Source organism: Fictibacillus halophilus, assembly GCF_042680145.1.
In the GTDB taxonomy this organism is placed as follows: domain Bacteria; phylum Bacillota; class Bacilli; order Bacillales; family Fictibacillaceae; genus Fictibacillus; species Fictibacillus halophilus_A.
This window is the reverse complement of sequence record NZ_JBHTNQ010000001.1, coordinates 1605196-1720538: the sequence shown is the minus strand read 5'-3', so window position 1 is coordinate 1720538 and position 115343 is coordinate 1605196. Positions and strand designations below refer to the sequence as shown.

Sequence of the window (115343 nt, the reverse complement as noted above, 5' to 3'; positions counted from 1 at the left end):
TTGTTACAAAAGGTATCAATGAGTATGATCTGGAAGAGGAATATGATGAAGATTATATAGAGATGCAAGTTACTTTGGATGAAAATGATGAAATTTTTTATGAGTTTTCATCATTTGAAGATGTCATCCGCCTGGCGAATCGTCTTCATTCACTAGAAATTAATGGTGGCAGATTGTTCTCTTTTAATAATCATTTTTACTTAAAATTTGAAGAGGAAGAAGTTAAACCACTTGACCTGGATTTATTTATTGCAGTTCTTGCTGAATTCGGGAGTTCCTCAACAATTACAAGCTATAGAGTAATCGAATATGGAAAAGAACTAATGAAGACCGAAGCTGTAAAAGAGCTTCATCGTTATTTTAAATAACAAAAACAGGAAGGAGGGCGCAAAATTTCTGCGTCCTCATTTATATTTCACCTTCCTGATTTCCGAAAAATCGTGTTATGATTAGTAATATTTTTTTATCCGCTGAACAGTAAAAAGGTCAGGGAATATAATATATACATAAACTTTTGGGCTAGGAGTGACCATTAATGAAAATTGCAGTCTTATATGGCGGAGTATCTGCTGAACGGGAAGTCTCACTATCTACAGGAAAACAAATTATTGCTGCTCTTGAAAGCAAGGGACATGATGTTATAGGTATCGATTTTCATCCATCACGATTACATGAGTTGCTCGATATGGAAGCAGATGTTGTCTTTTTGGGACTTCACGGTAAGTATGGTGAGGATGGACGTCTGCAGGGACTTTTAGATATGCTGAATATTCCATATGTAGGATCTGGGGCTTTAGCTTCAGGGATCGCAATGGATAAAGCAAAATCAAAACAGTTCTTTAAGGAAGCAGGCATCAATATAGCAAAAGAAAAAGTATTATACAAAAAATCTTATAAAGAAGATCAGACAGAATTATCTTTCGATTTTCCTGCTGTAGTTAAGCCAAATAGAGAAGGATCAACAATAGGGTTAACAATTGCTCAAAACAGGGAAGAACTTCTTAAAGGGATCGCTGAGGCATTCATGCATGATGATACTGTCCTTGTAGAACAATTTGTAAGCGGGAAAGAGGTAACAGTTGCTGTTATGGGTGAACACGGCCAGATACAAGCATTGCCGGTTGTAGAGATTGAGCCTAAAAATGCCTATTATGATTATGAATCGAAATATGCTGAGGGTGGAAGCATACACTATGTTCCAGCGAGATTAGATGAGAAAACCACCGCACTTCTTCAGAAGCAGGCTGTTGCTGCTCACGAAGTTCTAGGGTGCGAAGTATATTCCCGTGTAGATTTTATCGTTCCTCACGATGGTTCAGAGCCTGTTATTTTAGAAGTGAACACACTGCCTGGTATGACACCGACAAGTCTTTTCCCAGATGCAGCTAAGGAAATAGGCATGGATTATCCAGCTATGATTGAAAAATTAATTGAGTTATCTTTAAAAAAATAGTGATTAGATCAATACCCCATCTGTTTAATGAAATGGTGGGGTAGATTTCTACAAAATTGGACAAACATTGACCATAGGTATATTGGCAGAATATTAAGTATTTTCGTAACAGTATGTGATTAAGAAAGCGTTTTCTTTTTAGGTGAAATTCACTAAATTTTTCTTCTCAACAGTCTTGCAAAGGTGTATACTGTCACTGAAGCTTGACTAAACTTTAGAGGTGACAAATATGGGAGGTAAACAAATGACAGCCCAAAATACTACAGACCAAAAATCCGACAATCATCATGAAAATGACAATGTGCTCCAATCCACGCAATCCGTTATCGCGGATGCGCTCGATAAATTAGGATATTCTTCCGAGGTTTATGAGTTACTTAAAGAGCCAATCCGTATGCTTACTGTCCGCATACCGGTTAAAATGGATGATGGAAGCACTAAAATTTTTACAGGATATCGTGCCCAGCATAATGATGCTGTTGGTCCAACAAAGGGCGGCGTTCGTTTTCATCCGAATGTATCAGAAATAGAAGTTAAAGCGCTATCAATTTGGATGAGTTTAAAAGCAGGAATTGTAGATCTGCCATACGGCGGCGGTAAAGGCGGAATCATCTGTGATCCGCGTACGATGTCGTTTAGAGAGCTTGAAAGATTGAGCCGCGGATATGTACGAGCTATCAGTCAGCTCGTAGGACCTACAAAAGATATCCCTGCCCCAGATGTATTTACAAATTCGCAAATTATGGCTTGGATGATGGATGAATACAGCAGAATCAGAGAGTTTGACTCACCTGGTTTCATCACTGGTAAACCTCTTGTACTTGGTGGATCTCACGGACGTGAAACAGCTACTGCAAAAGGTGTTACAATCTGTATTCGAGAAGCTGCTGCAAAAAAAGGTATTCAGCTTGAAGGCGCTCGTGTCGTTGTACAGGGATTTGGTAATGCAGGAAGCTTCCTTGCTAAATTCATGCACGATGCTGGGGCGAAAGTAATCGCGATTTCAGATGCTTATGGCGGTCTTTATGACCCTGAAGGACTTGATATCGATTATCTGCTTGAGCGCAGAGACAGCTTTGGTACGGTTACAAAATTATTTAAAGACACAATAACAAATCAAGAACTGTTAGAACTTGATTGCGATATTTTAGTACCTGCTGCGATCGAAAATCAGATTACAGAGAAAAATGCTTACCAGATTAAAGCAACAATTGTTGTTGAGGCAGCAAATGGGCCGACAACTCTCGAGGCAACTCGAATCTTATCAGAAAGAGGAGTCCTGCTTGTACCTGACGTATTAGCAAGTGCTGGTGGAGTAACAGTTTCTTACTTTGAATGGGTTCAAAACAACCAAGGATACTATTGGACTGAAGAAGAAGTTGAAGAGAAGCTTGAAAAAGTGATGGTTAAATCGTTTGATACGGTTTATACAACAGCTATGAACAGAAAAGTTAACATGAGACTTGCGGCTTATATGGTCGGTGTTCGTAAGATGGCTGAAGCTTCACGTTTCAGAGGATGGATTTAATAGTTCACCTGTAACCTTAAGTCTGGTTTCCTTTACAAACCAAGAGCAAATCTCCTATCATATGATGATAGGAGATTTTTTCTTAGGCAAAAATAAAGACATGACGGTTTTTTTGGAGTGGTGAAGAAGTGAAGATAGATGTTTGCATAATTGGAGGCGGTCCATGCGGCTTAGCAGCAGCAGTGGCATTGCAGAAGAAAGGCATATCGTATTGTGTGATCGAAAAGGGAAATGTGGTCAATACGATTTATCAGTATCCTACCCATCAAACCTTTTTTAGTTCGAGCGAAAAGCTGGAAATAGGGAATTTCCCCTTTGTTCATGAACAGCGAAAACCTAACAGAATTCATGCGTTAACTTATTATAGAGAAGTGGTTAAACGGCATAAGCTTAATATTCATACTTTTACGAAGGCAAATTCTGTTTTTAAGAATAACGATTGTACATTTACGATAGCTGCCTTTAATCGGAAAAATGAGGAAATCCAATATGAAGCAAAATATGTAATCATTGCAACTGGCTACTATGATAACCCTAACATGATGAATATTAAGGGAGAAGACTTGCCTCATGTTCATCATTATTTTAAAGAAGGTCACCCATATTATGATTTGGATGTTGCAGTAATTGGGGGTAAAAATTCTGCGATCGATGCCGCTTTGGAACTGCAGAAAGCAGGAGCACGCCCTCACGTTTTTTATAGAGGCAGTGAGTATTCTCAAAGTATAAAGCCCTGGGTGCTTCCTGAATTTGAAGCGTGCGAAAAAGCAGGAACCATTAAAATGACGTTTAATGCCTGTCTCAAATCGATTACTGATGAGGGGATCTTTGTTGATATAAAGGATGAAGAAAAATATTTCCCTTTTCATGCTGTTTTTGCTATGACCGGCTATCATCCAGATCACGATTTTATTTCAAAGATGGGCGTAAACATTGATTCCGAAACAGGGCGTCCTTATTATTGTGAGGAAACCATGGAAACAAATGTGGAAGGATTATTTATAGCAGGTGTAATCGCAGCAGGAAACAATGCTAATGAGATCTTTATAGAAAATGGAAGATTTCATGGAGAAATGGTAGCTAAGACGATTCTGGAAAGAGAAAAAAGCCGATAATCCTTATGGATTTCGGCTTTTCTTATCATAAATTACTCAAGAAACAGCTGCTGCAGCTTTTCAGAAGAATTTGTACTTTCAAGTGCGATCATAAGTTTAAGACGAGCTTTTTGTCCGTTCAAACCATTAGAGAAGATGACTCCGAGCTCTTTCAAATGTTTCCCGCCGCCTTCATAGGAATAAATGTCTTGTGCAATTCCATTGAAGCATCTGGAAACGAGTACAACTGGTATCTGCCGTGAGATAAGTTCTTTAATTGCGGGAACTGTAGCAGGAGGCAAATTGCCCTGGCCAAGTGCTTCAATTACAACACCGTCAGCAGATTTTGATGCGGAATTTATCAATTCTCCATCCATTCCTGCATAGGCTTTTAATAATATGACGTTTTTAGAAAAATGTTTTATTTGAAACCGGCTTGAACGCAAAGGGGTATGATGAAAGAGTACTCCTCTTTTTGTAACGATTCCAATTGGTCCGTACTGCGGGCTTTGAAAAGTAGCGATGTTGCTCGTATGCGTCTTTGTCACGTTTTTAGCAGAGTGGATTTCATCATTAAATACGACAAGAACACCTTTGCCTAATGATTGATGATCGCAGGCAACTCTCACAGAAGAAATAAGATTATAGGGTCCATCAGAGCCGTGTTCGTTGCTGGACCTCATTGCGCCAGTAACAATGACAGGAATCGGAGTTTCTAAAATCAGGTCAAGAACGTAAGCTGTTTCTTCTAGTGTATCTGTACCATGTGTGATTACTAGCCCGTCATATCGATCTGCTTCTGTCTGCTCGTTAATAAACGAAGCAAGTTCAAGCATGTGAAAAGGGGTAATATGAGGAGAAGGCAGGTTAACGTAGTTCTTTACCACGATTTCGGCTATATCAGACAGTTCTGAGATTGTGGCTTCAAGTGGATGTGTCTCTTTTGTATTGACACCGCCTGTGTTCTTATTCTCTTCCATTGCAATTGTTCCGCCTGTATGAATCAGTAATATTTTATTCAATATTGCCGCCCTCCTTGTTCTTAGTGTTCTCTATTCCACTTCTTAAAATATCATGTTACGATAGAAAAAAACAGTAGAAAAGAGGCAGGACATGCTAGCTGTAATTTCTGCAGCGGTGGCTCCGGCTATTGCTCTATTATCATTTTTTTACCTTAAGGATAAATATGAAACTGAACCTTTATCATTAGTAATAAAGGTCTATATATTTGGAGTTCTTCTCGTATTTCCTGTAATGGTCCTGCAATTTGGATTTAAGGAAGAGATGAACGTCCCTTTATTTGCCGATGCCTTTTTAGTCAGCGGAGCACTTGAGGAATTTTTAAAGTGGTTCTTAGTCTTTTATGGTGTTTACCTTCATGAAGAATTTAATGAACCATATGATGGAATCGTATATGCAACTGCATTATCACTAGGCTTTGCATCATTGGAAAACATCTTTTATCTGTATACATTCGGGATCGAAGAAGCATTGATCCGTGCGCTTCTTCCGGTAAGCGGGCATGCTCTGTTTGGAGTTATCATGGGTTTTTATCTAGGGAAAGGGAAATTTTCTTCTGGAAAGAAGAAAGTCATTTATTTAAGTCTTTCACTTATAATCCCTGTTTTTCTTCATGGAACATTTAATTTCTTGCTTCTATCAAACACCAAATATATCTTCTTCTATATGTTCCCGTTCATGATTTTCTTATGGTGGTTCGCCTTAAGAAAAGTAAGGATTGCTAATTCATCATTAAATCCATATCGAAACGCAGATGCTAAGACCGGTATTTAACCGGTCTTTTTTGATTTCTTCTACAATGAGACTTTGAAATTGAATAAAAAAAACCGGATTACAAATGATACATGTATAACAAGAAATGGAGATTAAAATTACAGGAGGCTAACTTTCTCATGAAAAGAAATTCAGCTTACATAAAGGGAGCATTTTTTGCAATCGCCCTTTGTTTTGGGTTATTTGCTGGATTTGGTCAAAACAATGCACATGCGTTTTCGAACCAAGTCATACAAAAAGGAGCAACTGGAGACGATGTAGTTGAACTTCAATCCCGTCTTCAATATTTAGGCTTTTACACAGGAAACATTGACGGTGTTTTTGGGTGGAGAACTTATTGGGCATTACGAAACTTCCAATATGAATTTGGTATGGATATAGACGGCTTAGCCGGATCGACAGCGAAGCAAAAACTTGTGAAAGCTTCTAAGTATGATAAAGCCTGGGTAAATAAGCAAATTAATTCAGGAAAGAAATTTTCATACTATGGGGGAGTTCAAAAGAGCAAACAGACGAAAAGCGGAGGTGCCAAAGGCGGGGCTGCAAAAGGTACAGCGAAGGGCACAGCACAAGGCAAAGCTGGAGGAGGACAAGCAAAAGCTAAACCAGCACAAGTAAAACCTGCTAAAAACATCCCAGATGGCTATTCGCAAAATGACATTAATTTAATGTCAAATGCTGTTTATGGCGAAGCACGTGGTGAACCTTACATCGGGCAGGTAGCAGTTGCAGCTGTAATCATTAACCGTGTTGAGAGTTCAGCTTTTCCAAACACTGTTTCTGGTGTTATTTTTGAACCCGGTGCTTTTACAGCAGTTGCTGACGGACAAATTTACCTAACCCCTAATAAACAGGCCAGAAAAGCGGTAATGGACGCTTTAAATGGCTGGGATCCAACGGGTGAAGCAATTTATTACTTTAATCCTGATACAGCAACTTCAGGCTGGATCTGGGGACGTCCTCAAATCAAGAAAATCGGAAAGCACATTTTTTGTAACTAATAAAGGGGTGAACATATAATGATACGCACAATCCTTATTGCACTGTTGTTCGTTGCTGTAGCAGGGACAGGATATTGGGGCTATACAGAGCACCAAGAAAAGAATGCTGTTCTTCTGCAGGCAGAAAATAACTATCAGCGGGCTTTCCATGATCTGAATTTCCATGTTGATTCACTTCATGACAAGATTGGAGAAACGCTGGCTATGAACTCCAGAAACCAGCTTTCACCTGCATTAGCTCAAGTTTGGAGATTAACATCTGAAGCTCATAATGATGTAGGACAGCTCCCATTAGCTCTGCTTCCTTTCAATAAAACAGAAGAATTCTTAGCAAAAATGGGAGAATTCAGTTACAGAACGGCAGTTCGAGATCTAGATAAAAATCCATTATCTGATAAAGAATATAAGACTTTGAAGGACTTGTACGCCAACGCAACAGAAATACAGAATGAGCTCCGCAAAACAGAATCATTGGCTCAAAAGAACAATCTCCGCTGGATGGATGTAGAAATGGCGTTGGCAACAAATAAGACGCAGGAAGATAATACGATAATCGATGGTTTTAAAACCGTAGATAAGAATGTTGAAGGATATTCAGAAGTGAATTTCGGTCCTGAAGTATCCAACATGATGAAGATGAAAAACCGTGATCTAAGCCAGTTAAAAGGAAAAAAGATTACGAAAGAAGAAGCTAAAAAGATTGCTATCGAGTTTTTCGATCTTAAGAAAAATGTAAAGATAACAGTTGAAAAATCAGGTAAAGATGCGAAATACGATGCCTATTCACTAACTCTTTACAACCCAGATACTAAAGGTACAACTTATATGGACATTACACAGAAAGGCGGTTACCCGCTTTATGTGCTCTATGACCGCAGTGTAGGCAAGCCGAAAATCTCACTGAATGACGCCATGTTACAAGCTGAAGACTTCTTGAAAAAGCATATGGAGAGCAAGATGGAAATGGTATCGAGTGATCAATATGACAATATTGCTGTTTTCACCTATGCAAGGCTAGAAGATGATGTGCGAATCTATCCAGAAGTGGTTACAGTAAAAGTCGCCCTCGATAACGGAGATATTATGGGTTATGAAGGTACTGACTTCCTGCTCGCGCATCAGGATAGACGAATTCCAGAATTCAAAATTACGGAGAAAGAAGCAAGAAAAAATCTGAATCCGAAGTTTGAAGTAAAAGAAGTAAGCAAGGCATTGATAAGAAATGATATAAATGAAGAGGTTTTCTGCTATGAATTCCTTGGGGTACTTGGAAATGAAACATATCAAGTGTTCATCAATGCAGAGAATGGAAATGAAGAAGAAGTTAAAAAACTGAAAGAAGCAGAACCTTCTTATAATGAGATTTAAATAAAAGGCTCATTTCTAAAAGATTGTTGCATTTCAACATTTTTTGTGGAGTACGCTTCTTTGATTAGTTGATTGGAGCGTAAGGTGCGAGACTCCTGCGGGATCAGTGGGACAGGTGAGACTCCTAAAATGCGCAAAGCGCGAGGAGGCTCACCGCCCGCCCCGCGGAAAGCGAGCACCTGAAGCGGAAACCAACATCTTCTCATAGCAACATCGTTTACGAAAACAGCCAGATAAAAAAGCAAAATTTCGTTTTTTGAAATTTTGCTTTTTCTTTTTTTTAATAACTGTCATAATAAGGTAAGGCTATAGAAAAGCAATTTTGGGGGAAGATTTTATGATTGCTGTAGGGGAACCGTTATATTTGCAACCGTTATTTTCAGATAAAAAGGATAAATACAGGTGCAAGATTTGTGAAGTGAAAGATGATCGGATTTATATCGATTATCCAAGCAATGAAATAACAAATCGTACAGAATATTTTTTTGATGGCACGCAGTTTAAAGCATCATTTGTGGACAAGGAAAAGAATGTTTTTACATTTCGCACAGAACTGCTGGGCAGGAAGATTGAGAAGATACCAGTATTAATAATTGCCTCTCCCAAAGAGGAAGATATACATAAGATTCAGCGAAGAGAGTTCGTCCGGGTTGAAACATTATTGGATACAGCGGTGAGAAATTTGGATGATTCTTACCCTCCATTTAATTCTGTCGTGCTTGACCTGAGTGCCGGGGGAATGCTTTTATCTCTGCCGGTAAAACATAATGTGTCAAAAGGTGATATGCTGGAATGTTTAACTGTTCTTCCTATGCAATCAGGTGAGAAAATTTACCTGGATCTTCAGTGTAAAGTTTTGAGGATCTTAGATGGACATGCGAATGATAGACAGAGGGCACCGCTCCAGTTCGAATCGATTGATCAAAAATCAAGACAGCATATTATAAGATTCTGTTTTGAACAGCAGCTTTTAATGAAAAAAAAGGAAACAACCATTTAGAATAGCTTTCTTTTTTCGGGGAAAACTACTCCCGAAAAGAAGGTGACTAAGATTAAAAGGTTAGACAGGTTATTAATTCAGCTTGCTATCGCTCATTTTATTTTATTATTGATCGCACAAGTTTTCTTAGAGATTCCTTCGTTCAAAATGTACACGAATAAAAGCATTTATTATGAAGGTGTCATAAAAGGTGAAAGAGAACCTGCTTTGGAAACAATAGACCGTTAAGCAAGAATTGTGATAAGATAGATATAGAATTAATCTGTCATTTTCAGATTATGTACAGAAAAAAGCAGGGGGAAGTTTACCTGCTTTTATTGCTATGTATGCATTGTCATAGGTATGGGGTAGGAGGAAACATGAAAAAATTATTATCGATTGCCATTGATGGCCCTGCAGGTGCAGGAAAAAGCACGGTAGCAAAGCAAGTAGCTGAGCGCCTTTCTTTTATTTATATTGACACTGGTGCCATGTACAGGGCATTAACTTATAAAGCTCTTTCCTTAGGGGCGGATTTAAATGATGGGATCGCTCTTGAATCAGTTCTTCAGACAACACAGATCGAATTGGTGAAGACAGAAGCAGGTCAAGCTGTATATCTTGATGGAAAGGATGTATCAGAAGCAATCAGGTCAGCAGAAGTAACAAATAATGTATCTTTTGTTGCCCGGCAAAAAGAAGTACGGATTGAAATGGTGAAAAGACAGCAGCAGCTTGCTGAATCAGGCGGAGTAGTCATGGATGGCCGTGATATCGGTACACATGTGATGCCTAATGCTGAACTGAAAATCTTCTTGATCGCCTCAGTAGATGAACGCGCCCGCAGAAGATATGAAGAGAATCTTGCAAAAGGGTTCCCAGCAGATTTTGAACTGTTAAAAAGTGAAATTTCACTTCGGGACAAAAGAGACAGCGAAAGAGAAGCTGCTCCATTAAGAAAAGCAGAAGATGCTATTGAACTGGATACAACAAGCATGACCATCGAAGAAGTAGTCTCAAGCATTCTTAATTTTGCAGAGGAAAGGGCACGTTAATATGAAGCTTTATTCTTTCGGAAAATGGCTTTGCGGTACTTATTTTAAGAGTTCTTTTAAACCTGAAATAATCGGGGCAGAAAATATGCCGGATACTGGCGGGGTTTTGCTCTGTACAAATCATATTCACAACTATGACCCTCCACTTGTTGGAGTTGCTTCACCAAGGGATGTTCACTTCATGGCGAAAGCAGAACTTTTTTCGGTGCCAGTATTAAAACATATTTTGCCTAAAATTAATGCATTTCCTGTAAAAAGGGGAATGAGCGATAAGACAGCTTTAAAAACAGGCATGAACCTTTTAAAAGAAGGAAAGGTAGTAGGCCTCTTTCCTGAAGGGACCAGAAGCAAAACAGGTGAGATCGGTGAAGGTTTGGCGGGTGCAGGATTCTTTGCGCTTAAATCCGAAGCACATATCGTCCCTTGTGCAATAGTGGGCGAGTATAAAAAGGGTAAAAGCTTAAAGATTATCTTTGGCAAGCCGATAGACTTTTCACATTTACGCGAGCAAAAAGCTTCCGCTAAAGAAGCTACAGAGCTTATAATGAAACATATAGCACAGTTGAAAAAAGATAACGAATAAGTTTGTTCTTTACAATGTTAATGTTCTTTCAAAGCGAAAGTTCAATAAATTATTTTTTAATTTTTTGAGGAGGCCACGAACATGACAGAGGAAATGAGCACGAGTTTAACAAATGCTACCCAAGCTGAAACAGGCGAAATCGTTAAAGGGACGGTTTTGAAAGTAGAAGACAAACACGCGTTAGTTGATATCAGCGCTAAACAAGACGCATTTTTGCCAATTAATGAGGTTTCAAGTCTTTTTATTGAAAAGGTAAGTGATGTGTTAAATGAAGGAGATCAAATCACTGTTAAAGTGCTTTCTCATACAGAGGACAAGCTGCTTGTATCTAAAAAAGCGGTAGACAGTGAAAAATCCTGGTCAGAGCTTCAAGAAAAATACGACGCGAAAGAAACGTTTGAAGTTACAGTTCACGATGTAGTAAAAGGCGGACTGGTTGTAGATTTAGGAGTACGTGCATTTATTCCTGCCTCAATGGTTGAATCTCATTTTGTAGAAGACTTTTCAGATTATAAAGGTAAAAAGCTTTCGGTTAAAATTGTAGAGCTTGATACTGAAAAAGGGCGTGTCATATTATCACACCGTGCTGTAACTGAAGAGGAAGAAGCGGGAAGAAAGCAAGAAATCTTAGACCGCCTAGCTCCAGGAGAAATCATCGAAGGTAAAGTTCAGCGTCTGACGGACTTTGGTGCCTTTGTTGATATTGGCGGAGTGGATGGATTAGTCCATGTATCACAGCTTTCTCATAATCGTGTAGATAACCCATCTGAAGTATTAAGCGAAGGTCAAACAGTTAAAGTAAAAGTTCTTTCTGTAGACCGCGATAATGACAGAATTTCACTTTCAATTAAAGAAACACAGCCTGGACCGTGGGAAGAAGCTAGTTCTTCTATTACACCTGGAAGTGTCATTGAAGGTACAGTGAAACGAATCGTTGCTTTTGGTGCATTTGTTGAAGTGGCACCGGGGATTGAAGGACTCGTGCACATTTCAGAGATGGCAAACCGCCATATTGGCAACCCAAGTGAAGTCGTTAAAGAAGGACAGCAAGTATCTGTAAAAGTGCTTGATGTAAACAGTAAAGAAAAAAGAATGAGCTTAAGTATGAAAGCTGTTCAAGATGAAAAAGAAAAAGAAAATCTTAAACAAAACCTTCCAAAAGAAGAAAAAGGATTTTCGTTAGCTGAGATGATTGGCGACCAGCTAAAAGAATACAAGTAATTTTTATTGAAAGCTCCCGATTATTATCGGGGGCTTTTTTTGCAGCGATTAAGCACGTGAAGAAAGTGGCATAATGCTATCGAGGTGAAATTCATGAATGATGGTATACTGTTTTATTGGTTCATGTGGATCGGATGGGTTGTAACAACCTTTTTAATTGAAAGAAATCCATTCAGAAATGCAGTGATTTTCATTTTGCTTCCAGGAATAATATTGTCTGGTTATGACATCCCCTTTTCATTGGGAACTGTTAATGCAGCTTTTGCCTACTTTTTAATCATCGGACTTGTTCATGTTATCCGCAGTACAGGTGAGCTTCTCTATTATTTAGCTGTAAGTTTTATTATAGCTGTAAGCTATGTAACGATTCAGATTTTTGCGCTTTATGATCCGGCTAAACTGTTTATTGATAAAAAGTATTTGCTAATAATTTTTCTTTCAGCTGTGCTGTTTCTTATTTCAAAACGAAATATTGATTTATTTTATATTCCCTTAATAGGTATTTTTATTGGAGATTCATTATATCAGTTATTGATCTTCAGGCTTACCGGATACTTAGAAATAGGTTCGATGTTTGTATTGGATTTGCTGGCTTCATCTACAATGATTCTGTTTTGTATGGTAATATTGGTAGATATGTTCAAAAAATTAAGGCGTGTCTCTTATAAAAAGGTTAATCCAGCAAAGCCGATATGATGGAAACCTATTATTATTAAGTTGTCTAAGACCTCAAGAATTTGCTAAAATAAGTGGACTTGTCTAATTTTATTGTAACTTTACAAAGTAATGATGAATTCATAAAGAAATGATTGATTTGATCAGGAAAAAAAGGGAAGTGTCAACATGACTAAACCAGTTTTAGCCATAGTAGGAAGACCTAATGTAGGGAAATCTACTATATTTAACAGAATTGCCGGAGACCGCATATCCATTGTAGAAGATATGCCAGGTGTTACCCGTGACCGCATCTATAGTTCAGCGGAATGGCTGAATACCGAATTTAACTTAATCGATACAGGCGGAATTGAAATCAGTGATGCACCGTTCATGAGCCAGATGAAGGAACAAGCAGAACTAGCTATTGAAGAAGCCGACGTTATCTTGTTCTTAGTAGATGGCATGAATGGAATTACAGCAGCCGATGAAGAAGTAGCCAAAATGCTTTTCCGTTCAAAAAAGCCTGTTGTATTAGGTGTGAATAAAATTGATAACCCGGAAAGAAAAGAATTGTTATATGAATTTTATAGCCTAGGAATGGGTGAACCGATCGGAGTGTCTGGTACTCATGGAATCGGACTTGGAGATCTGCTGGATCAAGTTGTCAGTCATTTTCCTGAAACTGTTGAAGAAGAAAAGGACGATGATACGATTTATTTCTCATTAATCGGCAGACCGAATGTGGGTAAATCTTCTTTAGTAAACGCAATTTTAGGGAAAGAGCGCGTTATAGTAAGCAACATTGCAGGTACAACTCGTGATGCAATTGATTCCAGTTTTGAGAAGGAAGATCAAAAATATGTAATTATCGATACAGCTGGAATGCGGAAGCGCGGAAAAGTGTACGAGACTACTGAAAAATACAGTGTTATGCGAGCTATGAAAGCAATTGAACGTTCAGATGTCGTCTTGATGGTCATTGATGCAGAAGAAGGCATCATCGAGCAGGATAAAAAAGTCGCTGGCTTTGCTCATGAAGCAGGAAAAGCGGTCGTTATTGTAGTGAATAAATGGGATGCCATCGAAAAAGATGATAAAACGATGCAAAAATTTGAGCAGAAGATTCGTGATCATTTCCTTTACTTATCATATGCACCGATCGTTTTCGTATCTGCATTAACGAAACAGAGACTTCATCATCTGTTCCCGGTGATTAATCAGGTTGCCGAAAACCATTCATTAAGAGTGCAAACGAATATATTGAATGAGGTTATCATGGATGCAGTTGCGATGAATCCTGCACCGATGGATAATGGAAAACGGTTAAAGATAAACTATGCAACTCAAGTAGCTTCTAAACCGCCTACATTTGTTATTTTCGTTAATGATCCTGAGCTTTTCCACTTCTCTTATAAGAGATTTTTAGAGAACAGGATTCGTGAAACATTCGGATTTGTAGGTACACCAATCAAAATTTTTGCAAGAAAGAAAAATGATTAAGGTAAAAGTATGATGTGGATTCTCCTCATCTTATTATCTTATTGTTTAGGTTCTATCAGCTTTAGTTATTTGCTTACAAAGCTGTTAAAAAATGAAGATATCAGGAACCATGGAAGCGGCAATGCAGGTGCCACCAACACATTAAGAGTACTTGGAAAGGGACCTGCCATTGCTGTCCTCCTTTTAGACAGTTTGAAAGGGATATTATCTGTTTTTGTACCATTATGGCTAGGATTTAGTCCAAACATCGCAATACTGTGTGGTTTTGCAGCTGTAATTGGTCATAATTATCCAGTCTTCTTTGGATTCAAGGGAGGAAAGGGAGTTGCAACAACAATCGGTGTTTTTGCAGCTATATCTTTCTTCCCATCTCTATTAGCAGGTGTTATTGCTATTCTTACGATTTGGATAAGCCGGTTTGTTTCTTTAGGATCGATCGTTTTTTTAATCCTTACACCTTTCTTTATGCTGTATCACTATAGCCTGCCATTTACTGCGATTTTAACGGGCGGCTGTATCTCAGCTGTTTCAGTCTGGCGTCATAGGGGAAATATACAAAGGCTGCTAAAAGGGACCGAACGCAAAATTTAATAATTTGGAGTGTGACATGTATGGATAATGTTGCTGTGTTAGGGGCTGGAAGCTGGGGGACAGCTCTTGCTATCGTATTAGCTGATAATGGTCACAATGTCCGCTTATGGGGACGCAGAGAAGAACAAGTATCCGAGATTAATGAGGAACATCGCAACGAAAAATACTTGCCTGGTATTGAGCTTCCTAATAGTATAAAAGCTTCTGTAAAGCTTGAAGAATGTATAGAAGGTGCAGATATCATCGTACTTGTTACTCCTACAAAAGCGATGAGGGATGTTCTCGGCCAGCTGAAGAATTCACTAACTCGTAAAGTTACGATCGTTCACGCGAGCAAAGGTATTGAACCTGGTACATATAAAAGAATTTCAGAAATCATTGAAGAAGAACTGCCTTCGTCGCTTCTAGAAGCAGTGGTTGTGCTTTCTGGCCCAAGCCACGCGGAGGAAGTTTCTTTAAGACAGCCAACGACTGTAACTGTATCTTCTGAAAAGATAGAAGCATCAGAAAAAGTTCAAGATCTGTTTATTAACCAAAATTTCCGTGTTTACACGAACCCTGATGTAATTGGTGTTGAGCTTGGTGGTGCACTAAAGAATATCATCGCTTTAGGAGCAGGTCTATCTGATGGATTAGGCTACGGAGATAACGCTAAGGCAGCATTGATCACCAGAGGACTTGCGGAAATTGCACGGCTTGGAACGCATATGGGAGCTAATCCTCTTACTTTCTCAGGTTTAACGGGCATTGGCGATTTAATTGTAACTTGTACAAGTGTACATAGCAGAAACTGGCGTGCAGGCAATATGCTTGGAAAAGGGATGGCACTCGACGATGTTCTGGATAATATGGGAATGGTCGTTGAAGGGGTCAGAACAACTCAAGCCGCTTTCGAATTAAGCAAGAGAGAGCAAGTTGAAATGCCGATTACACAAGTGCTTTACGATGTTCTTTTTAACAATAAAGGTGCAAAGCAGGCCGTAGATGAGCTGATGCAGCGCACACGCACACATGAAGTTGAAGATGTTTCATCCTTAAAAAGCTAATCCGAATAGGCGAGTGTCTAAAAAAATTTAGGCAATCGCCTTTTTTCTTTTCACCCTTCTTGTGACACTGCATACGATAGGGATGAAAAGGAAGTGGGAGGAGGACTTCAGGTGGAACGTGAACAACAATTTTTTGACAAGATCGAGAAAAAAACGAGTGTTAAAAAGGACGATATTTTCAAACTTGCACAATCCGTAAGCGGTTCTAATTTACGTGATGAGCGCACGATTCGAATGCTGATTTCCCAAGTATCTTCTATGGCTGGGGTAGCTGTCACGAAACAGAAAGAAGACCAGATCGTTCAGGCTGTTTTGAATAATAACATCCCTCTAGATCTGGCAACTCTATCTAAAATGTTCGAAGGAAAATAGCGGCTGTATAAAAGCTGTTAAAAGTTTATTCTGCGTCTGAATAATAAGTTATTGAACGAAAAACAAGGGAGTATTTAGTCAAATACCCGGTGGCTGCCGGGTATTTTTTTTGTCTTACGAGCGTAAGGTGAGGGGTATCTAATGCGCGGAATTTGTTAGAGTGTGTCAACTCGTGGTTATTTTTTAATTAACGTGTGATTATTTAAATTAACGTGAGAAAAAAATGAACTAACGTGGGATTATTGCATGTTACCGTGGGAATTCTTGTTTTACTACCCTTAGGGGTATTTTAGCAAAAAACACTTTCTTTAGCTGAAGCTGTTTTATAAGCAAGGGTTACGGCAACTGACCAATAGGTGAGATAAGCCTAGTTTTATTTCTATACGAAATGAAGTTTAAAGAAATAGATCAAATTATGCTATAATGTACGCTGTGGACAAGGAGGATACATATGAGTGAAGGTTTATTGAAAATGTGGGTGGCATTATCAGCCATCGGTCTAATGTTTATTGCAGTTTTTTCAATCATGTTCAGCCGTTCTAAACTATCTGGTGTTATTCAGGGAGTCGTTTCTTTTTTTGCTTGGATCTGTATGATAGTGGCTGGAATACTAATTATAATCGTCGTTTTTAGCGGACCTGTACAAGGGTAGAGGAGGAGATCAATTTGCAAAAAAAATGGCTGATTCCTTTACTGCTTATCCTTTTTACTCTCTCAGGATGTTTATATCCTGAAGAACGGAAGCTGCAAAACCGCATGCCTTATCAGGATCAGATCACAGCTGTACAGACAGCTGTTGAAAACTTTCAAAAAGATACTGGTGTATTGCCTATTAAAACAAAAGAAGCAGACACAGATATCTACCAAAAATATTTAATTGATTTTAATAAACTCGTTCCAAAATATATGCAGGAACCGCCCGGTAATTCTTATGAAAAAGGCGGTACATTCCAATATGTACTTATAGATGTCGAAACAAAACCAACTGTTAAACTGGCAGATCTTGTTTTAACAGATAAAGTTCAGGATGTACAGGTTGCTTTAAACATATATATGGATAAACACCGTTACCCCCCTTTTAAAAAGATTGAGGAACAAGGAAGATACACCCTTGATTATAAAAAATTAGGATTTAAAAAAGATCCATTCATCACCAGTCCTTTTACGGGCAAGAAATTGCCTATGATGGTAAACGGCGATGCGAAAATTTTTATAGATTATAGAAAAGACTTAAAACCTGCGATTGAGAGCTATAAAGATGAACTGAGCAAGCACGATGATATCCGTCATCTGCTAGCAGAACATTCCTTTTTTGTACCGGTCTATTCAGTTCCATATAAAGTTGAAAACAAAGAGCCTGTTTTTTTAATAAAATAGGCATGAACTCTCCCTTTTTCTAATACATTCATAGAAAAGGCGGAGAGATTTTTTTTGGATATCCTTATAACGAAACAAGCTTTATAGTTTCATCGGTAGGCACAGTAGTGCGCCCTCCCGTTTTAATGGAACTATACAACAGAGAAAAGAGGTTCCAATAAAAATTTCCGTTCCTTTGTCATAATCAATAGGACAAAATCATACGATGTATTGTCCAAGACTAGCATTCGGAACTTTATTTGGATCGGGAGGGAAACGAATGGAAAAAATCGATATTTTTAAAGATATCGCCGAAAGGACGGGCGGAGATATCTACTTAGGAGTAGTGGGAGCAGTAAGAACGGGTAAGTCTACATTTATTAAGAAATTTATGGAGCTAGTAGTCCTGCCTAACATTGAAAATGAAGCAGAACGTCAGCGAGCTCAGGATGAATTGCCGCAAAGTGCAGCTGGACGCACCATTATGACCACTGAACCCAAATTTGTTCCAAACAATGCGGTAAAGATTAATGTTGGGGAAGGTCTTGATGTAAATATCCGTCTCGTAGACAGTGTTGGATACGCTGTTCCAAGTGCAAAAGGGTACGAAGATGAAAATGGCCCTAGAATGATTCATACACCTTGGTATGACGAGCCGATTCCGTTTCATGAAGCTGCTGAAATCGGAACAAGGAAAGTTATTCAAGAACATTCAACACTTGGGGTTGTCGTAACTACGGATGGCTCAATCGGAGAAATTCCGAGATATGATTATGTAGAATCAGAAGAACGAGTTGTTAATGAGTTAAAAGAGGTAGGAAAACCGTTCATTATGCTGATCAATTCAACTCATCCGCACCATCCGGATACACAGCAGCTTCGTAATGAACTTTGTGAGAAGTATGACATTCCAGTACTTGCAATGAGTGTTGAGGGGATGACGGAACACGATATTAACAATGTTCTTCGTGAAGCTTTATACGAGTTCCCTGTATTAGAAGTAAATGTAAATCTTCCAAGCTGGGTTATGGTGCTAAGAGAGAATCATTGGCTGCGAGAAAGCTATGAAGAAGCAGTAAGAGAAACAGTTCAAGATATTAAACGTTTGCGTGATGTTGATAAAGTGGTAGGCTTCTTCGCAAACTATGACTTTATTGATGATGCAAGACTCGCAGGAATTGAAATGGGTCAAGGGATTGCAGAGATCGATCTTTTTGCACCGGATTACTTGTACGATCAGATCTTAAAAGAGGTTGTTGGGGTCGAAATTCGAGGGAAAGATCATCTTCTTCAACTTATGCAGGAATTTGCGTATGCAAAGACAGAGTATGATCAAGTGGCAGATGCGCTAAGAATGGTGAAGCAAACAGGATATGGAATTGCTGCTCCTGCTATCACCGATATGAGCTTGGATGAGCCGGAAATTATCCGTCAGGGCTCTAGATTCGGGGTTAGACTTAAGGCTATCGCACCTTCGATCCATATGATTAAAGTTGATGTGGAATCCGAATTCGCACCGATTATTGGAACAGAAAAACAAAGTGAAGAAATGCTAAGATATTTAATGCAGGATTTTGAAGAAGATCCGCTGTCAATCTGGAATTCTGATATCTTTGGACGCTCGTTAAACTCTATCGTAAGAGAAGGAATACAAGGAAAGATTTCATTAATGCCGGAAAATGCAAGATATAAATTAAAAGAGACGCTTGAACGTATTATTAATGAGGGATCAGGCGGTTTAATTGCCATTATTTTATAACTTTGAGACTCCTATAACCAGGAGTCTTTTTTTGGTGTTCTTTTGTGGGTTCGTTTAGTTATTCTGAAAGTAGTTGTTCTCCGCTCCAGGTTTCCGCTTTCCGCGGGGTGTGCGGTGAGCCACCTAGGCACTTTGCGCCATTAGGTGTCTCACCTGTCACACTGATCCCGCCGGAGTCTCGCGCCTTCTGCTCCAATCAACTATTCAAGGAGCAATATATTTGATAGCAATAAACAAAAGATGTATGCAGCTTGTTTGTGTATGGGTCTGTGAGTAATTGAAAGTAGTTGTTCTCCGCTCCAGGTACTCGCTTTCCGCGGGGTGTGCGGTGAGCCTCCTTGGCGCTTTGCACCATTCGGAGTCTCACCTGTCACACTGATCCCGCCGGAGTCTCGCACCTTCTGCTCCAATCAACTATTCAAGGAGCAATATATTTGATAGCAATAAACAAAAGATGTATGCAGCTTGTTTGTTTGTGCATGGCTCTGTGGGTAGTTGAAAGTAGTTGTTCTCCGCTCCAGGTGCCCGCTTTCCACGGGGCGTGAGGCATGGCCCTTCTTGAAACCGTGCATTTAAGAGGTTTTGCCTGACGCGTTGCTCCTGCAGGAGTCAAACACCTTGCACTTCAAACATTACGGATTTTGTTTCCATGATAAAAATAGTAAAAAGGGCTCGGAAAAAAAGGTAGACTTTTATACCTTTTAAACTCGTTTTTTGTAAAAAAAGGTCAAAAAATAAGGAGATTTAAGGGTCGAATCGCTAAAAACGTCGAAAAAAGATTGAATTCTTTAAATGAATCGTATAATATAAGGCTTGTTACAGATAAAATAAGTAAAATCCTGTATATTACTTATGAAATTAATACTTTAAAAAAATATTTCACTACCGATATACCTGTAGAGAATTCCTTGAGAGGAGGTGAATGGAATGAACAAGACTGATCTTATCAACGCAGTATCTGAGCAAGCTCAGCTTTCTAAGAAAGATGCATCTAAAGCAGTTGACGCTGTTTTCGAAGCGATCACTGGCACTCTTCAAAGCGGAAGCAAGGTGCAGCTTATCGGTTTTGGTAACTTTGAAGTTCGTGAGCGTGCAGCTCGTAAAGGCCGCAACCCGCAAACTGGACAAGAAATCGAAATCTCTGCAAGCAAAGTTCCTGCTTTCAAACCAGGGAAAGCCCTTAAGGACGCTGTTAAATAATTAATACATAGGGCAAAAAGACCGTGATTCGTTCACGGTCTTTTTTTATTGTTCAAAATGAGGTCATCACCTGCATCACTGTTAGCAGTTAAAATTTCATTTAATCAGCGAAAGCTCTCTTTTAATCAATTCAGATCATAATACATCAAACTGTTAAACTCTTCATCTTCCACTCATGCTGTAAGGGTTTTCTCCTTTTGCTATTCTTTCAGCAGTATGCTAAAATTTTGCTATTGTGTTATTGGAATTGGAGGACAAAGAGCGTGGCAGAAGTTCAACGTGAGAAAATTGAAACCGCAGTAAAAATGATACTTGAAGCTATTGGGGAAGACCCTGAAAGAGAGGGTTTAATAGATACACCGAAACGTGTAGCAAAAATGTATGAGGAAGTCTTTCAAGGATTGAACCAAGATCCAAAAGAACACTTTGCAACTATTTTTGGAGAAGATCACGAAGAATTAGTACTTGTGAAAGATATACCTTTTTATTCAATGTGTGAACATCACCTTGTACCTTTCTTTGGCAAGGCTCACATAGGTTACATACCAAAAGGCGGTAAAGTTACTGGATTGAGCAAACTAGCCAGAGCAGTGGAAGCTGTAACAAAAAGACCACAGCTGCAAGAAAGAATTACTTCAACGATTGCAAACAGCCTGCTTGAAACACTTGAACCGCATGGTGTTATTGTTGTAATCGAGGCAGAGCATATGTGTATGACGATGCGCGGCGTGAAAAAGCCTGGTTCAATGACTGTTACTTCTGCAGTTAGAGGTGTTTTTGAAAAAGATGCAGCAGCAAGGGCAGAAGTATTAAGCCTGATTAAAAACTAAGGAGGGTTTCCAATAATGAAATCAGAATTTGACTTTTTTGTTATAAAAGCTAAAGAAAATGGTGTAAATGTAATTGGATTAACCCGAGGAACAGAAACAAGATTTCACCACTCAGAAAAATTGGATAAAGGTGAAGTGATGATCGCGCAATTTACCGAGCATACTTCTGCTGTAAAAGTAAGAGGAAAAGCAGTTATATACACTAAGCACGGTGAAGTAGATACAGAATCCTAAGAAAAGCTTAAAAGTACAATCAACTTACCGTTGGCAGGAATGTTTGATAAATACATGCTGATGGATAGGCTAGGCGGGCAGCCTAGTTTTCTTTATGTCCGAAATACGATTGAATCCATAAATAATTGGCGACTATGTTATAATAATGAGGCGCATTTCGCTGTATCTTTGGAGGTATATGATGAACAACAGGGAAAAAATTCAACGTTTAAAACAGCATACACTTTTATTGATGCAGCATAGTTATGTCGATAAGTTTCTGCAGCCTCCAGTTTTTGATGAAGCGAAAGTGTTTATAGCGCACTGTCTGCTTAGTGAACTTGAATTGGATGAAGCTGTTGAAGCTGAATATTTCAGTTCAATACTTTTGATACAGTCTGCACTTAACCGGCATGAAGATATTCTCGATGAAGACATTGCTTCACATAAAAAGAGAAGGCAGCTCGTTGTTTTATCTGGAGACTATTTTAGCAGCCTTTACTATCTGTTATTATCCCGGTGCGAAAATTTAGATTTGATTTCGAAGCTGTCAAATGCTGTCCAAAAAATAAATGAACATAAATCTTCTATGCATCATCAAATTAAAATCAAAAAAAGCAGTGTGGAATACATAAAAACTGCAGGTCAAATTGAAAGCTTATTGTATATAAAAGCTGCAGAATCGTTTGGTCTGCAAAAGTATATTCCGTTCATAGAGCGTTATCTTCTCATATCCCTCTATCAAAGCAAGGAAAAGAGAATGTCGCTGAACGAGGATCAATTAGTGTTTTTAAAATCGTGTGAAACAGATTTGCGAGAAAAAAGAGTTGAGATGCCTCATGTCTTCCAGCGGGAAGACTGCAGCATTTATAAATGTATTGAAAATGACTTAATGTTAGGAGAGGGTTAATCCGATGTTGAGTAAAGAAGAACGGGTTCACTCTGTATTTGAAAAGATATCAGATCAATATGATTATATGAACGACTTGATCAGCTTCAAACAGCATAACAGATGGCGAAATGACACAATGAAACGACTCAGTGTTAAACCGGGTGACAATTGTCTGGATGTCTGCTGCGGAACTGGAGAATGGACATTTGCGCTTGCTGAAGCTGCAGGTGAAAGCGGACATGTAACAGGTCTGGACTTTAGTGAAAACATGTTGAAGGTTGGACGGGAGAAATTAAAGAAACGTTCTCTTCCCCAAGTAGCTTTTATACATGGGAATGCAATGGAGCTGCCTTTTGGAGATAACACTTTTGATGTTGTAACAATCGGTTTTGGACTCAGAAACGTACCTGACTATTTTCAGGCGCTTAAGGAAATGGCAAGAGTAGTGAAACCAGGAGGAAGAGTGGTTTGCCTGGAAACATCACATCCGACAGTACCAATTTTCAAACAGATTTTCAAATTTTACTTTACGTATATAATGCCTGTCTTTGGAAAGCTATTCGCAAAAAGCTATCAAGAGTACTCTTGGCTGCAAGAATCAACTGAAGCTTTTTTGACAAAAGATGAACTAAAAGATCTTTTTCAAAAATCTGGTTTGACCGAAGTTGAAGTAAAATCGTATGCATTAGGTGCTGCTGCTATGCATACAGGTAAAAAACCGCAATAGAAGAGAGCGTTGAAGTGTGTGGAAAAAATTTAAGATTATTTTAGAAATGATTAAGTTTGAACATACCATTTTTGCTCTCCCTTTTGCCTATTTAGGTGCAATAATGGGGAGCCTTGTTGAAGAAGGAACCATGCCCTCACTATCTGAATGGGTATGGATTACGTTAGCTATGGTTGGTGCAAGAAGTTCTGCAATGGCCCTGAACCGGGCGATAGATTCAGAGATTGATGGAGCAAATCCTAGAACAAAGACTCGTGCTATTCCTGCAAAACTTTTAAAAATAGGTGAAGTATACTTATTTATCGCAGTGTCTCTAGCGTTATTGCTTGTTAGTGCTTACCAGCTTAATGCACTTTCTGTAAAGCTGCTTCCGCTTGCTGTCTTTTTTCTTGTTATTTACTCTTATACGAAGCGTTTTACTTATCTGTGCCACATTGTCCTTGGGATTACAATTGCACTCGCACCCCTCGGTGGATGGGTTGGTGCAACAGGTACATTAAGTCAGGAAGCATTTCTATTGTTTTTCGGTGTGCTTTTTTGGACGGCAGGTTTTGACGTGATTTATGCAACACAGGATGCGGAATATGACAAGTCACATGGCCTATATTCTATTCCATCTGCATTTGGCATTGCAAAAGGGCTGATTACTGCCAGGTGGCTTCATGCTGCTAGTTTCATAGCTTTCATTACACTTGGTGCAGTGTCAGGGATGGGATGGATTTATTACCTCGGCGTCTTTATTTCAGGTGCTATCATGGTATATGAACATTCATTGGTAAAGCCTCATGATCTATCAAAGCTAGATGTTGCTTTCTTTACAATGAACGGTGTTTTAAGTGTTGTTATGTTTATTTTTTCAATAGGGGACCTTTTATTATGAAAACTTTTACAATAGGAATTACCGGTGCCAGCGGTGCTGTATATGGTATTAGACTTGTACAGGAAATTCTGAAGAGCGGACACAAAGTGCATCTTGTTGTGACTGAAGCAGGATGGCAAGTCTTTAGAGAAGAGCTTCTTTGGGATACTGAGGACCGGGAAGCTTGCTTGGAAGAACACTTTGCTTCATTTGGCAGTGAACGCTTCCATTATCATACGCTGCGCGATTTTAATGCGCCAATCGCGAGCGGATCTTATCAGAATGACGGAATGGTTATCATACCTTGTTCAATGGGTACTTTGTCAGGGATAGCGCATGGAGCTTCTGGCAATCTGTTAGAGCGTACGGCAGATGTTATGCTGAAAGAAGGCAGAAAGCTTATCTTAGTTCCAAGAGAAACTCCGCTCCATAAGATTCACCTGGAAAATATGATCAAAGTTACTGACGCTGGGGGTAAGATCGTTCCAGCCATGCCTGGTTTTTATCATCTGCCTAAGTCGATGGACGATTTAGTAAATTTCCTTGTAGGGAAAGTCTTGGATAACTTAGGCGTTCACCATGAATTGTTTACACGCTGGGGAGACTGATAGATTATGAACATTGGGGAAATAAGCTATACAAACATCATACCCCTATATTTTTATTTGGATAGAGAACGATTAAAGGAGAACGGTGTATCAATAACAGATGCCGTTCCTTCTAGAATTAACCGGCTGATGGAAGAAAAAAAGGTAGACATTGGAGGGATTTCCTCTTTTTCTTTTGGAAAAAATGCAGAACGTTATAGCCTTATCCCAGACTTATCGGTTTCTGCTTTCGGAAAAGTCAATTCTATCTTTTTGTTTTCGAAATACCGGTTAGAAGAGTTAGGCGGAAAAAAGGTAGCTTTAACGTCCAGCTCTGAAACATCTGTTGCCTTATTAAAGATTATCACGCAGCAATTTTACAGAATTGAGCCTACTTTCGAAGTGGAAACACCGCATTTCGAAAAAATGATGGAGCTGTATGATGCTTGTCTCCTGATTGGTGATGATGCAATTTCAGCCAAAAGAAAGAACGGAAGCTATCATGTGTATGACCTTGGGGAAATCTGGTATCAAGAAACAGGACTTCCGATGGTTTTTGCTGTGATGGCCTATCGTAAAGAGATGGAAACAGAAAAGAGAGAATTGCTCTCTTATGTTGGTCAAAGTATGACAGAGAGCAAAGAGCGCTGTCTCCGAGAAAATTTCGCACCTGTTGTTGAACGTGCAGTCATGGAGCATGGCGGAACTTTTGACTTTTGGGAATCATATTTTAATGGGTTAAATTATGGGTTTAATGGCGAACATGAAAAAGGACTAAGTGTTTATTTTCAGCTTGCTAAAGAGTGCGGATTGTTGCAGACAATACCCTCTATCTTAAAGTTTTCGTATAAGTAACGGGCGATAGGGTGAAATAAAAGTGAAGTTAAAAGACTTATACTCATTTTTAAAAAAAGATTTACAGCAAATAGAAGATCAGCTCGCGGTGTCGGTTAGTTCTGACCAGCCTATGATTCATACAGCAGGCATGGAGTTATTAAATGCAGGGGGAAAAAGAATCCGCCCTGTATTTGTTCTGCTTTCCGCTCAGTTTGGTACATATAACATCAACCATGTAAAAAAGCCTGCAGCAGCACTAGAGTTAATCCACATGGCCTCTCTTGTCCATGATGATGTCGTAGATGATGCTGACATGAGAAGAGGAAGACTGACTGTAAAGGCAAAGTATGACAGTAAAATCGCCATGTACACGGGTGATTACATTTTTGCTTCTGCTCTAAAGTTAATGACGGATATCGAAATTCCACGTGCACATCAGATTCTGGCGCAAGGAATGAAAGAGATGTGTCTAGGAGAGATAGAACAGATTAACGAACAATTTGATACCAATCAGAACATAAGAAAATATTTTAAGCGGATCAAACGTAAGACGGCTTTGCTGATTGCATTAAGCTGTCAATTAGGAGCGATCACATCAAAAGCGGATGTTTCCCTTCAGAAAATGCTTTATGAGTTTGGCTATTGTGTTGGAATGGCCTTTCAAATTACGGATGATATCTTAGACTTTACAGCATCAGAAAAACAGCTTGGAAAACCTGCAGGAAGTGATTTAAAGCAAGGAAACATAACACTTCCGGCTTTATTCACGATCTGCGAATATCCTGAAGTTAAAGAAAAGCTGAATCTGTATTATCAAAATGAAGATTCCGAGCTCCTTGCTGAGCTATTAAAAGATATTAAAAGCCTTGGGGGGATTGAGTATGCATCCCGAATCTCCGAAAAGTACCTGAATCGTGCTAAAAAGGCGGCACGGTCTTTACCTGACACGGATGCAAGAGACAGCTTGCTGAAAGTAGCAGATTATATTGCTGGCCGGAAATTTTGAGCCATTGCTAATTTTTAAAATTTTTGGTACGATTTCTCTGGGGAACTTGTCCCACATATACTATACATAGATGATAGGAGAGGGAATACATGGAAAAAACGTTTTTAATGGTTAAACCAGATGGCGTTCAACGTGCGTTAATCGGAGAAATCGTATCCCGTTTTGAAAAGAAAGGTTTTCAGCTAGTTGGTGCGAAACTAATGAACATTTCTGAGGATCTTGCAAAAGAACATTACGGTGAGCACAAAGAGCGTCCGTTCTTTGGAGAGCTTGTAGACTTTATTACTTCTGGACCTGTATTTGCAATGGTTTGGGAAGGTAAAGACGTTATTTTAACTGCTCGTAACATGATGGGCAAAACGAACCCTGCTGAAGCAGCTCCTGGTTCAATCCGCGGTGACTATGCTGTACAAGTAAGCAACAATATCATCCACGGTTCAGATTCTGCTGAAAGTGCAGAGCGCGAAATCGGTTTGTTCTTTAAAGAAGAAGAACTAGTTTCTTATGATAAAGCTGTTTCTGTTTGGATCTAATTTTTTTATGTAAAAATGAAAGCGTTTTAGCCGGCCATTGTGCCGGTTTTTGTATTTATTAGACTTTTGCCACAAACCCCTGTAGTTATTAGAAGTGGTTGCTTTCCGCTCCAGGTACTCGCTTTCCGCGGGGCGTGCGGTGAGCCCCATAGGCTATTCAAGTCTGCCGAGGTCTCACCTTCAAGGAAGTTTGTGTGCTCCTCCGTCTGAAAGCAAATCCGTACGAAGCGTGTTCCTCGTCGTATGCCTTGCAAGAAGTTTATTCAGGTGGTTGACACGCACCAGTCTCGCACCTTGCACTCCAATCAACTTATCAATGAAGTGAACGGAAAATAATCTTAGGCAACAATCTTTTAGAAATGTTCTTTTATGAAGAAAGTTTAAAGTCCGCCGATATAAGGGATATGAATCGTGAACAAAGCAGCATATGACTAACGGGAGAGAAATATATGGACTTGGACTATGAAGGATTTAAAAAGAATATTTTGCTAAAGACGGGAATTGATCTTTCAAAATATAAAGAAGCACAAATGAAACGGCGGCTGATCGCGTTAAGAGAAAAGAGGTCTTTCGATTCCTTTTCTGACTATTATCAATCGTTATCAAATGACAGAAATATGCTGGATGAATTTTTAGACAGAATGACGATCAATGTTTCTGAGTTCTATAGAAATCCTTCTCGCTGGGAAGTCCTTGAACAAAAAATCTTGCCGAGGCTATTAGGTGATCGTTTATCTTTAAAAGCATGGAGTGCAGCATGTTCGACAGGGGAAGAGCCATATACGCTTTCGATGATGCTTTCAGAATTTAAAGGAATCACCAACTTTTCTATTTTGGCGACAGATTTAGATGAACAAGTTTTAGAACACGCAAAAAACGGTTTTTACTTTGAAAAAGCTGTTCAAGATGTCCCAAATGTGAAAAAAAAGCGTTATTTTTCAAAGCAGGAACTCGGTTTAAAAGTAAGTGACGAAATAAAAAAACATGTAACATTCAGAAAGCAAAACCTTCTTTCCGATCCATTCGGGAAAGACTTTGACTTAATCGTCTGCCGGAATGTGATGATTTATTTTACAGAAGAAGCAAAAGCGGTTTTATATGGAAAATTCAGTAAAGCACTGCGTCCAGGTGGAGTATTATTTGTTGGAAGCACTGAACAGATCTTTAATCCTGGCTTGTACGGATTAGAATCAGAAGAACCATTTTTTTATAGAAAAAAATAATAATTTATTATATGGATTTCACTTTCTTATAGTTGACAGATTAAAATGAATGGTTTATTGTAACTGATAAGTTTAGAGCAATAGTTTAGAGTATTTAGAGCTTAGTTGAGACAAGTTGAGAGAGTTTGAGTGGAGCAGAGCCGAGAATGGAAATGTACATATACCATGCGGGTTATTTCTGCATGGCTTTTTTGTATCCTTTTTTATTAAGGAGTACATGGTCCATAAATGAATCGTCCTCTTATAAACCCCTCACTCTCCGTAATCTGCGGAGGTGTACTTTATGATCTTATCCTTTCATAACCCGCCTTGAACGATTGTTTTTTCTCATAGCAGAACAAAACAAAACGTTTAAAGGGGTGTTCTTATGATTCAATCACTTAATAAAAAATTAGTAAAAAATGAAACGATGACAGAAAATGAAGCTTTTTATTTTATGGAAAGCCTCGTTAATGGATGTGTTACTGATGCAGAAGCCATTTCTATTCTTAGTATAATGAGCTATCGCGGTGAGACCGCTGAAGAAATCACAGGTTTTGTAAAGGCGATTCGGAAACTTTCAAAACAGGTCAGCAGAAAATGCTCAGATGAAATTATGGATACATGCGGAACGGGCGGGGATGGAGCATCTACCTTTAATATATCTACTGCAGTCAGCATCATCTTGTCTTCTCTTGGCATCAAAGTAGCAAAGCATGGCAATAAAGCCGTCACATCCAAAAGCGGAAGTTCTGATGTATTAGAAGCTCTAGGAATTAAAGTGGCAACAAACAGTTATGAAGCAAATTTGCAGTTAAATAAACATGACATTGCATTTTTACATGCACCTTATTTTCATCCATCTTTGAAAAAAGTCGCTCACTTAAGGCGGCAGCTATCTTTTAGGACTATTTTTAATATAATTGGTCCGTTAGTAAACCCGATGTCGCCATCTTATCAGCTGATTGGTGTAAGTGATGAAAATGCTGCTGCAGCGATGGCAGAAGCTATTAACATACTCGGTATTAAGAAAGCACTTTTAGTCACAGGGAAAGATGGGCTGGATGAATGCTCGATTACCGGGGAAACAAAAATGTTTTTAGTTGAAAACGGAGAAATTGCGGACTTTTCATATACACCTGAAGAAGCAGGGCTGAAAAGAGGTTCATTAAAAGATATTACAGTAAATGATAAGCAAGAAAGTGCAGAATTAATTATTTCAATATTAAAAGGTCAAGGAAATGAATCAGCAAAAAATATCGTGATCCTAAATGCGGCAGCAGCATTATTTGCATCCAACCGTGTTAATAGAATCAGGGAAGGCGTTGAAGTGATAGAGAACTGCCTGAGATCAGGCAAAGCATATAAACATCTATTATCAATTAATAAAGAGGAGGAGAAAGCTCTTGTTAACTAAAATCATCCAGCATAAAGAAAAAGAGATCGATATTCTTCCTCCGATCACGAGATCAACGAATTTAGATTTTATTAAAAAAGACCATCGTCTCTTTGCTTTGAATCTGCTTAGATCTGAAAATAAGCCAGCATTGATTGCTGAAGTGAAGAAAGCTTCACCATCCAAAGGAATTATTAAAGAAAATTTTAATCCTGTAAGCATTGCTAAAGAGTATGAAGAGGCTGGAGCAGCTTGCTTATCGGTTCTAACAGATACTGAGTTCTTTCAAGGAAGCCTTAAATATTTAAAAGAAATTCGAAAGCATGTTTCCATTCCGTTGCTGAGAAAAGATTTTATAATCGATGAAAGGCAAATTATTGAGAGTGTTGAACATGGAGCAGATGCAATATTGCTGATTGCAGCTTGCTTAACGAAAGAAAAGTTAAAAGCACTTCATAAATTTGCAGAAGAATGCGGTCTTGAGTGCTTAGTAGAAGTCCACACGAAAGAGGAGATCAATCAAGTCTATGAAGTTTGTAACCCTTCGATGATCGGAATAAACAACCGTGACTTAAAAAACTTTACTACTAGCATCAATCACACCTTTTCGCTGCTTCCCTATATAAAAAAAGAAACAATAGTGATCAGTGAAAGCGGAATTAAATCGGGTACTGATGTGAAAAGTCTATTAGATCATGGTGTGAACGGAATGCTGATAGGGGAATCACTTATGCGTGCTGATTCTATTGAAAAGAAAATAACGGAGATTTATGGTAATGTACGTTAAATATTGCGGCTGCCAGTCTGAGGATGACTACAAGCTTCTTTCTTCATCTAGAGCTGATATTATTGGTTTTGTTTTTGCTGAAAGCAAAAGAAAGGTAACCCCTGAAGAAGTCTCGTCATGGGTTGGTTTCCATGAAAAACGAAAACTTTTAGCAGGTGTATTTCAGAACAGTTCAATAGAAGAGATGGTTTCGGCTGCAAAAGAAGTTCCGCTTGATATTATTCAGTGCCATGGAAATGAATCGGTTAGTACGATTATTAATCTGAAGAAACGTACAAAAAAGCTAGTCTATAAAGCAATTCCTTATAGTGACACGATCTCTGAACAGATTGCTGTATATGCAAAGTATGTGGATGCAATTGTAGTTGACTCTGTATCGAAAGGGCAATTTGGAGGTACTGGGATTTCGTTTTCCTGGACTCAGGTGCCGGCAATTTTAAAAGAGGCAAAAAAAGAAAATGTTCCATGTTTTATAGCAGGCGGGATCAATCCGGAAAACATCAATTCCTTGCTAGATTTTAATCCATATGGGGTTGATCTTAGCGGAGGCATAGAATACGAGGGGAAAAAAAGCAGTCAACGGATAAAAGAACTGGAAAGGATGATTTCACATGTCAGCACAAATCGTACCTGATCACCGAGGAAGATATGGTGACTTTGGCGGAAAATATGTACCTGAAACAATCATGTTCGCACTTGAAGAACTTGAAAAAGCATTTGAAGAAGCTATGAAAGACAAGGAGTTTCAGGAGCAATTTCAAAACGAACTTGCTGTTTATTCAGGAAGACCAACTCCTCTAACCTTAGCTGAACGATTGAGTGAGATTAATGGAGGTGCAAAGATCTATCTGAAACGTGAAGATCTTAATCACACAGGGGCTCATAAAATAAATAATGCCATCGGACAAGCACTCTTAGCGGTTAGGATGGGCAAGAAAAAAATCATTGCTGAAACAGGAGCAGGACAGCATGGAGTTGCCGCAGCGACGGTCGCCGCTAAATACGGCCTTTCCTGCAAAGTATATATGGGAAAAGAGGATATAAGAAGACAGGCGTTGAATGTTTTTCGTATGAAACTTCTAGGTGCAGAAGTAGTCGAGGTAACGAGCGGAAGTCAAACGCTAAAAGACGCTACGAATGAAGCGATCAGAGAATGGGTGGCATCTGTTGAAGATACGTTTTATCTTATCGGTTCAGCTGTCGGTCCGCATCCTTATCCTAAAATGGTGAAGAATTTTCAGCAGGTAATCGGTTTTGAAACGATGGATCAGTTTACCCGGGAAAATGACGGGACCTTACCAGACGCAGTTGTTGCGTGTGTCGGCGGAGGTAGTAATGCCATCGGAATGTTTGCACCATTTATCCAAAAAGGTGTTCCTCTTTTTGGTATAGAAGCTGCAGGGAAAGGAATAGAAACGAATCAGCATGCAGCTACATTATCAAAGGGGACAAACGGCGTGATACATGGATCCCTTACAAAACTGCTGCAATCAGAAGAAGGGCAGATTACAGAGCCTTATTCGATTTCTGCAGGATTGGACTATCCAGGAATCGGACCTGAACATGCTTATCTTCATGAAACCGGAAGGGTAAAGTATGAAGCTGTAACCGACCAAGAATCTTTAGAAGCATTAAAGTCTCTATGCTTGAATGAAGGCATCCTATGTGCGCTAGAGAGTGCCCATGCGGTAGCGTACAGCCTTAAACTTGCAAAGAATATGAACAAAGATGAAGCAGTAGTAGTCTGCCTATCGGGCAGAGGAGACAAGGATGTTCATACACTCATGGAAAAAGCCGAAGGAGGGAATCAGCATGAATAAGAGATGGACAGCTTTTCAAAATTCGGCTGATTATCGATTCGTTCCTTATATAATGGCAGGAGACCCGTGTGAAGAGGCTACAATAGAACTTTCTTTAGCATTAGAAGATTGCGGTGCAGCAGCCTTGGAACTTGGCGTACCCTATTCAGATCCTCTGGCTGACGGACCGGTTATCCAGCGGGCAGGCATGAGGGGATTAAAGCAGAAAATGAACCTGGAGAAAACGATCTGTCTCGTCTCAAAGCTGCGGGAGAGAGGCTTGAAGATTCCCGTAATCATCTTTACTTATTATAATCTTTTGTTACAATTAGGAGAAAATCGCTTCATGACGCTAGCAGGAGATAGTGGCGTTGACGGCATCTTGGTGCCAGATCTTCCTTATGAAGAAAGCTCTTACCTAAAAGAAATGTGCTCAGCTCATCACCTCGCTTTGATCTCTTTAGTAGCTCCAACTACACATAAAGAAAAGCTTAATAAACTTTCAAAAGAAGCAGAAGGTTTTCTATATTGCATTTCTTCACTTGGGGTGACTGGAGTCAGAAGTGAATTCCGTGATGGATTGAACGATTTTCTAAGAGCTGCTAAAGAAAATGCTGCTGTTCCTGTTTTGGTAGGATTTGGATTGTCGAAAAGAAATCAAATCGAACAATTCGAAGGAACAAGTGATGGATTTATCGTAGGAAGCGCCATCGTTAAGAAGATTGAATCGCTGGAGAAGGAGCTTATTAATAACAGAGAAGAAGCGATTAGAGAGTTTAAACAGTATGTAGAATCGTTGCTGCCTGTTTATAGCCGTTAAAAAAGGAGTGGGAAAATGCAGCCGAAAGACCAGTTGTTATCATTACAGCCATACAAACCAGGTAAACCCGTTGAGGAAGTAAAGCGTGAGTTAGGATTAGAAAAAATAGTCAAACTCGCTTCCAATGAGAATCCATATGGATGTTCTAAATTAGCCAAAGATAAGATAACAGAAGAACTTTCAAATCTTCAAGTTTATCCGGATGGATATGCAGCTGAGATTAGAGAAAAATTATCTGGTTATTTAGGGGTAAAACAAGAACAGCTTATTTTTGGAAATGGTTCAGATGAAGTTGTTCAAATTCTTTGCCGAGCTTATTTATCTCCTGAAACGAACACCGTAATGGCTGCTCCCACTTTTCCTCAATACCGCCACAATGCAGTTATTGAAGGAGCAGAAATTAGAGAGGTGCCGTTAATTAACGGTAACCATGATTTAGATTCAATGCTTGAAGAAATTGATCACCAGACAAAGATTGTATGGCTTTGTAATCCGAACAATCCTACGGGGAACTATATACCCGAAAATGATTTTGTTCAATTTATGAAAAAGGTTCCTTCTGATGTCATTGTGGTTAGTGATGAAGCATACTTCGAATATGTTTCGGCAAATGACTATCCTAATACCATTGATTATTTAAAGAATTATCCTAATCTAGTAATTCTGCGTACGTTTTCTAAAGCACATGGACTAGCTGCGCTGCGAATAGGATACGGTATAGCCGATAGAGCTATTATTAAAGGCATTGAGCCTGCTCGAGAACCATTTAATACATCAAGACTTGCTCAAGCAGCAGCAATAGGCGCACTGGAGGACGAGGGCTTTATCGCTGAGTGTAAACAAAAGAACAGGGAGGGCCTCGAACTCTTCTATTCTTTCTGTGAAAGAAAAGACCTTCTTTTCTACCCTTCAGAGGCTAATTTTATATTACTTGATGTAAAATCTGACGCGGATTCAGCTTTTAATTATCTCTTAAAGAAAGGCTATATTGTCCGTTCAGGAAGTGCGCTCGGTTTTCCAACGATGATTCGAATCACGATAGGTGAAGAAGAACATAACAAAGAAATAATTGGACATCTCGAAGCTTATATAGAATCCCTTGTGGAAAGTGTGAACTGATTTTTTAGCCCGGTATCGATCAGATACTCGGGCTATTTTCATAATTTTCAAAAAAGTGTTGCATTTTCAGAATACTCTATTTATAATGTAGTTAATATGGTTTCTCTCCACTCCTATCCATATTATTCTTTCCTGACAACGCTTACATGTCAGGACTTTTTTTGTTTATTTTTCTTTTAGACTGTTTTCGTAAACAATGTTGCTTTTGTAGATGTTGATTTCCGTTCCAGGATGCTCGCTTTCCGCGGGGCGTTGAGTTTCCCTGGGTATGTAAGCCTGTGGGGTTCCTATTCAATGAAGCATATGTGCTCCTGCGTCTGCTAGAAATCCTATCGAAGCGGGCTTCCTCGTCGCATGCCTTGCGAGATGAGTATTCAGGTAGTTGGCACGCACCTTGCTCTTCAATCAACTAGTCAATGAAGCTTACTCAACAAATAATGTTCAAAAGCAACAATCTTTAGAAATGAGCCTTCTTTTATCATATATTTTATAATAGAATCATAGCTTGTCTTAAAGAGATAAAAGGAGGCGAGCTATGCGGTATATTATTGAGCGCCCTTTAGAATCGCTTGGTACAAATACGGTACTTTCTTATCTTGTAGATTCTCAAAAAATATCATATGTATCACAAGGGCCTCTTAGAATGAATGTTATGAGAATGTCGATGCATGGTTTTAAGATGATACCCGGTCATATTACGCCGCTAATGTCTATCAATAAAATGACCCTAGAGGATGTCAGGAGACAAGCAGTTGAGAAAACACAGCGCGGCACAACCACATTATTAACTTCAGCCAGGATCGACTATCTCCACGAAGCTGAACACGAATTAAAAAGATCCCGGCACCTGCTTATATCAAGTTCAATCGATTATTGCATCGGTCTCTCTCTATCACCAGAAAAAATCACTCCAAATATCGTCCGTTATTGTAAACAGAAAAAGATCCCTTTTATTGAGTTGATCTGTGATGATTTCAGTCAGCTGACACGCGTGGTATGGGAAAGGATCAGAGAAGCTAATTTTCCGTATGGTACTGTCATCTTTCCGAAATTTCCTTTAGATATAGAAGATAAGAAGAAAAAAATATGGCACAAAAAATGGAACGATCTTTCAGCAAATATGCAGATACCCACTCTTTATAAGGAATTGAACGAAGATGAGCCGCTTCCGCTTCCCTTTTTAAAGATGCTCGGAATATATCCTCAAAAAGGCGGACTATTCTCTGGCAGTGATGCAGATTATTGTTTGATTTCAACAGAAGGCTTTGAAGAAAAGATTAGGTCAGTAATTGTAAGAGGTACAATCGTCTATTCTGATAAAAATACAGAAAAGAAACAGGGTTATGGAAAAGAAATTATTATAACTCAGCCCCGTCGTTTTGGAGAATCTCCTATTTCTCGTGTATAATAGGCACAAGAAAACATGGGATAAAGGGGTTTTATGTATTGAACACAATCCAAGATGCGATTAGACTCGTAGAACATGGAGATGTAGAAAAAGGCATGTCTCTATTAGAAAAATTAGCACAAAATGCAAACGATGCAGAACAATTTGAGATTGCTGAAGTATATCTGGATTGGGGACACACTTCAAAAGCTATGGACATGCTGGAAAACTTGCTGAAAAAATACCCTGGAGATGGAGAGCTTCTTGTATCCATTGCTGAATGCTGTTTGGATGAAGGTATGGATGAAGAAGCAATCAGTTATTTAGAGCAGGTTGATAAGAATGACGATGAGTATTTAAGGGCATTAATTCTTCAAGCAGACCTTTATGAAGGAATGGGTTTAACTGAAGTTGCAGAACGAAAATTAAAGGACGCACAACAAAAAGATACCGAACACCCTATACTTTCATATGCATTGGGAGATTTTTATTTAAGACAAGGAAAGTTCGATTCAAGTCTGCCGCTTTTTCAAAAAGCCACCGATAATAATGCTGAAATCGAAGATCTTCCATTAAGATATGCAGAGGCATTGAGCCGTGCGGGAAAATTTGAGGAGTCACTTCCGTTATACAGAAAAGGCCTTGACCATCATAAAGATTTATATAGCTTGTTTGGTTATGGAGTTACTGCCTTTAAAGCAGGTGAATTTAAAGAAGCCATTTCAGCTCTAGAAGAATTGAAAGATATGGATCCAGATTATACGACATTATACAGCGTTCTTTCTGAATCTTATGAGGAAGAAGGAGCTTTGGATGAAGCGTACCAAGTTATACAGGATGGCTTGAAAAGAGATGAACATAATGAAAACATATACTTGCAGGCTGCGAGACTCGCTTATAAGATGCATAACCCAGATCAAGGTGAAGAATGGGTAAAGAAAGCACTCGAATTAAACCCTGCCCTTATTGAGCCTCTGCTGCGCTTAGGTGATCAATATTTACGCGAGGAGAGATTTGAAGATATTATAAGCCTCTACAAGCCGCTTACGGAAACAAAAGAAGAAATTCCTCTTATGTATTGGCATCTTGCCACCGCTAATAAAGAAACAGAAGATTTTAAAGAAGCTTTAATATGGTATGAAAAAGCTGCACAGCTTTTTCAGTATGATCCCGTGTTTTTAGAAGAATATGCTTATTATTTATTAGAAGAAGGTAAACAGGAAGAAGCTAAAAATATAATGAAGATTTTGCTTACAATGAATCCTGAAAGAGCGGATATTGAGGATGTTTTAAACAGATTGGAAGAATTTTAAAACTTTCTGAAGCAAAGAAGGATTTTAAAAGCAATGAGAGAATATAAATATTATAAATAAGACGTGTTTTTGAATGATGGGGGGATTGCAATGAGCAGCACCGTTTCGGTCCTTGAAAAGAAGGATTTTATCAAATGGTTCCTTAATCATTATCAGTTAAAGAAGCGCGAATGTGTTTGGCTTTTAAATTATTTAGTCAGTGATGACCAGCTGATGGAAAAAGTTCATTTTGTTGAAAAAGCAGAGTATTGTCCAAAAGCTATTATCATGTCTACTCAATGTACAGATGGTGTTCCATTCCGTTTTTACAAACAAAATGTTTTAACAACGGATGCAGAAAAGTCTTTCCATGATATTCGTTTAAATCAGGAAGAAGAAATTTATTTAGAGCTCAACTTTAATGCTTCGAGACTTACACCTGAGTATGCCTCAGTACTGGAAGAGAACCCGCACCTGCCTCAAAATATGTCAATGGACAAAAAGTACGGCATATGGGCTGAGATGATTCTCGAAAAGTCTATTGAAACTTACCGTAAAAACGATATTATGGCTAAGATCGATGAAGCATTAGATCAAAAAGATTATGATAGTTTTACCAAGTGGACAACAGAGCTTAAGAATCTTGAAAAACAGCCATCTTAAATGTAAAAGGATGACTCAAATATTGAGTCATCCTTTTTTTGTGTTTATCTACGGCCAAAATTAAAGGAGCAGATTTGGAACAATGCTGTTCATTATGCCTTCATTCTGTCTGAATCCAAAAGTTTACTGCCTTAATCCACGAGTTTTTGCCGAATATCTACAAGTCGGCGTTCACCGTAAAATTCCGACAATTCTCAAGCATAATTTACATAGAATAACGTTAAAACCAGCAGAGTTGTGGTACGATATAGAACAGAATAAGGAATAGCATAAGGAGATATAATTATGAGATGGAAGACAAGTGATGCAGATGTATTTTTAAAGTCTGGGGAATATGTTGATAGTCTGTTAATCCCGTTAACCCCGATCGATTTCAAACAAGATTTTAAGAGCAGTGTCACGATGGGGGAATATACCGAGATGCTTTGCGGCGAAATTGAACGGCAGCTGCACGGAAGGATGTTTTTAGCTCCTAATTTTACATATGTTAAAGAACATTCACCAATCGATCAATTAAAAAGTTTGCTAGAACATACTAAAGCCTCCGGACACTTTAAACATATCTTTTTGATGACTAGTGATGTGTATTGGAAGGAATTTGAACATACTATTACAGGGCAGCTTTTTTGGGTTCCTGCACTGCCTCTAGAAAGTATGGATGAAAAATATAGGCTGGAAGTTATTAAAGAACAAGTGAAACCGCTTTTTCAGCTCATCTTTAATGATTGGCAGCGCGGGATAAATTCATGATAAATACGTCATGTTCATATTGACAGTAAAAGACAACTTAAGCTATCATGTTTATGTCCTAGTAATATGTGTGTAAAAGTCCGGAGGGACCGTTATTTACAGCATAAGGGGGGGAAAACAATGTCAAAGGAAGATATTTCAAGACGTCAGTTCTTAAACTACACATTAACTGGCGTTGGCGGATTTATGGCTGCCGGCATGCTTATGCCAATGGTCCGTTTCGCCCTTGATCCGATTTTAAAAGAGGGTTCTGATCAAAAATTGGTAGCGGTTACGAGTATAGAAGAGCTATCGAACGAACCGAAGCGTTTCGACTTTAAAATCAAACAAAAAGATGGCTGGTACGAGTCTGATGTCACTCAATCTGCCTGGGTTTATAAAGCGAAGAACGGTGATGTTATCGCACTTTCTCCAATCTGTAAACACTTAGGCTGTACAGTAGACTGGAACACAGATCCATCACACCCTAATCAGTTTTTCTGTCCTTGCCACTTAGGGCGCTATACGAAGGATGGAACAAACGTAAAGGGTACTGCACCTCTTGCACCGCTTGATGTATATGACAGCCAGGTGAAAGATGGGAAGCTTTACTTAGGAAAGGCAAAACCAAGAAAGGGGGCGTAATGAATGCTACAAAAGATTTATGACTGGGTAGATGAGCGCCTGGATATTACGCCGCTTTGGAGAGACGTTGCAGACCATGAGGTACCTGAACACGTAAACCCCGCACATCATTTCTCTGCGTTTGTTTACTGTTTCGGCGGATTAACTTTCTTTATCACGGTTATTCAAATTCTATCAGGTATGTTCTTAACAATGTATTATGTACCTGATATCGTGAATGCTTGGGAATCCGTTTATTACCTGCAAAATGAAGTGGCATTTGGAGTTATCGTACGCGGAATGCACCACTGGGGCGCAAGCCTTGTTATCGTAATGATGTTCTTACATACATTGCGCGTATTCTTCCAGGGAGCTTATAAAAAGCCAAGAGAATTAAACTGGGTTGTCGGAGTACTTATTTTCTTTGTTATGTTAGGTTTAGGTTTTACAGGATATCTATTGCCTTGGGATATGAAAGCGCTATTTGCGACAAAAGTAGGGATTGAGATTGCTATGACAATTCCTGTTGTTGGTCCAATCGCAAAAACATTCCTTGCCGGCGGAGAGATTATCGGAGCACAGACGCTTACGCGATTCTTTGCGATTCACGTATTCTTCCTTCCTGCAGCATTGTTAGGCTTAATGGGTGCCCACTTCTTAATGATCCGTAAACAAGGTATTTCCGGACCGTTGTAAAAACCAGCAATGATTTAAAAGTTTCATGAGAGCAAAGGAGGGAAATATATGCATCGCGGTAAAGGAATGAAGTTTGTCGGAGACTCTCGTGTTCCTGCTGAACGCAAACCGAATATACCGAAAGACTATTCGGAGTTCCCGGGAAAAACAGAAGCATTCTGGCCAAACTTTCTTTTAAAAGAGTGGATGGTTGGTGCCGTTTTCTTAATCGGTTACCTAGTATTGACTATCGTTCATGAATCTCCTTTGGAGAAAAAAGCTGATCCTACCGATGCCGGATATATTCCTCTACCAGACTGGTACTTCTTATTTTTATACCAGCTCTTGAAGTACAAGTATGCGGCAGGGGATTATGTTCTAATTGGTACAGTAATTATTCCTGGTCTGGCATTTGGTGCTTTAATGTTAGCGCCGTTCCTAGATACAGGATTGGAGAGACGTCCTTCTAAACGTCCGATTGCAACTGGATTAATGCTTTTAGGTTTGATTTCCGTTACATATTTAACATGGGAATCCGTTGTGACTCATGATTGGGAAAAAGCGAAGACTCAAGGTAAGATTGTTGATGTAAGCTTTGACCAAAATGATCCAGGATATCAGATCTACCAGAAACAGAGCTGTGTTGGCTGTCATGGTAACACCTTAACAGGTGGTGCTTCTGGTCCATCATTGATCGGAACAGGTTTAAAACCTGAAGAAATCATGAAAATCGCTAAAGAAGGTAAGCCGCCAGGCATGCCGCCAAACGCGTTTAAAGGATCAGATGAAGAGCTTAAAAAGCTAGCTGAATTCATCTCAAAACTTGAAAAGAAATAATGTAAAAAGCCGGCTCGGTATGGGCCGGCTTTTTTTCTAAAAGTAAAGGAGTATAAAAATGTCGTGGATTCTCACAATCATCAAAGAACGATGGTTTCTAATGACTCTTCTGCTGGTAAATATCCTTGGCACGATTTACGGTTATTATTGGTACTACTATCAGCTGATTGAAACTCCGTGGTATTTCCTTCCGTTCGTTCCGGACAGCCCGACAGCATCACTGTTCTTTGTGTTTGTTCTAATAGGCTTTTTGCTAAAACAGCAAAATGGCCTTTTTGAAGCACTCGCAGCGGCATCACTATTTAAATATGGAATCTGGGCGGTAGGGATGAACTTAGGGGGAGCTTTTGTAGGAACTCCCTTGGATATCGTTAATTATATGCTTATATTCTCTCATCTTGGAATGGCTTTACAGGGTTTTTTGTATGCACCATTTTATAGAATAAAAGTATGGCATGCAGGTGCAGCTGCTTTATGGCTGTTTCATAACGAGATCGTAGATTATGTATTTGGAATGATGCCAAGATATCCTGTTTTAGCTCCATATCAAGACATGATCGGCTATCTTACATTCTGGCTTTCTGTACTATCTGTGGTTCTTGTCTGGAGAATGAGAAAGTCCTAGCCTATTCTTTATTGCCTTAAATTAGGTCTAACCTTGTCCCAGCTCTCATACTTTTTAGTATAAGGGTACAGGAGGGACAACGGATGAAAAGGGTAGGATGGGCAGTATTGATTTTTTGTATCGTTTCTTTAGCTGCGATGCCTGTATATGCATCGAATCATACTACGATAAAAGATTGGTCAGAGATTAATGAGCTTACGAGTGAAATATGGGAACTAGGTAAAATTGAAAGATATAATGAGGCGGCAGATGTTCTAGAATTCACCTCGGAAAATATCACCCATATTGAAGATGTGCTATCGTTAAGACCTGATCAGCAGCGTCTCGTAGAATATACATTCTCGGATGCAATAACATCTCTGCAGAATCCAGAATGGACGAAAGAGAAGAAGCTTAACAAACTCACTGAAGTCCGTCTCCTTGTTGATGCCTTGCAAACCAATTATGAACCGTTATGGAAAAAAACCGGTTTGATGATGCTCGAACCGTTTATTACCATGGAAAAAGAAATCGGTGATCAAAATTCAACAGCGTTTCATCAAGCAGCAAATCTACTATTAGAACGATATGAAACAGTTAGACCTGCTTTGATGGTTGATTTAAGTCCCGATAAGATTGAAAAATTGGATGAACATGTTTCCTATGTAGATGCCAACAGAAATAAAATTTTGACAAATGCCGAACATCAGAAACAACTTGAAGCAGCTGCAGCAGACTTTGAAGCTCTTTTTTTCGCTAAAAATGATAATTCAGAGCCTTCGCTGTTTTGGCTTATCTTTTCAATAGGCGGAATTATTTCATCGACATTATTTTATGTTGGCTGGAGAAAATATAAGGGTGATAAAGAAGAAGAGCTTCGAGTTCCTGGAAAGAGATAACCCTGATGCGAATTCTTTGACAAGCAATGGTTTTAAAACGTAAAATGTTCCTAACAAAAGCTTTTTATATGGAGGAATGCAAAAAATGGGTGGATTTTTAATCTACTTCGCTATTTTGCTCATTGTTCCCATTTGGGCGCAAATGAGAGTAAAAAGTACGTACAAGAAGTATTCAAAGGTAGCTAACAGCACTGGTAAAACGGGTGCGGAAGTAGCAAGACAGATTTTAGATGAAAATGGGCTGTATAATGTTCAAGTAGAACCTGTCAGAGGAATGCTTTCCGATCACTATGATCCTCGCAGCAAAGTAGTTCGTTTATCTGAAGATAACTATTATGGAAATTCGATTGCAGGTGCTGCTGTGGCAGCCCACGAAGTAGGCCATGCTATTCAAGATGCTGAAGGTTATGCCTTCCTGCGTTTCAGACACGCACTTGTACCTGTTGCCAACATCGGATCGAACTTTTCATTCTTATTGATATTAGGCGGAATTTTCTTTCAAGCAACAAACCTGTTCTTGCTGGGAATTATCTTCATGTCAGCCGCTGTATTGTTCCAGTTCGTAACATTGCCTGTTGAGTTTAATGCAAGCTCTCGTGCGATGGACCAAATCGTATCAACTGGTATGATTCGCAACAATGAAGAACGCGGAGCTCGCAGAGTATTAAACGCTGCAGCATTAACATATGTTGCTGGCGCATTAGTTGCATTACTGGAATTAGCCCGATTTATATTCATGTTCTTAGGAATGAACCAAGACGACTAATGAAAACTCCCGATTTCTCGGGAGTTTTTTTATCTTCCTATTGGATTCTTATCCGCATCGAGAGTGAAGCCTTCTCCGATTACCTCATGAACATCATTTACAGTTACAAAGGCATGTGGATCAATTCTTTCGATAACTTGCTTTAAACGAACGATTTCGTTCTTCGCAATTACACAATACAGAACTTCACGAAGCTGCCCGGTAAATGTTCCTTTACCATTTAATAATGTTGCACCCCGGTCCAGTTCCTTCATAATATTCGCAGCAATTTCAGCGTTTTTTTCTGAAACAACCATAACTGCTTTCCCGGCGTAAGCCCCTTCTTGCATAAAATCAATCACACGTGCTCCAATAAATACAGCAACAAGAGTATACATAGCTTCACGATAATTTAAGTAAACAAGTGAAATGGCGATAACCATAAAATCGAAAATAAACATGGTTTTACCCATACTCCAGCCTAAGAATTTATGGCCTAGCCGTGCTATAATATCTACTCCTCCGGTTGTTCCCCCATAGCGGAATATGATTCCGAGGCCGACGCCGATAAATACACCGGCGAACAGAGCAGCGAGTGTCATATCTTCTTTCAGGTCTATCATAATTGAAGAATATCTCTGAAAAATAAATAAGAAGACAGATACTGCAACAGTCCCAATAACTGTATAAATGAAAGAATTTCTGCCAAGCAGTTTCCACCCTACAAAGAATAATGGAATGTTCAAAGCAAGGTTAGAATACGAAGGATCAATTGAAAATAAAAAATAGAGAATAAGGGTGATCCCAGTAAAACCGCCTTCTGCTAAATTGTTCGTCATATTAATATGAACAATTCCAAAAGAGAAAATAGCAGAACCAAATAGGATGAAAAGAATATTTTTTAGTTTGATAGGATAAATCATATAATGCCTCTTTTCTGTCTAAATCGAGTTGTTTCTTCTAAACACGCCTTCCTATTATAATCAAAATTTCATGAAATTTGTCAAACATAAAAAATACCGATAACATAAAGGTGGAACTAAAAAGATAAGGAGGGTCACCATCATGGCCAACCGTACTTTAAAAGAAAGTCAGGACGTTGTAGATCAATACATATCACAGTTTAAAGAAGGCTACTTCAGCCCTCTTGCAATGCTTGCCAGATTAACCGAGGAGCTTGGTGAACTTGCTCGTGAGGTCAATCACCATTATGGCGAAAAACCAAAAAAGTCATCAGAGGATGCAAAAACAGTAGAAGAAGAACTTGGAGATATGTTCTTTGTTTTAATATGCCTTGCGAATTCCCTTAATATAGATTTGGATGAAGCACTAAGTACAGTAATGAATAAATTTCAAACACGGGATAAAGACAGATGGACACGTATTGATGAAGGAGAGAGAAACAATGGATAAAATAAAAATTATTTTAGCAGGTCCCCGCGGAAAGATGGGTACAGAAGCGTTAAAGATGATTGAAGCTGCATCTCATTTCGAACTGGCAGCTGCCGTGGACTCTAAAAATGACGGATTGCAAGTGAAAGATCTGCAAGGGGCTCCTGTTTCTATGGAAGCACCTGTTTACGATGATTTAGAACGATGTATTCAGTCGGTGAAAGCAGATGTATTAGTCGACCTGACTCGCCCTGATATCGGAAAAAAACACCTTGAAATCGCTCTTAACCACGGATTAAGAACTGTGATCGGCACGACTGGTTTTTCCAATGAGGATCTCGAGAGGCTGACAGAGCTCGCACAAGAAAAGAATACAGGTGCTATTATCGCACCAAACTTTGCGATTGGAGCTATTTTGATGATGAAATTTTCTCAAATGGCAGCCAAGTATCTTCCGGATGTCGAGATTATCGAGAAGCATCATGATCAAAAGCTTGATGCCCCATCTGGAACTGCTTTAAAAACAGCGCAGCTTATTACTGAAGTTCGAGAGGAAAAAAGGCAGGGACACCCAGATGAAAAAGAAGATCTGGAAGGGGCAAGAGGTGCAGAGCTGCAAGGGATCCGGATTCATAGTGTGAGATTGCCAGGACTTGTAGCTCACCAAGAAGTTATGTTTGGCGGTGAAGGACAGCTGTTGACTATTCGCCATGATTCTATGAACAGAGCGTCTTTCATGCCGGGAGTGAAAATGGCTGTAGAAAGTGTCATGAACATCGAAGGCCTTGTGTATGGTCTTGAAAATATAATGGAATAAGAGGTGTAATTATGAAAATAGCTCTTATTGCGCACGATAAAAAGAAAAACGATATGATTAATTTTACAATTGCTTATAAAGATATCTTAATGGATCATACTTTATACGCAACAGGAACAACAGGATCTAAAATAAACGAAGCTACAAATCTTTCTATTAACTTGTTACAGTCTGGCCCTTTAGGCGGTGATCAGCAGATCGGTGCACTGATTGCTGAAAACGAACTGGATCTCGTTTTGTTTTTCAGAGACCCTTTAACAGCTCAGCCGCATGAACCAGATGTATCAGCATTAATGCGTCTGTGTGATGTTTACCAAATTCCACTGGCAACAAATTTAGCTTCAGCGGAACTTTTTATCAAGTCACTAGAACGAGGAGACTTAGACTGGCGCAGAATAATCGATGAAAGAGAGTCAGAAAACAAATGAACCTACAAAACTGGCTTGCTTTCGGTGCACATGCAGATGATGTGGAAATCGGAATGGGAGCAGCAATTAAAAAAGAAACAGAAAGAGGTCGTGAAGTTATCATCTGTGACTTAACTGAAGCTGAACTCTCATCAAACGGAAGCGTTGAGATCAGGAGAAGAGAAGCCAAAGAAGCGTCCGATATTCTAGGTGTTAAAAGTAGAGTGAATCTTCAGCTCCCGGACAGAGGTTTGTATTTGCAAGAAGATTTCATCTTGAAAATGGTTTCTTGTATCCGAAAGTTCAAGCCCGAGTATGTTTTTGCTCCTTATTGGGCCGATCGTCATCCTGATCATGGTAATTGCGCTAAACTAGTAAAAGAAGCAGTTTTTTCAGCTGGTATAAAAAATATCAAAGATTCTGATGGTCTCGAGGCACATAAAGTAAAAAATATTTTTTATTATTTCATTAACAGCACGGAAAGACCTTCAATGTTTCTGAATGTCAGTGAAGCATATTCATATAAAATAAAAGCTTTGCAAGCATACCCTTCTCAGTTTATAAAAACTGCAGACAGTGTTGATACACCGCTCACGAACGGCTATATTGAACGCGTTGAAGCAAGGGACAGGCTGTTTGGATTTGAAGCGGGTACTGCTTATGCAGAAGGTTTTATTCCTGAACAAACTTATGTAACCAACAATTTATAAGGAGATTGTTATGAAGTTAAAAATCGGAATCACCTGTTACCCTACTGTCGGCGGGTCAGGGGTGGTTGCTACTGAACTCGGAAAATTGCTCGCGGAAAGAGGCCATGAGATTCACTTTATCACGTCCAGCATACCTTTTCGTCTCGGGAAATTTTATCCGAACATTTTTTTTCATGAAGTGGAAGTAAACCAATATTCGGTTTTTCAGTATCCTCCTTATGACCTTGCCTTAGCAAGCAAAATGGCAGAGGTAGCTAAGCGGGAAAAATTAGATCTTCTGCACGTGCATTATGCTGTACCGCACGCAGTGTGCGCTGTTCTCGCAAAGCAGATGTTAGATGACAATATAAAAATTGTTACAACTCTCCACGGAACAGATATTACCGTATTAGGTTACGATCCTTCATTAAGTGAGATGATAAAATTCGGCATCGAAAAATCTGATGCAGTAACTGCCGTTTCTCATCAGTTAAAAGAGGATACAGAAAAACTGCTAAAAACTCGAAAAGAAATTATTCCTGTACATAACTTTGTTGATGAGCGGGTGTATTACAGACGTGGTAATAATTCAGAGCTTAAACAAACATATGGAATACAAGATGATGAAAAAGTAATCGTACATATATCTAACTTCAGACCCGTTAAGCGGATTCAGGATGTGATCAAAGCTTTTTCATTGATCAGAAAAGAGATGCCATCAAAGTTATTGCTGATCGGAAACGGGCCTGAATTGACAGTAGCGTGTGAACTAGTCCGTGAACTTAACATAGAAGATGATGTGTTATTTTTAGGAAAGCAGGAGAATGTAGGAGAACTATTTTCTATTTGCGATCTGAAACTGCTGTTATCAGAAAAAGAAAGTTTCGGGCTCGTTCTATTAGAAGCGATGGCTTGCGGCGTGCCTGTAATTGGAACGCGCATCGGCGGTATTCCTGAAGTGATTGTGGATGGTGAGACTGGGTACATGGTGGAAGTAGGAGACACGGCTGCTGTGGCAGATAAAGCCATCTCTTTATTAAAAAATGATGAAAGACTTAGACGTTTCAGAGAGAATTCTGTTAGGCATGTAAGGGAAAACTTTTTATCTGAAAAAATAGTGAGTGTATACGAAGAAATCTATAACTCTTTAGTAAAGGGTTGAGGTTCATATGAACAAGTTATTTGAGGATGCTTCTCATGTAATAGAGCAAATCGAATCAAAAGGCTTCAAGGCTTATTTTGTAGGAGGTTGTGTTCGGGATTATTGTTTAAATCGTCCGATAAAGGACATAGACATAGCTTCGAGTGCAAAACCTAAAGAAATACAAAGCATCTTTCCAAAAACGATTCCAGTCGGTATTGAACATGGTACAGTCATCGTTAGATATAATCATGTATCTTATGAAGTGACAACATTCAGAAAAGAAGACAAATATGAAGATTTTCGAAGACCTTCTAAAGTTTGGTTTGTCACAAAATTAGAAGAGGACCTGTCCAGAAGAGATTTTACATTTAATGCGATGGCCATGGATAAGAATTTTCAGCTAATCGACCCATTCAATGGAAGAGAAGATCTTAAAAAGCAGCAGATCAGGACTGTAGGAAAACCTGATCACCGATTCTCTGAAGATCCGCTTCGCATCATGCGGGCATTCCGTTTTATGAGTGTGTACGGGATGAATATTGAAGAAGAAACAAAGTTTGCACTGAAGAAAAATGCACAATTGCTTAAACGAATATCTACAGAAAGAATAACAGTGGAATTCAAGAAACTGCTTGAAGGCGAACATACCGGAAAAGCACTGCAACTTATGCAAAATTGCGGCGTCTTCCCATATATGCCTTATCCTTTAGAGGAAATTTGCGAAGGCAGCTTACTGTCATTTGACTGGAGCTCTTTAAATAGCGAAGAACAAAGATGGGCGGCTGTAATTGTTTTAACTAAAGTGGATGATGAGAGAGACTTCTTAAAGTTATGGAAGCTTCCTAATAAGGTTATCCAGTCAGTTTTAAACATCCTTTCTTCATATAAAAAAGCTAAATGGACGAAAATGGATTTATACACCACAGGATTAAATGCAGCACTATCAGGTCTAAGGCTAAAATGTCTAATTGAGGATGAATCCTATGAAGAACAAGCGAGCAAACTGAAACAGCTTGCAAATGAAATCGTTATTAAATCCAGAGATGAAATCCCTTTAAATGGTGAAGATATATTAAAAATTAAACAAAAAGCTCCAGGCGTATGGGTAGGACAACTTTTTCAGGAGTTAGAAAGAGAAATCGTTGAAGGTAAACTCCCACTTTCTGAAGGAGAGATCAGCGATTGGGTGCAAAGGTGGGGAAAAGAATGAAAGAAGCATTATTACACATGTTGGCTGAAAATGAGGGTGAATTTGTTTCAGGTCAGCAGATAAGTGAAAACTTGAACTGTTCACGGACAGCTATATGGAAACATATATCAGAGCTAAGAAAATCAGGCTATTCGATTGAAGCCGTTCAGAAAAGAGGCTACCGTCTGATCACTTCTCCTGACCTTGTAACAGCAGAGGAAGTCTCTTTATACACAGGTGAAGGAACGTTCGGCAAAAAGGTTACTTACAAAAATTCTGTTAAAAGCACACAGGAAATAGCACACAGTTTAGCAAGAGAAGGTGCTCCTGAAGGAGGTATTGTACTTGCCGATGAACAGACCGGCGGAAGAGGCAGGCTTGGGAGAGCGTGGCAGTCTCCATCTGGAACTGGTATCTGGATGAGTCTCATCCTTCGTCCCGAAATCCCCCTTCAAAAAGCTCCGCAGCTCACATTGCTTATTGCTGTTGCTGCATCAAGAGCAATTGAAAAAGTAACAGGTCTTGAAGCTGCTATCAAGTGGCCGAATGATCTATTAATCAAAGGGAAAAAAGTAGCTGGAATTCTAACTGAGCTTCAGGCAGAAGCCGATTCCATCCATTCTGTTATTGTTGGAATCGGAATGAATGTCAATCAGGAGAAAAAGCACTTTACAGAAGAAATCTCAGAAATTGCGACAAGCCTTGCGATCGAAGGCGGAAAAACATATAAGCGAGCTGAAATAGTAGGTGCAGTTTTGCAAGAGATTGAAAATCTGTATAAAAGCTACTTAGACAAAGGCTTTGCGGTTATAAAGCTTCTTTGGGAAGCACGTGCTTACAGCCTTGGAAAAAGAATAACAGCAAGGTCTGTCACAGGATCTCTAACTGGCTACGCAAAAGGAATTACAGATGAAGGTGTTCTGCTGCTCGAGGATGACAATGGAGAGATCCATTCAATCTATTCAGCGGATATCGAATTTCCTTCTCACTAAGTTATGTACGTGATAAAATAATCTTATAGGCGGTATCCTTACAGTGGAACTGCACTAGTACTGCGAGTTTTTGAACATCAACCATATATCTGCCTAGATCCAAAATCAGGACCGGGACAGAGGGAGCAAACAATCAAAACGTCTAGGGATGTTTCCTATGCCTTCTTCCTCTTTGGAAGAAGGTTTTTTGCACTCTGGCCCTGTTAAAAAACAGGGAGGCTAAAAGTATGAAAACAACAAAAAGCTTTCTCAAGATGAAAAGAGACGGCGAAAAGATTTCAATGGTAACAGCATATGACTATCCATCTGCTGTAATCTGTGAAAAGGCTGAAATGGATCTCATATTAGTCGGAGATTCTCTCGGAATGGTCGTTTTAGGATACGAATCTACCATTCCAGTAACGTTGGAAGATATGATTCATCATACAAAAGCGGTAAAGAGAGGGGCGGCCGACACGTTTATCGTGACAGACATGCCGTTTATGACCTATCATTGCTCAATCGATGTGACGCTGAACAATGCGAGAAGAATTATGCAGGAAAGCGGCGCATCCGCTGTAAAACTTGAAGGCGGAAAACAAGTAATCTCTACAATAGAAACATTGACGAATGCAGGTGTTCCTGTGATGGGACATCTTGGGCTGACTCCGCAGATGGTCGGAGTTATGGGCGGTTACAGCGTGCAAGCGAAAGAAGAGGAAGAGGCAAACAGACTTTTAGAAGAATGTCTCTTATTAGAAAAAGCTGGAGCGTTCGCGATTGTTTTAGAATGCGTACCTCAGCAGCTTGCTGAAATAGCGTCAAAAAAACTGACTATCCCAGTTATAGGTATTGGTGCAGGTAAACATATAGATGGCCAGGTTTTGGTCTATCACGATATGATCGGATATGGGTTTCATCATATACCAAAATTTGTGAAATCCTACGGAAATGTTAAAGATGTGATGGTCGCAGGACTCCAGAAGTATAAAGAAGATGTACAGCAGATGAAGTTCCCTGGGGAAGAACACAGCTTTAACATGAAAACAGAAACGATCGACCGTTTGTATGGAGGAGTTAAGTAATGATTATATTGAACAGCATCCAAGACATGCAAAAATATATTCTGCAAGAAAAAACAGAAGGTAAAACGGTAGGATTCGTACCAACTATGGGGTATCTGCATGAAGGTCATCTTTCACTGATAGAACGTGCGAAGAATGAGGTTAACATCGTTGTGGTAAGTATTTTTGTCAATCCACTGCAATTTGGACCGAACGAAGATTTTGACCGTTATCCGCGAGATTTTGAACGTGATAAAAAACTTGCAGAAGAAGCTGGTGCAGACGTTCTTTTTTATCCTGACACAAAAGAAATGTATCCAGATAAACCTGTTGTAACGGTTTCTGTAAACAGAAGAACCGATGCTCTTTGCGGGAAAAGCAGAACAGGTCATTTTGACGGGGTGGCAACAGTTCTTACGAAGCTGTTTCACATTGTAACACCAGATAAGGCTTTTTTTGGTCTGAAAGATGCCCAGCAGGTGGCAGTAGTTCGAGGTCTTGTTGATGATTTTAATTTTCCTGTAGAAATCATTGGCTGTGAAACGAAACGTGAATCTGATGGACTGGCGATGAGCTCAAGAAATGTATATCTTTCGGATGAAGAAAGAAAAGAAGCTCATCACTTGTATCAATCTTTACAGAATGCGCAGAGCTGGCTATCGAACTGCGATAGTGGTGAGACAGAAGAAAAGATGATAAAATACTTGGAGGAACATACGGCTGGAACTGTTGAATACTGCAAAGTTCTCTCATATCCTGAACTTCTTCCTCCAGAAAAAGATGATGAAAAGCTGATCATCGCTTTAAGCGTTAGATTCAGCAAAGCTCGATTAATAGATAATGTCATTATAGACAACATACTAGAGAAACAAGGAAGTGGGGAAGAAAAATGTTCCGTACATTAATGAAAGCTAAAATACACCGTGCAACCGTAACTGAATCTAATTTAAACTATGTTGGAAGCATCACGATCGATGAAGATATTTTAGATGCAGTGGATATGATTCCGAACGAAAAAGTTCAAATTGTAAATAATAATAATGGTGCGCGTTTTGAGACTTATATTATTCCTGGAAAAAGAGGAAGCGGTGTGATGTGTTTAAATGGCGCAGCTGCAAGACTCGTTCAAGAAGGAGATACGATTATTGTTATTTCCTATGCCATGTATGATGAGGCAGAAGCTAAAAATCATCAGCCAAAAGTGGCAATCATGGACAAGAATAATATGATACAAGAAATGCTTGGTGTTGAACCTGAGGCTACCATCTACTAATTATTATTAACCTATTAAGATAGCCGCAGGGGAATGAGGTGAAAAGGCTATGAAACGGCGATATGTCGTTATCGATTTTGAAACAACAGGAAATTCAGCAGCAAAAGGAGACCGGATTATCCAGATTGGAGCGGTCGCCGTTGAGGCAGGACAGATAACGGACAGATATTCAACGTTCATCCAGCCAGGCGTTCCCATCCCCCCTTTTATTGAACAATTAACGGGCATCAATGATGACATGGTCAAAGATGCTCCGTTATTTGAAGAAGCAGCGCCGAAGCTCCTTCAGATGCTAGAAGGAGCTTATTTTGTTGCGCACAACGTAATGTTCGACTATTCATTCTTACAGGGAGAGCTGGATCGCTGCGGTTATTCGCCGCTTTCTATGCCTCTTATTGATACTGTTGAGCTATCCAGACTGCTCCTTCTAGGAGCCGATGGATATCAGCTAGGAATGCTTGCGGAATACCTTGGGCTTGAACATGAAAATCCGCATCAGGCAGATAGTGACGCAGAAGTGACGGCTATGCTCCTTATGCATCTATTAGATAAGCTTGAGACCTTGCCGTTATTGACGTTAGAGCGATTATCTCCTTTTGTGAAAAAACTGCAGAGCTCATTAGAAAATATCGTAAGTGATATCATCAATGAGAAATCTGTCTTTTTAGCAGATGAAGAAACATATGATTTTTACCGTAAATTAGCTCTTAAGAAGACATTAAAACAAGAACAAGAAGAATTTAATGATGACCTCGAAAGTTATGGTGCATCTGAATTAGAGCAAAAATTAAAAACACACATGGCGCATTATGAGATCCGTGAAAGCCAGCAAAAAATGGTCGAGCTTGTAGATGAAGCGCTCCATACGAATCAGCATCTTGTTATAGAAGCTGGAACAGGTGTCGGTAAATCACTAGGCTATCTCATACCTGGTGTTCGTTTTGCTAAGGAAAAGGACCGCCCGCTTGTGGTTTCAACACATACCGTTCAATTGCAGCAGCAGCTGTTAGAACGTGATGTGCCTCTATTGAAGAAAATTATGCCTTTTGATTTTACCGCAACACTTTTAAAAGGCAGAAACCATTATTTATGTTTGAGAAAGTTTGAACATACTCTTCAGGATCATCATGAAGACAATTATGATACGAACTTTACAAAAGCTCAATTGATTATATGGCTAACTGAAACAGAGCAGGGTGATGTAGAAGAACTATCGATGGCATCTGGCGGAAAACTGTTTTGGAATACAGTGAAAAGTGATGCAAATTCATGCTTGAACCATCGATGCCCATGGTTCTCGAGATGTTACTATCATAAACAAAGAAGAGCTGCTCATGAATCAGATCTAGTTATTACGAATCATGCTTTATTGTTTACAGATTTAAAATCCGATTCTCAGTTGCTTCCATCTTATAAAGAAGCCGTTTTGGATGAAGCACATCATATTGAAGAGGTAGTGAGCGATCATTTCGGCAAGGAAACCGATTATTTCACATTTCTAAAATTGCTGGACAGACTTTCCTCAACAGAAAGTGATGGCATGATGAATACATTAAGAGAACTTTCTGATCTTTTGGAAGTTCCAAAGTATGAAACATATCTAGCAAAATGGGACGGCCTGTTTCTAGATGTTAAAAATGAGCTGGATGATCTTTTTAAGCAAATTAAAACGATTTGTGTAACAAAAGCTAAGTCCTCTCGATCTTCAGAGCTAACAAAGCAGACACTTCGTTATACGAATGAAGACATAGAATCGGCTCTTTGGGAACCTGTACTTGAGATGGAAGAGAGAGCAAAGCAGTATATATCAGATTTGGTAAAGCCAGTTAAACGCCTTTTAAAGAGCTTTGATCAGTTTGAGGAACACCTTACTGTTAAACAAAAAGGATTCTTAGTTGATATTGAAGGACTTCTAAACGATCTGCAGGATGAAGCAGCAGTTCTTCATCACCTTCTGTCGTGTCCATTGTCTCAGGAAGTTTATTGGATGGAAGCAGAATCAAAAGGTCCGAGACATGCAGTTACTCTTTACGCAAAACCGGTTGAGATCGATCAGATTCTAGCAGATCAATTCTTTGGCAAAAAAAGCAGTGTTGTATTGACATCGGCAACGATGAGTGTGAAAAACAAGTTCAGTTATATATCTGAACGGCTTGGGCTGCTCGACTTCGGTCCTTTAAACGCACAGCTGCCATCACCTTTTAAGTATGAGGAACAGGCAAAGCTGATGGTGCCAACTGACATACCACTCATTAATGAGGTGGACCAAAAAACGTTTGTTGCCAAAATCTCAACCTCTTTATATGAGATAGCAAAAGTTACAAAGGGCCGTATGCTCGTCCTGTTTACATCGTATGAGATGTTAAAGGAAACACATTCTGCTTTTAAATCGTTAATGGGCCAAGAGGAGTTCGTCTTGATCGCACAAGGTGTTGACAGCGGGAGCAGAGCAAGACTGACTAAGAACTTTCAGCGGTTCGATAACGCTATTCTTTTTGGAACAAACAGTTTTTGGGAAGGAATTGATATTCCAGGAGATGACCTTTCCTGTCTGGTGATCATCAGACTTCCATTTACGCCTCCAGATCAGCCTGTAATGGCAGCGAAAAGCGAGAAACTGAAAGCAGAGGGCGGTAATCCCTTCTACGATCTTTCGCTTCCTCAAGCCATCATCCGCTTTAAACAAGGCTTCGGCCGACTGGTAAGAAGCAGCAGAGATAAAGGTGCTGTCTTCGTTTTTGACCGCAGGATGATTGAGACACGTTACGGAAAATCATTCATTCAGTCACTGCCGAAACTGCCGGTTTCTATAAAACCGGTCAACGATCTAGTTGAAGAACTTCGGGACTGGATGGATTAGGATGAAAAAGGAGAAGATAGATGCTTCTCCTTTTTTCTTTTGACTCTTTTCTCTATACTCTAATCTAAAATATTGTTACTTTAGGGAGGATTTTTGTAATTTGCATCCATAGGCAGGTTGATTGGAGTGAAAGGTGCGCGACTCCAGCGGGATCAGCGGGACAGGTGAGACCCCTATAGGCTTGATTAGCCTAGGGGGCTCACCGCACGCCCCGCGGAAAGCGAGCATCCTGAAACAGAAATCATCCCTCCCTAATTGCAGCAAAGACACACAAAAACTTATCTTTTTATGTTTAAGAATCTCCTGATTTTTAGGCATTCTAAAGTACCACTTTAAAAGAATTTCTGCTATAGTAAACAGGGATAAGTTTCAAAGTATAGGAGGAAGAACAATGGAAAGTAAAATCGAGGTTCTTTCTACAGTTAAGGTAGACAAGTCTAGTGATTTGTATAAAGTTGTTTCTGAATTGAACAAAACATTAAAGCATCAGGATTTAATGTTTGGGCTTGCGTTAGATGACGAGAATAAAGATAAGATGATATTTACGATCTATCGCACATAGAGAGGCTGAAATATGGGAAAAAAGTGGATACTTATAATTGTTGGCATTTTGATTTTAGCAAGCTGGCAGGCGTACTATCTTTATAGCGGAGTGCACGCAAAACCGCAGAAAAAAGAAGCTGAAGCTGTTGAACTCGCAAAAAAAGAAAAAAATCTCACATCTGTTTCAAATGTGGAGCACTTTTTCAAGAACGAAACCTATTATGTAGTTGAAGGCAAGAACGAGCATGGGACTGACATGATCGTCTGGGTAGGAAAAGATAAAGAAATTTTTTCCGAGATTGCTAAAAAAGGATTATCAGAAAAACAGATGATTGATTATGTGAAAAAAAACCATAATGCTGAAAAAATCATTGACAGCCGTTTAGGCATGGAAGATGAGATCCCATTATGGGAAGTTGTCTACATCGATGATCAAAATCGCTATACGTATTATTATGGATACTTTGAAACAGGAAAACGGTATGAGATCTATCGACTTAAAGAATCAGAACAATAAATAGTGGAGGGATATTTTAATGAAGCTTGCAAAACGTGTGGAGGCATTGACACCTTCAACAACATTGGCAATTACAGCAAAGGCAAACGCACTTAAAGCAGAAGGGCACAATGTAATCGGTCTTGGTGCAGGAGAGCCGGATTTTAATACTCCAATACATATTATTGAAGCTGCTTATCAGTCTATGAAAGAAGGACATACAAAGTATACAGCTTCTGGCGGTCTTCTTTCGCTTAAAAAAGCGATCACAAACAAATTAAAGGAAGATCAAGGGCTAACTTATGAAACTTCTGAAATCATCGTGAGTACAGGAGCTAAACATTCACTTTATTCCTTGTTCCAAGCAATAATAGATGAAGGAGACGAAGTGATAATCCCTATTCCTTACTGGGTAAGCTACCCTGAACAAGTTAAACTTGCAGGGGGAGTTCCAGTTTACGTAGAAGGAAAAGAAGAGAATCAATTTAAGATTACAGCAGAGGATTTGAAAACATCAATCACAAAACAGACAAAAGCGCTTGTTTTAAATTCTCCGAGCAATCCGACTGGCTCACTTTATACAGCTGACGAGCTGAAAGCGATCGGTGAAGTCTGCCTTCAAGAAGACGTACTGATCGTTTCCGATGAAATCTATGAAAAATTAATCTATGGCGGGGCAAAGCACACATCTATTGCTGAACTTTCACCAGAGCTGAAAGAGCAGACGATCATCATTAATGGACTTTCAAAGTCACATGCGATGACAGGATGGAGAATCGGGTTTGCAGCCGGAAACGCTAAGATCATTAAGGCTATGACAAATTTGGATAGCCACAGTACATCAAATCCAACAACGATTTCTCAGCATGGTGCTTTAGCTGCTTATAATGGCACACAAGAGCCGGTTGAAGAGATGCGTCAAGCTTTTGAAGAACGTATGAACAAAGTTTATGAGCGTCTGATCACATTGCCTGGCATCAGTTGTGTTAAACCAAATGGTGCTTTCTATCTGTTTCCGAATGCAAAAGAGGCTGTTAAAAATACAGGTTTCTCAACAGTAGATGAATGGGTTGAAGCGATCTTAGAGGAAGAGAAAGTTGCGCTTGTTCCAGGATCAGGCTTTGGTGCTCCTGATAATGTTCGGCTTTCATACGCTACTTCATTGGATACGATCATGGAAGCACTTGACCGAATTGAACGTTTTATCGTCCGCCATTCAAAGAAAGATTGATTTTTAGTGAGCGGTCATTCATAATTTTTTGATAGAGACAGATTTTAGAAACAGTGGAGGTACATTTTGTGAAAACTACTATTCAAAAGCTACGCGAACATGTTGGTGAGTCTGTAACGATTGGTGCATGGCTCTCTAATAAACGTTCTTCTGGTAAAATTGCTTTCTTGCAGCTGCGTGATGGAACAGGATTTGTTCAAGGTGTCGTTGTAAAAAGCGAAGTTGGTGAAGAAATTTTTACAAAAGCAAAAGGGTTGACTCAAGAATCCAGTCTTTACGTAACAGGTACTGTAAAAGAGGACGAGCGTTCATCACTTGGTGTGGAACTTGAAGTCACTGATGTAGAAGTACTTCATCAAGCGGTAGATTATCCGATCACACCGAAAGAGCATGGAACAGAATTTTTGATGGATCACCGTCATCTGTGGATTCGTTCAAAGCGCCAGCACAGCATTTTAAAGATCAGAAACGAAATCATACATGCTGTAAACGAGTTCTTCTATAACAATGATTTTGTAAAAGTAGACCCTCCAATTCTTACAGGAAGCTCTGCTGAAGGAACAACATCATTGTTCCATACAAAATACTTTGAAGAAGATGCTTATCTTTCTCAAAGCGGACAGCTTTATATGGAAGCTGCAGCGATGGCACTGGGGAAAGTATATTCTTTCGGGCCGACTTTCCGTGCTGAGAAGTCTAAGACACGCCGTCACTTGATTGAGTTCTGGATGATCGAACCTGAGATGGCATTCGTTGAACACGAAGAATCTCTTGAAATTCAGGAACAGTTCATCTCACATATTGTTCAATCTGTTATTAAGCGCTGTGAAAACGAGCTGAAAACACTTGGACGTGATGTTTCTAAATTAGAGAACGTTAAAGCTCCTTTCCCTCGTGTTTCTTATGATGATGCGATTAAAATGTTAAAAGAAAAAGGATTTGATGATATCGAGTGGGGTGACGACTTTGGTGCTCCTCATGAAACAGCGATTGCTGAAAGTTTTGATAAACCTGTATTCATTACAAACTACCCTAAAGACATTAAAGCGTTCTATATGAAGCCGGATCCAAACCGTGATGATGTCGTATTATGTGCAGACTTGATCGCTCCTGAAGGATATGGAGAGATTATCGGAGGAAGCCAGCGTATTGACGACCTTGCTCTAATGGAACAGCGTTATGAAGAACACGGATTAACGGATGATGCTTATAAGTGGTATCTAGAGCTAAGAAAATACGGAAGCGTTCCTCATTCTGGATTTGGTCTTGGCTTAGAACGTACAGTTGCTTGGATTTCAGGTGCTGAACATGTTCGTGAAACGATCCCGTTCCCTCGTTTGTTAAACCGTTTATATCCTTAATAAATTAGAAAAACCTCCCTGCTGCAGGGAGGTTTTTTTCTTGGCTTTATAAAAAGATAAGACGGGTTCTTATGCTATAATGGTACAAGAGGTGTTGCAAGTGAACGCAATGTTATTTGAAAAATGGATGTCAGAAGGATCAGTCAGCATACCAAATATGCTTTTAAAATCTTATAAAAAAATCGGACTGTCAGACACTGAATGTATGCTGTTCATACAGCTTCATGTCTTTATTGAATCCGGAAACTATTTTCCGACTCCAATAGAACTGGCTGAACGGATGACAGCTTCATCCCATGAGATGTCCTCCATGCTTCGTTCATTGGTAGGGAGAGGGCTCCTTGGGATGGATCAGTACGAAGATAAAGAAAAAGGCGTTTATTTTGAAGCGTATACCTTGCAGCCGTTATGGAACAGGCTGATGGATAGTTTAAAAGAAGAGGAACAAATACAGAAAGAGATAAATAAAGATCAGCTTGAACAGAATGTCTTTGTTTTATTCGAAAAAGAATTCGGGCGGCCGCTTTCACCAATGGAGCTTGAAACATTAAAAATTTGGATGGATGAGGACCAGCAATCTCCAGAGCTCATATTAACCGCATTAAAAGAATCCGTTTTGTCCGGCAAGCTCAACTTCAGATATATCGATCGCATTCTTTTCGAGTGGAAGAAAAACGGAATAAAGACTCCTGAAGCTGCAAAGCAGTATGGAGAGAAATTCCGTGTTAGACAGCTTCAAAAATCTGGCCAATCCGATAAACCAAGAAAAGACAGTGAATTAAAAAGACCCGTTTATAATTGGCTTGAATCATAACTGCAAAACAAACAGACCCTGATAAAACTGGGTCTTCTTTTTCATTACAGGAGGAATGTAATCGTGTTAAACAAAGCTCAGATTCAATTTTGCCTGGAACAGATCGAGGATATGTTTCCAGATGCTCATTGTGAGCTGCATCACTCAAATCCGTTCGAGTTGACGATAGCAGTCCTGTTATCTGCACAATGTACTGATGCACTTGTGAATAAAGTAACTCCAAAACTTTTTGAAAAATATAAAAAGCCTCAAGATTACTTAGATGTTTCTCTTGAAGAACTTCAAGATGACATTAGATCAATCGGACTCTATCGCAACAAGGCGAAGAACATTCAAAAATTAAGTGAGCTCGTGCTTAACGAATACGGAGGAGAGATTCCAAAAGACCGTGATGAGCTGACAAAGCTTCCTGGTGTCGGAAGAAAAACAGCGAACGTAGTCGTTTCCGTTGCTTATGATGTACCAGCGATTGCAGTAGATACACATGTTGAACGCGTCTCTAAAAGACTTGGAATCTGCAGATGGAAGGATTCTGTCTTGCAAGTCGAAGAAACTCTGATGAAAAAGATTCCAAAAGACCTATGGGGAGCAACACACCATCGTCTTATTTTCTTTGGAAGGTATCATTGCAAGGCGCAAAATCCTAACTGTCCTGAATGTCCGCTGCTTTCCATTTGCCGTGAAGGCAAAAAGCGGATGAATCAAAAAGAGAAGAAGAAATGACTTTGAAGATTATAGGCTGACTCAAATGAGGGAATTTCACCTTTTGAGTCAGTTTTTTTAAGGACTTTACAAGAAAATAGTCGTAAAAACATCAACTCAGAGTGGATTCATTTCGAGATCGAACATTATTAGGAGGCTTGGCACCAGCCAAGCTACAGATTATCGGTATTGAGGGGACCCAAACGAGCCGAAAGAAGCCTTGTTAACCGTAATCCCACGAAAAACACACATGAATCCACGAGTTTTGACCCTGAATCCAAAAATTTTGGTGCTGAATCCAAAAGTTTTGGCTATTCATCCACGAGTCTACAATTCTCGACACAGTTCGACAAGCGCTTGCACCCAAATTCTACATAAAAAAGCATGGGGTTATCATCATTTTTTATGTGATGGGCGCATGTTAATATGATCATGACTAATTTATAGATTTAAGTCTTTTTGATAGAAGGAGTGAAGATCAATTGGAACAAAATACAGAACAATTGACAGAGATTTTTAAAGAATGGAAAGAAAAAAGTCCTTATATAGCGGTTTATTTTAAAGAACGCAACCGAAGTAAAGCAAAAGAGCCGATGCTCTGCTTTTTTCAGCAGTTTTTGATGGCGTTATACTGTGGCAACGGAAAAACTGCCAAAGAACAGGACTTGATAATGTGGAAAGAGAACCTAAAGGAACTGGATCAACTTCCTGTAAATGCAATAGAACGCCTTTCATTTATTGAAGAACAGCCGGATCATTATCAATCTTTTATTCAATTAAGTGAATTATTTTTCGAATGGGAAAAGAAAAGTGTCATACTTTTAAAGCGAAAAACATAAGGACAAGGCACTTGGACATATGATGAAAGCATGAGATGTTTCAAGGAGGGGTATCATGCAGATTCATGTAGTGAAAAAAGGCGATTCCTTATGGAAGCTTTCACAGTACTATAGACTCCCATGGCAAGAGCTCGCTGCGGTAAACAGGCTGACATCAAAAGACAAACTTACTGTAGGCCAGACGCTATTTATCCCTACACCTTTTACCTATACGGTTCAGCCTGGAGATACTCTGAAAGAGATCGGGGATATGATTGGCGTTTCTGTCACACAGCTGCAGCAGGCTAATCCAGGTGTTACGGATATGAATTTAGTTGCCGGAAAGCAGTTAAATGTTCCTGAACGAACAAAAAAAGATATAACGACAAATGCATTTGCCGAACCCGTTCCAAAAGCAAAAGAAAATTTCGCAGCAGCAGCAAAGGGATTAACTTATATTACGATGTTCAGTTATGAAGTAAATGAAAAAGGCGAACTAAAGCCGCTGGATGATACCGAATTTTTAAGAGACGTCAAAAATAAAAATGTAAAACCGCTCATGTCTATTACCAATATTAAAGATGGAGAGTTCAGTGAAGAGGTAGGTACAGCGATACTGACAAACAAAGAGATCACGAACAAAGTGATAGAAAATTCACTAGCTATGATGAAACAAAAAGGATACCAAGGAATATCTGTTGATTTTGAGTTTTTAGGAAAGAAAAATAAAGAAGCTTATAATCAATTTTTAAGAATCTTAACAGAAAAGATGCATCAGCAAAAATATATTGTAATGACTGCAGTCGCACCAAAGATCAGTGCAACACAGATTGGTGAATGGTATGAATCACATGATTATAAAGCACATGGTGAGATCGTGGATTACGTCATTTTGATGACATATGAATGGGGTTACAGCGGGGGACCTCCAATGGCAGTTAGTCCAATCGCTTCAGTTAAAAAAGTGTTGGATTATGCTGTTAGCGAGATTGATCCAAAGAAAATTTTAATGGGAATCAATTTATACGGCTACGATTGGACGCTTCCATACAAGCCTGGTGGAGAATTTGCTAAAGCTCTGAACCCTGTTCAGGCAACTCAGCTAGCCGGAAAAAGACAGGCAGCCATTAAGTACAGCAGAAAGGATGAAGCTCCATATTTCAGATATTGGGATAAAGATAAAAAAGAACATATTGTATGGTTTGAAGATTTAAGAAGCATGAAAGCAAAGTTTGATGTTGTCGATCAATACGGTTTTGCTGGAGTAAGCTTCTGGAACTTATCATTTGGTTATCCTGTGTTTTGGAATTACTTAGTAGACCGATATAATATTAAATAAAAAATCCGCCAGCTTAAATAGCTGGCGGATTTTTAATGTTTGTTACTGGTTAAATGGAGGGAATTGCAAGCCTCCGCCTTCTTCCTCTTCTTCATCTCCGCCTCCTTGACCAGGAGGTGGAGTACCAGGTTCTTGACCCGGAGGAGGCTCAGTACCAGGTTCTCCGCCAGAAGGAGGCGGTGTTCCCGGTTCACCTTGACCTGGAGGGGTACCCGGTTCACCTTCGCCAGGAGGAGTTCCCGGTTCACCTTCACCAGGTGGCTGCGGCGGTTGTTCTCCTTCTGGCGCTTCAATCGTGATTGATGTTTCAGCAGGTTCGCTTTCAGTGTTGTTTTCACTGTCGACTGCAATCACTTGGAACGTGTATTTACCAGGAGCAGGGGATGGAACAACAAATTTCGTATCGTTGATCGTTGCTCTTTCCTGCATCGGTCCATCGTTATAGCTTGCAAGGACCTTAAAGGTAACACCTTCTTTTTTCTCGTACTTCCATTTTACTTCGATCTCATTTTTCTTTTCATCGAACTTCGCTTCAAGTCCTTCAATGCCAGTTGGTTTTTCGAACTTATCACTGACATCTGGCAGTTTAGATCCTTTGACGAACAGTTCGATGATCTTTTCAGAATCTGGCGTAAACTCGCTTGCGCGTTTTCCAGTTCCTTTTTCCATCGGAACTTCAGTCACAGATTTCGGTTTCTTAAAGTCTGTGTTCTTGTGCTTAAGCTGACTCATGATGTCTTTAAAGATCTGTTTTGAATAATCGTCTTTTGTTTTATCAAGATATAACGCCTCACCGTTATCATCTTGGTAGGAATCATACCCGGTCCAAACAGCTGCAGAATAGGTAGTTGTGTAACCAGCCATCCAAGCATCTTTCGTTGCGTTGCTAGGCATGCCATACTTATCCCGAAGGTCTTTAGGGAAGTTTGTTGTACCCGTTTTACCAGCTAAGTGGAGACCGCTGACATTTGCCTGTGTACCAGTACCACGGTCCATAACATCTTTAAGCATATCTGTAATCATATACGCGGTGTAGTCTTTCATAGCTGCTTTCGGTTCTGGATCGACTTCGATTACTCTTCCGTCAGGGAATTCTATTTTACGGATCGTTGTCGGTTTTGTGTAAACACCGCCGTTGCCGAATGCCTGATAAGCACCTGCCATTGTAAGCGGTGATACTCCTTGTTCAAATCCGCCGATCGCATAAGACGGGTAAGTAGTATCTGGATCTAAATCAAACCCAAGTTTGTTAGCGAAATCGGTAGCTTCTTCAGGACCAATTTCTTGGAACGTCTTAACAGCAGTCGTATTTTTAGATTCTACTAATGCCTGGCGCATCGTAATGTCTCCAACATTTTCCTTATTGAAATTGTTGATCGTTACATCGCCGATCTTGACTGGTTCATCGTTTAACATATGAGCAGTGCTCCATTTTTTGTTTTCGATGGCTGGACCGTAGTCTAGAATCGGTTTGATCGTTGACCCCGGCTGGCGTGTAATCCTTGTTGAGAATTGGTTGCTTAATTCGTCTCCGCGGCCGCTTCCGACAGCACGGATTGCACCTGTTTTGGTATCAACGATTGCTACACCAGACTGTAATAGCTTATGCTCGGGCTGTAATTTAGCTTTCAATACATCTTCGGTAACTTGCTGAGCTTTAGTATCAAGATTCGTGTAAATCTTCAGCCCGGAAGAGAAAATGTCAGCTTCTTCAAGTCCTTCAATATCTTTTAGGTCATCCATTACTTGTTTAATATATGCATCATAAGGGCGTGTTTCTGTATTAAGTTTACCAGGGTTAATTGTATCTTTTACAGAAACACTCTTTGCCTTTTCTGCTTCTTCTTTAGAAATGAATTTATGCTGTGCCATCAAGTTTAAGACAACATTGCGTCGATGTTCAGCTTCTTTTGGATTTCGAGTCGGATCATAATAGCTTGGAGCTTTTGGTAACCCAGCCAATAAAGCAGCCTCGTGGACTTCTAATTCACTAACATCTTTATTGAAATAAGTTTTTGCTGCCGTTGCTACACCCCATGCGCCATTGCCAAAATAAATCTTATTTAAATACATTTCTAGAATCTGATCCTTCGAATACTTTTGTTCTAGCTGAACAGAAAGATATGCTTCACGGATCTTTCTCGTAAGGGATTTTTCATTAGTAAGAATCGTGTTCTTTATAACCTGTTGGGATATTGTACTTGCACCTTCAGCACCAAATCCTTCTGTAACGTTAGCAAATGCAGCACCGAATAAACGTCTTACATCAACACCGCTATGTTTGCGGAAACGAACGTCTTCCGTTGCGATAAAAGCATTTTGAACAGGTTCAGGGATTTCATTTATCTTCACTCTGATCCGTCTTTCTTGACCAGAAACAAGAGAAACTTCTTTGTCATTCATATCCATAATTTTAGAAGATACAGGTGTTTCTAGTTTCTTCGGATCAAGCTTTGGAGAAGTAGCTGCGATTACACCTACTGTTAAAAGTCCTAATAATCCTAAAATAACTGCAAGCAATAGGAGAGTCTTTTTCCAATTGCGTCTTGGCTTTTTTGTTTTCTTTGCCGGTGTAGAACCATCAGACGATTGTCTTCTTTCTACTCGGCTTCGGTAATCTTTTGACATAGTTTTACCAACCTTTCAACTTCATAAAAAAACTAACATTATCAATATTCGTGGCCAATTCTGAGTTTATGAACAATCAAAGGGAAGGAGCGAAATAGACACGATCTACCGTTTCTAAATAATTCAGTCTAGGTTGATACCCGTTAGTAATAGAATGTCCTTTTTCTTCTATTTCACCCTTTGGAATTGATTTTCTCCCCATGTTTTGTTCCTTCCAATAGAGAACAAGGTAAGAGCTGTCCAGCAGATAGCTTTCATCCGTAGAAGAGAATCGAAGAATGATAAAAGATATTCCGCCATGATCTAAAATTTGCTGCATATGTGTGATCTGATGCTCATGAAAATTCTTAAGCGGAAAACTAGTCTTGTTCTTTGTTTCTTTTGCTTCAAAGTCAATATATCTTCCTTTATATACACCGTTATAATCGGTTGTAGAAGCGAGTTTAAAGTATGCTTCACGAATGACAGCTGCAGATCTTTTCGGGTACTCAACATTCACGATTTGTACCGGAGTAGGTTTTTTGTGAATGATCGCTTTATTCGTTAAGAGATAAAATTGATTGCTTTGATTGATATCGTCTTCGAGCGACATCCCTCTGTTGCTGTATGAAACTTCTCTTTTTAAAGAAGATGAGGAAGACGATCTTGTTTTAGTTACAGAAGCCACTTTCTTACCATTTGGATAATGAAAGGTTCCCATAATTCATCTCCTTTTCAATTAAAGATGGCTATGCGCATTATTACGAAAATAGATACACATAGCCCGTATTAGTTTACTTTTTTAATAGTACAGAAAGTTCATCTTCATTAAAGCCCATTACAACCTGTTTGCCCTCTTCTGTCTTGATCACAGTAACAGGAGTTGCCGAAGCACCCAGATCCATAACTTCCTTCATAAAGCTTTGATTTTTTCGTATGTCGCGTTCTTCAAATTCAATATTATTTGCTTTCAGCCACTCTTTTTCTGCGAAGCATGGAGGGCACGTTTCCTGTGTGTAGATGATTACTTTTTTCTCCAATTTTTATGCCTCCTTTTTCCATTTTGCATCTTTCATAAAGATTAGTTTACTCCTTTTTCTTACGCGATACAAATATTTTATAGTGCTGGAGCGAACGATAAAAGATAGGACGTAACATAGGAGGTACAGTGTGAAGGAGCGGTATCAGGATATAACGATGGAAATCTTGAATAATACGATTTCACAAAATCGTGATAATATTTCACGTACCGTAAGCTATGCCGCTTTTTTTAAAAGAAATCCTGAGATAAGATGGGCGATGCTCGCGAGTATAGTTTCACGCAACGCTGGATACAGCATGTGTGATCTAAAAGGAGAATGGCTTCCAAGATTCTTATCTAAAGATACAAGAAAACATTTGTTTCATACATACGAACGTGCAAACTGGCTGATTTTCCAGGATGCTTATCCTCAGTTGCTGCTTTATGAATACTCCAAGGAAAAAGGTGCCCCATTATTTGATCTGCTTGATAACTTTTATGTTTCAGCATTCATGAAAGAAGAATGGCACCGCTTTTGGATCGAAAGAGATTTGAAGAGAATATGTACATCACTGATCATAAATGAACAGCATGTGATCGAAAATCCTGTGATTAGGCATTCTTTTTATAAAAAGAGAATTTTTTCGGGGATCCCATTTCTGCTCCAGGACTATATGCATTTCAGCACAGTACTGTTTCCTGTTCTTTCAGGCGATGTATATGGAATTTCAGTTCATGGATTTAAAACTGTAAAAAACAGAATAGAAACAGGAAAGATGCTTTACACCATTTTGTTCGAGTCCAGATGGAGTGAAGATATTATTCGTTTTTCTGACGCAGTTACCCATACTGGTTCGAGGCACGATTTTGAAAAGTATGTTTATCCGAAAAAAAAGAGGGAGACACCGTTGCTCAGGATGGTCTATCCGATTGTCCGCCATCATAGAAAGCCTATGAAAGACTGGTATAGGAAGGGAATGAATACGGAGTTATTTTATCAACCAGTAAAGAGAATTCAAGACCCATGTCTTACAGATTGGTATAAACAAAAACAAAGACAAATTAAAATAGGCATCCTATTAAAAGAATGGATACAAAATCTTTAAATACAAAAGGCTGTTTTCTTAAACATTGTTGTTAGTAGGAGGAGGTTGATTTCCGCTCCAGGTTGCTCGCTTTCCGCGTGGCGTGCGGTGAGCCTCGGCACTTTGTGCCCTTAGGAGTCTCCCCTGTCCCGCTGATCCGCAAGGACAAGGAAGGCTTCGGCAGCTATACATCGCACGAAGAAAATGTGAAGTTCATTTTCGAGGAGTCTCGCACCTTGCGCTCCAATCAACTAGTCAATGAAGCTTACTCAAATGTTCAAAACAACAAACTTTTAGAAATGAGCCATACAAAAAGACGGCAGAGGAGATGCCGTCTTTTTATTGGTTACGTGCTTGGAATATCGGGACCATTCAGTTTCTTATCACCATAACCTGTGTTTTGCTTTTGTTCTGTTTTTTCAGTTCCTTGCTGTTGTGAATATTGATCCTGATTCTTTTGCTGTTTGCTTTCTTCGTTCATTTTATTGCACCTCCTTTTATAAACGTGAACTCATATTAGTTTTACGGTTGATGCGACTGAATATACAAACAATCAACAATTAGCTGTCGAATTAAAGTTGAAAAAGGAAATTTACACTTTCTTTGCCGAATAAAAACTAGTTTTGTCACGTGTGAAGGGGATAAGAGGATACAGCACGAAATTAATTCCTACAAGAAAACGGGGAGGGATTCATAATGGAAATGGTGTTGAAAACCAAAACTGTCTCTGAGGAACTCGGGGTGAATCCGACAACGGTTCAGCGCTGGGTAAGACATTTTAACATTCAATGTGATAAGAACGAACATGGACATTATTTGTTTAAGCAAGAAGACATCGAGCAGTTAAGGGAAATAAAAGCTCAGCTCGACAATGGATTATTGATGAGTGATATTCAAATCCAGTCATTTCAAACATCAGAGAAATCCGTAGAACTGCCAACCCAGTTTGAAGAGAAGTTTGACCGGCTTAATGCAGCCATTAAAGCATTAGAAAAAAAGGTTGAAGAGAAAGCTGATGCTGTTGTTTCGTATCAAATGCTGCAGCATGCATCAGAGCTCGAAGAACTTATAAAAAAAATGGAAAACATGGAGGCGCGTCTTCAGGATCTTGAGGTAGCTTTATTAAAAAACAATTATCCAGAAGAAAAGCTTTATGTAAAGGAAAAGCCGAAAAAGAACTGGTTTGTGAGTCTGTTTACACTATAAATAAAATGAAAAGTGTAAGTCTCTTCATTCTTTGGTACGATATAAAGAATGGAGGGACTTTTTTATGAGCAATTTGTACAAAAAAACGACAGAATTAATCGCTGATATTAATGAAGCGTTTCATATTTATAAAACAGAAACAAAAGCAAGGGAGACGGAAGCGGATTTTTATACTGAAGTTAAGCCGTTTGCAGACCGCATCCATTTTAGGGTACAAGAGTGGGAGCCGCTGGCACGTGAATGGGTAATCACAAATAAACCTAAATACTTATATCCAATTCAGATCAAGACCGCAGCTGAGAACATCGGTTACCTGGGTGTTTATGTTTTTCAAAAAAATATGAAAGATAAGCGGATTACGGAAATGGTGAAATCAGTATTGTATGTTTTGAACCAAATGAAAGAACAAATGAGTTCAGATGAAGAATAAAATTTCACGTACCGTACAATTAAATTATTTTTAAATAAAGGAGCGAGCAAGATGTATCATCCATCGGTTTATGATAATCTAAAGGTTGTGCTTGAAGGTGCCGTATATGATTTAGATTTTGCTGGCGCGATAGAAATTGTAGATCGAAGAGATTTAGTGGATCTTGCCGTTATCGGCAGAAGCTATTCAATTGATTTTATTGTTTCAGGAATCAGTCAGTCTTTTAAAGGAAATCTTACTTTAAATACAAATCTTGAAAATTACGCAACTGAAAAACTAAAAGACAATCCTGAAGGGGCTGGCAGCAAGGTTTCCATATTTATAGAAACTCCTGTTTATGAAATTGAAACAGATTGTAAACAGCTTCAATCCATTTTGAAAAAATGGTCAGAAGGTGATTTAAAAGGAGACATTCAGCAAAAACTTACCTATATATATGGAGAATCAAGAAACGTTTTCAGCAACAAGATCTCCATCCATTTACAAAAGCCTTTTTCTGAAGAAGAACCTGAACGTTTTTCGCTAGTACTTGAACAGGTTATCGCATCAATGAAAGAAATGAATGAATATTTTAAGGGGTATAAAAAATGACACAACTGATACATAGTTTTCCGGAATTTATCCAAAACGCTTGGAATAAAAGCGGATTTACGTCACTAACTGACATTCAGGAGCGCGCTATTCCTAATTTATTAGAGAATAAAGACATCGTTATTGAGTCGCCGACTGGAACAGGCAAAACTCTTGCATATGCTTTGCCTGCACTTGCTAAGCTAGATCCAGAAACAAAAAATGCACAAGTAGTATTTCTTGCACCAACTAGAGAACTTGCCATGCAGATTTATGAAGTTTGCCAAAAGTTCACCGAAAACAGCGGGCTCAGCGGTGCTTCTCTAATTGGAGGAGCAAATATGCAGAGACAGCTTGATAAATTGAAGAAAAAACCTCAATATATCGTTGGGACACCAGGACGAGTAAAAGAATTAATACAAAACAAAAAATTGAAGGTGCATGAAGTTAAAACGATTGTCATTGATGAAGCGGATCATATTATTGAAGCTGGTTTTAACGGAGATGTCGAACAAGTAATAGCTGCCACCTTAAAAGATCGCCAGCTCGTATTTGTTTCGGCAACAATTAATAAAAAGACAGAAGATTGGTCTAATAAATTAGCAGTCGAACCTTCAATAATTAAAGTCCAAAAACAAGAAACATCAAGCCAGGTGACACATACGTTCATGGTATCTGAATACCGTGATAAGGTGGATAACCTTCGAAAGCTAATTCGCCATACACCTGGCATCAAAGCGATTGTTTTTATAAACAGTTCTATGAAAATGGATGAATTCGCTTCAAAGCTTGAATACAAAAAGATTAAACTTGGTGTTCTGGCAGGTAACTCTACAAAACAAGAGAGACAAAAAGTATTAAATGATTTTAAACGAGGGAAAATTCCAGTACTTTTAACAACGGATGTTGCGACACGCGGTCTGGATATACCTGATGTTACACATGTAGTACATCTTGAACTTCCTGAAGATGTTAAGCAATATGTTCACCGTTCAGGAAGAACCGGCAGAATGGGGAAGGAAGGAATTGTTGTCTCACTCGTAACAAAAGCTGAATTGTCATCTGTAAAGAAATGGACTGCAAATATAAATGTGCCCCTGCAAAAACAGCTCCTGGAAAGAGGCAATGTAGTTATAGAAGATATTCAAAAAAATACGGTTAAGAAACAGTCACCTCAGAAAAACGGGTTAACAGCGAATAAAAAGCCTTTTTCTGCTAAGAAGAAAAGAGATTCAAAAGACAGCAGATAAAAGTTTTTGTTTTTGACTCGTTTGTGTGGATATTTTAAAAAAGGAATTACGGGTTTAATAAGAGAATTTTCCCTATAAAGGGGAGATTATTTTGGAAACCAAAGAATTTTTGTATCAGATAAAACCGATTCGATCAGATTTTATGGAAAATCAGTCGCAAGAAGACAAAAAAGTATTAGAAGCTCATTTTTTTCTACCTTCAAAATCTTTTGCAAGAAGATAAGCTCGTGCTGGCAGGTCCATGTCTAGATGCATCTTTTGGTGTAGTGATTTTGCATAATGTAGATCAGGAAGAAGCGAACAGCATCATGGTGAACGATCCTGTTATTGTAAACGAGATAATGACAGGAGAATTATTTCCGTTTCGTATTTCGCTTCTGAAAGTATAAGTTGCTTTTAGAAGTGGTTGATTTCCACTCCAGGATGCTCGCTTTCCGCGGGGGGTGCGGTGAGCCTCGGTGATATATATATGAAGTGCTGCTCCTGCGTCTACAAGAAATTCCTGCCGAAGCGAGATTCCTCGTCGCATGTCTTACGAGAGGAATACTCAGGTAGCTGACACGCTGCTCCTAGCCGTAGTCTCGCACCTTGCGTTCCAATCAACTTGTCAACGAGGGACACACACTAAAACGATCTTAAAGATTACAAAAACTGCATAAATAAAAAAGCATGCGGCCAGTAGCTGCATGCTTTTTTCGTGGAAATCGTCTGGAAGATCTTTATTTTTTGAAAAGCTGTACCCAAGCTCCTTGATAATAAGCAACTCCAATAGAATCATAATTTGTGCTTAAAATGTTTTGTCTGTGACCTGGGCTATTCATCCAATCGTTCATAACAGCTTGTGGTGAAGTCTGCCCTTTGGCAATGTTTTCACCTGCTGCTGTGTAATCGATACCAAAGCTGCGCATCATGTCAAAAGGTGAACCATAAGTTGGTGAATTGTGGTCGAAATAATTCTTAGCAATCATGTCTTTTGCTTTTGCCAAAGCAACATTGCTTAATTCAGCATCAAGTGTTAATGGGGCAAGGCCTGCTTTTTGGCGTTCTTGATTCACCAATTGTGAAACTTGAGTTGCGTATGCACCAACAGAAGATTGAGCAGGAGCAGGTGCGGCAGGTTGTTGTGCAGCAGAAGCTGGCAGATCTAAAACTTGTCCAGGGTAAACCCAGTTGATTTGTCGTACTTGCGGGTTTGCCTGTTGGATTGCCCATAGACTAACATTTGACGCCGAAGCGATTTTATATAATGTGTCTCCAGATTTTACTGTATATTGTTTTGAAGACGATGGAACATAAAGAGTTTGTCCAGCATAAATCGATGAACTGTTTAATAGGTTCATTCCAATTATGTTGTTCAAACTAACATTTTTATCTTGAGAGATACTCCAAAGAGTATCGTTCTGCTGAACCGTATATGGCGTTGCTGCATATGTTGCAGACCCCATCAAAAGAAAAGCTGAAATACTTAAAGAAGCAATTTTTAAACGCATTATATCCCCCGATATCCCAGTTCCTCCAACGAATCCCACTAATTAAATATTCACACAATGTAAGCGCTCAAACAACTGGGAATGGCAGAGAATTTTTGTAAATAAATGTATCTAAGGTGGCAGTTTCGTTCTTTTTAAAGGAATTCCATGTCGAATTGTTGAAGTAAGTTAAAAAAATGTAAAGGGATGATGTTATGAGTTTGCATAAAGCTGCTATGGAAGGAAATGTTTACGAATTACAAACGCTATTAAACGATAAGAATACCGATGTGAATCAGATTCAAGATGGATGGTCACCGCTTCATCTAGCCGCTCATTTCGGAAATACTGAAGCAGCAGCACTCTTGCTTCAAAATGGAGCAAACATACATATAAAATCAGGAAATGAGATGGCTAACACACCGCTTCACGCGGCAGCTGCAAATAAGAACAACCGTAAAGAAATGATGAGTATACTGCTTTCTCATGGTGCCGATATTAATGAAAAACAAAGCGGGGGATGGACCGTGCTGCATCAGGCAGCTCACAATAATGATCCTGAAATGATTCTTTTTTACTTAGAACAAGGAGCAGATCCTTATTCAGCAAAAGAAGATGGAAAAACAGCATTAGAATTGACTGAAGATGAACAACTTCATGAAGCCGCTTCTGTATTGCGAAACTATACACTAAATAAAATCTAAAATACAGGGCAGCCTGTATTTTTCTTTTTTTAATAATTTGTTATTATAAGAAAGGAGTTTTTAAGAAGCAGAAGTAGGTGGAATTATGCAATATCAAGTTTTGTTGTATTACAAATATGTAACTATAGATGATCCGGAATCATTTAAAGAAGAACATCTTGCCTATTGTAAGGAACTTGGCTTAAAAGGGCGCATCCTAGTTGCCCGTGAAGGAATAAATGGAACGGTTTCCGGAACGATTGAACAGACCCAAAAATATATGGATGATATGAAAAATGATCCTAGATTTGCAGATACAGTTTTCAAAATAGAAACTTCAGAATTTCATGCATTTAAAAAGATGAAAGTCAGAGTGAGACCTGAATTAGTGCATCTAAGTCTTGAGGATGATGTAAATCCAAATGAAACTACAGGTAAGCACCTTTCCCCAAAAGAATGGCTTGCAGCTATGGAGCAAGAAGACGTAGTAATCCTGGATGCACGTAATACGTATGAATATGATCTTGGACATTTCAAAAATGCGATCAGACCTGATGTGGAGACATTTAGAGAACTTCCACAATGGGTGAGGGAAAACTTTAGTCAGTTTAAAGATAAGAAAGTACTAACGTATTGCACAGGTGGAATCCGCTGTGAGAAGTTCTCTGGTTTTCTTTTAAAAGAGGGATTTAAGGATGTTTCTCAGCTAGCAGGCGGAATAATCAGCTATGGTTATGACGAAGAGGCAAAAGGGAAGCTCTGGGATGGGAAATGCTATGTCTTTGATGAACGAATCTCAGTTCCAGTAAATCGAAGCGGTGAAGAAACGGTTGTCGGCAGATGCTGTCACTGCGGAAATCCTGAAGAACGTTATGTGAAATGCGGAAACCCTGAATGTAATGCACACCTATTAATGTGTGAGGATTGTGAAAAGGAACATAAGCGATCTTGCAGCAAGGAATGTCTTGAGCATCCTTGGAATCGCTATATAAAAGAACAAGAACGAGAAAGCTCTCCTAAATAGGAGGGCTTTTTTTTCTCCTATTTTTTGTTATATAGCGTAAAATAATTATTAGGAGGAATGAAGATATATGAAAAAGTATAATCTTTTACTATGTGTCTGTATTATGTGTTTTTTATTATTTGTATTTTATGACTCTCGGATAGTACGTGCATTCGATGATGCTGTAAGAGAATTCATTCTAAGTTTGAGAAACGATACGTTAAATGAAATTGTTACCGCCTTTACATATGTGGGCGATGCCAAAGTATTAGCGTCATTATGTATATTTGGTGTAATAGGTTTATTCCTTTTTAGAAACTGGCTGAGCGGTATTCTTCTGCTTGCAAGTATAGGAATTTCCTATGGTGTGAATCTTCTATTAAAGAATGTATTTGAAAGGGAACGTCCATTAGGGAGTCGTTTATTAGAAGAGGATGGGTTTAGTTTCCCCAGCGGGAACGCTATGGTAGGAACATCTTTCTATTTATTTTCAGCATTCTTGCTCTATAAAAAATTCCAAAAGCCATGGATTCTTTGGATCGGTGCAATTCTTCCATTTTTCTTGAGCGTAAGCCGCGTCTATGTAGGAGTACACTTTCCATCAGATATACTTGCAGGATTCAGTATTGGATTAGCTTTTTGTGTTTGTTTAACAGTTATATACAAAACTTTAAATGCTAAATCTGCAGAGATACAAAACAATAAGAATACCTATTTATAGATTTTCAATTGTTCTGGTTTTTTGATATAATAAGTCGTAATGTTTACGAGAGGGTGCAAAGAGATGCTGCCAATTGTGTTTCCTGAAAACAAACTTGAGTATATACCAGCTTTTATAACACTAGCCATCTTTACAATATTCGCTTGGCGAACAGTTGTATTTTTTAAAAAACATTCTGCAAAAGAATTAAAAAGAGCTCAATTAGTAGAAGAAGATTTACTAAGCAAAGAGACGCAAAACAAGGACTTATGACGAGTTCTTGTTTTTTTTTGAAAAAAATTTATATTTCTATGAATAGGTTTTCAAAATTAACCCATACTACCTTTAACGGAAAAACATCTCTGCTTTTCCGTACATATTATCTCCCAAAGGAGGGAAATCGCATGGCACGTAACCAAAGCAACCAAATCGTAGTTCCTGGAGCACAAGGAGCTCTTGATGCAATGAAGCAAGAGATCGCTGCTGAGTTCGGAGTACATCTTGGACCAGACACAACTTCTCGTGCAAACGGATCTGTTGGTGGCGAAATCACTAAGCGTCTTGTAGCACAAGCGTTAGGCGGACTTCGTTAATCCAGCAACCTCCTTGTAAGAAAAAACCCGGGATTCGTCCCGGGTTTTTATTTTTTTTTGTAGACAACTTATATTTATAATGTTACCATTTAGTCACACATTAAATGTTACCAATTTGGCACATATAATCTAAAGCAAAGAGGGTGGTATTTAGCGAAATGGTTAACCAAGATCTAGTTGATGTCTTTAAAGCATTATCACATCCAATTCGTATTGATATTTTGGACGATTTAAAGAAGCAGCCGCTTTCTACAGGTGAGATAAGTGAAAAGTATGATGTTTCGAGATATGCAATCATGAAACATCTTAGTGTTCTTGTTGATGCTAACCTCGTAATTATCAGGCGAAAAGGAAGGGTGCGCCTCAACTATTTAAATGTGATCCCGCTGCAGAAGCTTTATAACAGGTGGGTCAGCAAATATGAAGCACCACTTGCCCAAGGATTGATACAACTAAAAAACTTAGTAGAAGAAAGGGAAGAGGAGAAAATGGAACAAACAACTGAAAGAAAAGTAGACTCATTCGAGATCGAACAAGAGATAGTTATACAGGCAGCAAAAGAAACTGTATTTAAAGCGTTGACGAAAGACATAAACAGCTGGTGGAAGTTTAGACTCGGAGAAGAAAGTTCAACTTTAATCTTTGAACCCCATTTGACGGGTCGCTTTTACGAAGACTGGGGTAATGGTGAAGGTGCCTTATGGGGAACGGTAACTTATTTTAAAGAGAATGAGGAAATTCGGTTAAATGGACTGCTGGGTATGAGTGGTGCTGTTAACAGCTTTTATTCTTATAAGTTATCTGAGGAAGATAATAAGACTTTTCTTCAACTGACACACCATGCTGCAGGAATTCTTGAACCACATTGGGAAGAAGCTCATCGGCATGGCTGGAATGAACTTCTTGCTGTTCATTTAAAGAATTTTATAGAAAAGAAATAAGGTGCAGAAATGGTAAATGTCGTAACAGAAATAATTATTAATAGTCCTCTAGAAAATGTAGCTCAGTATGCAGCAAATCCTGATCATGCTCCAGATTGGTATGTGAACATCAAATCCGCAGAATGGCAAACCGAGAAAACACTACAAACCGGTTCTAAAATAGCATTCATAGCAGAGTTTTTAGGAAGAAGATTGGAGTATATATACGAGATTGCAGATTATATTCCAGGGCAAAAGCTCGTTATGAAAACGGCTGATGGGCCGTTTCCAATGGAAACGACTTATACTTGGGAATCTATTAATGGAAATCAAACACGAATGACTTTACGGAATAAAGGAGTTCCATCAGGTTTTTCTAAAATATTTGTTCCATTTATGTCTTTAATGATGAAAAAAGCTAATAAAAAAGATTTGATAAAAATTAAAAAAATCCTGGAAAAACAAAAAGCTTGAGAACTGATCTCAAGCTTTTTTCCTTTAATTATTTGCATATATTCTGTCGACTGCCCTTAAATTTACATTTAGCTGTAAACTATGCTCATCACGTAATCTCTTGAAAATTTGAAGAGTAGTATCAATCTGATCATCAGTATGACTTGCAGTCGGTATAATGCGGAACATGAACAATCCTTTTGGGATAACCGGATACATAACAGCTTGTAGAAACAAGCTGTTATCTCGTAAGTATCTAACCCAATGAAGTCCCATTTGAAGGTCGCCCCCAGGAACATAAACAGAAATAATAGGGGAAGGAGTATCAGCTACAAAATAACCTAATTCTCTTAAACCGTTTGAAAGCTTTTGTGATACTTGAAAAAGTCTATGGCGGCGGTCATGACCTGACGAAACAAGCTCTAATGTTTTCCGAAGACTTTTTACATAAACCATCGGCAAACTTTTTGCGAAAATTTGCGTTCTTGCATTGTAGTGAATCCAATCCACAACTTCCTTGTTTGCAGCTGAAACACCGCCAATAGCAGTAAAGGCTTTTGCAAAAGTAGATAAGTATATATCTACTCTGTCTTGAACTCCAAAATGCTCACCAACACCTTTACCGCCCGGCCCCATTACTCCGAACCCATGTGCATCATCGACAAAAAGACGTGCATCATACTTTTCTTTAAGATCACAAATCGCATCTAGCTTTGCGATGTCACCTGTCATTCCATACACACCTTCTGTTAGTATTAGTACACCGCCTTTACGGTTCTTATTTACTGCCTTTAATAATTTTTCAAGACTGTTCATGTCATTATGCCGGAAAACACGAAGGTTCCGCGGATCGCTGACCGCGAGTTTTGCTGCGTCTATGATAGAAGCATGACAAAGCTTATCCATGATTACGATATCATCTTTGCCAACAAGCGAAGCAATCGTACCGATAATGCCTAAATAACCAAAGTTAAAAAGGATAGAAGACTCTTTTTCAGCGAAAGAAGCTAGTTCCTCTTCAAGCAGTACATGCTCCCGCGTGTTGCCGCTAACCATGCGGCAGCCCATTGGACCGCTAACACCCCATTCTTCGGCTGTTTCCACTGCGATTTTCTTTATATCTTCGTTTTCTGCCAACCCTAAATAGTTGTTAGTAGCCCACATGATTTTGTCTTGTCCTTTAAATGACATTACTGTTCCGGGAACAGAATCTAAAACTGGTGATACAAAATACTGATCATCTGAAACCCGGAAGTCCCCGAAATAACCTTCATTTGTTTTACATTTATCAAAGATATCAATGTACTTCGTTTGAATCTGTGTCATATGAAACCACCTTTTCGAATATTTGAATGTTTGTCTATTTCGGTAAAATTTTACAATTACCTTCAATGTTCGATATAAAAATTTTTGAGATTTGTCCTTTTAAATAAATGCTAAAAGAAATTCAAAATTTCATGTATAATGAAAGCGTTAACAAAGTTTTTATGTCCTATGGGGAGTGGATCAAATGACAGAACAGAAAAAATTGGACAGTAAAGAAACTGAAAAAGGGATTTATACTGACTTTATTAATCAGATGACTTATGGAGAATATCTGCAGCTTGATCAAATTTTATCAAGTCAAAAAAGGCTTTCTGGCCACCATGACGAGATGCTGTTTATTATTATTCACCAGGTAAGTGAACTTTGGATGAAATTAATCTTACATGAAACAAGATCAGCTATTTCTTCAATAGAAAACGGTAATCTGCATTCAGCTTTTAAGATGCTTGCTCGCGTATCAAAGATTCAGTCTCAAATAATTGAATCGTGGGATGTTCTATCAACACTTACTCCAGCAGAATATATGGAGTTCCGCGACAAACTTGGACAAGCATCTGGTTTTCAATCTTATCAATATCGCATGATTGAATTTGCTTTAGGATATAAAACGCCTCATATATTAGAAATCTATAAAAAAGATGCAGATCTGCATGAACAGCTGACAGCTGCTCTTCATACACCTAGTCTTTATGATGTATCAATTCAGGCGCTTGCTAAAGCAGGGCTCCATATTGATGAAGAAGTATTAAACCGTGATGTAACAAAACGTTATGAGTACAATAGTTCCGTTGAAGCAGCTTGGCTTGAAGTCTATAAAAATGTTGAAAAGTATTGGGATCTATATGAGCTTGCAGAGAAGCTAGTAGACATAGAAGACTGGCTTCAGCAGTGGCGATTCCGTCATATGAAAACAGTTGAACGAATTATCGGATTTAAAGTAGGAACAGGCGGATCATCTGGTGTTAACTACTTGAAAAAAGTATTAGATCAGCGTTTCTTCCCTGAGCTTTGGGATTTAAGAACAAGTATATAAGATATTAAAGGACGGCTAATTGGGCCGTCCTTTTTGTGTACATAAAAATAAAACCCGGCTCAATAATAAGGGAAGGAACCTTAAGGAGCAAAAAAATGCCAGAACTGCCAGAGATGGAAACATATCGAATACTGTTAAGTCACAACATCATCAATAAAACCATTACAGACGTGGAGATTAATAGAGAAAAATCAATTAATAAGCATGTAAAAGATTTCACTTCCCACGTTCAAGGGGAGACTATAATCCAAATTAATAGAAGAGCAAAGCATCTTATTTTTGAGTTGAGCTCAGGACAGAATCTTTTATTGCACTTAATGCTTGGAGGATGGATGTTTTTAGGGAATGAAAGTAATGGACCTGACCGGACAAAACAAGTGATTTTATCCTTTGGTGATCTTAAGCTTTATTTTATTGGATTGAGGCTGGGGTATCTTCATCTTTTATCGAACGAGGAATTAGAAGAGATACTTGCCGATCTTGGCCCTGAACCCTTTGAAGTAAGTGCAGAAGATTTTGAGAAGATGATCAGCAAGAAAAAAGGAGCACTAAAGCCATTACTAGTAAATCAAAAATTTATTGCAGGTATCGGTAACTGTTATTCAGATGAGATTTGTTACAAAGCAAAACTTAATCCCCTTGAAAAAGCCAATAACCTAACAGAGGAACAAACAAAATCACTGTATGTTGCAATCAAACCTGTATTAACAAAGGCGATTGAGCTGGGGGGCTATATGGATAACCCGATGTACGAAGGTGATAAGAAAACAGGAGGGTATAATGATAATCGTCTTGTTTACGAAAGGGAAGGCCAAAATTGCTTCCGCTGTGAAACTAAAATTGTAAGGGTAGAAAGTTCGGCAATTAAATCATTCTATTGTCCGAAATGCCAAAGATAATGTTAGGGATTACAGTATACCTTTTTTGAAAATGCACACCCCATATTAACTCTATTTTGCATTTGCGTTATGCAAGTATTTGCTATCTACAATGTTTACAAGCGATCGAACACAAGGATTAATCTAAAGATGAAAAAAATAATTGCTCTGTCTATGACGCTAGGTATATTTTTTAGTCTCTTTTATTTTATTATTATCGTAATAAATGTATCTCCATGGTATGAACCACGTTATTTTATACCGATCGCCGGTATGATTATTGGTAATTCAATGACAGGCATCACATTAGGTGTGAACAACCTGATTACTGGTATGAAATCACATCGGGAGGAAGTGGAAGGAGCTTTAATGCTGGGAGCAACACCAAAAGCGGCTTCAAAAAAGGTTACCAATGAAGCCTTTGATGCAGCAATGATTACCGCAATTAATTCTATGGTTGGTATGGGAATTGTTTTTTTGCCAGGCTTGATGACAGGTCAAATATTATCAGGGACCTCACCTATCGTTGCAATAGAATACCAAATAGCTGTCATATTAGGTATCGTTGGAAGCGTTTCACTCTCTGTAATCCTATTTTTGCATTTAGGATATAAACAGTTTTTCAACGAGAGAAGCCAATTGATTCTTGATTAAGATTAAAAAAAGGGCTATCACAAAAATAAGTAAACTTACTTTTGACAGCCCCAATTTTTTATTTTTACAGCTATCTTATCGACTTGCTTTCAGTTCATTTTGTAAATCCTCTTCTTTGACAGTTGATCGGAGTGTAAGATGCGAGACTCCTCGAAAATGAAAATCGCATTTTCTTCGTGCGATGTAACTCTGCCGAAGCCTTCCTTGTCCTGCGGGAGTAGCTTGACAGGTGAGACAAAGCGACAAGGTGGCTCACCGCACGCCCCGCGAAAAACGAGCATCTGAAACGGAAATCAACCACTTTCAAGAGCAACAATGCGAAAACAGCCTAATAAAAAGAGTCATGACCCCAAAAGTTTTTATACTTTTGAGTCGTCCCCTTAATAATATGAGTTAAAAATTTGCTTAGAAACTTTCACCATTATCATAATTTAGCTGCCAATGAATGCCGAATTTATCGGTAACTTGTCCATAAAGCTTGCTCCAGAACGTCTCTTGTAGTTCCATCACAACTTTTCCGTCTTCTTTTAAACCCTCGTATATCGATTTAATTTGCTCTATATCTTTATTAACAATAGCAAGGGTTACGTTGTTTCCTTCTACAAACGGCATGCCTGGAAATGTATCTGAAAACATTACATTGCTGCCATCAATATTTAAACGGGTGTGCATAACTAAATCTTTAGCCTCTTCTGGAAGTTCGTAATTTGGGTTTGGCGGGGCTTCACCAAACGTCATAATCTGCGGTTTTTCTGTCTTAAATACTTCAGCGTAAAATTCTACAGCTTCACGGCAATTCCCATTGAAATTAAGGTAAACATCTACTGACATTTTTTTCACTCCCATTTACATTTTTTTACGTCTGTTCAATTATATTTTATCATTGAAAAGTACAATATTTCCATAAGTCGATTGTATGCAATTTTAAAAAAATAAAAAACAGGACAGGACTTGGACATTATGTTTAAGTCCCTGTTTCATTACGAACAAATATTCGTTAAAATAGATAGTGAGGTGAGAACCATGTTTCGAAAAAAATCCATTCAACAAGTTATGGATGTTTTGCGTGAGCCTGATATATTCAAACAAATTGTGCATTGGAAGACGATAGAACCACGGGAAGCAGTATCTGTCCCGCTTCCGGAAACTTTGCATCCAAATATTCAATCCGCTCTTAAAAAAAGAGGGATTTCTTCATTGTATGTACACCAGCTGTCAGCGTATGAAACAGCAATCCGTCAAGAAAGCTTTGTCGCGGTTACACCAACGGCTTCTGGTAAAACGCTTTGCTACAACCTGCCTGTATTACAAGAGGTCGCAAAGAATCCAGAAGCAAGAGCTTTATATCTTTTTCCGACAAAAGCACTTGCACAAGATCAAAAAGCAGAGATTAATGAACTAATTGATGAGATGGGATTAGATATTAAAAGTTATACGTATGACGGAGATACTCCTGCTAATATCCGTCAAGTCGTGAGAAAAGCAGGGAATATCGTCATGACGAATCCAGATATGCTTCATGCTGCAGTTTTGCCTCATCATACAAAGTGGGTAGCCTTATTCGAGAACTTAAAGTATGTGGTTATTGATGAGCTTCATACATATCGTGGTGTTTTTGGAAGTCATGTAGCAAATGTCATTCGACGTTTAAAACGCATTTGTAATTTCTACGGAAGTGACCCTATTTTTATCTGTACGTCAGCGACAATCGCTAATCCAAAAGAGCTGGCTGAACAGCTTACCGGAAATCCTATGACATTAATTAATAATAATGGTGCGCCAGCGGGGAGAAAACATTTTTTATTCTACAATCCACCAGTTGTTAATAAGCCGCTCAATGTGAGGAGAAGTGCTACGCTTGAAGCCCGTAATTTGGCTAAGCTCTTTTTAGAGAATCACATCCAGACAATCGTTTTCGCGAGAAGCCGGGTAAGAGTGGAAATACTGCTTACTTACCTGCAGGAATTGGTTAAAAAAGAATTTGGCACTAAATCAATACAAGGATATCGCGGTGGCTATCTCCCTAAACAGCGGCGTGCTATTGAAAAAGGTCTCCGAAACGGAGATATTATGGGTGTTGTTTCAACAAATGCCCTTGAACTTGGTGTAGATATCGGACAGCTTCATGCTTGTATTTTAACAGGTTATCCTGGCTCGATCGCAAGCGCGTGGCAGCAGGCAGGACGAGCTGGAAGACGGCAGGATGAGAGTGTTGTCATCATGGTTGCATCCTCATCGCCGCTTGATCAATATGTCATACAGAATCCTGATTACTTTTTCGAGCGTTCACCTGAATCTGCCCGCATGAATCCCGACAATTTGATCATATTAGTTGATCACTTGAAATGCGCAGCTTATGAACTGCCATTTCAGGAAAACGAAAAATTCGGCAATCAGGAAATAGAAGATGTGCTTGAATTTTTAGTTGATGAACAAGTGCTTCATAAAAGAGGAAAACATTTTTACTGGATGAATGATTCGTTTCCGGCGCACAACATTAGCTTGCGTTCAGCGTCCCAGGAAAACGTTATCATCATTGATCAAACAAATGTGGCAGATGTGAAAGTTATTGGTGAAATGGATCGTTTTAGTTCTATGACTCTTTTACATGAAGAAGCAATTTATCTTCATCAAGGAACTCAATATCAAGTTGAAAAGTTCGATTATGAGGAAAAGAAAGCTTATGTACGTGAAGTTGATGTCGATTATTTTACTGATGCAAACCTTGCCGTTTCGCTGAATGTTTTAGAGGTCGATAAAGAAACGAAAAATGACCAAAACGAAAAAGCGTATGGCGATGTCATGGTCGTAGCAAAAGCTACGATTTTTAAGAAAATTAAATTTGAAACACATGATAACATCGGTTCAGGTCCAATTCATTTACCTGAAGAAGAACTTCATACTTCAGCAACATGGCTGACTTTTCTTAATGAAAATCTTACTGAGGAAAAATTAGAAGCCGGTTTATTGGGTATTGCACATGTTTTGCGTCACGTTGCTCCTCTTTTTGTAATGTGTGATGCAAATGACTTACATGTTGTTCCTCAGGTAAAAGCCGTTCATAACCAGCAGCCTACTATTTTTATTTATGATCGTTATCCAGGCGGGATTGGTTTAAGTGAAAAGGTATATGGATCTTGGGAGACCGTTTTAGATCAAGCTCTGTCTATGATTGAAAAATGTCCTTGCGAAAAGGGATGTCCATCTTGTACCGGAACACTGGAAGAAGGCAACAACAGTAAAGCATTAGCTGTAAAATTAATTGCTCAAATTAAAGGAGTGCCGCATCATGTCGATTCAAAATAAATTGAAACGACTAAAAAAGCATATGGTCAATCCTGTTTCGACGGATGTCTTTCCTCCTCAATCGACAACTGAAAAGGAAAACGGCAAAATAATTGATCATGTGGAATATTGGAAAAAGTTCGGTGCAACGCCTTACTTTTTTGAGGATGATTATTGCATCATCCGAAAAGTAGAATACCCGCTTGATCATATGTGGGGAAGGTACCGGTTCTCAGATGTCAAGGATGCTGTAATAAGGTGGCAAGATATTAAGGCGGCACATCCGTTAAACGCTAAAGATTTGGATGCGTCTCAGCTTCTTTTCTTCGATACGGAAACGACGGGTTTGAGCGGCGGGGCAGGCAATACAATCTTTATGCTCGGTATGAGCCAGATAAAAGAGGATCATGTACTTGTAAATCAATTTTTTCTGCCTGGTCCAGGTTCTGAAGTGGCACTGTATCATTACTTTTTAAATCATGTAAAAGAGCTTCGGAACTTAGTGACCTATAACGGAAAATCGTTTGATTGGCCGCAAGTGAAAACTAGACATACATTAATTCGTGATTATGTTCCTTCTTTGCCGGAGTTTGGCCATTTTGACCTTCTGCACGGAGCGAGAAGGCTTTGGAAAGAATCATTGTCAGCTGTGAAATTATCAGTAGTGGAAAAAGAAATCCTGGGAGTCAACAGAATTCATGATACCCCTGGCTACTTGGCTCCCATGCTTTATTTCCAATATTGCAATGAGGGAGATCCTTCTTTACTGGAGGGAGTCTTTCAGCATAATGAGTGGGATGTACTTTCTTTAATCACGCTTTATACTCATATGTCCAGCCTCGTTCAAGGAAAGGGTTTTCGAACGGAAAGAGAAACATTTGAAGCTGCACGTTGGTTTGAAGCTTTGAATGAACAAGATCGAGCGATTGCTTTTTATAATGAAGTGCTAGATACTGGAGCATCACTTCAATATCAATCAAAGAAATCACTCGCATCTCTATACAAAAAACAAAATCAAATAGATGTTTCTGTTCGATTTTGGCAGGAATTGATCCGAGAAAATAACCTGGACGAAGAACCGGCAATTGAACTCTCTAAATATTATGAACATGCACAAAAAGATTATGAAAAAGCATTAGATTTTGCTATTCAGGCTTTTACGATCTGGAAGGGTAAAAAAAGGCTCGTTAAGAGGAAAGAAGAGCAGGAAAAACAGGCGTTTGCAAAAAGAATCGAACGATTGGAGCAACGGATCATCCAATATTCGTAAAAATTCGTCAAATTTATGAATTTATTCAAAATATCTCTTCTCAATCGCCCATGTTTTTTGTAGAATAAGAGAGGACATGAAAATGTTTTTGAAAAAATAAATTTCCCCTCTTTTTTATTCCCCGGGTAAGCGCAAAAAACGCCACAATACCTGAAATTTCATCGTGTTTTTCGTCAATAATCTGTACGTTTCGATTGTTTTCGCAAAATAACCGGAAATAGAAGAGGGAAATGATATATTTTAGGCATGGAGAGATGGTACGTGAAGCAGTGGATTGTTGTTTTATTTTTTGTAATCGTCGGATTAACAGTCATGATTGGCAATCAAATCAGTCACACAACACAAAACTTTTAATGGGAAAGCCCCGGCTATAGAAAGAGCCGGGTGTTTTTCATTAACAGGGGGTTTTTCAAATGCTTCAAACGTTGCTGGTTAGTGGTTATAAAGCCCATGAGCTTGGTATTTTTAGTGACTATCACGAAGGGGTATACTACATAAAGAAAGCACTGCAACAAAGAATTACTTCCCTAATCGATGAGGGGCTAGAATGGGTAATAATCAGCGGTCAGCCTGGGGTGGAGATGTGGACCGCCGATGTTGTCTTTGATTTGCAGGTGGAATATCCTGATCTGAAATTAGCTGTCCTTACTCCTTTTTTAGAACAGGAAACTCGCTGGAAAGAAAATGTGCAAGAAAAATATCAAGAAATTCTCTTGAATGCAGATTTTGTGGATTCAGTCAGCCGTAAACCCTATGAAAGTCCACAGCAATTGAGGGTGAAAAATCAGTTTCTCGTCCATAAAAGCGATGCGATTTTACTTCTTTACGACGAAGAAAAGGATGGCTCACCGAAGTATTATTTGGATGCCGCCAAGCAAAAGCAGGAAATGGACAATTCATACGAAATATTTTATATTACACCTTATGATTTAGATGTGCTTGTCCAGGAAGAACAATGGAATCGTAACGGTTAAAAGGTTAAAAGAGAAAGAAATTGACATTTACGTCATGTAGTGAAAAAATAATTTTAGAATCTTTGTGTGAGGTGATTCACATGAGTGAACAGCGTTTTCATTTAACAGCAAAAGAAATATTAGAAAAAGACTTTAAACAAGGCTTTCGTGGCTACGATCAGGATGAAGTGGATAAGTTCTTAGATTTGATCATTAAAGACTATGAGAACTTTCAAAAAGAGTACGATGCAGTTGTTCAAGAAAACAACCGCTTGCGTCGCGAAGCTCAAAATTCTTCTGATCAGCCGACTCGACGAATGCCTGCAGTAACTTCAAGCACAACAAACTCAGATATTCTTCAGCGTTTGTCTAACTTGGAAAAACATGTTTTTGGCAGCAAATTATACGATTGATTCCAGTTATTATCCATTTGTTTTTATCAATTCAGCATGCTATAATGAATCTTGCTTTTAAAAACTAAATCAATAACGTTCGGGTAATCGCTGGACCAGATTTCTGGTTTAGAGGAAAGTCCATGCTCGCACGGATCTGAGATGACCGTAATGATCGTGCCTGGCCAAAAAATAAGCCAGGGTAGCTTGGTTTGCTCTATGAGCTTACTGGGCTAACGGCAGGGAACGCACCTAAGTCTTCGGATATGGTGTTAATACCTTGAAAGTGCCACAGTGACGTAGTCCCAATGGAAACTGAGGGAGTGGAACGAGGTAAACCCCACGAGCGAGAAACCCAAATTATGGTAGGGGAGTTTCCCATTTCGGAACTGAACGCATGGGAGAACAAGAAGCTAAGGCTTTTTGTAGATAGATGATTACCACCGGTGTACGAGGCGAATAGCCGCTTGCAGTACTAAGGAACAGAACATGGCTTACAGAACGTTATTGGTACCTAATTAAAGCTGAATGAGGGCCCCGCTTACGGGGCTTTTTCTATTTACATAAAAAAGAACAGGGTATACTTATTATAGACAATTAAACGTAAGAATAAGGGAGTTGCGAATATGACTAAATTAAGGCTGATTGCAACGGCTGCAATGGGACTTGAATCTCTAGTTGCGAATGAAGTACGGGCATTAGGTTTTGAAAATGTACAGGTAGAAAACGGAAAAGTCTATTTTGATGGCGATGAAAAAGCACTAGTAAAAGCTAATTTATGGTTAAGAACGGCTGACCGCGTAAAGCTTGTGGTCGGAGAATTCAAAGCGGAAACGTTTGATGAACTATTCGAAAAAACAAAAGCTCTTCCATGGTCGGATTATATTCCGGAAGACGGAGAATTTCCTGTTATCGGCCGCTCTGTAAAATCAAAGCTTTTTTCAGTTTCTGACTGCCAGGCGATCGTGAAAAAAGCAGTAGTTGATAACTTAAAAACCGAGTATAACCGTAAAACTTGGTTCCCAGAAGACGGAGCTTTGTATCGTATTGAAGTAGCCATTCATAAAGATATTGCAACCCTGACAATTGATACAAGCGGAACAGGTCTTCATAAGCGCGGCTATCGTGAATTGCATTCAGGTGCTCCGATAAAAGAAACCATGGCTGCTGCTCTTATTATGCTAACAAACTGGGCACCTGATAAAACATTTGCAGATCCTTTCTGTGGTTCAGGTACTCTCCCAATTGAAGCGGCTATGATTGGACAAAACATTGCTCCTGGTCTTAATCGTGAATTTGCTTCAGAAAAATGGGATTGGATTGATAAAAAAGTTTGGTATGAAGCAGTCGGAGAAGCTCAAGATGTAGCAAAGTATGATCTGCCGCTCGATATTCAAGGTTCAGACATTGATCATAAGATGATCGAGCTATCGAAGAACAATGCGATTGAGGCTGGGTTTGAAGGTTTTATCACATTTAAGCAAATGCAGGTACGTGACTTTACCACAAGAAAAGATTACGGGTGCCTCGTTACTAACCCTCCGTACGGTGAGCGTTTAGGGGAAAGAGAAGAAGTGGCTCAGATGTACCGAGATCTTGGTGATGCTATGAGACCGTATGATACGTGGAGTGTGTATGTTATCACTTCTAACGAAAAGTTTGAAGAGTATTATGGCAGAAGTGCGACTAAGAAACGTAAATTATATAACGGAGATCTAAAAACGGATTATTATCAGTTCTTCGGAAAGAGACCGCCTAGACAGCAGTCTTAAAGTGTTCAGCATGCTCGAAAGGCGGCTGTATGTCGATATTGTAAGACTCGCGGAATTATAGCGGAAACTCGCGGGAATATAAAGTAAACTCGCGGAATTATGCTCAATACTCGAGGGAATAATCCGAAAATTTCAGGGATTATTTAGTTAAACTTATTAAGTAGGGCTGGATCAATAATGCCAGCCCCCAATTCTTTAAACAGCAGCAGTTTTTGAGGCTGTTTTTTTCTTTTTCCAAGACTTTAAGACTGATATAGAGAAAATGAACAGTGTTACACCGACCTGGAACCATACCGCATACTCTCTTAACTCATGATTTTCGATAAAAGTTGGATTACTTAATGCTAAAGCTTTCTCTCTTTCCAAAATGGCCATATTTGTCATCATGAGATTATCAACAACAAATATACCGACCAATGTTTGTACGATAAACAAAACCCATTTTACGGTGACCCAGCGATGCTTGAAGAACCCCCAGTTTGTAAAGATTCCATAAATAAAGCCGACAAGCAATGTCCCAACAGCACCTGTCCGGATTACATAATCGCTTATTACCACAATTCTTTTATAGGTTTCCAAGGTCATCTCATAAGAATCAAGTTTTACCCCAGCATTTATTGCTACAGAACTCATAATACCGCCAAAAAATAAAGCTGCTAACACGATATGTATTATCTTCAGCCATTTTAATCCCTTATTTCCTATGGTTTTCATTTTACATATTTCCCCCTAAACGTAATATCATTAAAAAGTTTAGCAAGAAATCAAATTGCTCTGAAACATCCTCGGAAGTATTTCTGTCTAAGTCTCAGGTTGTAATTTTATTTGTTTAAATGGTTAAGAATGCTGTACATACTAATTCTAAAAGAAGTGAAAGAAGGTAATTGTATGTACGATCAATTCAGTCATTTATCAAGCATTAAGAAAGCTTACCAAAATCTATATCCTCATCTAGGGAATCATCATAAAGAAGAGATCCACCAGCTGCTTCATCAATCGATCGGTCATGTTAACAATATTGATCCATCCTTTGCTCCATACGCAGAAATGTTTAAAGAAGATTTTTAATAAAAAATAAAACTGACCAGCAGGACTTTTTTATTGCGTCACGAATTCCTATAGCGGTATGTTTTTTTATGAACACGTGAAGGGATGGATTTTATAATGACGCAAACTAAAGTAAATGTTGAAAAAGATTTTTTAGAGTATGTAAAGAAAATGGTGCATGTAAATGAAGCGATCGGTCTTATGTATTGGGATCTGCGTACAGGAGCACCTAAAAAAGGAGTAGAACAGCGCTCTGAAGTAATCGGAACATTATCTTCCGATGTATTTGCGATGTCAACTTCAGATGAAATGAAAAACTTTATCGAAGAACTTTCTAAGCCTGAAGTTCATGATACGCTATCAGACGTAGCGAAAAAGACGCTGGAAGAAGTGAAGAAGGATTTTGAGCGCAATGCCAAGATTCCTCCTGCTGAATTCAAAGAGTATGTAATTCTGCAATCAAAAGCAGAGAATGTATGGGAAGAAGCAAAAAATAATTCTGACTTCTCATTATTTCAGCCTTACTTAGAAAAACTTGTAGATTTCAATAAGAAGTTTATCGAATACTGGGGTTATGAAGGAAATAAATACAACACGCTTTTAGATATGTATGAACCAGGGGTAACAGTTGAAATTTTGGATGAGACTTTCTCAAAACTTCGTGACCGTATCGTGCCGCTTCTTCAAAAAGTAACAGAAGCTGGTCAGCCTGAAACGAAATTTTTGTTCGATCATTTCCCGAAAGATAAGCAAAAAGAATTCAGTCTCCATGTACTAAAAGATATGGGCTATGATTTTGATTCTGGTCGCTTGGATGAAACGGTTCATCCGTTTGCGATCGGTCTAAACCCTGGAGATGTGCGTGTAACGACGAAGTACATGGAAAATGATTTCCGTACAGCAGTATTCGGCACAATCCATGAAGGCGGACATGCTCTTTATGAACAAAATATTTCTGATGAGCTAGTAGGAACACCTTTATGCTCAGGAACTTCGATGGGTATTCATGAATCACAATCATTGTTCTGGGAGAACTTTGTTGGCCGTCACTTCGGATTCTGGAAAAACCATTATTCTACACTAAAGAGTGTTTCGGGTTCACAGTTCAACGAAATAGAGCTTGAAGATTTCTATCGTTCAATCAACGTTGTAGAACCTTCTCTTATTCGTATTGAAGCTGATGAAATGACATATCCGCTTCATGTTATCGTTCGTTATGAGATCGAAAAAGGATTATTTAACGACGAGATTGAAGTAAAAGACCTTCCTCGTATCTGGAACGAGAAGATGCAGGAATATATTGGAGTAACTCCTAAAAATGATGCTGAAGGTGTTCTTCAAGACGTTCACTGGTCAGGCGGAAGCTTCGGATACTTCCCGTCATATGCATTAGGATACATTTATGCGGCACAGCTAAAAAATGCAATGGTAAATGATATTCCCGATTTTGATTCTCTTGTTGAATCAGGAAATCTTATTCCGATCAAAGAATGGTTAACAAAAAATGTGCACCAATACGGTAAGATGAAAAAGCCGATCGAAATCCTAAAAGACGTTACAGGTGAAGGCTTGAACCCAGATCATCTCATCGCATATTTTGAGAAGAAGTACAGTGATATCTACCGTTTAAACGGATAAATGACTTGGGGAGCCGGCTCTCGTGAACAATCCGAGAATGCCGGCTTTTTAGTTTGAAATGTTTCATTTTTACTGATTTTGTCTAAAATCTATATAAAATGATATTGGGAGGAAGAAAAAATGGGAGCTGCAACGAAAGAGGATATTAAGAACCTTCTAAAATTGAGAAAACGTATTGCGGTAGTCGGGTTGTCCGATCAGCCGTTTCGTACATCTTATATGGTCTCGGAATATATGCAGAATGCAGGATATGAAATTATTCCCGTAAATCCTAATGTCACAGAAGTTTTGGGACAAAAAGCTTATGCAAAGCTTGAAGATATTGAAGGACATGTAGATATCGTCAATGTATTTAGAAGAAGTGAGCACTTGCCTGAAGTTGCTCGTTCCGCAGCAAATATTAATGCTGGTTTCTTCTGGGCGCAGCTCGGTTTATACAGTGCCGAAGCAGAAGAGATTTTGCAAAGTGCGACGATTCCTTATATTATGGATAAGTGCATTAAAGTGGAACATGCTATGATACGGTAGTAATGAACCACCCGCCACATACGGGTGGTTTTCCCATGCTTAGTCTTAGTTCTTTAAAATGAAACATAAAAAAGAAACTCTTTTGAACTAAAGGTTTTTGTTCTTTAACCGAGAAATAAGAGGAGAATATAAGGACAGAGGTAGTATAGAAACAAACGTTCTGCTATGATAGAAGTACTGCAGTTCGTGAAAGGAGCAACACATTTTGGCAAGTAAATCATTATTTGACTACAACGATGATGCCATACAGGTGCTCGAAGGGTTAGAAGCCGTTCGTAAGCGTCCTGGTATGTATATCGGCAGCACAGATGCCAGAGGTTTGCATCACCTCGTATATGAAATTGTAGATAACGCCGTTGACGAAGCATTAGGTGGATTCGGTGATTACATACATGTGAAGATTCATAAAGATAACAGCATTTCTGTGTCAGATGATGGCCGTGGTATGCCTACAGGAATGCATAAGCTTGGAAAACCAACTCCTGAGATCATCTTTACTGTTTTGCATGCCGGCGGTAAGTTCGGACAAGGCGGATACAAAACATCTGGAGGACTTCATGGTGTAGGTGCTTCTGTAGTTAACGCACTTTCAGAATGGCTTGAAGTAACGATCTACCGTGACGGAAAAACATATCGACAGCGTTTTGAAGATGGCGGAAAGCCTGTTACGACACTTGAAGTTGTCGGTAATACACGCAAAACTGGGACGACCGTTCATTTCAAACCAGACCGTACGATGTTTTCAACGATTAACTATAATTATGAAACACTAAGTGAACGTCTTAGAGAAGCGGCTTTTCTTTTAAAAGGAATCAAAATCGTTCTTGAAGATGCGCGAAATGGCGAAAAAGAAGAATTCCAGTTCGAAACAGGACTGGAAGCATTCGTGCAATATTTGAACGAAGATAAAGATACACTTCATAATGTCGTTAGCTTTGAAGGGATGCAAAATGAGATTGAAGTAGATTTTGCATTTCAATACAATGACGGTTATGCAGAAAACGTTCTGTCATTCGTTAACAACGTTCGCACAAAAGACGGCGGAACACATGAGTCAGGCGCCAAGACAGCGATTACTCGAAGCATCAATGAGTACGCACGTAAAACGAACCTGTTAAAAGAAAAAGATAAGAACCTAGACGGCTCTGATATCCGAGAAGGGTTAACAGCTGTTGTTTCTGTCCGTATCCCAGAAGAATTTCTTCAGTTCGAGGGCCAAACAAAGAGCAAATTAGGTACGAGTGAAGCACGATCTGCAGTAGATGCTGTGGTTGCCGGAAAACTCGCTTATTTCCTTGAGGAGAATCCTGCAATTAGTGAAATGCTCATCCGTAAAAGTATTAAAGCCGCTCAAGCTCGTGAAGCAGCACGCAAAGCACGTGAGGATGCTCGTAACGGGAAAAAGAACAAACGCAAGGATTCTATGCTGAGCGGGAAGTTAACTCCTGCAACTTCTAAAAATCCTGAACGCAACGAACTGTACCTAGTAGAGGGTGACTCTGCAGGCGGTTCTGCAAAACAAGGACGAGATCGAAAATTCCAAGCCATTTTGCCGCTACGTGGTAAAGTAATCAACACAGAAAAAGCAAAGCTTGCAGATATATTTAAGAACGAGGAAATCAATACAATCATCCATGCGATTGGTGCTGGGGTCGGTTCTGATTTTACGTTAAAAGATGTAAACTACGACAAAATCATCATCATGACCGATGCCGATACAGATGGTGCACATATTCAAGTGTTACTTCTAACGTTTTTCTACCGTTACATGAAGCCTCTTATCGAAGAAGGGAAAGTATTCATTGCATTGCCTCCTCTTTATAAAGTGAGCAAGGGAACGGGGAAAAAAGAAGTAATCGAATATGCATGGGATGAAGATGAACTAAAAGTAGCACAGAAAAAAATAGGTAAGGGCTACATCATCCAGCGTTATAAGGGTCTTGGTGAGATGAATGCTGATCAGCTATGGGAAACGACGATGGATCCTGACACACGTACGCTGATCCGAGTTCGTATTGATGACGCAGCAAGAGCCGAAAAACGCGTCTCTGTCCTTATGGGAGACAAAGTTGAACCGCGCCGTAAATGGATTGAAGAACATGTGGCGTTTGGCTTAAACGAAGAAACGAACATACTAGATAACGAGAACTTGTCTGCATTCTGAGGAGGTTTAAAGATTGTCACTGCTTGAGAAATTTAGAGAGCTGCCGTTAGAAGACGTAATCGGCGACCGCTTCGGAAGGTATAGTAAATACATTATTCAGGAGCGTGCATTACCTGATGCAAGAGATGGATTAAAGCCCGTACAGCGCCGTATTTTATATGCGATGTACGCGGAAGGAAACACAAACGAAAAACCATACAGAAAATCCGCTAAGACAGTCGGTAACGTAATCGGTAACTATCACCCGCATGGTGATTCATCCGTTTATGAAGCGATGGTACGTATGAGTCAGGACTGGAAAGTTAGAAACGTTCTGATCCAGATGCACGGAAACAACGGTAGTATCGATGGAGACCCTGCAGCTGCAATGCGTTATACAGAAGCAAGACTTTCTGCGATTGCCTCTGAACTATTAAGAGATATCGATAAAGAAACCGTTGAATTCGCGCCTAACTTCGATGATACGACAGAAGAACCGATCGTGCTGCCTTCTAGGTATCCAAATTTACTTGTAAATGGGTCAACGGGCATATCAGCAGGTTATGCGACTGAAATCCCTCCTCACCACCTTGGAGAAGTTATAGACGCAGTTACAATGCAAATCGATAAGCCCGATGTTTCACTCGATGAACTTATGACTGTTATTAAAGGACCTGATTTCCCGACTGGCGGAATCGTTCAAGGTGTAGATGGCATCAAGAAGGCTTTTGAAACAGGAAAGGGCCGCTTCGTGATTCGTGCCAAAACCGAGATTGAGAGCTTAAAGGGCGGACGTCAGCAGATTGTCATCACTGAAGTTCCTTTTGAAGTGAACAAAGCGAACCTTGTAAAGCGTATGGACGAACTTCGTTTAGATAAAAAGGTAGACGGTATCGCCGAAATCCGTGATGAGACGGACCGTACTGGATTAAGAATCGTTATCGAACTCCGCAAAGATGGTAATGCAGAAGGGGTATTGAATTACTTCTTTAAAAATACTGATCTGCAAGTTTCGTATAACTACAACATGGTAGCAATTCATAACAAGACACCAAAGTTAATGGGCCTAAAAGCTATATTGAACGCATACATTCAGCATCAGATCGAAGTGGTAACACGGCGTACGAAGTATGATCTTCGAAAAGCTGAAGAACGTTCACACATCGTGGAAGGTTTAATTAAAGCTATTTCGATTTTAGATGAAGTAATCGAGACAATCCGTGCATCAAAAGATAAGCGAAATGCAAAAGACAATATCATCGAGAAGTTTCAGTTTACCGAAGCACAAGCTGAAGCCATCGTTACGTTGCAGCTATACCGTTTAACGAATACGGATATTACGACACTTCAGAATGAAGCAGAAGAACTCGAAAAGAAGATTGCATATCTTCGTTCAATTTTAGATAGCGACAAGAAGTTATACAGCGTTATTAAAAAAGAACTTTCCGATGTGCAGAAGAAATACGCTGATCCTCGCCGTACACAGATCGAGGCTGAGATTCAGGAAATCAAGATCGATATGGAAGTAATGATTCCTTCTGAAGATGTTATGGTAATGGTAACAGAAGACGGCTACATCAAACGTTCAAGCATTCGTTCTTACAGTGCTTCTAACGGTGAACCGCCAGGAATGAAGGATACGGATTCACTATTGCTTGTATCTCAGCTGAACACGACAGATACAATGCTTATGTTTACGAATAAAGGAAACTATATTTACCTTCCAGTCTATGAGATGCCAGAAATCCGCTGGAAAGACATGGGGCAGCATCTTGCGAGTATCGTTGGTTTAGATAAGGATGAGAAGCTGATCAAAGCATTCCCTGTAAAAGAATTTAAGGAAGATCAATTCCTCATCTTCTTTACAAAACAAGGAATGGCTAAGAAAACAGAGCTCAGCCAGTACAAAGCAACACGCTATAACCGTACATTGATGGCCGTTAAACTAAAAGGCGACGATGAAGTTGTTGATGTTTCCTTAACTAACGGAAATCAAGATGTGTTCATCGCCACACATTTCGGATATGGATTATGGTTCCATGAAGAAGAGATCAGTCTTGTTGGCCAGCGTGCTGCAGGGGTTAAAGGTATTAACTTAAAAGCTGGAGACCACTTAGTAAGCGGGTTTGCACTTCCAGAAAACCCTGAAACCGCTCAGGTTCTTGTTGCAACTCAGCGCGGAGCAATGAAAAAGATGAAAATCACAGAGTTTGATAAAACGTCCCGTGCAAAACGAGGACTCGTGATGGTAAGAGAATTAAAATCTAATCCGCACCGCATTGTAGGGATGAAACTTGTTACTGATGAAGAGAAACAATTTGTTCTTGAAACGGCGAGCGGCAAGCAAGAAACAGTATCATCTGAAAACTTTAAATTTGCCGACAGATATAACAACGGCTCCTTTGTAGTAGATACAGGTGAAACAGGTGTTAGTACAAGACTAAAGTCATTGATTTCAACAGATAGTTCAAAAGAGTAGCATTCTTGCTGCTCTTTTTCTTCTTTCTATCAGATATGATATAGCAACTTAGAGAAAAGAGAGATACATAATGAAAAGCAATACACATTTGTTAGGAGGAGTTGCGGCAGCTGCACTTTATAAGACAGCTACGGACCTCCCGCCAGATACTTTACATCATGAACTTACCTTTTTTGGGGCTGCCGTTTTGGGAAGTCTGCTTCCCGATTTATGTCACCCTGGATCTTATCTTGGAAAAAAGACAAGTTTTTTGTCAAAAACCATTTCTAAAACATTCGGGCACCGCACGGTCACACATAGCTGGATTTTGATTTTATTGGTGATGATGCTCCCAAATTGGATCGACTGGACGTATGAAGGGAGTTTAAGTATGGGGTTAGCTGCAGGGGTGATCAGCCATATCATTTTGGACGCAGCAACTTCCAGAGGGGTTCAGCTATTTTACCCGCTGCCTTTTCGATTCCGTTTTCCTCTATACACAAAAACAGGTACGAAGACGGAGAATCACATCGCAACGGTTATAAGTTTAATAGCTGCTATTTTGATGATACATATCTATATTGTTCCGATATTTTAAAGCCCTAACTTAAATAAGGGTTTAATTTCCTTCCTCAATGGTAATACAACAATTGTATACACAAAAAGAGGAGTGGTTGAGAAATGGCTAGAATTGCAACTGTTTTAGCAAATATGTTTGAAGATGTGGAATATACCGAGCCAGCGAAGGCGTTTAGAGAAGCTGGACACGAGGTAATTGTTATCGGATCAGAAACGGGTGCAACATTAGAAGGGAAGCAAAAAAAAGCACAGGTAACGACAAACGCATCTATCGGTGAAGTTTCTCCTGAAGACTTTGACGCACTATTCATCCCAGGAGGATTTTCACCTGACATTTTAAGAGGCGATGACAAGTTCGTAACGTTCACGAAGCACTTTGCAGATGAAGGCAAGCCTGTCTTAGCAATCTGTCATGGACCACAACTTTTAATCTCTGCCGAAGTCTTGCAAGACAGAAACATCACTGGATACAAATCCATTCACGTTGATTTGAAGAACGCAGGAGCAACTGTGAAGGATGAGGAGGTTGTGGTTTGTGGAGGAAATTTAGTTACTAGCCGTCAACCGGATGACATTCCAGCATTTATTAGAGAGTCATTGAAAGTGTTAGAAAAATAAAAGCTTTAACATTAAACAAATGATAGAAAATCGTCTAGGGATTCCTAGACGATTTTTTTATTTCAATGATATTCTTTTGTGTTATTATCTCTGAATAAATGAATCAACTCTGTCAAAAAATGAAAGAAACTATAAGAATAAATTAGGGAACCGAGTGATTTTCTTGGTAATGAGATTGAAGTTAACCGTTAGTTAAAGCCTTTAATTATTGATAATTTTAAGTTTGGGAATGCGTTCGTGTCTATCTCTAGAGCATTGTGAACGATTTCACTCTTTTATACTAGTTTCAAATAGTTTATAATTATCAGAAAGGGTAGAAATTTTATGCAATAAATTATTATAAGAGTTTTAGATAAATGAATTTAGAAAAGGTGTCTCTCCAGGTGGCGCCTTGTATTTTGTAACACTAAGCAGAGCGTTTAATCGTTTTAGCAAATATAGGTTATAAGGAAGGTTATCATGAGCAGCGTACAGAAAAAAACAGACGTTATCTTAATTGGTGCCGGAGTCATGAGTGCGACTTTAGGATCCTTATTGAAAGAATTAGCACCAGAATGGGAAATCAAAGTATTTGAAAAGCTTCCAAGCGCAGGTGAAGAAAGCTCGAACGAATGGAATAATGCAGGTACAGGCCATGCTGCACTGTGCGAGCTTAACTACACAAGCGAAAAACCGGACGGATCTATAGATGTTAGCAAGGCTATAAAAATTAACGAACAGTTTCAACTTTCCATGCAGTTTTGGTCTTACCTTATAAACAGCAATCTTATTCGGAATCCGCAAGACTTTATTATGCCATTACCGCATATAAGCTTAGTACAAGGAAAACAAAATGTAGAATTTTTGAAAAAACGTTTTAAAGCGCTTTCAAATAATCCCTTGTTTCAAGGAATGCAATTTTCCGAGGACACTGAAAAACTAATTGAATGGTTCCCGCTTATCATGGAGGGCCGTAATTTAAATGAACCGATAGCTGCAACAAAAATTGACTCTGGTACAGATGTTAACTTTGGTGCATTAACTCGGATGTTGTTTGACCACTTAAAGAGCGAGAGCGTTGAAGTCAATTATCAGCATAGTGTAAAAAATATTAAACGCACCAGCGACGGCTCGTGGGAAGTAAAAGTACACAATATAGATAGCGGTGAAATCGAATACCACAGTGCAAAATTCGTCTTTATCGGGGCTGGCGGTGCAAGCCTGCCAATCCTTCAAAAAACAGGTATTCCTGAATCGAAACATATTGGAGGATTTCCAGTAAGCGGTCTGTTTTTGGTATGTAACAATCCAGAAGTAGTAGAGCAGCATCATGCAAAAGTATATGGTAAGGCTAAGGTTGGTGCTCCTCCAATGTCTGTTCCGCATCTTGATACAAGATATATCGACAACAAAAAATCATTGCTTTTCGGACCGTTTGCCGGCTTTACACCAAAGTTCTTAAAAACGGGTTCGAATTTTGATCTGATTGGTTCCGTAAAACCAAATAATCTTCTTACAATGCTCGCAGCAGGTGCAAAAGAGATGGCATTGACAAAATACCTGATTCAGCAAGTACTGTTGTCGAATGAAAAGCGTATGGAAGAGCTGCGCGAGTTTATTCCGAACGCCAAAAGCGAGGATTGGGATATTGTAGTAGCAGGACAGCGTGTGCAGGTTATTAAAGATACTGAGGCTGGTAAAGGAACACTTCAATTTGGAACAGAAGTTGTAAGTGCTGCTGATGGCTCTATAGCTGCATTGCTCGGTGCGTCGCCGGGCGCTTCTACCGCAGTTCACGTTATGCTTGAGGTATTAGAAAAATGCTTCCCGCAGCATATGAATGAGTGGGAACCGAAAATAAAAGAGATGATTCCTTCTTATGGCGTGTCTTTAGTGGAAAACCCAGAGCTATTCCAAGAGATTCACACCTCAAATGCTGAGACACTAGGTTTTAGTGAAAAAGACAAAGTAATTTATAGTTAATGAATTGGAATCAATGGCTTAAATTACACATTTTTTATAGTAATTGACCAACCCTAATAACGGCCAGATAAATTCATAACTATGATACCGAATATAAAAAGCTCCAGGAAGACCGGCTCCCGTTGGGTAGTCGGTCTTTTTATGGTTCATCAGCCATTCTGCTGCTCGTTCCATTTCAATTGTTGGCTGATTAGAAATTACAGTCAGCGCATTTAAAGCCCATGCTGTTTGAGAAGGATTACTTTCCTTTAAGCCTACAAACCTTCTCTTCTTGTCACTTTCACACGATTCACCCCAGCCGCCATCTCCATTTTGAATACTTAACAGCCACTGTTTTGCCTTTTCAATTCTCTTATTTTGCGGATTAACGCCGCATGCTATCAAACCTGTAATTGCAGCCCATGTTCCATATAGATAACAAATTCCCCAGCGGCCATACCAGGAGCCGTCTTGTTCCTGGTTTTCCCATAACCAATTCACCGCCTTTTTTACAGAAGGCTGATTATGCTTTAATCCATGGAACTTTCCTAAAAACTCTAGCGTTCTTCCTGTTAAATCAGGTGTTGAAGGATCTATAAGAGCATCTTTCGCATGTTTAATAGGAAGATTTCCAATCAAATAACGGTTCGTGTTTTTCTCAAAAGCTGCCCAGCCGCCATCATCATTTTGCATAGATAATAACCATTTAAGACCTCGATTATAACTAGTTTGGTAAACTGTATTCGTTTGATAAAAATGGGCTATCGTTCGAAGGGCTGCCTGTGTATCATCAATGTCTGGATGAATTGTGTTTCTTATTGAGAATCCCCAGCCTCCTGAAGCAGCATTAGGATTATGAACAGACCAATCCCCGTATTTCGTGTGTTGCTGTGTTAAAAGAAACTGTGCTCCTTTTAAAATTGAAGGATTATGAATTGGAACTCCTGCTTCCAATAATGTATATAAAATAAGAGATGTGTCCCAAGTTGTTGAAGGAGAATTTTGCAGATGCAAAGTTCCATCTGCTTCACAAAACATTTTCATTAAACCACTCAACGCATTTTGGATAACAGTTGAATCACGTTCATATCCGGATGTTAGGAGACCATAAATCATAAAGATTGTTGTCATGCTATAGCTTAACAGAGTTCCATCCGGTTCTATGTGATTTTGAATATATGAAAGGAGTTTTTCTTTTTTTAAATGTATATACGAATCTCTAATGTTTAAAAGAGAAAACAAATTTACCCATTCCTCTAAATGAGAACCTTCATTTTCACCAATATAAAGACCTGAGAGATCTGGCGTGTATTTAGATGTAAGTCTCTTTTTTTCATCAGCCATCAATAAAACCGGCGCAAAATGAGCTCTTGCATAGCTGCTGATGTCATACTGATTTATCGGAGCAGTCATTGGCAGTGAAAAAAGGATAGCGGGATCGATCGGAACGTCCGGCCACTCGTATAATCCGTTCATCGCAAGAAAGACTTTGGTCAGGAGATCCGCTTCCTTTAATCCGCCATTTTGAATAATAAATTGTTTTGAGGATCGAAGCTTGTCATCATTTGATTTAAAATACTGGGAATAGAGAAGTGCGGTATAGGCTTGTATCGTAGCGGAAAGGTTAGCTGGTTCCTCATCAGGGTAGGTTCGCCATAATCCATCTTCTGATTGCTGTGAAAGAATACGGTTGGTAATCTGCTTAATTAATTTCTCATTTCTATATTCAATGTTTCTTAATAAGATCAGCATGTAAGCATCTGTAATCAATGAATTTTCAAAACAAAAACGCCATGTCCCGTCAGTTTTCTGAAGGGAAAGCAATTCATTGCATCGTCTAAAAATCTCTTTTTCAAGTTTTCGCATGTCCATATCGACCACCGCACTTTATCTATAGTGGTTACAGTGTATGAGTGGAAATGGTTATCCTATGAACCACGGAAAGTAAAACACTGTTATTTTTAATAAAATAACGTTAAAATCTCTTTAACAGTGAAGTTTTTCTTAGGAGGAATGTATGTTGAGCAATAAAGAACTCGCAACATTTGCTGGTGGTTGTTTTTGGTGTATGGTCAAACCATTTGATGAACTGCCTGGCATCCATGGCATCGTATCTGGCTATATGGGTGGACAAGTGGTGAATCCGACTTATGAACAAATAAAAACGGGTGAAACAGGACATCGTGAAGCTGTTCAGATCACGTTTGATCCTGAAGTTTTCCCTTATCAAAAATTATTAGATTTATATTGGCCGCAAATTGATCCGACAGATGATGAGGGGCAGTTTATTGACCGCGGCAGCCAGTATCGTACCGCAATCTTCTTTCACACCGAGGAACAAAAAGAGCTAGCTGAGGAATCACGTAAGAAGCTTGAAGAGAGTGGAAGGTTTAAAAAACCAATTGTAACAGAGATCTTGGCTGCAAGTGATTTTTATAGGGCAGAAGAGTATCACCAGGATTTCTATAAAAAGAATCCAGACGCTTATAAGGAAGAACGTGAGACTTCTGGAAGAGACAAGTTTATTAATCAAAACTGGGAGTAAAACATAATATCATTATGTTAACAAGGGCGAAGAGGCTTACTATGATAAGTCTCTTTTTTGTTGGCTCTAAATATATTCTAAAATATGAAGGGATAAACGTAAGATTAATGTAATAAGGTGACGATCATTAAGACATACGAAATTTAAGTATGCTTTGCTTAAATCCAGCTGCCTATTTGGCAGCTTTTTTCGATTTATGTCAGAAGAACTCCTGGGACCACCTTTTAACAACCTTAAACGCTCATATAAACATATCTCTCATCCTGTTTGGGCACCATACATATAACCATTTTAGACAGGGATGATTAAACATTAAGAAATCAGATTCAATCACAGTTCTTCAATTAATCCTTCTTTCTATGACATTTATCGGTTTGAAAAATCACGTAATCATCATTTCGCCTCTTATTAAAAGTGCGGGCAGAGATGCGTGGATGACGGTTGTCATCACTTTCGTTCTCACACTATTATGGATACCTCTTTTAATTTTTATCAACAAAAAAACAAAGGGTGAACATTTATTCCAATGGATTAGAAAGCGGGCAGGCAAAGTTATAACGAATATTTTACTTATTATTATCCTTATGTACCTGACAGTTGTACAAAGTGTAACGTTAAGAGAGACAATTACATGGGTTAACATTACTTTTCTGCCTAATACACCTCAATTAGTTCTTATCGCCTCATTAGGACTGGTTTGTTTTTTTATGGCAAGCACAAGTCTTCGAACAATTAGTATCGTGAATGTGTTTCTTTTATTTTTTATTGTTCTTCTTGGCTTTTTTGTAGCATTTACTAATTTGCAAGTTAAAGATTACTCTTTGCTTCTCCCATTTTTAGAGCATGGAATTTCTCCCGTGCTGAAAAGTATTGTCTTTCAAGGGTCAGGCATGATTGAGCTGTTGCTATTACTTTTCCTTCAACATAAAGTGGATGGAAGAATTCGTTATAAACATCTAGTAATTACTTCGTTTCTTTTAACAGGCTTAACGATTGGTCCTCTTATTGGAGCCATAATCGAATTCGGTCCTTTAGAAGCTTCTAAACAGCGATTTCCTCCCTATGAGGAATGGGGTCTTGCAACATTAGGGATGTTCATCGAACATGTTGATTTTTTATCGATTTATCAATGGATGGCTGGTACTTTTATTCGTCTGTCACTTTTTTTATTTATTATGAAAGAACTCCTTCCTTTTAAGAAGGGACATAAATGGTTTTTGGTTGGAGTGATTGTTGTCATTTCTGGCATAACTCTGTATCCAATGAATGACTTTACATATTCGGAGGTTGTTTATTCAACGGTTTTGCCTACAACATTCTGGTTTTTCCTAGGACTGTCTTTGTTACTGGCTGTAGTGGTTGCGTGGTTTGCGAATAAAAAAAGGAGGACCTGACATGCGGTTTTTTAAACAAAAGCGTTTCGATTCCGAGCCTATACGATCAGACAACAAAGAAAAGCCGGTTCAACCAGTAGATGAACAAACCCTTAAACATTTGTTTGGTAAATGTGAGGACATTAAGTTTGAGCCTTTTCATTTTAATGAGCATAAGGTACTTCTGGTGTATTGTACTGGTTTAGTCAGTACGGAAATGCTGTATAACGTGGTACCTAGTCGATTAGAAATGTTTTTCACTAAGTTAGATGGGGACTTGAAAACTGAAAAGGTGAAGGAACGTCTTCACTTGCCATCAATTATCTTGGTTGAAGATGAAGAGCAAGCAGTTTCTGAAATCTTTTCTGGAAAACTGTTTATCGTGTTTGGCGAAGAATATGTTTTTTCCATAGATATATCAGACCGTCCTCAAAGAAGTCCGGAAGAAACTAAGAACGAGGTTACCATATTAGGACCAAAAGATAACTTTATTGAAGATCTAACTGTTAATATGGCATTAGTCCGAAAACGGTTAAGGACACCTACGCTTTTAAGTAAATCATTAACGATTGGCAGAAGGTCAAAAACTAAAGTTTCTGTCCTGTATATGGACGATATCTCGGATAAAGAAATCCTTTCAGAGATTATGGGAAAATTAGAGTCTATTGATATTGAAGGAATCTTTAGTGGCACGCAATTAGAAGAACTAATGAATGATGAAACGTATGCTTTGTTTCCACGCCATGCCTATACCGGCCGTCCAGATTTTGCTGTTCAATCCTTGTTAAATGGACGTTTTATAATTCTTATTGATGGAGTGTCCTATGCGTATATAACTCCTATTAATTTGTTTTACTTGTTAAAAAGTTCTGAGGATAAAGAAAATACCTATATCTATAGTTCGTTTGAACGGATTATTCGAATCGTTGGTCTATCTATTGCTGCATTCCTTCCTGGCTTTTGGGTTGCCATGACGTCCTTTCATCAAAATCAGCTTCCTATAACGTTGCTGGCCACAGTTGTTGAAGCTCGAAGGGGTGTTCCGTTTCCTACTTCGCTGGAGGCCATCCTCATGCTTCTTTTATTTGAATTGTTTCGGGAAGCTGGGTTGAGATTGCCTACAGCTGTAGGTCAAACTCTAAGTGTAATAGGTGGCCTTATTATTGGTGATGCAGCAATAAGAGCAGGCTTAACGAGTCCTGCCATGCTGGTAATCATTGCAGGCTCAACGATTGCCACGTTTACCCTTGCAAACCAGGCGCTCATAGGTACAATCTCACTAATCCGTTTTTTCATAATCTTATCGGTAAGTCTATTAGGCTTTTTTGGATTTTTTTTATCTATATTCTTAGTTTTTATTTACATGGCCAACATAAGAACATTTGGTGTCCCATATTTCGGACTAGTAACACGCATCGAAATTACGAACATTCTAAAATCGTTAGTTCGATTACCAGAAAAGAAAAAGTCGGTTCGGCCAAGTATGCTTAATCCTCAAGATTCCACAAGACAAGAGGGAGAATCGTAATGAAGAGAAAAGTTGGCACATTATTGTTAGCTATATTTTCTTCATTAATTCTTACGGGGTGCTGGGATAACAACGAACCTGAACAGATGGTATACGCTCAAGGGATGGGGCTTGATTATAAAGATGGCCGTTATATCCTTTATATACAGAATATCAATCTAAGTGTTTTGGCTAAATCTGAAGCGGGAGGCGGAGGCGGGGAACTGGTTAAAGTGGAAGTAGGGCATGCATCTGGCAAAACGTTTGATGAAGCGGCATTCAATCTTTACAATTCCTCACAAAAAAGAATCTTTTTTGGGCATTTAGCGTTTTTTGTTTTTAGTAAAAGTGCGCTTGAGCATGAAGGTATAAAAACAGCGGTAGATATATTAAACAGGTACCGTGAAACACGATATCAAATTTGGTTTTATGCGACAAAACAGCACTTGAATGAATTGTTGTCTGCAACACCAATGTATGATTTATCAAGCTCTCTTTCCCGGCTAAGTGATCCAACCGTTATATTTGAACAACGATCTTTTATTCGTCCAATTGATATGAGAGAATTAATCCTTCAAATCAATGAACCGGGGCATGAAGTGAATATTCCTTTTATTGAGTTGGCCAAGGAATGGAAAACGGATCAAAAGACCGATCAAGGGTTTCAGGTAAAAGAAGTAGCGGTTGTGAATTCGACAAACCTTAAAGCTATCTTGAAGAGTGATAAAGTGAAAGGTTTAAGTTGGATGGAAAAAGATAAGTTTGTTCGTGATCACCTTTGGGTTAGAGACAAAAAGGGCTCTACAATTGATCTGGTAATAGAAAAGAAAAAAGTAAAGATTAAGCCGGTACGTAAAGGAAATAATGTGCAGTTTAAAATCGATATTAAGGCAAAAGCAAACATTACGCGGATGAATGAAAAAACAAGGACTGCGGAAATTAGTGCTCTCGTAGAAAACAAAATAAAAAAAGATATACTCGAAACTTATAAAGAAGGTTTAAAAAAGGATATAGATATCTACAGGTTATCAGCAGTCGTTTATAAAAAGGATGTTCAATCTTGGAAACAGATAGAGAAAAAGGGGAAGGTTCCGCTAGAAGAAGATTCATTAAACGTGAAGGTAGATGTAAAAATCGTTCATGGTATTAAACAACGCTTAGAACCTACTTTGAATTAATTTAAAACAGGTTGAGTGTCAAATCAGGATTGAAACTCAACCTGTTCCAATATACATTTGAGTTAACCAGTTAAACGGTAAGATAAATTATTCAACATCCAATGGGGATTGAAGCTGATCATTATGTGTGTCTATGTAAAGCGTTTGGCTGCTTGTTAATAATGCATAAACCACCCTTTCAGCATTAAGCTGACGTTTTAAAAGCTCAGCATGTAGCCATTCCAAGGTAATGTTATTTTCTTGTAAATTTTCTTCTAAAATTTTTCCATCCATTATGAGTTCCACTGGCAGTTTTATTTCGGATTTGTAGATATTTAAGTCTTTTCGTGTAACGTTTAAGTGCTTTTCTTTTTTCTTAACAGAGAGCAAGCCGTTATTTTCAACAAGAGCATAATGCACTTCATCAATCGAGAATATGTCTTTTTGCCGGAGCTGTTGATTTAAATAATCCAGCGTATATCGCATTTTTTTCATATTGTGTTCAAGTATTTTTCCGTTCTCGATTACTACAGTAGGATCGCCCGCTACTAGTTTTCGGGCTTTTTCGCTTTTTAATGATATAAAAGCTGACAGATAGATAAGGAACACAAAAATGGTAAAAGCGATAAAAATATAGCGAGTTTCAATTTCCATGGCGAAAGCAAGGTTTGCTGAAACTGAACCGAGTGTAACAACCGCAATGAAATCAAAAATAGTCATCCTGGAAACTGTTTGTTTCCCAAGAATTCTTGCTGCCACAAAAAGAGAAGTAAAGGCGATGATTGATCTCATAATAACTTCAACATACGGGTTCAAAAATATCACATCCATAACAGACTGGGTAAATCTCTATTAATCTTTTTGTCCAATTTGTTTGAAATTAAGACTTATTGAAAAGTAAAAATAAAACGCTCAGAATATAATCTGAGCGCTGACGAGTTTTTATTTGTTTTTTGTATACTGATTCAGTACATGGACCATACCTTCTTCGATTAGTTCATTTGCGGGGCGATCCAGCTTTTTCGCTAACACCTTAATCTCTTTATATAGGGACTGGCTTAGTGTTGTGTTCACATTTTTGCGATCATGGTTTTTTGAACGTATTTGGCTTGTGTACATTTTTTAACCTCCATTTGAATGTAAGGAGTGGATTTGATTTGGATAATGCCTTGCTGCACGGAATTATTTTAGCATTTGGGCTGATTTTGCCGTTAGGGGTACAGAATGTTTTTATTTTTAATCAGGGGGCACAGCAGCCGAATATATTACGCAGTTTACCAGCGATTGTAACCGCAGGAATGTGTGATACTTTATTAATCATTCTATCTGTTTCAGGTATTTCTGCGCTAGTATCCACAATACATGCTCTTAAACTAGGATTTATGGCAGCTGGTTTTCTATTTTTATTGTATATGGGGTGGTCCATTTGGTCTAGCAAAACCCATACACAAGCTTCGACACCTTGTATGACACCTAAAAAGCAGATCATGTTTGCTGCTGCTGTTTCATTATTAAACCCGCATGCTATTTTAGATACGGTGGGTGTGATCGGAACAAGTTCTATCGCTTATTCAGGATGGGATAAACTAGTTTTTGCCCTGTCTTGTATTTCAGTGTCTTGGATTTGGTTTATAGGCCTTGCACTAACTGGGAGAATAGTAGGGAATATAGACACATCTGGTTACGTTCAAAACCTTATTAATAAAGGATCGGCCATCATTATTTGGTTAATAGCTGTGTATCTGCTTTTAATTATGCATGATGGGAATTTTTAGTCCGAATAGCATCCACAAAAATGATAGAACTAAACCTTTCTGCTTATTTTTAATAGATGAGATGAATTGTTAATTCCTTCCTTTGACTCTATGTTTATTTTTGTAATTTTGAAATAATTTACATAGAAACTCACTAAACAATGGGAGGTACATATGAACAGAAAATTTGTATTAAGCGTTGGTCTAGCTACAGCTCTAACACTAGGAAGTCTAGGATCTCTTGTTCTAGCTCATGATGAATTAGGATCAGATATCATCGAAAAGGGAACAGGCCCAGGATATGAAGCTATTGAATCTACCATTGAAGGATCTGAGAGTTTTAATTGGAAAGAAGTAGCGGCTGTTCAAATTCAGGAAAAAGATGGAAAACTGAATAGCACTGCTGATGTATATGTACATAAAGGCTTTGCTTATACAGGAACCCATACAAAAGGCGGTGGTGAAGGCGGGGTACGTGTATGGGATTTAAAAGACCCAGCAAATCCGAAAGAAGTCGCCGCTTTTGCAGATGATATCCCAGGAACATGGCAGGAAAAAGTAATCGTAAAACGTGTTAATACTAAACAATTTAAAGGGGACCTAGCTGTAGTCAGCGTACAGCAGCTTGATACACATAATCCTGAATCTGTCGGTGGATTTCTCCTCTATGATGTAACCAATCCTTATCATCCTAAAAAGCTAGGATTTTGGGCACTCGATAAGAAGGTAAGAGGTACTCATGAATTATACTTAACTGTTCAAAGTGGCAGACCTCTTGTATTAACTGCAAATCCTTATGCAGATTATTACACACATGGCGAAGAAAAGGACTTCCAGCTGGTAGATGTAAGCAACCCAGCAGATCCACAAACTATCTATCAGTTTGATCCACGGTCACTGCCGGAAGTGCCTGAAGACTTTGATGGATATAACTGGATCGATAAACACGGCAAGAATCGAGCCGTTTTTAACCATAGCACGATGGCCGATGTATACGGAACAACCGCATATTTATCGTTTTGGGATTTAGGAACAATCATTCTAGATATTAAAAATCCTGAAAAACCAACCTATTTAGGAAGAACTACATTTGCAGATGATCAGCAAGGTTCAGCTCATTCTGCTGCTCTCGCTAAAGGTGGTAACGTTCTTATCGAAACACGTGAAGTGTATAACCCGACAAAAGAAGGCTACGAGCAAGCCTATGGGTACACACGTATTTTCAATATTAAAGATAAGGCAGAGCCAAAACTGTTAAGTGAATTTAAGACAGAGCTTGTAGATGATGTACAGTATGGGCTGACATTTGCTAATACCGTACATGATCCAAAGGTACAAGGCAATACCCTTTACCTTTCTCATTATGGCGGAGGTGTCCGCTCTGTTGATATTTCCGACCCTAGCAAACCGGTTGAGATTGGAAAATACATTCCAGAGAAATCTAATATCTGGGGTGTTGATGTAGCTGGTGATTATGTATATGCATCAGACATGGGAACAGGATTAAAAGTGCTTCAACAAACGGATGGGGAAGAATAGGGTAATTTAGAACAAAAATAGAATTTTAAAATTCATGCTCCATACCAACACTTGAAATAACAAACCTATTATGTCATATAGTTTATCTATATACATAATAGGTTTTTATATTTGGAAAGATTACGATAGATCTGTCGAAATTTATTCGTTTTATGTCGAAAAAGATGAAATCAACTCATTTTTTATGTTATATTATGAATAAAACTAATATAAAGAGGGATAAATTTGTCGATAAGTAAGTATGAAATATTTCATACAGTAGTAGAATTTGGCAGCTTAACAAAAGCGAGTGAATCATTAAAGATTTCCCAATCCGGGGTAAGTCATGCTATTTCTAGTTTGGAAAAGGAGCTTGGGTTATCCTTATTAACTCGAAATAAAGCAGGTATCAGATTAACTGTAAATGGTGAACGGATGCTGCTATATATTAGGAAGATTCTAAATATAAATTCAAAAATGGTTCAAGAGGCAGGGGAAATAAGAGGACTAGAAATAGGGACTGTAAGAATTGGCACATTTTCATCGGTTTCTGCAAAATGGCTTCCCGGTATATTAAAAAAATTTATGGATCAATATCCGCATATCAAGGTAGACATTTTGGAAGGGAAACAAGAGGAAATCTCTCATTGGATTTCTCAGGGGATCGTAGACTTCGGTTTTTTAATGCTTCCTGCTGCGGATTTGGAGGTTCTCCATCTAAAACGAGAAGCGTTTTTTTGTGTGGTGCCAGAAACTCACCATTTTGATAATAATGAAAATTCAATAAAGCCAAATACACTAAAAGAAGAGAAGTTGATTCTTCAAAATTCCACCCTTAAAATCATACAAAAAATGTTGAAAGCAAATAAACTTTCTACCAAAATCGCTTTCCATTTAGATGATGAACACACAATTATCTCGATGGTAAAAAATTCCCTTGGTGTAGCTATCCTTCCAGACATTGCTTTACATAACCTGCCTGATGGTGTAAAAAAAATACCCTTATTTGATGATCAAGCAGTATCTTCTATAGGAATTGGATCATTATCATTCAAAAATCTATCACCAGCCGCTGAAAAATTTGTAGCAGCTTCGACTTTATGGTTAAACGAACATTTCACATGATTTGCCACAGTATTAGCTGTGGTTTTTGTTTGTTTAAGGTATGTAACATGAATGAAATAAAGTTATCCACTGAACATGGCAGATGTCCACAATTTGATATCGGATTCCAAAATAATACGATTTAGAGACACAATCTAGAACTTTCATACTAATAATCTTTAATTGTCTCAAAAGTATATCTCTTGGTTATACACTTTAATTATGAGACGTATTTATGATACATTTTAATTAATTAATATTAAATGAATGGAGGAGAGGTAATGGCTAAGCTAGGTTATGCGAGAGTCTCTGCAGACAAACAATCTTTGGATAAACAGGTTAGTATTCTCACTGAATTTGGATGCAGAAAGATTTTTACTGATGAAAAAAACAACACAGAAAGAACTGGACTGCAAGCAATGCTAGAATACGCAAGAGAAGGTGATATAGTAATTGTTTACAAACTTGATAGACTAGCAAAAAGCATCCAAGATCTCCATCAAATAACAAAAGAGCTCAGAGGGAGAGAAATTGATCTTATATCCTTAACACAGCAAATTGATACTTCGGCAAAGGAAGGCGAAATGATCTTCCATATGATTGAAGTTTGTGCAGAATTTGAAAAGGGGTTAATCATCGAAAGGATTAAAGCGGGAGTAGAAAATGCTAGAGAAAAGGGGGTTAAGTTAGGAAGAAAAGAAGCTAACAGAGTCCTTAAAGAAAAAGCTCTTGAAATGTATCATTCTGGAGAATATACCATGAAGGAGATTACGCAGGAAACGCGTTTGGCACGAGCAACTATCTATAGATACATAGAACAAAAGAAGTTCCAAAATGAAAAGTGACTTGTTATTAATATAAATATAATAACTAAGTTAGATGACCATTGAAAAAAAGCAACCTGCCCTCTAAAAATAACGAGAGCAGGTTGTGGCATAGATATTTTCTTGAACTATTAAAGGTGTTTACACGAAGAGACTTAGCAAGAGAATAAACCCTAGTCCAGCAACTGAAATAATCGTCTCGAGTAACGTCCAAGTAGCAAAGGTTTCTTTCATACTTAGACCAAAATATTCTTTAAACATCCAGAACCCCGCATCGTTAACATGTGATGCAATCAAACTACCGGCACCAGTTGCTAATACGACTAAAGCTAGATTAACATCAGTTTGACCTAGAAGCGGAATGACGAGGCCAGCTGTTGTTAATGCAGCTACCGTTGCCGAACCTAGTGAGATACGAAGAATAGCTGCAATAATCCATGCAAGTAAAATTGGTGAAAATGAAGTACCTTTAAACAACTCAGCTACATAGTCGCCTACACCACCGTCGATAAGGACTTGCTTGAAGGCACCGCCACCTCCAATGATTAAGAGCATCATACCGATATGTGTAATTGCTGTTGTACATGAATCCATAACCGTTTTAATCGGTATATTTCTTGCCAGTCCCATTGTATAGACGGCTACAAGTAGAGAGATCAGCATAGAAGTAGATGCATCACCTATAAAACGGATAATTTCTAGTGCTTTGTTATCTTCTACTCCCATTGTGTTTTGAATCAGAGTAATTATTGTTGCAATTGACATTAAAATTACGGGTAGCATTGCAGTAAACACTGAGATTCCGAAAGAAGGAGTATCTTCAAGCTTAAATACTTTTTGTTCACCTAAAGAGGCGATGTTACCTGTTTTTGTAAAGGAATCAGGTACGATTTTCTTAGCGATTTTTGTGAAAATAGGACCTGCTAAAATAACTGTTGGAATTGCGATAATAAAACCATAAAGTAAAACTTCTCCAATGTTTGCACCAAACTCACCTGCAATTACTGTTGGTCCAGGGTGAGGAGGCAGAAAGCCATGTGTTACTGATAAAGCAGCAGCCATCGGGATACCAAGATAAAGTATTGAAACACGTAATTGTTTAGAAATTGCAAAGACGATTGGAATTAATAATACTAACCCTACTTCAAAAAATAGAGCAACACCGATTATAAAGGAAGCTACGACGATCGCCAATTGAATTCTCTTTTCCCCAAACTTCTCTATAAGCGTTATAGCTATGCGCTGAGCTCCGCCTGCATCAGCAATTAATTTACCTAGCATTGCACCAAGTCCAAAGATTAACGCTAAATGTCCAAGTGTTCCTCCTAAACCGGCTTCAATGGACTTAACGATTCCATTCAGCGGCATACCAAGTGCTAATGCGACACCAAAAGATACAATAATTAAAGAAACAAATGTGTTTAACTTAAAAAACATGATTAAGAGTAATAGGGCTAAAATTCCACAAGCAACAATAAATAATGGCATGATAATCCTCCTGGTGTTATATATTTGTTCTGTTTAAACTTCTTTGATAGGATGCAATTCGTTTATAATCCTCTTCCAATTTTCTCGATAAGCTAATAAAAATTGGCAATAATTCTCTATAATCTTTCACGGCTTCTTTTTCAGGAGTGTGTTGATAAGTGTTTCCAATCATTTGGGATGCTGCATCAAAAGACTGGATTCTTCCCGTCGCATATAATCCTAAAATGCAAGCCCCTAGACATGAACTTTCGTAGACTTCAGGAACGGATAATTCAGTATCAAATATGTCCGACATCATCTGACGCCAAATTTCTGATCTTGCAAATCCTCCAGTTGCTTGAATACGAGTTACAGGACCATCCATGCATTCAACCAAAGCCAAGTATACGGTATACAGGTTGTAAATAACCCCTTCAAGTGCTGCTCTGATCATATGTTCTTTCTTATGAGACAGTGTCAGGCCAAAAAACGAACCACGAACATCTGAGTTCCATAAAGGTGAACGCTCACCTGCTAGATAGGGATGGAACAATAATCCATCGGCACCTGGTCTGACACGTTCAGCAATCTTGGTTAAAATTTCGTATGGATCGATTCCCAATCTCTTAGCTGTTTCAAGTTCTGACGCAGCGAATTCATCCCTGATCCAGCGCAGTACAACTCCGCCATTGTTGACTGGTCCTCCAATGACCCAATGATCTTCAGTCAATGCATAACAAAAGATTCTTCCTTTTGCATCTGTTTGAGGTTTATCGATTATAGTTCTAATCGCACCGCTTGTACCAATCGTGACAGCTATTTCGCCTTTACTGATCGCATTCACCCCTAGATTTGATAACACTCCGTCACTTGCTCCTATAATAAAAGGAGTATCTGGGTCAATTCCTATCTGTTTAGCCAAATCAGTATGGCAGTTTTTAAAAATAGCTGTCGTCGGCACCAAAGAAGATAATTGTTTCCTCGATATTCCGGCAACATTCAATGCTTTTTCATCCCAGTCCAATTTATTTAGATTCATCATACCCATTGCAGATGCAAGGGAATAATCAACGACGTATTGATTAAAGAGCTTATAAAAAATATATTCCTTAATGCCAATATATTTTTTTACCTTAGCGGCTATCTCGGGGAGGTCATTCACTATCCAAGTAATTTTGCATAATGGACTCATCGGATGGATGGGTGTTCCGGTCATTTTGTATATCTCGTGTCCATTTAACTCTTCTTTAATATTACGAGTCCATCCTTCACTTCGATTATCTGCCCAGGTGATGCAAGGTGTTAAAGGCTTATCACCTTGATCCATAGCTATGACACTATGCATGGCACTGCTAAAAGAGATGAAAGAAATTTTGTTTTCCGAAAGACCAGATCGTTTCACAACATTTGTAAGGGCTTGCATAACAGCTGAAAAAATTTCTTCAGGATCTTGTACAGCAGTTGAAATATCAGGAGTATGAAGGGGATATCCTATATTTTCCTGTTGAATAATTTCACCGATTTCATTAAATAAAACTGCTTTTGTACTCGTGGTTCCGATGTCGACTCCTATCATATAGGTATTCTTGCTTTCTGTTTGTTCGTCGATATCTAACATATAGTTACTCCTTTTCTTGCTCCCGTGCTTTAGAAAGCATTCGTTGTGACATCCAAAGATCATCCACTTTTCCCTGAACATCATCAAAGTTTTGATGCAAGGATTGAATCATAATATCTCTATCTTTTGTATTGATTGCATCAATATAAAGTTCATGGTTTTTAACAATTCTCGATAGATCATTATATTTTTCATTAAAATGCATCCGCATTGATAAAATAATGAAGCTTTCCATAACAGGTTTTATATTGTTCCAAATCATTGTAATGTAGGAATGATTAATAGCACGAATGATCGTTTCATGAAATAACACGTCTTGAAAGGCAAATTCATCTGCATCTTTATATTTAATAGCAATCTGCATCATTTCTAAAATCTTATTAAGTTCTCTAACTAAACTCGCAGTATCGAGCTTTACAAGGCGTTCAAACACAAACGTTTCGATAAGTAGACGTACATCGTAAATTTCTTCAACTTCTTTATCGGATATTCCGACGACTACCGCGCCCATCCGCTCTAAACGGATAAGATTTTCATTTGCCAAGATCTTTAAAGCTTCCCGGATAGGAGACCGGCTTACATTGTATTCAGCAGCAAGTTTATTTTCGGAAAGAATGGTACCGCTTTCAATTAAACCAGAAATAATGCGCATCCTAAGTTCACATGTTACACGCTCACCAGCTGATGCCTTTGAAAGCCATTTTTCAGGATATAGTGACTCTTGGTTTTCCATCAAAAAATAACCTCCTTTATTAGTGTTAGTATACTTGTATACAAGTATTATAATATAAGCTTTTAATAATGCAAGCGCTTTTATTCGTACAATTAAAGTTCTTAGTTTTGGAATTTAAAAGGGGAAAGGGTTTTTTTCATGAGGCCGATCGGCATAGAAGATTACATAAATAAAGAGCTGGATCAAAAGTATAATATCTTTGATCCAGCCCTTTTCTTTAAAACCTCAGTCAAACACCTATGAGCCTTTGTTTCTGTAATTTTACCTTACGTTAGCTTTTTCACTTGTATTCGTCATTATTTTGCCGGTACAATCATATGCAAAATGCATCTTTGAGTAAAATTCTGTTTTGCTAAAGTTCGCTAGGGGAGAGAGCAATTGCTTCTAATGCATGATCTAGATCATAAATAAGATCATCTACTGTCTCTATTCCTATCGAAAGTCTGATTAACTCAGGTGAAACTCCTGATTTTCTCTGTTCTTCCTCAGATAACTGCTGATGCGTTGTGCTGGCAGGATGGATGATTAATGACTTAGAATCTCCCACGTTAGCCAGATGAGAGAAGATACTTACATTTTCAATTAGTTTTTTGCCTTCTTCAACGCCGCCTTTAACACCAAACGTAAGAATAGCTCCCGCTCCTTTAGGCAGGTATTTTTGTGCTAACTCGTAATAGGGACTGCTAGGGAGTCCAGCATAATTTACCCAATCTACTGAAGGATGGTTTTCTAAGAACTGTGCTACTTTAAGGGTATTTTCAACATGCCTCTCCAAACGCAGTGACAAGGTTTCCAGCCCTTGAATAAACAAAAATGAGTTAAACGGCGAGATGGATGAACCCAAATCACGAAGCAACTGGACACGAGCTTTTAAAATATATGCAAGCGGACCGAATGCTTCGGTATAAACGATGCCTTTGTAGCTTGGATCTGGCTCTGTTAAGCCAGGGAACTTACCGTTGTTCCAATCAAATTTGCCTGAATCAACGATTACACCGCCAACAGATGTACCGTGGCCGCCAATGAATTTTGTTGCGGAGTGTACGACAATATCAGCACCATGCTCGATCGGACGACAAAGATAAGGTGTAGCAAGCGTGTTATCAACAATAAGTGGAACACCCGCTTCATGAGCAATTTTAGCAAGAGCTTCAATATCCGCTACATCAATTTTGGGATTCCCGATTGTTTCAACATACACTGCTTTTGTTTTTTCTGTGATTGCATCCTTAAACGATTGAAGGTTATCGATATCAGCAAACCGTGTCTCGATCCCGAGTTTTGGCAAAGTCACAGAGAAGAGATTGTACGTTCCGCCATAAAGAGAAGTAGAGGCAACAATTTCATCGCCTGATCCAGCGATATTGAAAATAGCATTCGTAATGGCAGCCTGACCGGAAGCAACAGCTAGTGCCCCCACACCGCCTTCTAATTTAGCAATCGTCTGTTCAAATGCATCTTGAGTAGGGTTCATTAAACGACTATAGATATTTCCGAATTCTTTTAAAG

General features: G+C 38.8%; 120 protein-coding genes, 1 other RNA gene and 2 pseudogenes (2 of these 123 only partly in view). 106 read left to right on the top strand and 17 right to left on the bottom strand.

All coding sequences use genetic code 11. The features are described from left to right. The 4 genes from ACFQ4X_RS08860 to ACFQ4X_RS08845 form a co-directional block, all read left to right on the top strand. A protein-coding gene (locus ACFQ4X_RS08860) for a genetic competence negative regulator (protein WP_379834509.1) crosses the window boundary here: on the top strand, nt 1–368 show its 3' portion. Its footprint begins 223 nt before the window's first position; only the last 368 of its 591 coding nucleotides appear in the window; the start codon falls outside the window, past its left edge; the stop codon is at nt 366–368. 167 nt (nt 369–535) lie between these two features. Continuing rightward, entirely contained in the window at nt 536–1453 is a 918-nt protein-coding gene (locus ACFQ4X_RS08855; RefSeq protein WP_379834507.1) for a D-alanine--D-alanine ligase family protein, read from the top strand. Nucleotides 1454–1697: 244 nt separating this feature from the next. Continuing rightward, nucleotides 1698–2981, top strand: coding sequence for a Glu/Leu/Phe/Val family dehydrogenase (locus tag ACFQ4X_RS08850; RefSeq protein ID WP_379834506.1), 1284 nt, complete (start codon nt 1698–1700; stop codon nt 2979–2981). A 128-nt stretch (nt 2982–3109) separates the two neighbouring features. After that, on the top strand, nt 3110–4096 hold the full coding sequence (locus ACFQ4X_RS08845; protein WP_379834504.1) for a YpdA family putative bacillithiol disulfide reductase: 987 nt from the start codon (nt 3110–3112) through the stop codon (nt 4094–4096). Between the two features lie 32 nt (nt 4097–4128). Here the strand turns inward: ACFQ4X_RS08845 and ACFQ4X_RS08840 are convergent, their stop codons facing one another. Continuing rightward, on the bottom strand, nt 4129–5097 hold the full coding sequence (locus tag ACFQ4X_RS08840) for an asparaginase (protein ID WP_379834503.1): 969 nt from the start codon (nt 5095–5097) through the stop codon (nt 4129–4131). A 91-nt stretch (nt 5098–5188) separates the two neighbouring features. Here ACFQ4X_RS08840 and prsW point away from each other — a divergent pair, with 91 nt between their 5' ends. From prsW to ACFQ4X_RS08625, 43 genes are all read left to right on the top strand, one after another. Continuing rightward, nucleotides 5189–5869 (top strand): glutamic-type intramembrane protease PrsW, encoded by a 681-nt coding sequence (gene prsW, locus ACFQ4X_RS08835; protein ID WP_379834501.1) that lies wholly within the window; start codon nt 5189–5191, stop codon nt 5867–5869. 119 nt (nt 5870–5988) lie between these two features. Beyond that, on the top strand, nt 5989–6870 hold the full coding sequence (gene sleB, locus ACFQ4X_RS08830; protein ID WP_379834500.1) for a spore cortex-lytic enzyme: 882 nt from the start codon (nt 5989–5991) through the stop codon (nt 6868–6870). 18 nt (nt 6871–6888) lie between these two features. Further along, on the top strand, nt 6889–8238 hold the full coding sequence (ypeB, locus tag ACFQ4X_RS08825) for a germination protein YpeB (RefSeq protein ID WP_379834498.1): 1350 nt from the start codon (nt 6889–6891) through the stop codon (nt 8236–8238). Nucleotides 8239–8575: 337 nt separating this feature from the next. Continuing rightward, nucleotides 8576–9238 carry a flagellar brake protein gene (locus ACFQ4X_RS08820; RefSeq protein WP_379834497.1) on the top strand — a complete coding sequence of 221 codons (663 nt, stop codon included), beginning with the start codon at nt 8576–8578 and terminating at the stop codon, nt 9236–9238. Between the two features lie 42 nt (nt 9239–9280). After that, on the top strand, nt 9281–9466 hold the full coding sequence (locus ACFQ4X_RS08815) for a DUF5359 family protein (RefSeq protein ID WP_379834495.1): 186 nt from the start codon (nt 9281–9283) through the stop codon (nt 9464–9466). A 131-nt stretch (nt 9467–9597) separates the two neighbouring features. Continuing rightward, nucleotides 9598–10272, top strand: a complete 675-nt coding sequence (gene cmk, locus ACFQ4X_RS08810; RefSeq protein ID WP_379834494.1) for a (d)CMP kinase — start codon at nt 9598–9600, stop codon at nt 10270–10272. 1 nt (nt 10273) lies between these two features. Further along, nucleotides 10274–10855: a lysophospholipid acyltransferase family protein gene (locus ACFQ4X_RS08805; RefSeq protein ID WP_379834492.1), complete on the top strand. Its 582-nt coding sequence runs from the start codon at nt 10274–10276 to the stop codon at nt 10853–10855. Nucleotides 10856–10936: 81 nt separating this feature from the next. Next, nucleotides 10937–12076: a 30S ribosomal protein S1 gene (rpsA, locus tag ACFQ4X_RS08800; protein WP_379834491.1), complete on the top strand. Its 1140-nt coding sequence runs from the start codon at nt 10937–10939 to the stop codon at nt 12074–12076. 93 nt (nt 12077–12169) lie between these two features. Next, nucleotides 12170–12772: a YphA family membrane protein gene (locus ACFQ4X_RS08795; protein ID WP_379834489.1), complete on the top strand. Its 603-nt coding sequence runs from the start codon at nt 12170–12172 to the stop codon at nt 12770–12772. A gap of 147 nt (nt 12773–12919) precedes the next feature. After that, nucleotides 12920–14233 carry a ribosome biogenesis GTPase Der gene (gene der, locus ACFQ4X_RS08790; protein ID WP_066290493.1) on the top strand — a complete coding sequence of 438 codons (1314 nt, stop codon included), beginning with the start codon at nt 12920–12922 and terminating at the stop codon, nt 14231–14233. A gap of 9 nt (nt 14234–14242) precedes the next feature. After that, on the top strand, nt 14243–14824 hold the full coding sequence (plsY, locus tag ACFQ4X_RS08785) for a glycerol-3-phosphate 1-O-acyltransferase PlsY (RefSeq protein WP_379834488.1): 582 nt from the start codon (nt 14243–14245) through the stop codon (nt 14822–14824). Between the two features lie 20 nt (nt 14825–14844). Continuing rightward, nucleotides 14845–15870 (top strand): NAD(P)H-dependent glycerol-3-phosphate dehydrogenase, encoded by a 1026-nt coding sequence (locus ACFQ4X_RS08780; protein WP_379834486.1) that lies wholly within the window; start codon nt 14845–14847, stop codon nt 15868–15870. A 111-nt stretch (nt 15871–15981) separates the two neighbouring features. Then, on the top strand, nt 15982–16242 hold the full coding sequence (locus ACFQ4X_RS08775) for a stage VI sporulation protein F (protein ID WP_188402033.1): 261 nt from the start codon (nt 15982–15984) through the stop codon (nt 16240–16242). Nucleotides 16243–16693: 451 nt separating this feature from the next. Continuing rightward, nucleotides 16694–16894 carry a DUF2768 domain-containing protein gene (locus tag ACFQ4X_RS08770; RefSeq protein WP_379834484.1) on the top strand — a complete coding sequence of 67 codons (201 nt, stop codon included), beginning with the start codon at nt 16694–16696 and terminating at the stop codon, nt 16892–16894. A gap of 14 nt (nt 16895–16908) precedes the next feature. Continuing rightward, complete coding sequence (locus ACFQ4X_RS08765; protein ID WP_379834483.1) at nt 16909–17619, top strand: hypothetical protein; 711 nt, start codon at nt 16909–16911, stop codon at nt 17617–17619. 259 nt (nt 17620–17878) lie between these two features. Beyond that, on the top strand, nt 17879–19357 hold the full coding sequence (gene spoIVA / locus ACFQ4X_RS08760; RefSeq protein ID WP_066290479.1) for a stage IV sporulation protein A: 1479 nt from the start codon (nt 17879–17881) through the stop codon (nt 19355–19357). A 927-nt stretch (nt 19358–20284) separates the two neighbouring features. Beyond that, a complete protein-coding gene (locus tag ACFQ4X_RS08755; protein WP_066290474.1) occupies nt 20285–20557 on the top strand; it encodes an HU family DNA-binding protein in 273 nt (90 codons plus the stop codon). Between the two features lie 263 nt (nt 20558–20820). After that, nucleotides 20821–21387 carry a GTP cyclohydrolase I FolE gene (folE, locus tag ACFQ4X_RS08750; protein ID WP_066290471.1) on the top strand — a complete coding sequence of 189 codons (567 nt, stop codon included), beginning with the start codon at nt 20821–20823 and terminating at the stop codon, nt 21385–21387. Between the two features lie 15 nt (nt 21388–21402). Next, a complete protein-coding gene (gene mtrB, locus ACFQ4X_RS08745) occupies nt 21403–21621 on the top strand; it encodes a trp RNA-binding attenuation protein MtrB (RefSeq protein ID WP_066241872.1) in 219 nt (72 codons plus the stop codon). Between the two features lie 181 nt (nt 21622–21802). After that, nucleotides 21803–22510 (top strand): heptaprenyl diphosphate synthase component 1, encoded by a 708-nt coding sequence (locus tag ACFQ4X_RS08740; protein ID WP_379834481.1) that lies wholly within the window; start codon nt 21803–21805, stop codon nt 22508–22510. A 4-nt stretch (nt 22511–22514) separates the two neighbouring features. Beyond that, nucleotides 22515–23219: a demethylmenaquinone methyltransferase gene (locus tag ACFQ4X_RS08735; protein ID WP_379834479.1), complete on the top strand. Its 705-nt coding sequence runs from the start codon at nt 22515–22517 to the stop codon at nt 23217–23219. Nucleotides 23220–23235: 16 nt separating this feature from the next. Further along, the gene (locus ACFQ4X_RS08730; RefSeq protein WP_379834477.1) at nt 23236–24099 is read left to right on the top strand and encodes a UbiA-like polyprenyltransferase; all 864 of its coding nucleotides are present in this window, start codon (nt 23236–23238) and stop codon (nt 24097–24099) included. After that, complete coding sequence (locus tag ACFQ4X_RS08725) at nt 24096–24686, top strand: UbiX family flavin prenyltransferase (RefSeq protein ID WP_379834476.1); 591 nt, start codon at nt 24096–24098, stop codon at nt 24684–24686. The genes ACFQ4X_RS08730 and ACFQ4X_RS08725 overlap by 4 nt, the downstream gene beginning before the upstream one ends. Before the next feature lie 6 nt (nt 24687–24692). Beyond that, nucleotides 24693–25520 carry a menaquinone biosynthetic enzyme MqnA/MqnD family protein gene (locus tag ACFQ4X_RS08720; protein ID WP_379834474.1) on the top strand — a complete coding sequence of 276 codons (828 nt, stop codon included), beginning with the start codon at nt 24693–24695 and terminating at the stop codon, nt 25518–25520. Between the two features lie 22 nt (nt 25521–25542). Next, nucleotides 25543–26508, top strand: coding sequence for a polyprenyl synthetase family protein (locus tag ACFQ4X_RS08715; protein ID WP_379834473.1), 966 nt, complete (start codon nt 25543–25545; stop codon nt 26506–26508). A gap of 89 nt (nt 26509–26597) precedes the next feature. Then, nucleotides 26598–27041: a nucleoside-diphosphate kinase gene (ndk, locus tag ACFQ4X_RS08710; RefSeq protein ID WP_066290459.1), complete on the top strand. Its 444-nt coding sequence runs from the start codon at nt 26598–26600 to the stop codon at nt 27039–27041. A 449-nt stretch (nt 27042–27490) separates the two neighbouring features. Continuing rightward, nucleotides 27491–28264, top strand: a complete 774-nt coding sequence (locus tag ACFQ4X_RS08705) for a CheR family methyltransferase (RefSeq protein WP_379834471.1) — start codon at nt 27491–27493, stop codon at nt 28262–28264. Nucleotides 28265–28631: 367 nt separating this feature from the next. Next, nucleotides 28632–29660: an anthranilate phosphoribosyltransferase gene (gene trpD, locus ACFQ4X_RS08700; RefSeq protein ID WP_379834469.1), complete on the top strand. Its 1029-nt coding sequence runs from the start codon at nt 28632–28634 to the stop codon at nt 29658–29660. Next, nucleotides 29650–30426 (top strand): indole-3-glycerol phosphate synthase TrpC, encoded by a 777-nt coding sequence (gene trpC / locus ACFQ4X_RS08695; RefSeq protein ID WP_379834468.1) that lies wholly within the window; start codon nt 29650–29652, stop codon nt 30424–30426. Before trpD ends, trpC begins: the two co-directional genes overlap by 11 nt. Further along, nucleotides 30416–31060, top strand: coding sequence for a phosphoribosylanthranilate isomerase (locus tag ACFQ4X_RS08690; protein ID WP_379834466.1), 645 nt, complete (start codon nt 30416–30418; stop codon nt 31058–31060). The genes trpC and ACFQ4X_RS08690 overlap by 11 nt, the downstream gene beginning before the upstream one ends. Continuing rightward, nucleotides 31038–32246, top strand: coding sequence for a tryptophan synthase subunit beta (trpB, locus tag ACFQ4X_RS08685; RefSeq protein ID WP_379834465.1), 1209 nt, complete (start codon nt 31038–31040; stop codon nt 32244–32246). The genes ACFQ4X_RS08690 and trpB overlap by 23 nt, the downstream gene beginning before the upstream one ends. After that, nucleotides 32239–33045 carry a tryptophan synthase subunit alpha gene (gene trpA, locus ACFQ4X_RS08680; protein WP_379834463.1) on the top strand — a complete coding sequence of 269 codons (807 nt, stop codon included), beginning with the start codon at nt 32239–32241 and terminating at the stop codon, nt 33043–33045. Before trpB ends, trpA begins: the two co-directional genes overlap by 8 nt. Before the next feature lie 15 nt (nt 33046–33060). Continuing rightward, nucleotides 33061–34164: a histidinol-phosphate transaminase gene (hisC, locus tag ACFQ4X_RS08675; RefSeq protein WP_379834462.1), complete on the top strand. Its 1104-nt coding sequence runs from the start codon at nt 33061–33063 to the stop codon at nt 34162–34164. 535 nt (nt 34165–34699) lie between these two features. After that, the gene (locus ACFQ4X_RS08670) at nt 34700–35572 is read left to right on the top strand and encodes a hypothetical protein (protein WP_379834460.1); all 873 of its coding nucleotides are present in this window, start codon (nt 34700–34702) and stop codon (nt 35570–35572) included. Nucleotides 35573–35610: 38 nt separating this feature from the next. Then, on the top strand, nt 35611–36864 hold the full coding sequence (locus ACFQ4X_RS08665) for a tetratricopeptide repeat protein (protein WP_379834459.1): 1254 nt from the start codon (nt 35611–35613) through the stop codon (nt 36862–36864). 90 nt (nt 36865–36954) lie between these two features. Continuing rightward, the gene (locus tag ACFQ4X_RS08660; RefSeq protein ID WP_066290437.1) at nt 36955–37506 is read left to right on the top strand and encodes a ReoY family proteolytic degradation factor; all 552 of its coding nucleotides are present in this window, start codon (nt 36955–36957) and stop codon (nt 37504–37506) included. A 285-nt stretch (nt 37507–37791) separates the two neighbouring features. Continuing rightward, nucleotides 37792–38256 (top strand): YpiF family protein, encoded by a 465-nt coding sequence (locus tag ACFQ4X_RS08655; protein ID WP_379834457.1) that lies wholly within the window; start codon nt 37792–37794, stop codon nt 38254–38256. A 120-nt stretch (nt 38257–38376) separates the two neighbouring features. Continuing rightward, nucleotides 38377–38880 (top strand): ubiquinol-cytochrome c reductase iron-sulfur subunit, encoded by a 504-nt coding sequence (locus ACFQ4X_RS08650; RefSeq protein ID WP_379834455.1) that lies wholly within the window; start codon nt 38377–38379, stop codon nt 38878–38880. 3 nt (nt 38881–38883) lie between these two features. Continuing rightward, entirely contained in the window at nt 38884–39555 is a 672-nt protein-coding gene (qcrB, locus tag ACFQ4X_RS08645; protein ID WP_066241815.1) for a menaquinol-cytochrome c reductase cytochrome b subunit, read from the top strand. A gap of 48 nt (nt 39556–39603) precedes the next feature. After that, a complete protein-coding gene (locus ACFQ4X_RS08640) occupies nt 39604–40371 on the top strand; it encodes a menaquinol-cytochrome c reductase cytochrome b/c subunit (protein ID WP_379834454.1) in 768 nt (255 codons plus the stop codon). Between the two features lie 58 nt (nt 40372–40429). Continuing rightward, nucleotides 40430–40996: a DUF1405 domain-containing protein gene (locus ACFQ4X_RS08635; protein WP_379834452.1), complete on the top strand. Its 567-nt coding sequence runs from the start codon at nt 40430–40432 to the stop codon at nt 40994–40996. Between the two features lie 83 nt (nt 40997–41079). Continuing rightward, nucleotides 41080–41874, top strand: coding sequence for a sporulation protein YpjB (locus ACFQ4X_RS08630; protein WP_379834451.1), 795 nt, complete (start codon nt 41080–41082; stop codon nt 41872–41874). An 85-nt stretch (nt 41875–41959) separates the two neighbouring features. Then, the gene (locus ACFQ4X_RS08625; protein ID WP_066290419.1) at nt 41960–42640 is read left to right on the top strand and encodes a zinc metallopeptidase; all 681 of its coding nucleotides are present in this window, start codon (nt 41960–41962) and stop codon (nt 42638–42640) included. A 29-nt stretch (nt 42641–42669) separates the two neighbouring features. Here the strand turns inward: ACFQ4X_RS08625 and ACFQ4X_RS08620 are convergent, their stop codons facing one another. Continuing rightward, entirely contained in the window at nt 42670–43542 is an 873-nt protein-coding gene (locus ACFQ4X_RS08620) for a YitT family protein (RefSeq protein ID WP_379834449.1), read from the bottom strand. Between the two features lie 142 nt (nt 43543–43684). On the opposite strand from ACFQ4X_RS08620, the gene ACFQ4X_RS08615 reads away from it, so the two are divergent. From ACFQ4X_RS08615 to ACFQ4X_RS08525, 19 genes are all read left to right on the top strand, one after another. Continuing rightward, nucleotides 43685–44032: a nucleotide pyrophosphohydrolase gene (locus tag ACFQ4X_RS08615; RefSeq protein WP_066290414.1), complete on the top strand. Its 348-nt coding sequence runs from the start codon at nt 43685–43687 to the stop codon at nt 44030–44032. Next, complete coding sequence (dapB, locus tag ACFQ4X_RS08610) at nt 44025–44828, top strand: 4-hydroxy-tetrahydrodipicolinate reductase (RefSeq protein WP_379834446.1); 804 nt, start codon at nt 44025–44027, stop codon at nt 44826–44828. Before ACFQ4X_RS08615 ends, dapB begins: the two co-directional genes overlap by 8 nt. Nucleotides 44829–44839: 11 nt before the next feature. Next, nucleotides 44840–45256: a methylglyoxal synthase gene (gene mgsA / locus ACFQ4X_RS08605; RefSeq protein ID WP_077364067.1), complete on the top strand. Its 417-nt coding sequence runs from the start codon at nt 44840–44842 to the stop codon at nt 45254–45256. Beyond that, nucleotides 45253–45945 (top strand): bacillithiol biosynthesis deacetylase BshB1, encoded by a 693-nt coding sequence (gene bshB1, locus ACFQ4X_RS08600; protein WP_379834444.1) that lies wholly within the window; start codon nt 45253–45255, stop codon nt 45943–45945. Before mgsA ends, bshB1 begins: the two co-directional genes overlap by 4 nt. Nucleotides 45946–45955: 10 nt before the next feature. Then, complete coding sequence (gene bshA / locus ACFQ4X_RS08595; protein ID WP_379834442.1) at nt 45956–47086, top strand: N-acetyl-alpha-D-glucosaminyl L-malate synthase BshA; 1131 nt, start codon at nt 45956–45958, stop codon at nt 47084–47086. Nucleotides 47087–47093: 7 nt separating this feature from the next. Beyond that, nucleotides 47094–48278 (top strand): CCA tRNA nucleotidyltransferase, encoded by a 1185-nt coding sequence (locus ACFQ4X_RS08590; protein ID WP_379834441.1) that lies wholly within the window; start codon nt 47094–47096, stop codon nt 48276–48278. Then, nucleotides 48275–49249: a biotin--[acetyl-CoA-carboxylase] ligase gene (locus ACFQ4X_RS08585; protein ID WP_379834439.1), complete on the top strand. Its 975-nt coding sequence runs from the start codon at nt 48275–48277 to the stop codon at nt 49247–49249. Before ACFQ4X_RS08590 ends, ACFQ4X_RS08585 begins: the two co-directional genes overlap by 4 nt. Before the next feature lie 227 nt (nt 49250–49476). Then, a complete protein-coding gene (panB, locus tag ACFQ4X_RS08580) occupies nt 49477–50313 on the top strand; it encodes a 3-methyl-2-oxobutanoate hydroxymethyltransferase (protein WP_379834438.1) in 837 nt (278 codons plus the stop codon). Beyond that, on the top strand, nt 50313–51197 hold the full coding sequence (gene panC, locus ACFQ4X_RS08575) for a pantoate--beta-alanine ligase (RefSeq protein WP_379834436.1): 885 nt from the start codon (nt 50313–50315) through the stop codon (nt 51195–51197). Before panB ends, panC begins: the two co-directional genes overlap by 1 nt. After that, a complete protein-coding gene (panD, locus tag ACFQ4X_RS08570) occupies nt 51182–51565 on the top strand; it encodes an aspartate 1-decarboxylase (RefSeq protein ID WP_077364081.1) in 384 nt (127 codons plus the stop codon). The genes panC and panD overlap by 16 nt, the downstream gene beginning before the upstream one ends. Nucleotides 51566–51614: 49 nt before the next feature. After that, complete coding sequence (gene dinG / locus ACFQ4X_RS08565; protein WP_379834434.1) at nt 51615–54425, top strand: ATP-dependent DNA helicase DinG; 2811 nt, start codon at nt 51615–51617, stop codon at nt 54423–54425. 391 nt (nt 54426–54816) lie between these two features. After that, complete coding sequence (locus ACFQ4X_RS08560; protein ID WP_066290382.1) at nt 54817–54987, top strand: YpmA family protein; 171 nt, start codon at nt 54817–54819, stop codon at nt 54985–54987. Between the two features lie 12 nt (nt 54988–54999). Further along, complete coding sequence (locus tag ACFQ4X_RS08555) at nt 55000–55485, top strand: DUF5590 domain-containing protein (protein WP_379834432.1); 486 nt, start codon at nt 55000–55002, stop codon at nt 55483–55485. A gap of 19 nt (nt 55486–55504) precedes the next feature. After that, on the top strand, nt 55505–56695 hold the full coding sequence (locus ACFQ4X_RS08550; protein ID WP_379834431.1) for a pyridoxal phosphate-dependent aminotransferase: 1191 nt from the start codon (nt 55505–55507) through the stop codon (nt 56693–56695). A gap of 68 nt (nt 56696–56763) precedes the next feature. Beyond that, complete coding sequence (asnS, locus tag ACFQ4X_RS08545; protein ID WP_379834429.1) at nt 56764–58056, top strand: asparagine--tRNA ligase; 1293 nt, start codon at nt 56764–56766, stop codon at nt 58054–58056. A gap of 109 nt (nt 58057–58165) precedes the next feature. Then, complete coding sequence (locus tag ACFQ4X_RS08540) at nt 58166–58870, top strand: DnaD domain-containing protein (protein WP_379837100.1); 705 nt, start codon at nt 58166–58168, stop codon at nt 58868–58870. A 63-nt stretch (nt 58871–58933) separates the two neighbouring features. After that, a complete protein-coding gene (nth, locus tag ACFQ4X_RS08535) occupies nt 58934–59593 on the top strand; it encodes an endonuclease III (protein WP_379834427.1) in 660 nt (219 codons plus the stop codon). Between the two features lie 461 nt (nt 59594–60054). After that, on the top strand, nt 60055–60411 hold the full coding sequence (locus ACFQ4X_RS08530) for a YpoC family protein (RefSeq protein ID WP_379834426.1): 357 nt from the start codon (nt 60055–60057) through the stop codon (nt 60409–60411). A 55-nt stretch (nt 60412–60466) separates the two neighbouring features. Next, nucleotides 60467–61729, top strand: a complete 1263-nt coding sequence (locus ACFQ4X_RS08525; RefSeq protein ID WP_379834424.1) for a glycosyl hydrolase family 18 protein — start codon at nt 60467–60469, stop codon at nt 61727–61729. Between the two features lie 42 nt (nt 61730–61771). Here the strand turns inward: ACFQ4X_RS08525 and ACFQ4X_RS08520 are convergent, their stop codons facing one another. The 3 genes from ACFQ4X_RS08520 to ACFQ4X_RS08510 all read right to left on the bottom strand — a co-directional run bounded on the left by ACFQ4X_RS08520 (nt 61772) and on the right by ACFQ4X_RS08510 (nt 65376). Continuing rightward, entirely contained in the window at nt 61772–64357 is a 2586-nt protein-coding gene (locus ACFQ4X_RS08520) for a PBP1A family penicillin-binding protein (protein ID WP_379834423.1), read from the bottom strand. Between the two features lie 76 nt (nt 64358–64433). After that, entirely contained in the window at nt 64434–65057 is a 624-nt protein-coding gene (gene recU, locus ACFQ4X_RS08515) for a Holliday junction resolvase RecU (RefSeq protein WP_379834421.1), read from the bottom strand. Between the two features lie 73 nt (nt 65058–65130). After that, nucleotides 65131–65376: a glutaredoxin family protein gene (locus tag ACFQ4X_RS08510; RefSeq protein WP_379834420.1), complete on the bottom strand. Its 246-nt coding sequence runs from the start codon at nt 65374–65376 to the stop codon at nt 65131–65133. A gap of 130 nt (nt 65377–65506) precedes the next feature. Between ACFQ4X_RS08510 and ACFQ4X_RS08505 the strand changes: the two genes are divergently transcribed. Further along, a complete protein-coding gene (locus ACFQ4X_RS08505) occupies nt 65507–66463 on the top strand; it encodes a DUF2515 family protein (protein WP_379834418.1) in 957 nt (318 codons plus the stop codon). Between the two features lie 325 nt (nt 66464–66788). Here the strand turns inward: ACFQ4X_RS08505 and ACFQ4X_RS08500 are convergent, their stop codons facing one another. Next, on the bottom strand, nt 66789–66923 hold the full coding sequence (locus ACFQ4X_RS08500; RefSeq protein ID WP_379834416.1) for a hypothetical protein: 135 nt from the start codon (nt 66921–66923) through the stop codon (nt 66789–66791). Between the two features lie 215 nt (nt 66924–67138). Here ACFQ4X_RS08500 and racA point away from each other — a divergent pair, with 215 nt between their 5' ends. The 6 genes from racA to ACFQ4X_RS08470 all read left to right on the top strand — a co-directional run bounded on the left by racA (nt 67139) and on the right by ACFQ4X_RS08470 (nt 70287). Then, nucleotides 67139–67648 (top strand): chromosome-anchoring protein RacA, encoded by a 510-nt coding sequence (racA, locus tag ACFQ4X_RS08495; protein WP_066290353.1) that lies wholly within the window; start codon nt 67139–67141, stop codon nt 67646–67648. 64 nt (nt 67649–67712) lie between these two features. Beyond that, entirely contained in the window at nt 67713–68078 is a 366-nt protein-coding gene (locus tag ACFQ4X_RS08490; protein ID WP_066290351.1) for a DUF1798 family protein, read from the top strand. 51 nt (nt 68079–68129) lie between these two features. After that, nucleotides 68130–68669, top strand: a complete 540-nt coding sequence (locus ACFQ4X_RS08485) for a hypothetical protein (protein WP_379834414.1) — start codon at nt 68130–68132, stop codon at nt 68667–68669. A gap of 5 nt (nt 68670–68674) precedes the next feature. Continuing rightward, on the top strand, nt 68675–69898 hold the full coding sequence (locus ACFQ4X_RS08480) for a DEAD/DEAH box helicase (RefSeq protein ID WP_379837098.1): 1224 nt from the start codon (nt 68675–68677) through the stop codon (nt 69896–69898). 91 nt (nt 69899–69989) lie between these two features. Further along, nucleotides 69990–70121, top strand: coding sequence for a hypothetical protein (locus tag ACFQ4X_RS08475; protein WP_379834413.1), 132 nt, complete (start codon nt 69990–69992; stop codon nt 70119–70121). Nucleotides 70122–70125: 4 nt separating this feature from the next. After that, a complete protein-coding gene (locus ACFQ4X_RS08470) occupies nt 70126–70287 on the top strand; it encodes a hypothetical protein (RefSeq protein ID WP_379834411.1) in 162 nt (53 codons plus the stop codon). A gap of 330 nt (nt 70288–70617) precedes the next feature. Here ACFQ4X_RS08470 and ACFQ4X_RS08465 read toward each other — a convergent pair whose 3' ends face one another. Further along, nucleotides 70618–71388 carry a LysM peptidoglycan-binding domain-containing protein gene (locus ACFQ4X_RS08465; RefSeq protein ID WP_379834410.1) on the bottom strand — a complete coding sequence of 257 codons (771 nt, stop codon included), beginning with the start codon at nt 71386–71388 and terminating at the stop codon, nt 70618–70620. Between the two features lie 194 nt (nt 71389–71582). Here ACFQ4X_RS08465 and ACFQ4X_RS08460 point away from each other — a divergent pair, with 194 nt between their 5' ends. The 7 genes from ACFQ4X_RS08460 to ACFQ4X_RS08430 all read left to right on the top strand — a co-directional run bounded on the left by ACFQ4X_RS08460 (nt 71583) and on the right by ACFQ4X_RS08430 (nt 75740). Continuing rightward, the gene (locus ACFQ4X_RS08460) at nt 71583–72071 is read left to right on the top strand and encodes an ankyrin repeat domain-containing protein (protein ID WP_379834408.1); all 489 of its coding nucleotides are present in this window, start codon (nt 71583–71585) and stop codon (nt 72069–72071) included. An 85-nt stretch (nt 72072–72156) separates the two neighbouring features. Continuing rightward, the gene (locus tag ACFQ4X_RS08455; protein ID WP_379834406.1) at nt 72157–73074 is read left to right on the top strand and encodes a rhodanese-related sulfurtransferase; all 918 of its coding nucleotides are present in this window, start codon (nt 72157–72159) and stop codon (nt 73072–73074) included. A 67-nt stretch (nt 73075–73141) separates the two neighbouring features. Beyond that, the gene (locus tag ACFQ4X_RS08450) at nt 73142–73774 is read left to right on the top strand and encodes a phosphatase PAP2 family protein (RefSeq protein ID WP_379834405.1); all 633 of its coding nucleotides are present in this window, start codon (nt 73142–73144) and stop codon (nt 73772–73774) included. A gap of 63 nt (nt 73775–73837) precedes the next feature. Further along, complete coding sequence (locus tag ACFQ4X_RS08445) at nt 73838–74026, top strand: hypothetical protein (protein WP_066290330.1); 189 nt, start codon at nt 73838–73840, stop codon at nt 74024–74026. A 131-nt stretch (nt 74027–74157) separates the two neighbouring features. Further along, on the top strand, nt 74158–74346 hold the full coding sequence (locus tag ACFQ4X_RS08440) for an alpha/beta-type small acid-soluble spore protein (RefSeq protein ID WP_066290324.1): 189 nt from the start codon (nt 74158–74160) through the stop codon (nt 74344–74346). A gap of 158 nt (nt 74347–74504) precedes the next feature. Then, nucleotides 74505–75287, top strand: coding sequence for a metalloregulator ArsR/SmtB family transcription factor (locus ACFQ4X_RS08435; RefSeq protein ID WP_379834403.1), 783 nt, complete (start codon nt 74505–74507; stop codon nt 75285–75287). Between the two features lie 9 nt (nt 75288–75296). Next, on the top strand, nt 75297–75740 hold the full coding sequence (locus tag ACFQ4X_RS08430) for an SRPBCC family protein (protein ID WP_379834401.1): 444 nt from the start codon (nt 75297–75299) through the stop codon (nt 75738–75740). Nucleotides 75741–75764: 24 nt separating this feature from the next. Here the strand turns inward: ACFQ4X_RS08430 and ACFQ4X_RS08425 are convergent, their stop codons facing one another. Next, on the bottom strand, nt 75765–77045 hold the full coding sequence (locus ACFQ4X_RS08425) for an aminotransferase class I/II-fold pyridoxal phosphate-dependent enzyme (RefSeq protein ID WP_379834400.1): 1281 nt from the start codon (nt 77043–77045) through the stop codon (nt 75765–75767). Nucleotides 77046–77229: 184 nt separating this feature from the next. Between ACFQ4X_RS08425 and kynA the strand changes: the two genes are divergently transcribed. The 3 genes and pseudogenes from kynA to ACFQ4X_RS08410 form a co-directional block, all read left to right on the top strand. After that, nucleotides 77230–78078, top strand: coding sequence for a tryptophan 2,3-dioxygenase (gene kynA / locus ACFQ4X_RS08420; protein WP_379834398.1), 849 nt, complete (start codon nt 77230–77232; stop codon nt 78076–78078). 95 nt (nt 78079–78173) lie between these two features. Then, nucleotides 78174–78977 (top strand): DNA-formamidopyrimidine glycosylase, encoded by an 804-nt coding sequence (gene mutM / locus ACFQ4X_RS08415; RefSeq protein ID WP_379834396.1) that lies wholly within the window; start codon nt 78174–78176, stop codon nt 78975–78977. 33 nt (nt 78978–79010) lie between these two features. After that, nucleotides 79011–79610: pseudogene (locus tag ACFQ4X_RS08410) on the top strand (ABC transporter permease); the annotation flags it as partial. 405 nt (nt 79611–80015) lie between these two features. Here ACFQ4X_RS08410 and ACFQ4X_RS08405 read toward each other — a convergent pair. Then, entirely contained in the window at nt 80016–80441 is a 426-nt protein-coding gene (locus tag ACFQ4X_RS08405; protein ID WP_379834394.1) for a VOC family protein, read from the bottom strand. A 192-nt stretch (nt 80442–80633) separates the two neighbouring features. On the opposite strand from ACFQ4X_RS08405, the gene ACFQ4X_RS08400 reads away from it, so the two are divergent. The 6 genes from ACFQ4X_RS08400 (at nt 80634) to ACFQ4X_RS08375 (ending at nt 87282) form a co-directional block, all read left to right on the top strand. After that, nucleotides 80634–82916 (top strand): DEAD/DEAH box helicase, encoded by a 2283-nt coding sequence (locus ACFQ4X_RS08400; protein ID WP_379834392.1) that lies wholly within the window; start codon nt 80634–80636, stop codon nt 82914–82916. Beyond that, nucleotides 82900–84165 (top strand): ribonuclease H-like domain-containing protein, encoded by a 1266-nt coding sequence (locus ACFQ4X_RS08395; protein WP_379834390.1) that lies wholly within the window; start codon nt 82900–82902, stop codon nt 84163–84165. The genes ACFQ4X_RS08400 and ACFQ4X_RS08395 overlap by 17 nt, the downstream gene beginning before the upstream one ends. Before the next feature lie 413 nt (nt 84166–84578). Then, nucleotides 84579–85139 carry a DUF1273 domain-containing protein gene (locus tag ACFQ4X_RS08390; protein WP_379834388.1) on the top strand — a complete coding sequence of 187 codons (561 nt, stop codon included), beginning with the start codon at nt 84579–84581 and terminating at the stop codon, nt 85137–85139. Between the two features lie 80 nt (nt 85140–85219). Further along, complete coding sequence (gene gpsB / locus ACFQ4X_RS08385; protein ID WP_077364143.1) at nt 85220–85531, top strand: cell division regulator GpsB; 312 nt, start codon at nt 85220–85222, stop codon at nt 85529–85531. 75 nt (nt 85532–85606) lie between these two features. Continuing rightward, an RNA gene (gene rnpB, locus ACFQ4X_RS08380) (RNase P RNA component class B) lies at nt 85607–86012 on the top strand. Nucleotides 86013–86136: 124 nt separating this feature from the next. Continuing rightward, on the top strand, nt 86137–87282 hold the full coding sequence (locus ACFQ4X_RS08375; RefSeq protein ID WP_379834386.1) for a THUMP domain-containing class I SAM-dependent RNA methyltransferase: 1146 nt from the start codon (nt 86137–86139) through the stop codon (nt 87280–87282). Between the two features lie 195 nt (nt 87283–87477). Here the strand turns inward: ACFQ4X_RS08375 and ACFQ4X_RS08370 are convergent, their stop codons facing one another. Beyond that, the gene (locus ACFQ4X_RS08370; RefSeq protein ID WP_379834384.1) at nt 87478–87996 is read right to left on the bottom strand and encodes a DUF2269 family protein; all 519 of its coding nucleotides are present in this window, start codon (nt 87994–87996) and stop codon (nt 87478–87480) included. A gap of 111 nt (nt 87997–88107) precedes the next feature. Here ACFQ4X_RS08370 and ACFQ4X_RS08365 point away from each other — a divergent pair, with 111 nt between their 5' ends. From ACFQ4X_RS08365 to ACFQ4X_RS08330, 8 genes are all read left to right on the top strand, one after another. Beyond that, the gene (locus ACFQ4X_RS08365; protein WP_379834382.1) at nt 88108–88350 is read left to right on the top strand and encodes a hypothetical protein; all 243 of its coding nucleotides are present in this window, start codon (nt 88108–88110) and stop codon (nt 88348–88350) included. 96 nt (nt 88351–88446) lie between these two features. Further along, a complete protein-coding gene (locus ACFQ4X_RS08360) occupies nt 88447–89967 on the top strand; it encodes a carboxypeptidase M32 (RefSeq protein WP_379834380.1) in 1521 nt (506 codons plus the stop codon). Nucleotides 89968–90087: 120 nt separating this feature from the next. After that, the gene (locus tag ACFQ4X_RS08355) at nt 90088–90495 is read left to right on the top strand and encodes a CoA-binding protein (RefSeq protein ID WP_379834378.1); all 408 of its coding nucleotides are present in this window, start codon (nt 90088–90090) and stop codon (nt 90493–90495) included. A gap of 205 nt (nt 90496–90700) precedes the next feature. Next, nucleotides 90701–92659: a DNA topoisomerase IV subunit B gene (gene parE / locus ACFQ4X_RS08350; RefSeq protein WP_379834376.1), complete on the top strand. Its 1959-nt coding sequence runs from the start codon at nt 90701–90703 to the stop codon at nt 92657–92659. A gap of 13 nt (nt 92660–92672) precedes the next feature. After that, entirely contained in the window at nt 92673–95117 is a 2445-nt protein-coding gene (gene parC / locus ACFQ4X_RS08345; RefSeq protein ID WP_379834374.1) for a DNA topoisomerase IV subunit A, read from the top strand. A gap of 70 nt (nt 95118–95187) precedes the next feature. After that, complete coding sequence (locus tag ACFQ4X_RS08340) at nt 95188–95694, top strand: metal-dependent hydrolase (protein WP_379834372.1); 507 nt, start codon at nt 95188–95190, stop codon at nt 95692–95694. A gap of 83 nt (nt 95695–95777) precedes the next feature. Further along, on the top strand, nt 95778–96293 hold the full coding sequence (locus ACFQ4X_RS08335) for a type 1 glutamine amidotransferase domain-containing protein (protein WP_379834370.1): 516 nt from the start codon (nt 95778–95780) through the stop codon (nt 96291–96293). 459 nt (nt 96294–96752) lie between these two features. Next, nucleotides 96753–98255 (top strand): malate:quinone oxidoreductase, encoded by a 1503-nt coding sequence (locus tag ACFQ4X_RS08330; protein WP_379834368.1) that lies wholly within the window; start codon nt 96753–96755, stop codon nt 98253–98255. An 18-nt stretch (nt 98256–98273) separates the two neighbouring features. On the opposite strand, the gene ACFQ4X_RS08325 is transcribed toward ACFQ4X_RS08330, so the two are convergent. Continuing rightward, nucleotides 98274–100106: a terpene cyclase/mutase family protein gene (locus tag ACFQ4X_RS08325; RefSeq protein ID WP_379834366.1), complete on the bottom strand. Its 1833-nt coding sequence runs from the start codon at nt 100104–100106 to the stop codon at nt 98274–98276. Nucleotides 100107–100251: 145 nt separating this feature from the next. Between ACFQ4X_RS08325 and msrA the strand changes: the two genes are divergently transcribed. From msrA to ACFQ4X_RS08305, 4 genes are all read left to right on the top strand, one after another. Further along, nucleotides 100252–100779, top strand: a complete 528-nt coding sequence (msrA, locus tag ACFQ4X_RS08320; protein WP_379834364.1) for a peptide-methionine (S)-S-oxide reductase MsrA — start codon at nt 100252–100254, stop codon at nt 100777–100779. A gap of 311 nt (nt 100780–101090) precedes the next feature. Further along, the gene (locus tag ACFQ4X_RS08315) at nt 101091–102173 is read left to right on the top strand and encodes a GerAB/ArcD/ProY family transporter (RefSeq protein ID WP_379837096.1); all 1083 of its coding nucleotides are present in this window, start codon (nt 101091–101093) and stop codon (nt 102171–102173) included. 1 nt (nt 102174) lies between these two features. Beyond that, the gene (locus ACFQ4X_RS08310) at nt 102175–103680 is read left to right on the top strand and encodes a spore germination protein (protein WP_379834362.1); all 1506 of its coding nucleotides are present in this window, start codon (nt 102175–102177) and stop codon (nt 103678–103680) included. Beyond that, nucleotides 103680–104837, top strand: a complete 1158-nt coding sequence (locus ACFQ4X_RS08305; protein ID WP_379834360.1) for a Ger(x)C family spore germination protein — start codon at nt 103680–103682, stop codon at nt 104835–104837. Before ACFQ4X_RS08310 ends, ACFQ4X_RS08305 begins: the two co-directional genes overlap by 1 nt. Before the next feature lie 87 nt (nt 104838–104924). On the opposite strand, the gene ACFQ4X_RS08300 is transcribed toward ACFQ4X_RS08305, so the two are convergent. Beyond that, nucleotides 104925–105632, bottom strand: coding sequence for a DUF421 domain-containing protein (locus ACFQ4X_RS08300; RefSeq protein WP_379834358.1), 708 nt, complete (start codon nt 105630–105632; stop codon nt 104925–104927). A gap of 126 nt (nt 105633–105758) precedes the next feature. Next, nucleotides 105759–105935 carry a hypothetical protein gene (locus tag ACFQ4X_RS08295; RefSeq protein WP_379834356.1) on the bottom strand — a complete coding sequence of 59 codons (177 nt, stop codon included), beginning with the start codon at nt 105933–105935 and terminating at the stop codon, nt 105759–105761. 38 nt (nt 105936–105973) lie between these two features. Here ACFQ4X_RS08295 and ACFQ4X_RS08290 point away from each other — a divergent pair, with 38 nt between their 5' ends. The 5 genes and pseudogenes from ACFQ4X_RS08290 (at nt 105974) to ACFQ4X_RS08270 (ending at nt 110037) form a co-directional block, all read left to right on the top strand. Continuing rightward, complete coding sequence (locus ACFQ4X_RS08290) at nt 105974–106591, top strand: LysE/ArgO family amino acid transporter (protein ID WP_379834354.1); 618 nt, start codon at nt 105974–105976, stop codon at nt 106589–106591. Nucleotides 106592–106744: 153 nt separating this feature from the next. Beyond that, nucleotides 106745–108109: an LVIVD repeat-containing protein gene (locus tag ACFQ4X_RS08285; RefSeq protein ID WP_379834352.1), complete on the top strand. Its 1365-nt coding sequence runs from the start codon at nt 106745–106747 to the stop codon at nt 108107–108109. A gap of 225 nt (nt 108110–108334) precedes the next feature. Then, nucleotides 108335–108508: pseudogene (locus ACFQ4X_RS08280) on the top strand (LysR family transcriptional regulator); the annotation flags it as partial. 15 nt (nt 108509–108523) lie between these two features. After that, nucleotides 108524–109213 (top strand): LysR family transcriptional regulator substrate-binding protein, encoded by a 690-nt coding sequence (locus ACFQ4X_RS08275; RefSeq protein ID WP_379837094.1) that lies wholly within the window; start codon nt 108524–108526, stop codon nt 109211–109213. Nucleotides 109214–109473: 260 nt separating this feature from the next. Then, entirely contained in the window at nt 109474–110037 is a 564-nt protein-coding gene (locus ACFQ4X_RS08270) for a recombinase family protein (RefSeq protein WP_379834350.1), read from the top strand. 120 nt (nt 110038–110157) lie between these two features. Here ACFQ4X_RS08270 and ACFQ4X_RS08265 read toward each other — a convergent pair whose 3' ends face one another. The 4 genes from ACFQ4X_RS08265 to ACFQ4X_RS08250 all read right to left on the bottom strand — a co-directional run. Next, the gene (locus tag ACFQ4X_RS08265; protein WP_379834348.1) at nt 110158–111504 is read right to left on the bottom strand and encodes a GntP family permease; all 1347 of its coding nucleotides are present in this window, start codon (nt 111502–111504) and stop codon (nt 110158–110160) included. A gap of 16 nt (nt 111505–111520) precedes the next feature. Next, nucleotides 111521–113059: a gluconokinase gene (gene gntK, locus ACFQ4X_RS08260; RefSeq protein WP_379837092.1), complete on the bottom strand. Its 1539-nt coding sequence runs from the start codon at nt 113057–113059 to the stop codon at nt 111521–111523. Between the two features lie 46 nt (nt 113060–113105). Next, entirely contained in the window at nt 113106–113834 is a 729-nt protein-coding gene (locus tag ACFQ4X_RS08255; RefSeq protein ID WP_379837090.1) for a GntR family transcriptional regulator, read from the bottom strand. 352 nt (nt 113835–114186) lie between these two features. Continuing rightward, nucleotides 114187–115343, bottom strand: the 3' portion of a protein-coding gene (locus tag ACFQ4X_RS08250; RefSeq protein ID WP_379834346.1) for a homocysteine synthase. 151 nt of this gene lie beyond the right edge of the window; 1157 of the gene's 1308 nt are visible here — the last part of the coding sequence; its start codon lies off the right edge, out of view — the gene reads right to left on this strand; it ends in the stop codon at nt 114187–114189.

Bases quoted from the DNA above. Each gene is read 5' to 3' on its own strand.
- ACFQ4X_RS08305 (WP_379834360.1), top strand. From the start codon at position 103,680: ATGAAGAGAAAAGTTGGCACATTATTGTTAGCTATATTTTCTTCATTA.
- ACFQ4X_RS08855 (WP_379834507.1), top strand. From the start codon at position 536: ATGAAAATTGCAGTCTTATATGGCGGAGTATCTGCTGAACGGGAAGTC.
- ACFQ4X_RS08335 (WP_379834370.1), top strand. From the start codon at position 95,778: ATGGCTAGAATTGCAACTGTTTTAGCAAATATGTTTGAAGATGTGGAA.
- spoIVA (WP_066290479.1), top strand. From the start codon at position 17,879: ATGGAAAAAATCGATATTTTTAAAGATATCGCCGAAAGGACGGGCGGA.
- plsY (WP_379834488.1), top strand. From the start codon at position 14,243: ATGATGTGGATTCTCCTCATCTTATTATCTTATTGTTTAGGTTCTATC.
- ACFQ4X_RS08720 (WP_379834474.1), top strand. From the start codon at position 24,693: ATGAACATTGGGGAAATAAGCTATACAAACATCATACCCCTATATTTT.
- ACFQ4X_RS08670 (WP_379834460.1), top strand. From the start codon at position 34,700: ATGCGGTATATTATTGAGCGCCCTTTAGAATCGCTTGGTACAAATACG.
- bshB1 (WP_379834444.1), top strand. From the start codon at position 45,253: ATGAACCTACAAAACTGGCTTGCTTTCGGTGCACATGCAGATGATGTG.
- ACFQ4X_RS08660 (WP_066290437.1), top strand. From the start codon at position 36,955: ATGAGCAGCACCGTTTCGGTCCTTGAAAAGAAGGATTTTATCAAATGG.
- ACFQ4X_RS08395 (WP_379834390.1), top strand. From the start codon at position 82,900: ATGTCGATTCAAAATAAATTGAAACGACTAAAAAAGCATATGGTCAAT.
- hisC (WP_379834462.1), top strand. From the start codon at position 33,061: ATGCAGCCGAAAGACCAGTTGTTATCATTACAGCCATACAAACCAGGT.
- gpsB (WP_077364143.1), top strand. From the start codon at position 85,220: ATGAGTGAACAGCGTTTTCATTTAACAGCAAAAGAAATATTAGAAAAA.
- ACFQ4X_RS08430 (WP_379834401.1), top strand. From the start codon at position 75,297: ATGGTAAATGTCGTAACAGAAATAATTATTAATAGTCCTCTAGAAAAT.
- ACFQ4X_RS08770 (WP_379834484.1), top strand. From the start codon at position 16,694: ATGAGTGAAGGTTTATTGAAAATGTGGGTGGCATTATCAGCCATCGGT.
- ACFQ4X_RS08780 (WP_379834486.1), top strand. From the start codon at position 14,845: ATGGATAATGTTGCTGTGTTAGGGGCTGGAAGCTGGGGGACAGCTCTT.
- ACFQ4X_RS08465 (WP_379834410.1), bottom strand. From the start codon at position 71,388: ATGCGTTTAAAAATTGCTTCTTTAAGTATTTCAGCTTTTCTTTTGATG.
- ACFQ4X_RS08850 (WP_379834506.1), top strand. From the start codon at position 1,698: ATGACAGCCCAAAATACTACAGACCAAAAATCCGACAATCATCATGAA.
- ACFQ4X_RS08355 (WP_379834378.1), top strand. From the start codon at position 90,088: ATGGGAGCTGCAACGAAAGAGGATATTAAGAACCTTCTAAAATTGAGA.
- ACFQ4X_RS08445 (WP_066290330.1), top strand. From the start codon at position 73,838: ATGCTGCCAATTGTGTTTCCTGAAAACAAACTTGAGTATATACCAGCT.
- der (WP_066290493.1), top strand. From the start codon at position 12,920: ATGACTAAACCAGTTTTAGCCATAGTAGGAAGACCTAATGTAGGGAAA.
- ACFQ4X_RS08555 (WP_379834432.1), top strand. From the start codon at position 55,000: ATGGGAAAAAAGTGGATACTTATAATTGTTGGCATTTTGATTTTAGCA.
- racA (WP_066290353.1), top strand. From the start codon at position 67,139: ATGGAAATGGTGTTGAAAACCAAAACTGTCTCTGAGGAACTCGGGGTG.
- ACFQ4X_RS08285 (WP_379834352.1), top strand. From the start codon at position 106,745: ATGAACAGAAAATTTGTATTAAGCGTTGGTCTAGCTACAGCTCTAACA.
- ACFQ4X_RS08525 (WP_379834424.1), top strand. From the start codon at position 60,467: ATGCAGATTCATGTAGTGAAAAAAGGCGATTCCTTATGGAAGCTTTCA.
- ACFQ4X_RS08485 (WP_379834414.1), top strand. From the start codon at position 68,130: ATGTATCATCCATCGGTTTATGATAATCTAAAGGTTGTGCTTGAAGGT.
- qcrB (WP_066241815.1), top strand. From the start codon at position 38,884: ATGCTACAAAAGATTTATGACTGGGTAGATGAGCGCCTGGATATTACG.
- dinG (WP_379834434.1), top strand. From the start codon at position 51,615: ATGAAACGGCGATATGTCGTTATCGATTTTGAAACAACAGGAAATTCA.
- sleB (WP_379834500.1), top strand. From the start codon at position 5,989: ATGAAAAGAAATTCAGCTTACATAAAGGGAGCATTTTTTGCAATCGCC.
- rpsA (WP_379834491.1), top strand. From the start codon at position 10,937: ATGACAGAGGAAATGAGCACGAGTTTAACAAATGCTACCCAAGCTGAA.
- ACFQ4X_RS08425 (WP_379834400.1), bottom strand. From the start codon at position 77,045: ATGACACAGATTCAAACGAAGTACATTGATATCTTTGATAAATGTAAA.
- ACFQ4X_RS08275 (WP_379837094.1), top strand. From the start codon at position 108,524: ATGCTGCTATATATTAGGAAGATTCTAAATATAAATTCAAAAATGGTT.
- ypeB (WP_379834498.1), top strand. From the start codon at position 6,889: ATGATACGCACAATCCTTATTGCACTGTTGTTCGTTGCTGTAGCAGGG.
- ACFQ4X_RS08370 (WP_379834384.1), bottom strand. From the start codon at position 87,996: ATGAAAACCATAGGAAATAAGGGATTAAAATGGCTGAAGATAATACAT.
- ACFQ4X_RS08490 (WP_066290351.1), top strand. From the start codon at position 67,713: ATGAGCAATTTGTACAAAAAAACGACAGAATTAATCGCTGATATTAAT.
- ACFQ4X_RS08270 (WP_379834350.1), top strand. From the start codon at position 109,474: ATGGCTAAGCTAGGTTATGCGAGAGTCTCTGCAGACAAACAATCTTTG.
- kynA (WP_379834398.1), top strand. From the start codon at position 77,230: ATGACAGAACAGAAAAAATTGGACAGTAAAGAAACTGAAAAAGGGATT.
- trpB (WP_379834465.1), top strand. From the start codon at position 31,038: ATGTCAGCACAAATCGTACCTGATCACCGAGGAAGATATGGTGACTTT.
- ACFQ4X_RS08640 (WP_379834454.1), top strand. From the start codon at position 39,604: ATGCATCGCGGTAAAGGAATGAAGTTTGTCGGAGACTCTCGTGTTCCT.
- ACFQ4X_RS08655 (WP_379834457.1), top strand. From the start codon at position 37,792: ATGAGATGGAAGACAAGTGATGCAGATGTATTTTTAAAGTCTGGGGAA.
- ACFQ4X_RS08450 (WP_379834405.1), top strand. From the start codon at position 73,142: ATGAAAAAGTATAATCTTTTACTATGTGTCTGTATTATGTGTTTTTTA.
- ACFQ4X_RS08255 (WP_379837090.1), bottom strand. From the start codon at position 113,834: ATGGAAAACCAAGAGTCACTATATCCTGAAAAATGGCTTTCAAAGGCA.
- ACFQ4X_RS08550 (WP_379834431.1), top strand. From the start codon at position 55,505: ATGAAGCTTGCAAAACGTGTGGAGGCATTGACACCTTCAACAACATTG.
- ACFQ4X_RS08460 (WP_379834408.1), top strand. From the start codon at position 71,583: ATGAGTTTGCATAAAGCTGCTATGGAAGGAAATGTTTACGAATTACAA.
- trpA (WP_379834463.1), top strand. From the start codon at position 32,239: ATGAATAAGAGATGGACAGCTTTTCAAAATTCGGCTGATTATCGATTC.
- ACFQ4X_RS08455 (WP_379834406.1), top strand. From the start codon at position 72,157: ATGCAATATCAAGTTTTGTTGTATTACAAATATGTAACTATAGATGAT.
- mutM (WP_379834396.1), top strand. From the start codon at position 78,174: ATGCCAGAACTGCCAGAGATGGAAACATATCGAATACTGTTAAGTCAC.
- ACFQ4X_RS08725 (WP_379834476.1), top strand. From the start codon at position 24,096: ATGAAAACTTTTACAATAGGAATTACCGGTGCCAGCGGTGCTGTATAT.
- ACFQ4X_RS08740 (WP_379834481.1), top strand. From the start codon at position 21,803: ATGAACAACAGGGAAAAAATTCAACGTTTAAAACAGCATACACTTTTA.
- ACFQ4X_RS08400 (WP_379834392.1), top strand. From the start codon at position 80,634: ATGTTTCGAAAAAAATCCATTCAACAAGTTATGGATGTTTTGCGTGAG.
- ACFQ4X_RS08735 (WP_379834479.1), top strand. From the start codon at position 22,515: ATGTTGAGTAAAGAAGAACGGGTTCACTCTGTATTTGAAAAGATATCA.
- mtrB (WP_066241872.1), top strand. From the start codon at position 21,403: ATGAAATCAGAATTTGACTTTTTTGTTATAAAAGCTAAAGAAAATGGT.
- dapB (WP_379834446.1), top strand. From the start codon at position 44,025: ATGGATAAAATAAAAATTATTTTAGCAGGTCCCCGCGGAAAGATGGGT.
- mgsA (WP_077364067.1), top strand. From the start codon at position 44,840: ATGAAAATAGCTCTTATTGCGCACGATAAAAAGAAAAACGATATGATT.
- ACFQ4X_RS08340 (WP_379834372.1), top strand. From the start codon at position 95,188: ATGAAAAGCAATACACATTTGTTAGGAGGAGTTGCGGCAGCTGCACTT.
- ACFQ4X_RS08650 (WP_379834455.1), top strand. From the start codon at position 38,377: ATGTCAAAGGAAGATATTTCAAGACGTCAGTTCTTAAACTACACATTA.
- ACFQ4X_RS08295 (WP_379834356.1), bottom strand. From the start codon at position 105,935: ATGTACACAAGCCAAATACGTTCAAAAAACCATGATCGCAAAAATGTG.
- ACFQ4X_RS08390 (WP_379834388.1), top strand. From the start codon at position 84,579: ATGCTTCAAACGTTGCTGGTTAGTGGTTATAAAGCCCATGAGCTTGGT.
- msrA (WP_379834364.1), top strand. From the start codon at position 100,252: ATGTTGAGCAATAAAGAACTCGCAACATTTGCTGGTGGTTGTTTTTGG.
- ACFQ4X_RS08635 (WP_379834452.1), top strand. From the start codon at position 40,430: ATGTCGTGGATTCTCACAATCATCAAAGAACGATGGTTTCTAATGACT.
- ACFQ4X_RS08590 (WP_379834441.1), top strand. From the start codon at position 47,094: ATGAACAAGTTATTTGAGGATGCTTCTCATGTAATAGAGCAAATCGAA.
- panD (WP_077364081.1), top strand. From the start codon at position 51,182: ATGTTCCGTACATTAATGAAAGCTAAAATACACCGTGCAACCGTAACT.
- ACFQ4X_RS08805 (WP_379834492.1), top strand. From the start codon at position 10,274: ATGAAGCTTTATTCTTTCGGAAAATGGCTTTGCGGTACTTATTTTAAG.
- ACFQ4X_RS08405 (WP_379834394.1), bottom strand. From the start codon at position 80,441: ATGTCAGTAGATGTTTACCTTAATTTCAATGGGAATTGCCGTGAAGCT.
- ACFQ4X_RS08265 (WP_379834348.1), bottom strand. From the start codon at position 111,504: ATGCCATTATTTATTGTTGCTTGTGGAATTTTAGCCCTATTACTCTTA.
- ACFQ4X_RS08690 (WP_379834466.1), top strand. From the start codon at position 30,416: ATGTACGTTAAATATTGCGGCTGCCAGTCTGAGGATGACTACAAGCTT.
- trpD (WP_379834469.1), top strand. From the start codon at position 28,632: ATGATTCAATCACTTAATAAAAAATTAGTAAAAAATGAAACGATGACA.
- ACFQ4X_RS08560 (WP_066290382.1), top strand. From the start codon at position 54,817: ATGGAAAGTAAAATCGAGGTTCTTTCTACAGTTAAGGTAGACAAGTCT.
- ACFQ4X_RS08325 (WP_379834366.1), bottom strand. From the start codon at position 100,106: ATGGACATGCGAAAACTTGAAAAAGAGATTTTTAGACGATGCAATGAA.
- ACFQ4X_RS08755 (WP_066290474.1), top strand. From the start codon at position 20,285: ATGAACAAGACTGATCTTATCAACGCAGTATCTGAGCAAGCTCAGCTT.
- ACFQ4X_RS08520 (WP_379834423.1), bottom strand. From the start codon at position 64,357: ATGTCAAAAGATTACCGAAGCCGAGTAGAAAGAAGACAATCGTCTGAT.
- prsW (WP_379834501.1), top strand. From the start codon at position 5,189: ATGCTAGCTGTAATTTCTGCAGCGGTGGCTCCGGCTATTGCTCTATTA.
- ACFQ4X_RS08540 (WP_379837100.1), top strand. From the start codon at position 58,166: ATGTTATTTGAAAAATGGATGTCAGAAGGATCAGTCAGCATACCAAAT.
- recU (WP_379834421.1), bottom strand. From the start codon at position 65,057: ATGGGAACCTTTCATTATCCAAATGGTAAGAAAGTGGCTTCTGTAACT.
- ACFQ4X_RS08330 (WP_379834368.1), top strand. From the start codon at position 96,753: ATGAGCAGCGTACAGAAAAAAACAGACGTTATCTTAATTGGTGCCGGA.
- ACFQ4X_RS08630 (WP_379834451.1), top strand. From the start codon at position 41,080: ATGAAAAGGGTAGGATGGGCAGTATTGATTTTTTGTATCGTTTCTTTA.
- ACFQ4X_RS08705 (WP_379834471.1), top strand. From the start codon at position 27,491: ATGGACTTGGACTATGAAGGATTTAAAAAGAATATTTTGCTAAAGACG.
- ACFQ4X_RS08585 (WP_379834439.1), top strand. From the start codon at position 48,275: ATGAAAGAAGCATTATTACACATGTTGGCTGAAAATGAGGGTGAATTT.
- ACFQ4X_RS08625 (WP_066290419.1), top strand. From the start codon at position 41,960: ATGGGTGGATTTTTAATCTACTTCGCTATTTTGCTCATTGTTCCCATT.
- ACFQ4X_RS08440 (WP_066290324.1), top strand. From the start codon at position 74,158: ATGGCACGTAACCAAAGCAACCAAATCGTAGTTCCTGGAGCACAAGGA.
- cmk (WP_379834494.1), top strand. From the start codon at position 9,598: ATGAAAAAATTATTATCGATTGCCATTGATGGCCCTGCAGGTGCAGGA.
- panB (WP_379834438.1), top strand. From the start codon at position 49,477: ATGAAAACAACAAAAAGCTTTCTCAAGATGAAAAGAGACGGCGAAAAG.
- ACFQ4X_RS08620 (WP_379834449.1), bottom strand. From the start codon at position 43,542: ATGATTTATCCTATCAAACTAAAAAATATTCTTTTCATCCTATTTGGT.
- panC (WP_379834436.1), top strand. From the start codon at position 50,313: ATGATTATATTGAACAGCATCCAAGACATGCAAAAATATATTCTGCAA.
- ACFQ4X_RS08820 (WP_379834497.1), top strand. From the start codon at position 8,576: ATGATTGCTGTAGGGGAACCGTTATATTTGCAACCGTTATTTTCAGAT.
- bshA (WP_379834442.1), top strand. From the start codon at position 45,956: ATGAAGTTAAAAATCGGAATCACCTGTTACCCTACTGTCGGCGGGTCA.
- ACFQ4X_RS08500 (WP_379834416.1), bottom strand. From the start codon at position 66,923: ATGAACGAAGAAAGCAAACAGCAAAAGAATCAGGATCAATATTCACAA.
- ACFQ4X_RS08310 (WP_379834362.1), top strand. From the start codon at position 102,175: ATGCGGTTTTTTAAACAAAAGCGTTTCGATTCCGAGCCTATACGATCA.
- ACFQ4X_RS08795 (WP_379834489.1), top strand. From the start codon at position 12,170: ATGAATGATGGTATACTGTTTTATTGGTTCATGTGGATCGGATGGGTT.
- ACFQ4X_RS08615 (WP_066290414.1), top strand. From the start codon at position 43,685: ATGGCCAACCGTACTTTAAAAGAAAGTCAGGACGTTGTAGATCAATAC.
- ACFQ4X_RS08360 (WP_379834380.1), top strand. From the start codon at position 88,447: ATGACGCAAACTAAAGTAAATGTTGAAAAAGATTTTTTAGAGTATGTA.
- ndk (WP_066290459.1), top strand. From the start codon at position 26,598: ATGGAAAAAACGTTTTTAATGGTTAAACCAGATGGCGTTCAACGTGCG.
- ACFQ4X_RS08375 (WP_379834386.1), top strand. From the start codon at position 86,137: ATGACTAAATTAAGGCTGATTGCAACGGCTGCAATGGGACTTGAATCT.
- gntK (WP_379837092.1), bottom strand. From the start codon at position 113,059: ATGATAGGAGTCGACATCGGAACCACGAGTACAAAAGCAGTTTTATTT.
- ACFQ4X_RS08435 (WP_379834403.1), top strand. From the start codon at position 74,505: ATGGTTAACCAAGATCTAGTTGATGTCTTTAAAGCATTATCACATCCA.